Below are 115343 nucleotides of genomic sequence, written 5' to 3' on the forward strand. Positions count from 1 at the left end.
GTCATCGTTCCTGATGTCCTTCACGGACTTCACCAGCCGCGACATCGACAACCCGCTCGCTGTGGGATTCGTGGGGCTTGACCAGTACATCGCCCTGTTCAAGAATCCGCAGTTCGTGCATTCCATCCTGAACACGGCCTACTTCGTGCTGGTCGGCATCCCCCTCACCATGGTCCTGGCCCTCGCCCTGGCGGTGGCCCTGAACAACGGCATCACCCGCTTCCGCACGGCCTTCCGCGTTGGCTTCTACACCCCCGTGGTCACCAGCATCATCGCCGTGGCCGTGGTGTGGCGATTCATCCTCCAGCCCGACGGCCTGCTGAACATCATCCTCAGCTGGGTGGGCATCGCTGGACCGGACTGGCTCAACAGCACCGCCTGGTCCATGCCGTCGCTGATCCTGATGGCCGTCTGGCGCAACCTGGGCACGCTGATGATCATCTTCCTGGCCGGGCTCCAGGGCGTCCCGTCGGACATCCTCGAGGCGGCCGAGGTGGACGGCGCCAGTCCCTGGCAGCGGTTCATGAAGATCACGCTCCCGATGCTGCGTCCCACCCTCCTCCTGGGCACGGTCCTGCTGTCCGTAGGGTTCCTCCAGGTCTTCGAGGAGCCGTTTGTGATGACCAAGGGCGGCCCGCTGGACTCCACCCTGTCGGTCAGCTACTTCACCTTTAACCAGTTCGGGTTCGGCAAATACGGGCTCGCGTCGGCCGCCAGCTATGTGCTTTTCGTAGCCATCGCGCTGTTGAGCCTCATCCAATTCCGTGCCCTGCGATCCAAGGACTGAGGCCCATGACGATCCCGGAAACCGCACCCACCCCCATGGAAAAGGTGCTGACGGAACGCACACAAGCGGAACGCACGACGGCGGGAGGCACCCGGGTGCCGGCGTCACCGCCCGTCCCGGCCCGCCGCCGTCGTAAGTCCCGGCTGCCCGCACGCCGGGCACTGATCTACGGCGTCCTCACCGTCGCCGTCACTGCGACCCTCCTGCCCTTTGTCTGGATGCTGCTCGGCGCGTTCAAGACCCAAGGTGAGCTGCTCCGCCGGCCCATCACCTGGTGGCCTGAACAGCCCACGCTGGAAAACTTCGTGCTCTGGTTCACCGAACTGAACATCGGCACGTTCTACCTGAACAGCATTGTGGTGGCCGTATTCACGGTGCTCGGCAACCTGCTGTTCTGCTCGATGGTGGGCTATGCCCTGGCCAAGATGGATTTCCCCGGCAAGCGCTTCCTGTTCCTGCTGGTCATGGTCATGCTGATGGTCCCGGGCGTGGTGACGTTCGTGCCTCTGTTCGTCCTGATCAGCAAACTCGGAATGGTCAGCACCTACCCGGCCCTGATCCTGCCGTTCCTCGCCGCGCCAATGGGGGTGTTCCTCATGCGGCAGTTCATCGCCGGGATCCCGGATTCGCTCATTGAGGCGGCCCGGATCGACGGCGCCGGCGAGCTGCGGACCTTCCTGCGGATTGTGATGCCGCTGTGCGGGCCGCCCCTGGCCACGCTCGGCATTTTGACTTTCCTCGGGTCCTGGAACAACTTCCTGTGGCCGCTGGTGGTGGCACAGACCGAGGAAATGTATACCCTTCCCGTGGCCCTGTCCCTCTACTCCACGGGCCAGAACGCCACGGAATATGGCCTGCTCCTGGCCGGTTCCGTGCTGGTGATCACGCCGATCCTCCTGCTCTTCGTGGCCCTCCAGCGCTACTTCATCCAGGGCGTTGCGGCCACCGGCATCAAATAGCAGCTCCCCTGCCCCAACCTCCCCAAGAGAGCCCCATGACACAAACCCAGAATCACGCACGCCCCGGGACGTCCGTCGCCGACGGAAAAGCGTTCCGGGACCTCAACGGCAACGGGATCATGGATCCCTTCGAAAACCCGGACCTCAGTCCGCAGGAACGCGCTGCAGACCTGGTGGGCCGCCTCAGCCTCGAGGAAAAAGCCGGGCTGATGTTCCACACGGTCATCGAAACCGGCCCGGACGGATCCCTGCTCGAGCAACCGGGCAACATCAGCAAGTCGCCCACCAGCACGGTGATCCTCACCAAGTTCATGAACCACTTCAACGTGCATGCCCTCGGCCCCGCCCGGGAAGCCGCCCGCTGGAGCAACGCCCTGCAGGAGCTCGCCGCGCAGACCCCGCACGGCATACCCGTGACCATCTCCACGGACCCGCGGCATGCGTTCATCGAAAACTCCGGCGTCTCGTTCACGGCGGCCCACTTTTCCCAGTGGCCCGAGCCGATCGGCCTCGCCGCAGTGGGCAGCGCCGACCTGATCCGCAGCTTCGCCCGGATCGCGCGGCAGGAGTACACCGCCGTCGGGATCCGGGCGGCCCTGCACCCCACGGTTGACCTCGCCACAGAACCGCGCTGGTGCCGGCAGGCGGGAACCTTCGGGCAGGACTCGGAGCTCAGCTCGAAGTACGTGGTGGAGTACCTTCAGGGGTTCCAGGGCGACGAGCTGGGTCCGGACAGCGTTGCCTGCACCACCAAGCACTTCCCCGGCGGCGGTCCGCAGCGCGACGGCGAGGACGCGCACTTCCCGTACGGCCGCGAACAGGTCTACCCCGGCGGCCGCTTCGACGAACACCTGGCCCCGTTCCGGGCCGCGATCGCGGAAAAGACCAGCGCCATCATGCCCTATTACGGCATGCCCGTGGGCGTGGAACTCGACGGCGAACCCGTCGAGGAGGTCGGCTTCGGCTACAACCGGCAGGTCATCACCAACCTGCTCCGCGACAAGCTCGGCTACGACGGTGTGGTCCTCAGCGACTGGGAACTGGTCAACGACAACATCGTGGGCGACCAGGTCCTGCCGGCCCGGGCGTGGGGCGTTGAACAGCTCACCGCGCCCGAACGCATGCTGAAGATCCTCAACGCCGGCGTGGACCAGTTCGGCGGCGAGGAATGCACCGACCTGCTCATCGGCCTGGTCCGGGACGGGCTGGTCAGCGAGGAACGCCTCGACGAATCCGCGCGCCGGCTGCTCCTGGTGAAGTTCCAGCTGGGCCTGTTCGACAACCCGTTCGTGGATGAGGACGCCGCGGCCAGCATCGTGGGGAACGCCGAATTCCGGCGCGAAGGACACCGCGCCCAGTCCCGGTCTGTCACCGTGCTCACCAACGGAACGTCCGACGTCGGGCCCTGCCTTCCGCTTTCCGGCTCACCTGCCGTTTATCTCGAGGGCGTGGACCCGCTGAGCCTCGACGGTTTCGGCACTGCGGTGCCGGACCCTGAGCAGGCGGATGTTGCGATTATCCGGCTGCACTCGCCCTGGGACCACCGCAACGACCTCTTCCTTGAGGAACACTTCCATGCGGGGAGCCTGGATTTCCCGCCCGGGCTCGTGTCGCGGCTGCGCGCCCTGGCGGAGAAGGTTCCGCTGGTCATTGACGTGCGGCTGGACCGGCCGGCGATCCTCACGCCCCTAGCCGGCATCGCGTCCGCCGTGGTAGGCACGTTCGGTGTTTCGGACACGGCGCTCCTGGACGCGCTGTTCGGGCGCATTGGGCCCGAAGGACGCCTGCCGTTTGAGATCCCGCGGTCGATGGATGCCGTGCGGGCGTCCCGGCCGGACGTCCCCGGCGACACCGCCGATCCCCTTTTCCAGTACGGGCATGGCCTGCGCCTGCCGGAGCCGGCCTGATCGACTAGGACGCTCTCTCACTTAATGTGCCTTAAACCCAAACGCTCTCTCACTTTCGCTCCCAAACGGGAAGAAGGTGAGAGAGCGTCGGCCAAAAACCCACATTAAGTGAGAGAGCGTCCTGGTACGTGGGTGAGGTTAGGCGTCCGTGCGGAACACCTGGATCACGGACGGGCGGGGTGCCCGCACCTGGCCGGGAGCCGGCGTCGTGCCTTCCGTGACGTAGTCCGGGAAGAAGGAAACCTGCTTCTCGAACGTGCCGTCCTCGCCCGGGTGCTGCACGGCGACGAACACGGTGCGCTCCTCATCGTGGATGATGGGGCCGCAGGTCTCGGCATCGCGCGGAACAGCCAGGAACTGCTCCACCTTGCCGCGCTCCGCGCCTTCCAAGGTGACCTTGAAGAGCCCGTCCGCGCGGCCGATGCCGGAGGGGGCGCCGTCGGTGGAGATCCAGAGGTTGCCCACGGAGTCGAACGCGAGGTTGTCCGGGCAGGAGATGGGCGAGACCTGGTCCGCCGGGAATCCGGAGAAGTAGGTGACGTCGCCCTGCTTGGGATCGCCGCACACCATGAGCAGGTTCCAGGTGAAGGTGGTGGAGGTCTGGTCGCCGGTCTCGGTGATTTCGACGATGTGGCCATCGCGGTTCTGGTTGCGCGGGTTGACCTCGGTGGCGCCCTCGTTCGTGCCGGTGCCGCGGTTGGAGTTGTTGGTACACGCCACGTAGACCTTGCCGGTGTGGAGGCTGGGCTGCACGTCTTCGGCGCGGTCCATTTTGGTGGGGCCAACCTTGTCGGCAGCAAGGCGGGTGTACACCAGGACCTCTTCGACGGTCATGCCCGCAACAGAAGACTTGCCGTCCACCACCAGGGGCAGCCACTGGCCGATGCCGTCGAACGCTCCGTCGGCGGGGACGGCCCCGGTGCCGGTGATTTCAGCGGCCGGTGAGTTGCCCGTGAACTTGGCGACGTACAGGTTGCCGGCGGACAGGAGGGTCATGTTGTGCTTGCGGTCGCCCTCGACGTACTTGTCCTTCGAAACGAACTTGTACAGGTAGTCGAAGCGCTCGTCGTCGCCGGAGTAGGCCACTACGTGACCGGACTCGGCAATGATGACGTTGGCGCCCTCGTGCTTAAAGCGGCCCAGCGAGGAGTGCTTCTTCGGGGTGGAGGTGGGATCGAAGGGGTCGACTTCCACGATCCAGCCGAAGCGGTTGGCCTCGTTCTCGTAGCCGGGCTTGCGGGTGTCCCAGCGGTCCTCGTCCAGTTCCCACTTGCGGGCGGTTGGCTTGCTGGTGATGCCGTAGCGCTTGTCTCCGGCGGAAGTACCGTTGCCGACGAAGTAGCCCTGGAAGTTTTCCTCACCGGAGAGGATGGTGCCCCAAGGGGTGGTTCCGCCGGCGCAGTTGCCCAGGGTGCCCTTGATGAAGCGGCCGTCCTTGTCCTCGACGGTCTTGACCAAAGCAGATCCTGCAGCGGGGCCGGTCAGTTCGTAGACCGTGCTGTTCAGGTAGCGGCGGTTCAGTTCCGCGCCCTTGACGTAGGTCCACGGCTGGTTCTTGTTGTGGCGCTCCAGCTCCACAACGGACAGCCCGTGTGCGGCTGCTCCCACTTTGCGCTGCTGCTCGGCCGGCATGGCGGGAGGGAACATGATGGCGTCGTTGGTGTACTCGTGGTTGGAGAACAGAACGGCGCGGCGGCCCTTGCTGCCCGGAATCTCAAGGATGTCCGTGTAGTCGTTGTTGTAGCCGAACTGCTTTTCCTGGGCTGCAACCGTCTGGTTGTTCAGGTCCAGCTCCGGCGCGTCGTTGAAGATGGGGTCGCCCCAGCGGATGACCGGCTTCCAGGTGAAGCCTTCCGGCACGGTGACAGCGTCCACCATTGCATCAATCGAGGGAATGGCGGTGAACTGCAGCTTGGACTTGCCGAAGCCTTCCTTCGCGGCCTTGGAGAGGCCGGCGGCATGTGCGGAGTCCGGTGAGGTGACGGCGCTGCCGAGGACGACGGCGAGCGCACCGGCGGCGCCGAAGCCCAGGGCGGCGCGGCGGGACATGGTGGCGGAGGCGATGTCGCGGAAGTAGCTGTTGGAGCTGGTGTTGCAGACGTCGCCTGCGCAGGCGTTGTCGCACTTCAGGGCGCAGGTGACGGCACTGCGCTTGCCCTTGGTGTGGCCGAGCATCGGCAGCAGGGTGAACTTGCGGGCAGTTTCAGACATGGTTGCCTTCCAAAAAAATCGATGCGGTGCCCTCACCCTTTCAGCCGGTTCCTACGGGCAGCCGTCAGCGAGGTGAACCGGAGGTAAACCCGCCGGTAACCCCCGATGACCTGCGCATATGAGAGAGCGTCAGCCCAAAAGGCGCGTTAAGTGAGAGAGCGTCAGCCCAAAAGGCGCGTTAAGTGAGAGAGCGTCAGCCCAAAAGGCGCGTTAAGTGAGAGAGCGTCGGGGTGGGCTAGTGGGCGGCCAGGAGGGCGTGGACGCGGCGCAGGCGCGCCAGCCACCAGCCGCGGCGTTCCGCGGAAGCCGCAAACTGCTCCAGCAGCCCGGCGTCGGCGGCGACGTCGCGGAGGCGGATGGCGCCGTCGTCGGCCACTAACGGATCCAGCGTGATATCCGAGGTGAACAGCGACACCGTCCCCAGCCCACACGCATACGGCAGCTCGGGCAGAGCAGCCGCCAGAGCCAGCCCGGCGCGGATGCCCACGGAGGTGTCCAGCGCCGAACTGACGACGGCGGGAAGCCCGGCCTGCGCCACGATGTCCAGCGCGCGCCGCACTCCCCCGAGCGGCGCGACCTTAACAACCAGCAGATCCGCCGCGCCCGCCCGCGCCACACGAAGGGGATCGGATTCCTTGCGCACGCTTTCGTCGGCCGCGATCAGCACCGGCGTCCCGGCGGCCCGCAGCTGCCGCCGCACCTCGGCGAGCCCCTCGATGGTGGGCACCGGCTGCTCGGCGTATTCAAGTCCGACGGCGGCGAGCCGGGTGAGTGCCGAGACCGCGGTGGGCACGTCCCAACCGCCGTTGGCGTCGACGCGGATGGCGGCGTCCGGCAGGGCGGCACGGACGGCGGCGACCCGGGCGGCGTCGTCGTCGAGCGTCTGCCCGCGCTCGGCCACCTTGACCTTGACGGCGTCCACCCGGCCGAAGCGGGCCAGGACCTCCGGCACACGGTCCGCGGAGACGGCGGGAACGGTGGCGTTGACGGGGATCACCGATCGGACGGGCGACGGGAAGCCGTGCCAGCCGGCCTCGATGGTGGCGGCGAGCCAGCGGGAGGCCTCGGCGTCGGCGTATTCGGGGAACGGGCAGAACTCGCCCCAGCCGTGCGGGCCGCGCAGCAGCAGTGTTTCGCGTTCCATGATGCCGCGGAACTTCACCCGCATGGGCAGGCTGACTACATGGGCAGTGGCGAGCAGTTCGTCCAGGGAGGGGAAGGCTGCGGGCGGCAGATCGGCGTCGGCGGGCATGCCCTTCACTGTACCGGCGGCCCTAGATCCACTTGTTGTGCTTAAACGTCCAGTAGAGCCCCAGCCCCATGGCAACCATCAGGCCAAGGGCAAATGGATAGCCGAAGACCCAGTTAAGCTCGGGCATGGCGGTGAAATTCATACCGTAAATGGTCCCTACCAGCGTGGGCGCAAACAGGATGGCCGCCCACGCCGAAATGCGTTTCACCTGCTCGCTCTGGGCGAAGCTGGATTCGGTGAGCTTGCGCATTTCGTCGTTCTGCCGCTGCGCCACCAGGGCCGCGTTGACGGCGAGGGCGTTCTGCAGCAGCGCGCGGAAGGATGCCACCCTCTCATTGAGCCGGATCACGTGGTCCAGCACGTCACGGAAGTGGTCCTGCAGCTCGGGACCCGGTTGGTGCTCCGGTGATCCGGCCGCGAGGGCCTGGAGGATGCCCACCAACGGGCTGGTGGCACGCTGGAAGGTGATGACCTGGCGCGAGAGTTCGTAGATCCGGCGCGACACGTCCGGATCGGCACCGAAGAGGTCGTCCTCGATCTCGTCCACATCGTTCTCCAGCCCCGCGGCCACGGGTTCGTACTCGTCCACCACCTGGTCCAGGATCCCGTACAGCACGGCCTCCGGGCCCAAGGCGAGGAACTCCGGCGTGGATTCCATCCGCTGGCGCACCCTTGCCAGGTTCGGAGATTCGGCGTGGCGGACGGTGATCACATAATCGGCGCCGACAAAAACGTGGATCTCGCCGAAGTCCACTTTCTCCACGTCGTCGAGGTAGCGGGCGGGGCGGAGCACCAGGAAGACGCATTCGCCGTAGTGCTCCAGCTTGGCCCGCTGGTGTCCGGCCAGGGCGTCCTCCACGGCAAGGGGGCTCAGGTCGAATTCCTCGGCCACCGACCTGATTTCATTGGCGTCCGGGCGGTACAGTCCGATCCACGCCATTCCTTCGCGCTGCCTCAGGACGAAGTACGTCTCGTCCAGGCCGTCGGGGTCCGCCGTCCTGACCCCGTCCACGTACACCGCGTTATCGATGATGGTCATGGCCGGGCCTCCTTGTCGGAACGTCGCTGGACCCAGCGTTCCTTTCGCGCTCCCAATCGTCCAGGAGTGCGGGCATCCTGGCGGCGAGGAAGCGGTAGAAGCGGCCCATCTCCGTCACTCGGGACCGGGCGGCGGATCCAACCGGCAGCGCCTCGGCGGTTGTATCCGTCAGGGCGGCGAGGCTTTGGTAGGTGGGGCTCTTCCGCATCGAGACGATGTACCACTCATCGTCGTAGAGGGCGTACAGGTCGCGGCGGCTGCCGGGCTGGGAGACCCGGTGGACGAAGCCCACGGTCTGCAGGTACCGGACGGCGCCGGACACTGCGGCGGCGCTCACCCCCAGTTTCTCCGCAAGCTCGGCTGCTGTGAGGCTCCCGTCCTCGGAGGAGACCAGGGCCATCAGGGCCCGGGCAGGCATCTTAGGGAAGCCCGCCGAGGCGAAGCCTGCTGCGGCCTTTTCCGCCGCGGCGTTGACCGCAGCCGCGTCCGCCGTCATGCTGTACCCGTTTCCCGCTGCCGCATAACAACGACGGCCACGGCGCCGGTGAGCACTGCGATGGCGAGCATCCACCACGCACCGCTCCAGTCCGTCGTCGTGCCGTTGGGCACCGGGGTGTGGGAAAACGGAGACATGTTGCGGATGTCCTGGTTCAGGCCCACCATGCCGCCGAAGATGCCCAGCACCACTCCGGCGGCCAGGAGCGCCCAGCCCAGACCGATGGTGGCTCGTGGCCAGAGGACGAACACCAGCGCAGGCACAGCAAGATAGATCAGTGCCGCGGGAAGCTGGGCCGCGGCGGTCTCCCATACGGCCCACACATCCATGGACGTGTCGCTCGAGCTGGCCAGGGATGCCCAGGCGCCCAGCCCCGCGAGGAACATGACCAGCACCACCGAGGCCGTGCCCAGCGCCAGGTAGCCGGTGAGCCAGCGGATCCGGCTTACCGGGGCGGCGAGCAGCAGTTCGGCGGTGCCGGCGGCCTCCTCCTGGCGCAGGCGGAGGACAGCCTGGAGTCCGCAGGCGGCGGCCAGCACTCCGACGATCGAAAACAGGACCGAGATCATGATCTGGGTCAGCGACGCCCCTTGGGACTGGATGATTGCGCGAAGCACCGCGGTGGCACTGCTGTCGGCCAGGTCCACGGCGGCGATCGCGCTGCCGAGCGAGCCGGCCAGGAGTCCTCCCGCGAGTCCGCCCAGGCTCCAGCCGATGATCGAGCCGGTCTGCAGCCGCAGGGCGAGTGCAAAGGGGCTGTTCAGTCCCGGGCGGGCGGCAACCCGGCCGGGCAGGGCTCCCCAGACGCTTGCGCCGCTGTCCCGCCGTTCCAGGAGGACCCAGGCGGCTCCGAGGCTTACGGCGGCGAGCGCCAGCGGCAGGAGCAGCGGCCACCAGCGGTCGCCGGTGAAGGCGAATGTCTGCTGGCCCCAGCCGATCGGTGAGAACCAGCTGGCCGGGCCCGCAGTCATGACCGTCCCGCCGGCGTCGGGCGTGCCCGTGGCATCCCCGATGCCCCGCAGGACGTACGCCAGGACTACCAGCGCGGCGGAGGACCCGTTGGCGCCGCGGGATGTTCCCATCAGCTGGGCCATGAGGAGGCCCACGCCCAGGAAGGCCAGCCCGACGGCGCCCGTGGCGGCTCCCGCGACCAGGGCACCGCCCGGATCAAGCCCCGCTGCCGTGAAGCCGGCGAACACCGCGAGTGCCACCAGGACGTTGGCTGCGGTGCCGTGCAGCAGGGTGGCCGCCGCGGGGGTCAGGCGGCCGGCCGGGGTGGATGCGATCAGCTCGGCACTACCGCTTTCCTCCTCGGCCCGTGAGTGGCGTACGGCCAGGAAGGTGCTCATCATGCCGGCCAGGAGGGCCAGGAAGGAGAAGATCTGGAAGAACGTGAAGGCGCCGATACTCGCCCCGCGGGCCAGGCCGCGGAGCATCAGGATGGCGGGGGTGGCGATGGCCACCTGCAGGATCTCGGCGCGGCTGGAATCCTCGCCGTAGGTCTGCTGGATGGCGGTTGCGGAGAAGAGTGCCAGGGCACCGATGCCCAGCACCCAGATGGCGAGCTGCCAGCGGTCCCGCCGCAGCCGCTGGCCCCACAGGATCCGGAGCGCGGCCACCTCAGCCACGACCCCTCGCACCGAGCAGGTGCCGACGCCGGGCGGTCGCCGCCCCGGGCTCTCCCACGGCTGCCTCGGCGGCCACGGACGTGTCACCGTAATGGCGCAGGAACAGCTCCTCGAGCGATGGCGGCGTGATGATCAGTCCCTGCACGCCCAGGGAGCCCAGCACGGGGAGCACCTCGGCGATCCGGCCCGAGTCGGCACCAAACCTGACCCTGCCGCCGTCGGCCGTCAATCCATGCACGGCGCTGAGCTCCCCCAGGGCACGGGTGTCCACGCCGTCCGCCGCGAAGGAGACCTCCGTGCGGGTGAGGTGGCGCAGGGAGTCCAGGGTGCCGCCGTCGACGATCCTGCCTGCACGGATGATGCTCACCCGCTGGCACAGCACTTCAACCTCGGAGAGGATGTGGCTGGAGAGCAGCACGGTGGCCCCGCGTTCGACGGCGGCAAGCGTCTCCCGGCGGAAGACCGCCTCCATGAGCGGGTCAAGTCCGCTCGTGGGCTCGTCGAAGAGGTACAGCTCGGCGTCCGTGGCCAGGGCGGCGATCAGCGCGACCTTCTGCCGGTTGCCCTTCGAATACGCACGGCCCTTCTTGCCGGGATCGAAGTCGAAGGCCTCGCAAAGACGTGCCTTGCGCTGGGCGTAGGGCGTGCCCTCCGCAGCGCGGCCGGAGGTGCCGCCGCGCAGGCGCGAGAGCAGGTCGATGGTCTCGCCGCCAGACAGGTTGGGCCAAAGCCGCACGTCGCCGGGAACGTAGGCCAGGCCCCGGTGCAGCTGAACGGACTGCGTCCACGGGTCAAGCCCCAAAACGCTGGCCGTGCCGGACGTGGCTTTGGCCAGGCCCAGCAGGATGCGGAGGGTGGTGGACTTCCCGGCGCCGTTGGGTCCGAGGAATCCATGGATTTCGCCGCGCTGGACTTCTAGGTTGAGCCCGTCAAGTGCCCGGACCCTGCCGAAATGCTTGTGCAATTCAACGGTCTGGATGATGGTGTCCATAGGCGGAACATTACTCAATTTCATAAATTTGTGAAGACTGCAAATCAGCTGGAGTTCCGTGTGTCATCCAGGAAGGTGGGAATGGTCGTGGCTGCTGGAGCAAGCTGACTGGATTCCGCTGGGGGCTGCCGATGAAAGCCAGCCCGCGCCGGAGGACAGCGTCGAGGCCTGGGGCCGCGACCCCGCCAACCCCTTGGGCGTACGGATTGCGGAAGGGGTATCGCGGCCGGCTTGGCATGTATCTCCCGCCGCTCCTGGAAGCCCTGGGCCTGGCCGAACTCACGCACGGGAAGCGGAACAACACAGTACGGGCCCTGCCGAAACGCTGACCTCTCGCTCCCGAACCCCGGGGCCATCTTTTACGGCCTCACCCGGAGTGCAGGTACTTCTGCAGCAGATAACTGGTCTGCCGGGCGCAGCGCTTGATCTGGGTGAGGTGGTCCGCTGCCAACCGGGGCAGGACCCGGGCTGGTTCAGAGTCTAAGGTCTCGTGTCGAAGGGACCGTTCCAGGTCCATAGCAAGCTCGGCGAGGCGCTCCGCGCCTACCATCTGGCTGGCGGTCTTGAGGCTGAGGACAGCGTCCAGGGCGCCGGCCAGGTCCCCGGTGGTCAGGGTCAGTCGCAGCTTTTCAGTCCTCTGGGGCAAATAGTCGATGAAGTTCCGCACGAACACTATCCAAACTCCCTCGTCGTCATCGAGCTCGGTGCGCAGCCTATCCAGCACGGCCTGGTCCAGGAGGGGAAGGGCATTGCCCTCGTCCGGCGCCATTGCTGTCCTTCCTGCCCCCAGAAGCGGTGTACCGATGGACGTCTCGCAGGTCCCCCATACGACGCTATGCGGCCGGGGATGCCGAAAGCATCAGTAGTAGGTACTCGACTTTTCAAGTCATCGGCACTGCGTGGCAGATGAGCTATCCGTCTCTTCCAATGCATATCCATATGGGTATACAATCGCGGTATGGCACGGGCAGCAACAACGGCAGATACGTTCAATGCGGTGGCTGAGCCCCGCCGTCGGGAAATCCTGGACGCCCTCGCTCAAGGCGAGCGCCCGGTCAACGAGCTGGTGACCCTTTTGGGCCTGGCGCAGCCGCATGTGTCACGGCACCTGAGGGTGCTGCGCGAGGTGGGCGCCGTCGTCGTGCGTGACGAAGGCCGGCAGCGGCTCTACCGACTCAATCCGCAAGCCCTCAAGCCCATCCACGACTGGGTGGCCAGCTACCAGCACCTCTGGGAGGAGCGCTTCGATCTTCTCGAGGACGTGCTGGAGGATCTCAAAGAAGAGCACTGAAAGGAGCAGGACAATGGCACAGGCAAGCAGCACCATGGATGTGACGTTCCCCAGCGACACAGAAATCCTGATCACGCGGACCCTCAACGCACCCCCGCACCTCGTTTACAGGGCCTGGACCACTCCGGAACTCGTCAAGAAATGGTGGCCGGGCCGGCGCGGTGAGATGACCGTGGCGGCCATGGACTTCCGCGTCGGCGGCGCGTGGCGGTACGTCATGGTGGCGCACGGCGAATTCGAGGTGGCCTTCCACGGCACGTACCGCGAGATTGTGCCCAACGAGCGGATCGTCCACACGGAGGTCATGGAGATGCCGGGCACCGCGCCGGACAGCGAGGAGGGTGGCGTGCTTAATACGGTCACCTTTGACGGGGCCGACGGCGGCGCCACCACCGTGCGGATCCGCACCGATGCGGGGAGCAAGGAAGTCCGGGACATGATTGCGCAGTCCGGCATGGAAGGCGGCGTTCGCGAGCAGTTCGAGATCATCGAGGAGCTGGCGGCGTCCCTCACCTGAGCGCATCGCCTTAGGCAACGCGGGGTCACTTCGGGCCGGATAAACGACGGTTATTGGGCCGGAAGTGACCCCGCGTTTACACTTCACGGTGTGACAACCCCAAGCCGCCTCGCCACCCGATCCGCCACGGTCCCCCTGTACGCGGCCGGCTTCGTTACCGCGTTCGGCGCCCACAGCATCGCTGCCGGAATGGGCGCGCAGAGCGGGAACATCGGCCTGACGCTGCTCAACTTGGGCATCCTGCTGGCCCTCTATGACGTGTCCGAGGTCTTCCTCAAGCCGGTCTTCGGCGCCCTGAGCGACCGGATCGGAACCAAGCCCGTGATCGTCGGCGGCCTCCTGGCCTTCGCGATGCTGTCGCTGATCGGCCTCTGGGCGGCGGATCCGCTGATGCTTGGACTCGCGCGGCTGGGGCAGGGCGCAGCGGCTTCGGCGTTCTCGCCGGCGTCGTCCGCGATGGTTGCGCGGCTGGCCGGAGGCAAGAAGGCCGGGACCTACTTCGGCCGGTACGGTTCCTGGAAGAGCCTGGGGTACGTCATCGGTCCGCTGCTGGGGGCGGGCCTGATCCTGGCGGGCGGGTTTGCCCTGCTGTTCGGCGCCCTCTCGGTGCTGGCGGCGGCCACTGCCGTGTGGGTGCTGGTGTCCGTTCCGCACCTGGCGCCGCTCCCCCGGCAGCGATACACCGTGCTCGATCTCGCCCGCCAGGTCACTGAGCGGCGTTTCCTGGTGCCGACGCTGGTGCTGGCGGCCTCGACCGGGGCGCTCGGCGCGGCGATCGGATTCGTTCCCGCCCTGGCCACCCGGCACGGCCTTGGCCCGGTTGCGGGAACGGCAGCGGTCAGCGTCCTGGCCCTCGCGTCGGTTCTCGTCCAGCCCTGGATCGGCAGGCTGCGGGACGCGCACCGCATCAGCGATAACAAAGGGACGACGGCGGGACTCCTCCTTACCGCCGCGGGCGTCGCACTCATCGCCCTCACGCCGGGCCCGGTCACGCTGTTCATTGCCGCGGCAGCCATTGGCGCGGGCGTCGGCCTGGCCACGCCGCTCGGCTTCGCGCATTTGGCCGACACCACGCCGCCGGAGCGGATGGGCCGGACCATGGGTTCGGCGGAACTCGGGCGGGAACTCGGCGACGCCGGCGGGCCGCTTCTGGTGGGCGGCATCGCCACCCTCACCGCCCTGCCCTTTGGCCTCGGAGCCCTGGCACTGCTGGTCGCGGCGGCCAGCCTGCCGCGCCTGCCTGAAGCGCACCTCACAAGCGTTGCATTGCGCAGGTAGGGGAAAGCGCCGCCGCGCCAGGGTCCGGGCGCACCTCACACGCGTTAGGTAGACTGCAGGAAATACCGCACGCGGGAGGAAACCCAGCATGAACCGCAAAGCCACAGCACTCGACGTCGCCAAGCTCGCCGGGGTGTCCCGCAGCGCGGTGTCGCTGGTCCTGAACGGGCGCGGCGACGGGAATGTGGCCAAGGAGAGCCAGGTCCGGATCCGTGAAGCGGCGGCCACGCTGAACTACACGCCCAACGCCATTGCCGTGAGCCTCCGGAACCGCCGGTCGCGGATCATCGGGATCGTCTCGGACCAGGTGGTCACCAGCCCGTTCGACGGCAATATCATCGCCGGCGCGGACGCCGTGGCCAGGTCCCAGGGTTTTGTCACCGTGGTGATGGATACGGAGCTGGACGAGACCCGTGACGAAAGTGCGGTGGCCACGCTGCTGGACCGCCAGGTGGACGGGCTGATGTATGTCACCGTGGGCCTGCGCCCCCTGCACGTCCCGCTCAACATGCTGCGCGTGCCGTCGGTGCTGGCCAACTGCTTCGATGACCGTCCCGAGGCAGGCGTTCCCGCCGTCATTCCGGATGAGGTCCGCGGCGGCCGGGAGGCGGCAATGCACCTCCTGGGGCTTGGCCACCGGGACATCGCGTTCCTTGCCGGTGACGGCGTCACACCCGCCGCGCCGCGCCGGATCCAGGGCCACCGGGATGCCTTTGAGGCCGCCGGGTTGCCGGTGCGGCCGGGCCGGATCCTCGAGGCTGGCTGGGACATCGATGCCGGGTTCCACGGTGCCATGAAGCTCCTGGACGGCGTGGCTGCGCCGGACCGTCCCACCGCTATCGTGTGCGCGAACGACCGCCTGGCCATCGGCGTGGTGCTCGCGGCCAACCGGCTGGGCCTGGCCATCCCGCAGGACCTCTCCATCATGGGATACGACGACGAATTCCGGATCGCCTCCACCATGGTCCCGGCGCTCACCACCATGGCACTGCCGCTGCGGGAGATGGGCGCCGCTGCCATGACCGGGCTCCTCCGGAAACTGTCGGAGGAACCGGAGGACAACGACGACGACGGCGGCGCCCCCGCCGGACACGGCCGCCCCGGCCACACCCTGGTCCCGTGCCGGCTTGTCGTACGCGAGTCAACCGGCCCGGTCCCCGCCGGCCGGACCTGACACCGGCCTATCAGAGCTACTGAGGCTGCTCCAGCTGCCAGACGTCCGCAGCCGCACCCTCGGGAACCCCCAGCACCCACCGCTCGCCGGGCACCGGATAGGCGCGCAGCGTGGTGGCCACCGAACCGCTCCGGTACACCTCCACCAGCGACGCGTCCACAAACACGCGCAGCTCCTCCCCCGCAGCCAGTGTCCCGCTGAACACCACCTGCCCGGCGCCGGTTGAACCATCGGCCAGCAGGGAAAGTTCGACGACGGCGTCCGCGGCCAGCGCGCTCGGCCCACCGGAGCGTGCGGTCACCACAGCCTCGGCATACGCCGGCAGCTCAACGCTCCCGGCAGCCTGCGCAGCCAGCTGCGCGCCACGGTAGGCAGCCACCTCCGGCGCCGGTGCCACGGCCAGGGAACCGTCCACCACGGACAGCAGGCGCGGGTGCGTGAGCACACCGGCCCAGCCCGCGGCGTCGATCTCGGCCTGGTTGCGGCCCCGGCGGCCGTCCCGTCCCGGCCCTTCATTGGCCCAGCCCCACAGCAGCGCCTTGGGCTCCGCGAGAGCAGCAAGAGCAGAGGAAGAAACAGGAGTGCCAGGAGCACCGGCGCCGGCACCGTCCTGCAGCTGCATGATCTGCGGCGCGTAGAAGTCCCGGCCCAGGTCGGACTTTCCGCCTGTCTCCGGGGAGAATACCGGCAGCCCGGTGGCGGGGTCCTCGGCCAGGGAGCCGATGAGGTGGCCTACCCCGTTGGCGTGTTCGTGGTCATCGCCGGAGAGCCACAGCGAAAACATCATGACCCACGCGTCACCGGAAGAAGTGTCGTCCCCGGACGGGGATTCAACGGAGGAAACGGCCGGCACCCGCACCAGCTGCGGGCACTCCCAGATCTCGGCCGGCGTGAAGGTACCGGCCACAGGGTTTTCCGACGTGAGCCAGATGCCCTGGTACTTCCAGTCAGCCAGGTCCTCAACCGTGTAGAGCAGGAGCGCCGCGTGGCCCGAGGCCAGCCCGGCACCCTGCATGGCGTAGCGCTTGCCGTTGAAGCGGAAAATGAAGGGGTCGCGGACCGCCGTGACCATGGGATCGGCCGGCATGGACGCCGCGACGTGCCCATCCTGGGTCCAGGAAACAAGGTCCGCCGAACCGCGTGAGATGACCACCTGGGAGTGGCCGCCGTCGCCGCGGACACCGGAGTACGCGGCGGTGGGGACGCCGCCGTCGTCCGTCACCACACCGGTCCAGCAGCCGTACTCGTCCGGCCCGCCATCCTGCGGGCGCAGCGCCACGGGGTGTTCCTCCCAGCGGACCAGGTCCGCGGAGCTGAGGTGGCCCCACGCGATCCTGTGGTGGCGGGCGGACTCGGGGTTGTACTGGAAAAAGACGTGGTAGCGGCCGTTGAGGTGGCTGATCCCGTTGGGGTCGTTGATCCAGCCCTGCGCGGGGCGGGGGTGGAAGTGCGGGAACGCGGCGTCGGGGTGCGCGGCGGCGAGGCGGGCGAAGTCGGCGGCGGCGAGGTCCGGGGATGACATGGAGGTAAGCCTCTCAGAAATAGGGGTTTATTTGCCGCTGCCGGCGGTGAGGCCGTCCTGCAGCGCACGCTGGCCGAAGATGAAGACCACCAGGGCCGGGATCATGGACAGGACCACGCCGGCCAGCACCACTGAGATGCTGCCGGTGCCCAGGTTGCCCTGCAGGGAGACGAGGCCCAGCGGCAGGGTGAAGTTCTGTTCCGAGATGGTCATGATGAGCGGCCGGAAAAACTCGTTCCAGTGGAAATTGAAGGCGAGGATGCCCACGATCGCCATCCCCGGAACAGCCAGAGGTGCGTAGACCGAACGGAAGGTCCGCCAGGGTGAGGCGCCGTCGATCGACGCCGCCTCCGCGAGGTCGGTGGGCAGCCCCATGAAGTACTGCCGCATCAGGAAGGTGCCGAACGCCGTCGGGATGGCCGGCAGGATCAGCGCCAGCAGGGTGTCCGAAAGGCCCATGCCGCGGATCAGCATAAACACGGGCACGATGGTCACCTGCACCGGCACCATCATGGTTGCCAGCACGACGGAGAACAGGGCCCCGCGGCCGCGGAACTTCAGGTTGGCAAAGGCGTAGCCGGCCATCGCGGCGGTGACCATCTGTCCGGCGGCGATGAGCCCGGTGACCAGGGCGCTGTTCAGCACCAGGAGGACGATGTCCAGCTGCCGGAAGACCTGCGCGTAGGACGTGAAGTCCGGATTCCAGGGGAAGAACGACGGCGGCAGCTTGAACGATTCCGCCGGCGACCGCAGCGAGGTGGACAGGGTCCACATCACCGGGCCCAGGGTCAGGACGGCCGCGATCATCAACAGGACAATGCGGAGGACCAGGTTCCAGTTCGGCTTCCGCCGGGACCGGGCAGGCACCGCAGGGGTGCGGGTGGAGACACGCTCTGTAGTGGTAGTCATGGCTGGCCTTACTGGTAGAAGACGAATCGTTTGCTGAGCCGGAACTGCGCGGCGGTGATGGCCATGATGATCAGGGTCAGGATCACGCCGATGGCCGAGGCCTCACCGAATTCCAGCCGCTGGAACGCGGATTCGAAGATCACCATCACGGCGGTGCGGGTGGAGTCCCCGGGCCCGCCGCGGGTCAGGACGTACGGCTGGTCGAACACCTGGAGCGCGCTGATGATGGCCATCACGGACGCCAGCAGGGTGGTGGGGCTAAGCAGCGGCAGGGTGACGTAGATGTGTTTGCGCCAGCCGGTGGCGCCGTCCAGCGAGGCGGCCTCATAGGTTTCCACGGGGATCGACGCCAGCCCGCCGATGAACAGCAGGAAGGAGAACCCGAAGTTCTGCCAGACATAAACCAGGATGACGACGGCGGCGGACCCTCCGGGGGTGGTCAGCCACGGCACAGCGGGGATGCCGGCGAGGGACAGGAACCAGTTGACCACGCCGAACTGCTCGTTGAAGAGGTACCGCATAAAGATGGACACCGAGGCGGCGGACAGGATCAGCGGGAAGAAGAACGCCGAGCGGAAGAAGGTCCGCAGCCAGGCCGGCATCTTCTCCTGCACCATCACGGCAAGCGCCAGGGCCAGGCCGAGCTGGAGGGCAACCGCCACCACTACAAACGCGATGGTGTTCAGGAAGGACACCCGGACCGTGGGGTCCTGGACCACCTCGGCGAAGTTGTCGAAGCCCACGAACGTCGGGGCGGAGATGATGTCCCAGCGGAAGAACGCCAGGACCACCGACGCCGCGATGGGCACCAGGGTGAACAGGCCCATGCCCAGGATGGTGGGGGCAAGGAAGATCCAGGCGAGCCAGCGCTGGCTGTGCCGGCCGGACGCGGTGTGCGCGGTGGCGGTCGTGGCGGGTTTGGGGGCCTTGGCGGCCTGCTTCGGCCGGTTCCGGCGAGGGGTGGTGGTGCTCATGACTGCCTCCTCAGGGCCAGCTCAAGATCGCGCTGCATGGACTCGAGGGCCTGCTTGAGCTGGCGCTCATCGCCGCTGACGGCCAGCGAAACGTTCTTCATCAGGGCCGTTTCGACGGCGGCCTGCTGGGGCGGCGCCGGGATGGGGCCGGTGGTGGGGTACTTGTCCAGCGTGTCGTAGAAGACCTTCCAGTGCGCCGGGCCTTTCCCTGCGTACAGGGCCTCGTTGACCATGGAGCGGCGGGCCGGGGTGGTGCCCGGGTTGGGGAAAATCAGCTCCATGGCCTCGCGGCTGGCACTGAACTTGATCCATTCCCAGGCGGCGTCCTTGTCCTTGGCGGTTTTCATGATGGCGTAGCCGGCCGTGCCGAACTGGTGCCGTTGGCTCCGCCACTTGGGGAAGAATGCGACGTCGTAGTCGTTCTCCTTCATGCCGGCCTCGTGCAGGCCCTGGACCCAGTAGCCGCCGGCCGGGGTGGTGCCGATCCGGTTGGAGGCGAAGAGCCCCACCAGCGAACTGCCGCCACCTTCTTCCGGGCGCACGCCGAGGCCGTCCTTGACCAGGCCGCGCAGGTAGTCGAACGTCTCGAACACGCGCGGGTCATCGGCGTTGGGTTCCAGCCACTGGTAACCGCCGGAGCGAAGGTTGCGGGAGGGATCGTTGGCGTAGAAGGAGTCCCAGAGCCAGTCCCCGCCGGTGGACCGGGTCTCCTTCAGGAAGCTGGTGTCGTTGGCGTAGAGCCAGGGCACCACGCCGCCGAAGAGCCGGTTGGTCCAGTAGTACGGGGTGAAGTCCGACGGCCGGACCTTGCGCATCGCCCCGAGGCTGTTGCGGAAGTCCACGTGGGTCCAGTCGTCCGCCGGGCGTTCCAGCCCTGCCTGCGCGAAGGCGGTGGTGTTGTAGTACATGTTGGCGGCGTTCCAGTCCATGGGGAGCTGGAAGAGGCTGCCCTTGTACATAAAGGCCTCCACCAGGCTGGGGTGGACGTCGTCGAAGAACTCGGCCATGTCCGCGGCGTCGCGGCGCAGGTATTCGTCCAGCGGGTGGGCCAGCTTGTCCGCGAAGAGCTGCGCGCCCTCGGTGGCAACGTAGACCACGTCCGGCGGGGTGCCGGCGGCCACCATGGTGAGGATCTTGGTGAAGAAGTCTTTCCAGTCCACGGCCTGGATGGCCTGGACCTTGACCCGGATGTCCGGGTGGAGGCGGGTGAACGCGTCGATGGCGCGCTGGCGCGCGGCGGCATCGGCGGCGGTCCCCATGATGGCAATGCTGAGGCTGTTGTCGCCCCGCCCGGGAATATCGGTTCCGGAGAGCCGGGGCCACGATGCCACCGTTGCTCCCACAATTCCTGCTCCCAGGGCACCCAGGGCGGTCCGGCGTGTGATTTCACGCAGACGGCCAGTTTCGGCACCGGTCATATCAATTTCCTTCCTAACACGTGTGAGGTAGCTTATGGCGCCGACCTAACACGTGTCAAGTGTCACATTCGGCGGGCTTGGCACCTCGCCCGGGCCACGAGGCAACCGTGCGAGTCCTCCCACTTTTCTGTGACACCCTTAACCGATGACCATTCCTCGCCAGGCACCGCCGCGGACACCGGCCCGCCCCTCCCCGGGCTCCGGCTTTATGTTCGCGTTCGCCTGGCTCGCCTGCATTGTGGGTCTGATCGCCACGTACTACTACTTCGTCCAGACCACCACGGGCCAGTTCATCGATGAATCCGCGCTGGTTGAAGCCGTGGACATCCACGGGCCCGCGGGCAAGGCAGCCACCGGGTTCCTCGACTGGCTGCCCACCATCTCGCTGGTGGTGGCCGCCGTCGTGGTCCTGTTTGTCACGGTGATCCGACGGCGGTGGTCGGCCGCCGGGATCGCAGTCACCGCGTGCATCGGCGCGAATATCGCCACACAGGTCCTGAAGGAAGTGCTGCCCGCGCGCCCGGACAAGGGTGTGATGACGCTGGAGCTGAACTCGCTGCCGTCCGGTCACACCACGCTGGCCGCGTCGGCTGCGGCGGCGGTGTTCCTGATGGCCTCGCCGCGGTGGCGTCCGCTTGCCGGTTTTGTGGGCGGCACGTTCGCCATCGCCTCTGGGGTTTCCACCCTGATCAACCAGTGGCACCGCCCGGCCGACGTCGTCGCAGCCTTCCTCCTCGTGGGCGCGTTTATGATCCCCGCCGGCTGGCTGATCATCCGGAACGGGGCCGCGTGGAACGTGTGGGACGGCTTCGACAGGCACGTGGGCTCGGCAAAGATCTGGCTCACTCTGCCGGCGGTGATCGGGCTGGCTTCCGCGGGGGTGGCCGTGTATTCGCTGGCCAAGATCGCCCCGGGGCCGCTCCAGGATGACAGCACCACCAACTACTTCATGGCCGGGATCTCGCTCATCGTGATCGCCGGGTACCTGGCCACCGTAGCCACCACGTCGCTGTTCGCATATGCCGCACGACGGCGGGACGCACCTAGGCGCTGACCGCGCCGCTGTCCGGGCCCGGCCCGGCCCGGCCACCGATCGTCAAACCCGCCGCGTAATCCACCCTTGGGAGCGTCGATGCACTCAGGGACTCCGACAGTGCCGGTTCAGCACAGGTATAGCCGCTCATAACGACCATGCCCAGCGCCGCCGAACTACAGTGCAAGGGTGGCAGACAACCAGCACGCCTTGAGTTTCAGCCGTGATGGGGGAATTTCTGCTCGTACGGCGACGGGCCGAGTGGGTGCCTACGAACAGACTTGTCAGCGGTTTTGGCGGGGTGGAGCTGTTGTCGAACGCATGGTCAGTTGCGTGGAGACGGTGATCTCGCGTTCGGGGAGGGGCTTTCCCTCGAGGAGTGTGAGTACCATTTGTGCCGCGAGCTCGCCTTGGCTGCGTACCGGCTGCCTGACGGTGGTGAGGTCCATGAGTGAAGCGATGGGGTGATCGTCGATACCGACGATCGAAATGTCCTCCGGAATCCGGAGGCCCGCGCGCCTGATGCTTCGCATGGCGCCCACTGCTACTTCGTCGGAGTGGGCATATACCGCTGTTGGTGGTGTCTTTAAACTGAGCAGGGCGTCCATCGCTTCCGCCCCTTGCTCGCCACCCCAGGGCGCGGAAACGACGAGTTCAGGCTCAATGGGAAGTTTCGACTCGCGCAGCGCATCCCTGTATGCCGATGATCGACCGGATGGTTCTGTGGGCTGGTCGAGGTCGACTGCTTCGATCATCCCTATCCGCTGATGGCCGAGGAAGAGGAGATGGTCCATGGCTTGTCGGCCAGCACGGTAGTCGTCGATGCACACGTTGGGATAGACCGCGTGCTGCCCGCCGGCTGCGACGATGTGCACGTTGAGGAGTTCAAGGCGTGCCCGTTCGGCTTTTTCGACTGGGAATCCGACAACAATTACTGCGTCGACTTTCCGGCGGGCCGGGAGCTTGTCAAAAAATGATCTTCGGTCCTCGAGGCTGCCGACGAAGTAGAGCAGGACATCTATCCCAGCCTCACGCAACACTGCCTCGATGCCCTCAACGATCTCACCGAAGAACCAGCGTGAAAAGTGAGGTGCGACAACGGCAACCCTGCCCAGGTTTCCCTTGGCTAGCCGGACAGCTTCCGGGGATACCACGTAGGCGTACTGGGCGGCGATATCCAGTACCCGTTGACGTGTCTGAGTGGATACGCCCTTGTCGTTGTTTAGGGCTCGAGAGGCTGTCGCAGATCCGACGCCGGCAAGCCGGGCGATATCGGCAAGCGTCATCTGCGGTCGTGGGGAGTTCATGCTTACAAACTACTAGATGGAAGCCCTTCCGTCCCTAGTTTTCACAACCCGCTGGGCGAAAGTTCCCAGTTGGCAGGCCTGCAGCGGCTCTTGCGCCTGTTGCTTGCGTCACAGTAAAAGGTCTGCCATCATTGTATTCGGAAGCGCTTCCGGTTGTTCGTTGCTTGACCCGGCAGCCTTGGCCTGACCATCAGTTCGTATGGATCAGGAAGAGCCATCCGAATCCTCATACCGTTACCAGGAGCAATGATGCTGAAAACCAACTCCGCCACTCAGAACCCTTGGCGTCACCCTGCCGGGCGCATTCTGACCCTGGCAATCGCTGGAACCTTCGCTTTGAGCGCGTGCAGCGGCCCCGGGGCCGCCCCGTCGGAAGCGACACCTAAGGACTTCACCTGCGACACACAGGCCGCCGCAGACTCCGATGCCAGCCTGACCTTCTTCACTGCAGCGGGCACGGCCGAGTACGCCCAGTCCCTCTCAGATGCCTTCATGAAGCAGTACCCCAAGATCAAGGTGAAACTGCAGACTGAAGCGGACAACAACTACAACACGGTCCTCCCCCGCCTGCTCGCCTCCGATAATCCCCCCGACCTCGCCATCCCGAACGACCTCATCGGAGCTGTCAAAGACGGACTGGTCACCAACCTGGATGCCTGCGCATCCAAATTCGCGTGGGAGAAAGAGATTCCTTCCTCCGCTTTGGCTGCCGGACGTGTATCCGAAGGGGGCATTGGCTCAGGTCCCCTGTACCAAGGCGGCGGAGCGTCAGGCCCGCTCGTCGGAGTGTTCTATAACCGTGAGGTTGCAGAACGGATCGGTCTGGATAAGATCCCCACCACCGTTGCGGGGTTCGAGGCGGCCTTGAAGTCAGCAAAGGATGCAGGCATCACGCCGATCGTGGCATCCAACGCTGACGGCCTGACCGGGCACCTGTTCAATCTGCTCCTGGGAACCTACATGGGACCGCAGGACCTGCTCAACGTCGTCTGGCGGACGCCGGGCGCAACCCTGGACACTCCTGAGGCGAAGGAAGCGACGGCGGTGCTGGAGAAGTGGGCGGACGACGGCTACTTCAACGCCGATGCCAACGCCATCAACCAGGACGCGTCCTACGGCCAGTTCGCCGCAGGCCGAGGCCTTTTCCTCGTCTCCGGCACCTGGGTCACCCAGTCCCTGCCGAAATCCTTCGACGGCAAGTACGGCATCTTCCCCTTCCCCGCGAAGGACGACAGCAGCCCGCAGGTCAGCATGACCAACAACCAGCTCGCCATGTCGATCGCTTCCCGGTCAAAGAACAAGGAGGCAGCTGCCCTGTTTCTTGATTTCATGTCCACATCCGAAGCTGCAGCGGTCGCGGCTAAAGCCGGTTATCCCTCAGCCCTGAACGCCAAGACTGGTGCCGGGGTCACTCTCGATCAGAGCATCGACGAACAGATCCAGGCCGGGTACGCCACGATCGCGGCGGACAACGGGTTCGATAATTGGCTGAACAATGCCACACCTGAGGTCAACACCAAAATGACTGAGCAGCTGCAGTCGCTGTTGGCTGGCCGAACGGACGCCAACTCGATGGTTGATGCACTGGAAGCAACATACGTCGCTTCTCGAGACAAGTAGCCTGCGGTGAGCGCCAATATCGGCATTGATGGCGCGGCCCAGACGGCCCAGCCCGGACGGCCGCGCCGTCGTCCGGGCAGGGCTATCTTCCGGCCCCGCCGGTGGGCAGGATGGCTCTTCGCCCTCCCCGCCCTCGCGTTCTACGGATTCTTCAACCTCCGGGCGATCCTGCAGTCCGTCCAGTACTCCTTCTACGAGTGGAACGGCATCGGAGCCTCGACCTTCGTCGGGTTCCAGAACTACATCGACGTCTTCACGCAACCGGAACTGCTGCGGCCCCTGATCAATGCGTTCTACCTGATCCTCTTCTTCACGGTGATCCCCGTCCTCTTCGGACTTGTGGCAGCGGCAACCATGCGCACCATGGAGGGACGCTTCTCCGGTGCGCTGGCCAGGACTCTGCTGTTCCTGCCCCAGATCATTCCCGGCGCCGCGGCAGCCGTGGCCTGGACCTGGATGTATTCCAGCAACGGCGTCATCAACCAGGTCCTGCGCGCCGTCGGGCTTGAAAGCCTGACGCGTGCATGGCTGGGTGATTTCGATTTCGCTCTCAGCGCTGTCGGCTTCATCGGCACGTGGCTCTCCACCGGCCTGTGCACCCTGTTGCTGATCTCCGGAATCGGGAAGATCGACACGGCCCTATACGAGGCGGCCCGCCTCGACGGAGCCAACGCGGTCCAGCAATTCCTCAACGTCACCGTCCCGGGACTGCGCCGCGAACTAGGCGTCTGCGTCACAGTCACCATCATCAGCGCACTCGCCAGCTTCGACGTCGTCTATCTGGCAACCCAAGGCGGCCCCGGCGGAACCACCATGGTCCCCGGCGTGCAGGTCTACCTCCTGGCCTTCAACGACGCCCGGCTCGGCGCAGCCTGCGCCCTGGCCGTCGTCCTGGCCATCCTCATCGTCGCGATCATCGTGCCATTGCAGCGACTCTTCCAGGAACGTGAATCATGACAGTCACACACAACTCCGGAACAAGGACCGCAGGCCGCGCGTCCTCGAACTCCCCGCGCACCAATCGGGCAACATCCTCGAAGCTACGCGGCAAGCTCCCTGGCATCCTGCTCATCGTGGCGGCCGCGATCTTCTCCATCGTTCCTCTCATCAGCATGCTCACCGCGGCGTTGGCCCCACAGGGAAGTATCCCGCAGGGCCTCAGCTGGCCGGCGGATCCTCAATGGCACAACTTCATCGATGCCTGGAACGTCGCGAACATCACCGTGTTGCTCCAATCGAGCATCCTTATCGTCCTCGGCGTGGTGCCCATCTCCCTGTTGATCTCCACCATGGCCGCCTACGCGATCGCGATCCTGCGGATACCGCTGGGCAAGATCTTCTTCCTTCTTCTCCTGCTGACTCTTACCCTGCCCTACGAGATCACGATCGTGCCGCTGTATCAGCAGGTCCGTGAGCTGGGACTGCTGGACAGCCAGCTGGGCCTGATCCTCCCACTAATCGGGTTGAACATGCCCTTCGCGGTGTTCTGGATGAACGCGCACTTCGTCACCACACCGGCGGAACTCACTGAAGCGTCGAGCATCGACGGTGCCAGTGCCTGGAAGTCCTTCCTGCACATCCACCTTCCCTTGGCCAGGCCCGCCATCTCGTCGCTCGGTCTGCTGATGTTCCTCTCCACCTGGAACACGTTCCTGCTGGCCTTGGTTCTGGTCAACGACCCGAACAAGCGAACCATGGCAGGTGCGCTGCAGGCCTTCCAGTCCAAATACAGCACCGACATCGTCCTGCTCAACGCCGGGGCGCTCCTGCTCATGGCACCCACCATCATCGTTTTCCTGCTCCTTCAGAAGCAGTTCAGTGCCGCCCTCCTCCAGGGCGCAGTAAAGGGATAAGGGCTAACGAAAGAAATGACCGAGATGCTTCTTGAACACCACAGCACACACGAGGCAAAAACGGACTGGTGGAAAGACGCGGTGGTCTACCAGATCTATCCACGTAGCTTCGCCGACGCCAACGGAGACGGCCTGGGCGACTTGCCCGGCGTCACCTCAAAGCTCGACTACCTGCAGGACCTGGGCGTGGACGCCATCTGGATGTCTCCGTTCTATCCATCTCCCCTCGCGGACGGCGGATACGACGTCTCGGACTACTGCGATGTAGACCCACGACTCGGGACACTCGACGACTTCGAGGTCCTCGTGAAAAGCGCACACCGGCGCGGCCTCAAAGTCATCATCGACATCGTCCCCAACCACACCTCCAATGAACACCCATGGTTCAGGGAAGCTCTAGCCTCCCTGCCAGGCAGCGCCGAACGAGATCGCTACATCTTCAGGGACGGCACGGGTGAGCGCCCGCCCACGGACTGGCAATCCCACTTCGGCGGCAGCGCCTGGGAACAGGTCGGGGACGAACAGTGGTACTGCCACCTGTTCGACAAAGCCCAACCGGACCTGAACTGGGGTAACGAGGAGGTCCGTGAGTACTTCCTGTCAGTCCTGCGGTTCTGGGGTGACCGCGGCATCGACGGCTTCCGCGTCGACGTCGCGCACTCGCTCGTAAAAGACCTCAGCGGGCCGTTACGTGACCAACCCAATCTCGACGGTGCCCTGCCGCTGGACGGATCCGATCCGCTCTATGACCGGGACGGGGTGCACGAGGTGTACCGCTCCTGGCGCAAAGTGTTCAACGAATACGACCCGCCCCTGATGGCCGTGGCAGAAACATGGTCACCAGCGAATTCCAGAACGTTCCTCTACGCCCGACCTGACGAGCTGGGCCAGGTCTTCGACTTCTCCCTGCTGAAATCCTCATGGTCCAGGAACTCCTACCGGGACACCATCGACACATCCCTCACCGGCCAACAGTCCATCGCCGGACACGCCGGTGGCAACACCTGGGTTCTGTCCAGCCATGACGTGCCCCGGCACGCCTCACGACTCGCCCTGCCCGCAGGGGTGTCCGCCGATGGGTGGCTCCTCAGCGGTGGGTTGCACCCCGTCATCGATCAGGACTGCGGACAGCGCAGGGCCAGCGCCGCGACACTGATGATGCTCGCCCTCCCAGGATCCGCCTACCTCTATCAGGGCGAGGAACTGGGCCTGCGGGAAGTATCGGAGCTGCCACGAGAGACCCTGCAGGACCCTGTTTGGCACCGTTCCGGTGGGACCTTGAAAGGACGGGATGGGTGCCGTGTCCCCCTTCCCTGGACGAAGAGCGGTCCCTCATTCGGTTTCGGCTCAAGCCACGCCTGGCTCCAGCAACCCGCCGACTGGGCTGATCGGTCGGTGCAAGCCCAGGAGAACAACCCGGACAGCATGCTCAGCTTCTACAAACTGGCATTGCAGCACCGTCGGGACCTCTCTGCACTACGAAGCGGCGAGTTCGAATGGCAGAACAGCGCGCCGGAACTTCTCGTCTTCACGCGGAGCCCCCGGTTCGTGTGTGTCGTCAATTTCGCTCCCTACCCCGTCCCTTTCGAAGACTTCGGTGGTTCTCGAATCATCCTCAGCAGCGGCCCGGTCGACGGCCTGTACCTCGCTCCCGAGTCAACGGTTTGGCTGTCTCTCGACAGTGCAAGCGAAACCCTCTGACAGGAATAGGACGAGCCCCGATGTCAACTGCGAAGGACAGCGTAGAACCGCACGCCTGCCCGCAGTGCGGGCAGGCCTGACATGATGAACCTGTCACGAGCCCCTACCCATCACCAGAAATACCGTGCCCCGCAATCCACCAACGCTGCCCGACAACGACATCCGGGCAGCGCTCCGGTCCACTCGCCGAAAAGCGACATCGGACCTCGACTGGCAAGCCTTCGAGACGCGCTTCGCCACAGAATTCCCCCGCCTGCAGTCGCTGTTTCACCGCAATTACGGGCCCGAGGCGGATGGCGAACTCCTGCAGGTGGTGCTGGACGCCGCAGCGTCCTGGCTGGACCGCCACACGCGGACCTCAAAGCCATCGATGCCTCCCGCGCCATGGCACCGGACTGGTTCCAGTCCAACCGCATGCTCGGCGGAGTTTGCTACGTAGACCTGTACGCAGGGAACCTCGCCGGGCTCCGAAAACGTATTCCCTACTTCCGGGAACTCGGCCTGACCTACCTGCACCTCATACCAGCCGTTGTGGGCGATCCCGAGTTTCAGGACTTCTACTGGATTTACCCCGACCGCGACATGCCGGACGCCTACGAGCGGACCGTTCGGGAGATCTTCCCCGACGACCACCCGGGCTCCTTCGTGCAGTTCGACGATGGCCGGTGGATCTGGGCCACCTTCCACTCCTTCCAGTGGGATCTCAACTACAGAAACCCGAGAGTGATCAGGGCCATGGCCGGCGAGATGCTATATCTCGCGAACCAGGGCGTCGACATCGTCCGCATGGACGCCGTTGCCTTCATCTGGAACCAGCCGGGCACGGCGTGCGAGAGCCTGCCCGAGGCCCATCTCCTGCTGCAGGCCTTCAACGCGGTATGCCGGATCTCCGCGCCGTCGCTGTTGTTTAAGTCGGAGGCGATCGTGCACCCGGACGAGGTGGTGCGGTACATCGACCGGGGTGAGTGCCAGCTCAGCTACAACCCGCTGCAGATGGCATTGATCTGGAACTCGCTCGCCACCCGGAATGTCTCCCTGCTCGCCCAGGCCCTCGAACGACGGCACGACATCCCCGAGGGAACCGCATGGGTTAAGTACGTGCGGAGCCATGACGACATCGGCTGGACGTTCTCCGACGAGGACGCCGCGGAGCTGAGCATCAACGGGCACGACCACCGCAGGTTCCTGAACGCCTTTTTCGTCAACCGGTTCCCCGGCAGCTTCGCGCGCGGAGTTCCCTTCCAGGACAACCCGCGCACGGGCGACTGCCGGATCTCGGGCACGACTGCGTCGCTCGCCGGGCTCGAGGCGCACGGCTGTCGTCGTGTTCGCGAATTTCGCGCAAACGCCTCAGGACGTTCGCAGGCGTTAAGGATGCGTTAAGATCCCGCGTTTTCACGCAGAGGGCCCTCGGCCCGGTGCTACGCTCCGTTGGTTATTCACCCCAATCCCGCCTGCGCGGGGTAAAGAAAGTAACCCGTTGACTGCACCCACCCGCTTTTCCATTCCCGCCAGCGTTCCCAACCCCGAACGCGACGGCGGACCCGGAAACCGGCTCACCCGGTGGCTGCTCGAACACACGGTCCACCAGCCGGTGGGCCCGGAAACGGCTGAGGACCACGCACCCACCCAGAGCTGGTGGAAGGTCATGTGCCTCACCGGGGTGGACTACTTTTCCACCCTCTCCTACCTGCCCGGCATCGCCGCCCTCGCCGCCGGGGCGCTCTCCCCGCTGGCCACCCTGCTGATTGTCGGCCTCACCCTGCTGGGCATGCTGCCGATGTACCGTCGGGTGGCCCACGAAAGCCCGCATGGACAGGGATCGGTGGCCATGCTGGAAAAGCTCCTGCCGTTCTGGCGCGGCAAGATTTTTGTGCTGATCCTGCTCGGCTTCGTCGCCACCTCCTGGATCATCACCATCACCCTCTCCGCCGCCGACGCCACCGTCCACATGCTGGAGAACCCCTATTTGCCGCCCTTCCTGGACGGCCAGGCAGTCGCCATCACCGTGGTGCTCCTGCTTATTCTCGGCGGGGTGTTCCTGCTCGGCTTCTCCGAAGCGGTGGCCGTCGCCATTCCCCTCGTCGCCATCTTCCTTGTGCTGAACGCCGTCATCATCGGAGTGGGACTGTACGACGCCGTCACCCAGCCGGGTGCCATGGCTGACTGGACCGCGGCGCTCACCTCCTCCGGGACCGGCTTCGGCGATATCGCCGGACCCGCCCTGCTTGCCTTCCCGCTGCTGGTCCTGGGCCTGTCCGGTTTCGAGACCGGCGTCAGCATGATGCCTTTGGTCGCGGCGAAGGGCGCCACCGCCGAGGAACGCCTGGCCGCCCGCGTCCGCAACACCCGGAAACTGCTTACCGCGGCCGCCCTGATCATGAGCGTGTACCTCCTGGGCAGCAGTTTCGTGACGACGGTGCTGATTCCCGCCGAAGCCTTCCAGGCAGGCGGCGAGGCCAACGGCCGCGCCCTCGCTTACCTGGCCCACGAGCTGCTCGGCAACGGCTTCGGTTCCGTCTACGACGTCAGCAGCATCCTGATCCTGTGGTTCGCCGGCGCCTCCGCCATGGCAGGGCTGATCAACATAGTTCCCCGCTACCTGCCGTCCTACGGCATGGCTCCGGACTGGTCCCGCGCAGTGCGCCCGGTGGTGCTGGTGTACACCGTCATCAGCATCCTGATCACCATCGGTTTCAATGCCGACGTCAATGCCCAGGCCGGCGCGTACGCCACCGGCATCCTGGCCATGATGGTCTCGGGCGCCGTTGCGGTCAGCATCTCCGCCGCCCGCAGCAAGAGGCGGCGCGCCGCCGTCGGCTTCACCATCCTGACCCTGATCCTGCTCTACGCGCTGGGGGCCAACGTCATCGCCAAGCCGGACGGCATCGCAATATCCGGCTTCTTTATCCTGGGCATCATTGTGGTCTCACTCGTCTCCCGGGTCAGCCGCACCACCGAACTCCGGGTCCACAAGATCGAGTTCGACGACGAAGCCCGCCGTTTCATCACCGACACGCTCGATTTTGACGGGCGGATCAACCTGATCGCGAACCGTCCGCAGGACCGCGACGCCGCGGAATACCGTGAGAAGGAAGCCGAGCAGCGGGCGAACAACCCCGTGCCCGGAACCGCCGATGTGATCTTCCTTGAAATCGAGGTCACCGACCCCTCCGGATTCAGCGACGTCCTCGAAGTGCGCGGCATCGAAGTGGACGGACACCGCGTGCTCCGCGCCGAAAGCCCGGCCGCACCCAACGCCATCGCCGCCATCCTGCTGGCCCTCCGCGACGCCACCGGTGTCAGGCCGCACGCGTACTTCGAATGGGCTGAAGGCAACCCCCTGGCGCACCTCATGCGCTACCTGCTGCTGGGACGGGGCGACACCGCCCCCGTGGTCCGCGAAATCATCAGGGAAAACGAACCGGATCCTGTCCGCCGCCCCGGCATCCACGTGGGCTGACGGGCAGTCCGATGACCGCACGGGGCGACACCGCCGGGGTGAAGGGTCCAGGCCCGGGGCGATGGACCGGCAAGGCAGGCAAGGCAGCGAAAACGGCCAGGGCCCGCAAAGAGAGCGCCATCCGGCGGGCCCTCTCGCACCCGGTCCGCTCGGTCCCCCTGGCGTTCCTGGCCGTCATCATCCTGGGAGCATCGCTGCTGATGCTGCCGCTGGCCCGGACCGGCAGCGAGCCTTCGTCCGATCCGCTGATGGCCGCGCTGTTCACTTCCGTTTCGGCGGTCTGCGTCACGGGGCTGATCACCGTCGACACGGCTACCTACTGGACGCCGTTCGGGCAGACCGTGATCCTGGGACTGATCCAGGTGGGCGGGTTCGGCATCATGACGCTGGCGACGCTCCTGGCCCTGCTGGTCCGGAAAAGCATCGGCCTCCGCGGCCAGCTCGTGGCGCAATCCGAAACGCACACGCTCAACCTGGGCGACGTCAGTGCCGTGCTGCTCCGCGTGGCCCGGCTCATGGTGGGCATCGAAGCAGCCACCGCCGTGGTGCTGACCGGACGCTTCTGGCTGGCCTACGACCAGAACCCCGGCACGGCGCTGTGGCACGGTGTGTTCCACGCCGTCTCGTCGTTCAACAACGCCGGGTTCGCGCTCTACAGCGACAACCTCATCGGCTTCGCGGAGGACCCGTGGATCATCGTCCCCATCTGCCTGGCGATCATCGCCGGCGGCCTCGGGTTCCCGGTCATCATCCAGCTGCTCCGCGGGAACGTCAAAGTCCGCAACTGGAGCGTCCACCTGCGCCTGACCATCTACGGCACTGTGCTGCTGCTCGTTCTTGGCATCACGCTTTTCGCCGCCTTCGAATGGAACAGGGACGAAACACTCGGCGGCCTGTCCCTGACCGGAAAGCTGCTGGGCTCCCTGGCCGGAAGCGTCTTCCCCCGCACTGCCGGCTTCAACAGCATCGACTACGGCGCGGCCGCACCGGAGACCCTCATGGTCACCAACATCCTGATGTTTATCGGCGGCGGCAGCGCCGGCACCGCAGGCGGCATCAAGATCACAACGTTCCTGGTACTCGGTTTCTCCATCTGGAACGAGATCCGCGGCCGCGACGAGGTGACCATTGCCCACCGTTCCATCAGCGCCTCGTCCCAGCGCCAGGCCCTGTCCGTCGCGCTGCTCGGGGTGGCCGCGGTGGTGGCCGGCACGCTGGCGCTGCTGATGGTGACCGATTACAGCCTGGAGAAGGTACTGTTCGAATCCATCTCCGCGTTCGCCACCGTCGGGATGAGCACCGGCATCACCTACAACCTCCCGCCGTCGGCTGAATGGGTGCTTATGGCCCTCATGTTCCTCGGCAGAATCGGCACAGTGACGGTCGCGTCCGCGCTGGCTTTGTCCTCCCGGCCCCGCCTTTACAGCCTGCCGGAGGAACGCCCCATCATCGGCTAGCACCGCCGCCGTCGGGCACCATTAGACCCGCCTAGGCGTCATCCTTGCCGATGTTCTCGGTCCCTACCGGCTCGCCTTCCGCCCTGTTCGTCCGCCTGTTGACCAGCCAGGTGATAAACCAGAGCACCACTCCAATCGCCATCAGTCCCCCGGCGATCTGGTACTGGATGACGTTGCGGCCCACCCACGGCCCGGCGAGGAAGGCACACAGCAGGGCGGCGAGCAGCGGCAGCTGCCCGGGCGAGGTGAAGAACACCTTGCGGTTGGGGTCCCGCTTACGGCGGAGGACCAGGCAGGCCACGTTCACTACGGTGAAGACGCACAGCAGCAGGAACGCCGTGGTGCCGGAGAGGTTGGCCACGATGTTGCTCTTGGGGTCGCTGGTGACGTACCAGATCAGTCCCAGCGCGAGGACGGTGGAGAACAGGATGCCGGCCCACGGGGTGCGGCGGCCCGGCAGGACCTTCCCCAGGGCAGGCGGCAGGACGTTCTGGCGTGCCATGCCGTAGATCAACCGGCTCGCCATCAGCATGTTGATCAGCGCGGTGTTGGCAACGGCGAAGACGGCGAGGAACGGGAAGACCCTGTCGATGGGGAAGTCCGGGGAGCCCTTGTGCACCACTTCGAGCAGCGCGGCGCCTTCAGCCTCCCTGATGTTTTCCAGCTCGGTGGGCGGCAGCACGCTGACCACGGAGACAGCCACCAGCATGTAGAGGAGCACGGCGATGCCCAGGCCGGTCAGCATGGTCCGCGGGAAAATCTTCTCGGGGTCCTTGGTCTCCTCCACCATGTTCACCGAATCCTCAAAGCCCACCATGGCAAAGAAGGCGATGGACGTAGCAGCGGTGACGGCCAGGAACAGGCCCTTGTCCTGGTAATCGTTGAAAACGAAGATTTCGCCCACGTTCCCGGTGCCCTGCGTCATCACGTAGAAGCCGACGCCGATCACGATGGACAGTGCAATTACCTCCACCAGTGTGAGGACCACATTGAACTTCACACTCTCCCCCACCCCGCGCAGGTTGATCGCGGCCAGCAGGACCATGAAGCCCATGGCCACGGCGGTGATCACGCCCTGGGCGGGCATCTCCATCCAGCCGTTGATCCTCAGGCCGCCGAAGAAGTTCTGGGCGAGGACGTTCGCGGAGGTGGAGGCGCTGGTGATGCCGGAGCAGACCACGGCGAATGCCACCAGGAACGTGACGAAGTGGATGCCGAACGCCTTGTGGGTATAGAGCGCCGCCCCTGCCGCATGGGGGTACTGTGTGACGAGCTCGAGGTAGGAGAACGCGGTCAGCGTCGCGACGACGAACGCCAGCAGGAACGGCAGCCAGACGATGCCGCCCACCGTCCCGGCCATGGTTCCGGTGACTGCGTACACGCCGGCGCCGAGGATATCGCCAACGATGAACAGCAGGAGGAGCTTGGGGCCAAGGACCCGCTTCAGCTCATGTGTCTCCGCCTCCGGTTTGGCCGGAAACAGGTCATCTGAAGTGGTGCTCATCGCCCTGACCTCCACACTCATCCATCAACGTGGCCTACTTCAGGGTGATCCCTTTCGCGCCACTTTGGCAACGGGTCCTGTTGGGTGAGCGGCGGGGCGGTCATGGATCCGGTTGAGCGGCCGAGGACCTCCGTGTTTAGCCCAACCTTTAGTCCAACAAATTGATGGAACAAGCGTTTGACCTGCGCAAACGTCAAGAAACCTTGACAGAATCTTGAGGAATTACGCAGGTGTAAGTTGCGTCTCGTCGGGAAAAGTGGTTCTTGCCAGCCCACGTGAGCCTGGCATTCACAGTCGGCCCGCTGGGGGGCGGCTGGCCCACCTGGGGTGGGCGACGTCGAAAAGGACTCTTCTCATGGGCATCAGCATGAAAACCACTTCCGGCAAGATTCTGGCTTCCGTCGCACTCGTGGGCACCGCCGCCGCAGTCGCAGGCATGGGCACCTACGGCGGGTTCACGGGAACCACAACACAGGTCGATGAGCAGGTCACTGCCGGCACCGTCGATATCGACCTGACCGATCCGGGGACCCTGAGTGTCGCCATCACCGGCCTGCTGCCCAGTGACTCCGTCGAAAAGTTCGCCACACTGAAGAACACTGGCAACTCCAACCTGAACACCGTGACGCTCACCACAGCGCCCACCGTCGCCTCAAAGCTCACCACCGAGACAATTGACGGCCTGCAGTTGACCATCGAGTCCTGCACCGTCGCCTGGACAGTCGTGGCTGCCGCGGAAGACACGTGCTCAGGGATCAAGTCCACCATTTTGGCTAAGAGCGCGATCATCGGCTCGGGCACGGCACTCACCGGCCTGTCATCCATTACGGCTGGCGCTGAGGACAAGCTCAAGATCACTACCTCCCTGCCTTCTACGGCAGACGACACCTTCCAAGGCCTGACCAGCACCATCGGTTTCACGTTCGACGCGACACAGCGCACTGGCCAAGTCAAGTAGCCGTCAGTCCTGAGCATTCGGGGCAGTCACGAAGCCGGCACCGCCAACCAATAGCCAGAAGCACCAACAGACCGTCCCCAAGGCTGGATAGCGATGAGCGCAGTAACAGAAATTCCGACAGCGGCACGCAGCGCCGCCCAGGTAACTGAGCTGTCCCGGCGCCCCCGCACCCCCCGCGGCGGCGCTGGGACCTTCATCCCTGCACGGGCTGCGTCGCGCGTCAAAACCGGCTTTCGCCGCGGGGCCAACGTCCTCACAACGACGATGTTCGTCGTGGCAGTGTCCGCGTTCATTTTCCTTGCTGTTGGTCCCCGGGCCCTGGGTTATCAGACGTCCACGATGCTCACCGGCTCGATGTCCCCACTGATCCACGCGGGCGACGTTGTGGTCACGGTCCCTACCGCAGTCGGTGACATCGTAGTGGGCGACGTCATCACTTATCTCATTCCTGTCGAGAACCACCGGGTGGAAACCCACCGCGTCACGCAGATACTCACAAATGCGGACGGGACGACGGCTGTGCGGACCAAAGGTGACGCCAACAACGGTGTAGATCCATGGACCGCAACGCTCAACGGAGCGACCGTTGACCGGCACGTCCTCACGGTCCCCTACGTGGGTCACGTCATTCGCACTTTGCGCCAGCCGGTTGTCCTGAACACCCTCATGTACGGCGCACCGGCCGTGCTGGTGATTGGATTGCTGGCGTCCATCTGGCGCAAGGACCCGGAACCAGCAGTCAGTGGGTAGCCGCACTTCGGCTGCCGCAAGGGTTGCCCGCGCCACCGGCGTTACGCTCGTCGTCGTTCTGGGCTTGATTCTCGCCCCCGCAGCAAGCGCCTCCTTCAGGTCTGCCAGCCAAGCGTCAACAGGCTTTTCTACGGCCACCCTAAACACGCCGACGACTTCCACGATTTCGCTGGATGCCAGCTGCAGCCAGAACAAGAGGACGCTCACTGTCACCTTGGCCGCCACGGGCTCGCTGCCGTACGCGAACGCACTACGGGTCACGGCGGACGCCGGCGGAACCGTGTCCTCGAAGGATCAAGCGCTGACATACAACGGAAATCAAGTATTTACGGCAAACTCGGGCGCTCATGCAGTCTTGTTCAAGCTCGAAATCCGAGCAATCTACAAAGTAGACGCCACTAACGCTTGGACCAGTCAGCCGCTGCTTCGCACGTACACCTGCAGCTGATCAAGCCCGCCCTCAACTTGGATCCGACAACCCGGGGTCGCTCCTCCACGGCGCCCGGTGGCTGAAACCCCCGCGCCAAGGGTGGCGGCCAATAACGTTTCCTCAAGAGGACGTTCGTGCATCAGTACGTAGAGGACTGGTGAGGCCGCAAGACGACTCGGCGTCACCCAGCTGGCCGCTCGTCAGCTGATTGACACCGACCAATTAATGCCAGCACCGTCCGCTCCAAGAGCCACTAGGGCATCATGCCAAAGACCGAACCAATATTGTCTTGCAACAAAGGAAGTATTGCAAGACAATAAAGCGATGGGGATCGTCTGGGCGGCCAGTGCAGATAAACATGGCATCGACCATGAGGATGCCTTGAATGCCATTCTGAATCAGACCTACCATGTACAGCATTTCGATGAACCTCGGGTCGATTCGGTCACAAGGCCGGACCTTTTTATCGGCCCTACTCGGGACAGGAGCAGGATCCTTGAAGTTATGGCCGTCATTACTCCTCCGAATGACATCCTGATCTTCCACGTCATGGAAGCCCGCAGGAAAGTCCTGGATATCGCAGAAAGGCAGGCTGGCAAGTGAACGCAACAAAAAAAGCCCAGGCACCCGAGCAACTCGATACCGAGGAGCAGGCCCGCTATGCAGAACTGGCAACCTGGGCGGAGACCGCAGACATCGGGCCCGAGGCCCGCATCAGCAAGGCCGACGGTCCGGAGGCAGGCCGCTCCCTCCTCGAGGCTGCGCTTGGCTCCCCCGAAGCCGTCAGACGCGCCGTCGGCAAACCCTCGCTCAGCGCCAAGGGAACATCGCCGTCCCGTTCCCTAAGGCTGCCAGAGGACATGGATGCAAAGCTCGTGGAGCAGGCGCAAAAGGAACACCGGAACCCCTCGGCGATTATCAGAGATGCCCTGGCCGAATATCTCGCCAAGGCCTCCTGATTCAAAAGTCAGTAGTTCCGCCGGTGTCTCAGCCGCGGCAGCACCACCGCAAACACAACAGCCGCCGCGAACCCCAGGATGCCGGTGGCTGAAACCCCCGCGCCCAGGGAAAATAGCGCCGTCACCCCGGAGAGCAGCACGGGCCCGCCGGTTGATCCCGCATCGGCGATAAACCGCCACAGCCCCAGGAACTGGCCGCGGCCGCGGTCGGGCGAAAAGTCCGCACCGAGCGTCATGATCAGGCCCGAGCTGATGCCGTTGCCGAAGCCGATAAGCAGCGACGCCAGCAACAGCCCGCCGAAGGACGCAGACAAAGGAATCAGCAACATGGCGATGCCCATGATGATGGTGGACGGGATGGCCACAAACAGCCTGCCGCGCCGGTCCATCACCTTGCCGGCCGGATAAAACACCAGCATGTCGATCGCCCCGGACAGCCCGTAAATCACCGACGCCTGGGCCGCATCCATCCCCAGATGGTCCGCCCACAGCGGGATGATCACCTGGCGGGACGCGCGCAGCGCGCTCAGCAGCAGGACCCCCACCCCCAGCGTCAGGAACACGCGGGCATGCGACACCGCCACATTCCGCAGCGTCGGCTCCGGACCCTTGTGTCCGCCGTCGGGCGCTGGCGGGACCACGAGGTCCGGGATGGTGACCGCCAAAACGGCGGCGGCGGCCATGCCCACCACCCCGACCCAGTACGCTCCGGCGATCCCGGCGAACTGCATCACGCCGGCACCAATGAACGGCCCCGCAAAGACGCCGATCCGGCTGACCCCGCCCAGCGTCGACAGCGCCCGCGCCCGGAACTGGACGGGCACCGCCTCGGTGAGGTACTTCTGCCGCGCCAGGCTGAAGACACTGGCGGCCATCCCGACGACGGCCATCGCCACCGCGAGCAGCCACAGTCCGTTGGGAATCATGGAAGACATGGCGGCGGCCGCGAGCGCCAGGGCACCCACCGCCGCGGCGCCGACGATGGACCAGCGTTCGCCGAACTTAAGCGTGATGAGGGAGGCCGGCAGATTGAAAAACCACGAGCCGAGCCCGATCAGCGTGACGATCAGCGCGGACACTGCCACCGACGCGCCGAGGTCGCGGGCGGAGAGGACCACCACCGGGAGGACCGCGCCTTCGCCGATGCAGAACAGCAGCGCCGGCCCGAACGCGGGTATGGCGATGCTTCGGAAGTTGAACGGCTGTGCGGTTCCTGGCGAAGTCATCAGATTTATCTTATGCCGCCGGAAATTCGCCAGCCTTCAGGGGGTCACAAGCGGCCCCGTGAGGACTAACGTTTGCCTTGTGGGGCGCTTCCGCCTGCCCCTCTCAGCCAAGGAGGTCTCATGGGTGAAGTGTGGATCCGCACCATCAACAACGGTTTGGTCCGGGCCGACAAAATCACGGAAATCGCGTCCACCCGGGGGTCCCTTCATGAGGACCAGGGTTTTGCGCTGAAGGTCATCGTGGATGGCAAGGCCCACGTGGTCATTGACGACGGCGATCTTCCGGGCAGGCTTCCCGAACGGCTGGAGCACGCGCAGCATCTGGAGGATGCGCTGCTGTTCGCCCTCGACGAGGCCCGCGAAGCAGACGCATCCACGGTGGTCTTCTTCGATCCGGAGAACGACCGCTGGGCCCTCGCCGCGGCGGCGGAACTGGCCGGCGGGCTTCCCGCCGTCGGATAACCCCCGACGGCTGGGGGTCAGGCTGCGGCGTGGCTGAAGTCGGCGGCTTTGGTGGTGACGCGACGGGGCGCGAGGATGCTCAGCGTGCAGTGGGTCTGCTGCGGGTCAATCCTGGTGGGCAGGTGATGGGTCTCGGAGCAGACCTGAAGCTGCCGCAGGGCTTCGGGATCGACGCGGGCGTTCCGCACGTCCAATTCCAGGTCGAGGTTGTGCTTCAAGGCGTTGGCGCGTTTCACCACCACGTAGAGGGCCTGGATGCTGCGGATGGTGACGTGGCCCTTGGCGAGAACCTGGGCCTTCGCGTGGTCGAGATCTACACGGACAAGAATGCTGAGCTTTTCGGACAAGATAATCATGCCTTCCTTGCGTGGCTGCGACGCTGCAGCCGGGGAGGCCGCGACACTGCGGCCAATGGCCGCGCCTCTGCAGCCTCATTCAGCGTAGGCAACGAATGTGATGTGCGCAACATTTGAACCCAGATATGTCGCGCACACTCCTGCGCCCTCCAGGCCATGATCTTCCTCAGCCCTCCTCATGCGCACTCGGGACTACCTGGGCCGGTACACGTCGGCACGGTGGTCGACCCGCAGGATGCTGATGCTGTTGTGTTCCTCCTCAATGGAGGAATATCACCGAGTTGGAACCATTGCGCCACATCCGCTACGTGTTCAACTTCGCTGATGCCGATGGCAACCGCATCACGCCGACAGAGGCGGGCATTCCCGCCTTTGGCGTTCCCGCCGACGGTGAACACGAGGTCGTGCTGACCGACCTCGGCGACGGGCGCACGATGCTGCACATGACCGAGCGCGGGTACGGTACCCAGGAGGCACGGGACTTGTCGCAGAGCGGCCTTGAGCAGTGCCTCGACAAAATGGCCGCGCTCGTGGAGGGACGGCCGTAGGATCTGAGCATGCATATTGCCGTTCCAGGAGGTACCGGGGCTGTTGGCCAACATGTCGTCTCTATTGCCAGGGACCGCGGACATCTGGTGGCAAGCCTGACCCGATCAGAAGGCGTGGACCTGTTCACCGGCCGCGGGCTGCACGAAGCCCTGCAGGGTGTGGACACCGTTATTGATGTCTCCGGAATCCAGACGATTTCCACCAGGAAGGCCGTGGACTTTTTCACCACCGCCACCCGGAACCTGCTGGCAGCTGAGCTGGCGGCTCAGTCGAGGCACCACATTGCGCTCTCGATCGTGGGCATCGATATGGCTGCGTCGGGACTGTACGCCGGGAAGCTCGCGCAGGAGGATGCCGTCCGGCACGGAGGCGTGCCGTGGACCATCCTGCGGTCCACTCAGTTCCACGAGTTTGTGCCCATGGCCATCAGCGCCGCCTCGATTGGCCCGGTGGTCCTGGTTCCTCAGATGATCACCCAGCCGGTCGCAGCGCGGGAAGTGGCTGCGGCGTTGGTGGACGCGGCAGAGCAGGGACCCCGCGGACGGGTTGCTGATCTTGGCGGGCCCCGTCGGGAGCAGCTCTCGGACCTGGTCCGCAAATACTTGCGGAAATCCGGGCAGCGGAAGCTGGTGGTGAAGGTACCGGCACCCGGCGCCATGGGTCAAGCCATGCGTCGCGGTGACCTGGTCCCGGCGGCAGGCTCCGCCGTCGGGCTCCAGACGTTTCACGAGTGGCTGGAAGCCAGTCTTCCGATCCACTAGTGGCGCTGCCTGTGGCGCATGACCGCCGCCGCGAGCCCCATGGTGCCCATGAGGGACCCGAGGATGATTGCCAGGCCTGTGAGGTATTCAAGAATGGTCATCGTTGACGCACCTTTCATATGGCTGATGCGCTGACGCTAGTGATCGATGCTCAGGATCAGCCAAAGATGGCCGGGTGCGTTCACTCAAGATTGTTGCCCACCCAAAAGTAGGAGGCGGGGGAAGGGAAAAGCTACCGGTACCCGTCCACGATCGACGCCGCGATTTCCTTGTACGCCCGGCGGGTCTCCGGCTTCAGCACGTCCAGGGTGACCAGGTCGCCGTCGGCCACGCCACGGTCGTGCGGGACAGCGATCAGCTGGCGGCAGATCCCGGCGAGGTGTTCCTCGATGGCGTCCTTGTCCACGCGGGAGGAGACCTCGTCCTTGTCCGTGATGACCACCACGGCGTTCCGGGCCAGGTCCTCGTACCCGTGGCTCGCCAGCCAGTGCAGGGTGCTGCGGGCACGCTTGGCCCCGCTCACCGCATACCCCGCTGCGATGATGATGTTGTCCGCCGACTGCAGGATCCCGCTCATCGCGTTGTGGGTCACGCCGGTGCCGCAGTCGGTCAGGGCCACGGAGTAGTAGTTGGAGATGAGCTTGCGGATCCGCAGGTACTCGGCGGCCGTCAGCGAGTCGGAGACCTCCGGGTCCTGCTCCCCCGCGATCAGGTGCAGCCGGCCGGCGTGGTGCATGTACCGGGCCAGCGCCGTGAGCGAGTCAACGCCCTCGATGTTCGCCAGCAGGTCCGTGATGGTGCGCGGACTGGCCTGCTGGTAGATGCCCTCGCCGAGGGCGCGCTCCACGAGGTCGCCGGAGTCCGGGTTGGCGTCGATGGCGCAGGGCGGGTCGCCGCGGAATTCGGCCAGCGTCAGACCCACGCCCACCGTGGTGGAGGTTTTGCCGATGCCGCCCTTGAGGCTCAGCACCGCCGTGTTGTAGCTGCCCTGCAGCTGGCGGGAGATGCGGCGGCCCAGCTCGTCTTCCTCGCGCTGCTTGGCGCTGGGGCCCATGTTCCAGGCCCCGCCCGTGAGCGAGTAGAGGGCGCCGCGGACGCCGCCCACCGGCCGGGGCTTCTGCTCCTTGACGAACAGGCCCGGGGAGCTGATGAAGTCGGGCATGGGGCTGTCGGCGATGATGTCCGCGGTGGTGGGGCGGATGCGCCGGAACGCCGGTGCCTGCTCCGGTGCTTCCTCGGGAACGTACGACGACGGCGGCGCGGCCTCGTCGCCGTCGTACGCCACTGCGGGGGTGCCTGAGTCTTGCTCGGCCGGCTGCCCGGCCTGCGGGGTCGCCTGCGGCTGCGCGGTGACCGGCGGCCTGGCCGGCCGGCGGGTGGGCGCCGGGACGGAGGTGATGGGAGCAGAAGGCGCGGGGCTGGTTTGGTCGGCGGCGGCGGCCGCCTCGGCCCAGGAACTGCGGCGCGGTACCGGGGTGCCGGCGTCGGGGGTGTTGGAGAAATCTGGCGTCACGGCTGGCATGGTTCCTGTCTGGGCATCCTGCAGCGCACCGTCGGCACGACGGAGGTCACGGCGTCGCCGGGGCGGTTGCGGTAGCCCTGCATCTTCTGCGATGGGGCGTGCGTTCTGATCCGCCGGATCGGGCATGTCTGTCCCCCCAGGACTTTCGGCACAAGGTTCTGCGGCACTTTACGGACTGATTCAATCTGTAAGTCTAGGCGCTGGGTCAGAATTGCGAGGTCAGCCGCGGGTGAGCGCGGCGATGACGACGGCGGCGGTGAGGACCAGTAGCACGGCCAAGATGGTGTAGGCCTGCCATTTGGGGCGGCCCTTATGCGGGTTGATATCGATATAGGGCATGGCTAGCTGCGGTCACTCCTCGTGGCGGTCACCCGCACTGCGCGTCGCTTCCGGCGCAGCACGTGGTACATCGCAGAGAAGGGAATCAGCAGTGTGCCCAACAGTGCGCACAGCGCCAGGACATAGTCAATGAGAGCCACAACGGTCTCCGAACGTTAGAGTGATCCCCCATGCGATCAGAGGTCACGCTATCGGTACGTTACGGGATTGACAAATCGTGACAGCGGCGCGGCGCGCTCATTGACGATTCAGCTGCGAACGCGGCGACCTGAACGATCCGCAAAGGAGTCCAGGGCGGCAAGGATCTCATCCGAGCGCCAGTGGCGGCCACGCTTGAACTTGTCGAACCCCTGGACAACACCGGCTTCTTCCAAGACCTGCATCTGGCGCCAGATGGTTGCCGGCGAGATTCCAAGCCGCTCCTCTAACAACTCGCTGTTCACCACTGGCTGGCGGGCCAGGAGGTCAGCGATCGTCCACGCCGCAGCATCCTTGCGGGCCTTGATAGCCTCTTTCCACCGTTCTCGGGCCGCGGTGATGTCGTCCGCCAATTGCCGGCCATTGTCAATTGCACGGAAGGTCGCCTCAGCTGTTAGCAGGATTATCGGGTCCGGATCCCCCTTCCTGTATGCGGTCAGGGCGTCGTGGTAGCCGCTCACGTCGTTGAGGAGGCCGGCCGACACAGGTACGGTCACCGTGCGCGTCAGGCCCTTGTTGCGGAGCATGGCGTGCAGCAGTGCCCTGCCCGTGCGGCCGTTGCCGTCGGTGAACGGGTGAATGGTTTCGAACTGGGCGTGTGCTATCGCAGACTGGGCTAAAATCTGGACATCGTTCCGGCCGGCGTAATCCATCAGGTCATCCATGAGTTCCGGGACGCGGCGGGAATCCGGAGCGACGAAGTCGGCCCCGGCAGGGCTGGTGCTGGACGTGCCGATCCATACCGGCTCCTCCCGGAACCTGCCTGCACCCCGCGGATCCGCGTGACGCATTAGGGCGCGGTGCATTTCCAGGACGGTCACCGTTTCCAGGGAGTGGGCGGCGGCCAAGGCGGCGTTCATCGCTGCCACGTTGTCCACAACGAGGGTGGCATTTCTTTTGGAGTCATCACCCAGTTCCGCCATCCCGATACTGCGGGCGTTGGCGGTGACATTCTCAATCTGCGAGGAGGACACGGACTCGGTGCGCAGCAATATGGCCGAGAAGGGGGCAACGTCACCGCCGAAGTCGTGGTCGAAGTCCCGGATGGCCAGGGCTGCATCTTCAACTGCGGCAGTCACCTCACCGGAGGGCGTGTAACGGATGGACGCGATGAACGGCGGGACCGCTGCCTTGTACGGCACGATGGGGTTCTCAGTCATGGTCCGCGGCCCGGCGCCGATCTTAATTACCCACTCCAGCCGTTCCCACCCCAGCGGCGGCCAGCCGCCGTCCGTCTTTGCTTCGACCGTGACGTCAGCCTCGGCGGACGGCGTGAAGTTCTGTTCTCCGAGCCTGCGTGGCTGTTCCACGGTCTCCTAACTCAAACTGAGAATCTTTGTTGCAAGGTCTTTCACATCAATCGGAAGTGAAAAGGTCAACACACAACTATTTCACTTCTTGCTGGATGTGAAAAGATCCGCGCCGAAGAATTACAGATCTTCGCGGGACTCAAGCCCCGATCCAGTTCACCGGGCGGCGTCTTCAAACCACGTGCGTGCGGCGTTCAACCCGGGCTCGCGGGCCAGACGCGCTCCTCGTAGTTCCCTGAGGTCTGCGACAGGACTTCGGCTGCCCCTTGGGCGACGGTGATGATTCCCAGGCCGCTGTCCTTCACCGCCTTCATGTCGCCTCTCACCGGGTGAGCGCGAGCACCACCACCGCTGCCGTGGCCACTGCCAGGGCGGCCAGCGCAACGTAGGAAACCGCCTGAAATCGGCGACGGCGGAGCTCACTCCGTGTGTCGCGCGCGTACTGTGTGCCCCCATTTTTCCCCATGCCCCGAGGCTATAAACACAGCCTCAAGGTTTGCTCAAGTCGCGCCGAATGTGACCTCCGTAGCGGCCGGAGGCGCGATGCGGTTGACTGTCCAGATGGAATCCGACGGGTTTGCCGATCTCGCCCAAAAGGATGTAACGCACGACGCCGGGACGGTCACCGCTGTGCGTCCCGCCGGTCCTGCGGACCTTGAGGCGCTCTCCGCGAGCTGCACCGCCGCTGGAACTTCACCGAGACGGCCCGAGGGGCGCCCGGAACGCCATCGCCACAGACCATGCGCAGCGGTAGAATCCGGGAATGACCCAGGCTGCAGGGCACCCCACCATGTCGTTCGGCGACGCGATCCTCGCGGGCTTCCGGCAGTATGCCGAGTTTGGGGGCCGCGCCGGCGTGGCCGAGTTCTGGTGGTTCATCCTCTTCGTGACACTGGTAACCAGCGGCCTCGGCGCCCTGAACGTGGCCACCCCCAACGGAGTGATCGGCGTCGGTTCCAGCCTTGCCTCGCTCTGGGTAATCGGCACGATGATCCCCACGCTCGCCGTCGGCGTCCGCCGCCTCCGTGATGCCGGCCGACGCTGGACAGAGCTCTTCTGGCTGCTCATCCCCATCGCGGGCCTGATCGTTATGGCCATTCGTATGTCGGAGCCGTCCAAGCCGTAGCCGGACGGCCGTAGTAGGGCGGAAGCCCTCAGCCTTTCAGAACAACAACAGGCTCGTAGTGCTCCACGGTGGGAAACGGCGAGTAGAAATGATGCAGGAGCGCGCGCCATTCCTGGTACTCGGCCGATCCCCTGAAACCCTCGGTATGGTCCTGCAGCCGTGCCCATTGAACCAGCAGCAGGTACGTGGATGGGCTCTCGATGCAGCGGGAAAGCGTGAGGCTCTGGAATCCGGGCATGGAACCAATGATCGATTTCGCTTTGCCAAAGGCAGTCTCGAATTCCTCCTCCAGGCCGGGCCGGACGGAGAGCAATGCATGTTCGGTGATCACCCAACAATCATGCCTGAGGTCTCGCCGGACGGGGCTCAGCTGAGGCACGGTCCGTGGGAGGGGTCGTGGGACTTCGCGGGAGGCATGCTAAGTGCACCAATCCTGTCCGACCGCCCCGCAGCCGCCTGAGGGTTCCCATCCATGCCCAGCAAAAACGGGCCCGAAGGACTAGCTGATGGCGGTCCGATTGCCGGCGCCCGCTGCGGCTCCGACGGCAGCATTCGGAGTGTATCGGAAGGCACAGGTCTTTCGTTGTTCCTGCGGCCTCCAGATGGAGGTGCTTGAATAAGGGTGAACGACGACGGCGGGAGAGCAGGTGCCGCCCTCCTGCCCCGGCGAGTCAACCTTCGCTGAACGCTTCTTGGGGCCGTTCCCTTGGCTCGGATTCCTGCCGAACAACCAACGCGAAGAGTTCGCATCCGAAACCGTTGAAGTCTCCCGGGCCTGCGCTTCAGTTTCGAAGTTTGAGATTGTTCGTCGTGTTGTCAGGGTGGAGGACGATCCCGGGCCAGGGCTGGCGAGGATTGAGGACGATCCCGCGCCGGCCGTACGCCTGGTTTGTGCCAGAGGTTCAAGGTGGCCACGAACTCCGCCGGGGTCAACGGGCGGGCGGATGGCGGAGTAGGACAGTGACTTGTCCGCAGGGTTGCCGGCCACTCACTGGTCGGCAGGGTTCAGACTGCCCCTTCCCACTGGGGGAAAGGTCCGTAATCAGTCCCATGCCGGCGTACTCGCGCATGGCGGCGATGCCGGCAACTGCTGCAGCTTTGTCGTCAGAGCGCTTGGAAGTGGCCATCACTGTCCCATCCGGTGCTGTCAGCTGGAACCTGAATACGACTTCGCATCAACAAACAGTTCAAACATTCCGGCCATAACTATCCTCCCGATCGGTGGGGCCCTCGCCGCGGCGTCTTTGCCGCGAGGAGCCAGAGCCATCCCTGCGTTCCATTCCGCTTTTTTGGTCGTGCAATTCGTAATTTATGAATTCATCAAATGCTAAAGAGTTTGGCGCATGTCGGTCGCTGCCCGCAAGACCAAACAGACAACGCCCGATTAGGACATGCGAAGGCTTCAGCCGCGCCGACGGCTGGCGTATGCTCTACGTCAGCAGGACAGACAGGCCTGTCCTGCTGACCGACTTTTTGGGACGAGCGTACGGCAGCGAGCCTAGCCACAGACAAAAAGAGACGAGGGACAACGAAAGGCGCGCACCCCATTGACTGAGATATGCAACATGCCGGCGTTGCCGGAAGCGAAGTCGGATCTGTTCAGGTCCCTGGGACATCCCGTGCGCATCCGGGTGCTCGAACTGCTGGCGGACGGTCCCATCCGGGTGAGCGAGCTGCGCCAAGCGACCAATCTGGAAGCTTCCAACCTTTCCCAGCATCTCGGTGTCCTGCGCAGACAGCGACTCATCATTTCCTCCCGCACCGACGGCCAGATCCAATACCTGCTCAGCTGCCCCGAGGTCTTGCCTTTGCTCAGTGTGGCTGGCGCCCTGCTGCGAAGTTCCCTCCAGTCGACCCGCCTCCAACTAGCAGAAACCAAAGATACTCAATACCAAAATTAGGGAGGGGACGCCCTCGGGCGAGGCGATATGAGCACTCCGTCGAAGAGGCTTCGCGCGTGGAAGCCCGGCGTAAAGGTCATCAAACCATGTCAGAGTCCCTGACGCACGCTTGTTGCCACACCGCCCAGTCGGCTGGGTGTATGGTGGGTCGGCCCAGGAAGTAGCCCTGCCCGGAAGTCATGCCGAGTTCGGTGACGGCTGTGAGTTCCGCCCGAGTTTCGATGCCTTCAGCCACGATCTGGGCGCCGATCTGATGAGCGAATTCGACCATTGCTGCGCCGAGCGCCCGTTGCCCCTGGTCGCCGTCGAGTCCGGCGATAAGGCTTCTGTCGAGTTTGATGATGTCGGGCCGGAGCTGCAGGACATGGCGCATGGATGCGAAGCCTGATCCGGCGTCGTCTACGGCTATCCGCAGGCCGCGCTGACGCATGGGTTTCAGGGCGGCCAGCAGCGGTGCGTATTCATCCACAGCCATGCGTTCGGTCAATTCCAGAACGATCCGGTCGAAGGCCAGACCCGATCGCTTCAGCAGCCCGGGCAGTCTGGGGTCCAGACATGTGTCGGGTGAGAGGTTGAGCGCGACGTACAGGTTTTCGGGGAGCTTGGCGGTCTTGCGGAGTGCCGCTTCGAGTGTCGCGAATTCAAGGTCCCTGCCGAGTCCGACGCTGGTGGCTTCGTTGAACCAGTGGTCTGGACTTCGGCCGTCGTCGCTGGGGAAACGGGCCAGCGCTTCAACGCCGGTCATGTTTCCGGTGGTGAGTTCGTAGATGGGTTGGAAGGCCGTGAGGATCATTCCGCCCTGGACTGTGCTGTCGATGCGTTCCCTGGTGCGCTTTTTGAGAAGCGTGCGGACCGTATGGGTGGGCAAGGGCCGGCTGGTTCCTTCGAATCCAGGACCCAGTCCGTCGCGTGTGGGGCGTGACCTGCCGGATACTTCCATCCAGACGGGGGCGCCGTTGCGGTGACGGCACGAGACCGTGACCCCGGACCAGTCTGAACCGTGGTCACCCAAGTCCTCGGCGACTGCCTGACGAGCGCCGGCGAGTTGATCCTGATCGATCACCATGCTGATGGGCCTGCCGATCAGCTCGGCAGGTTCGTAGCCGAGGAACGTTGCGCTGGCCCTGCTTGAGAATGTGAAGTTTCCGTGTTCGTCCACGGCCCAGAGCCATTCCTGGCTGGTTTCCCATACGGTTTCCATAAGGTCGGACACAGCCCTACTCCGGTCGCGTTCCCTGCCCTGGGTGTGGATGCCCCGCACCGCAGTCCACGCCGCGATCAGGATCAGACCGCCGGCGATGACACCGAGTAAGCCAGCCACCGCCGGTGACTCCGGGGTATTGGGGGCCCAGGAGTGCAGTGCGGTGAATATTGCGAGGGCGAAGGCGACCTGCACGCTGAGCATGCAGAGCAGGACGTGGCTGCCGATGAATGACAGGATGTTCGTTTTGCGCTGCGGCCCCATGTTGTACCCCCTTCCCATGCTAACCGGGTCCCGGGTTATCAGGGGGACGGGGGCCCGCGGGTGCCGCATCCGTTATCGGCGCCCCTGACTGCAGGGCCGGGCGGGCTGCGGGCGTCATGGCTGGACGTCAACGAGGTGGGGCTGCGGTTCAGCCTGTGCAGAGTCGGATCCCGCGCCGTAGCGGTAGGTGATGTTTTCGTCCTGGACGACGAAGGTTTCGACGCCACTACGGGACCAATGCAGGACGAGCAGACCGTACCGTTCAGCAAGTTTCGCGAGCGTCGGGAAGGTGGTGACGTCGATGACGGGCCGCCCGTGGGGTGCCGGCATCGGGTGGACGCGCACCAGCAACGCGGCGTAGCGGCGGCGGATGGCCGTTCCTTCGTCCCCGGGCGTAGTGCGGCGGGCGAAAACCATGATGATTACCCCAATGGCGAGGGCTGCCAGAAGGAGCACAGCTGACACGACGCGGGCGACAGTCGCGCTGATGCCGACCCCGTTCAATCGGAGCATGCGGGGCGCGAGGACAGTCTGCTGCGTCGTGGTTGCGTCAATGACGGTCAGGGTATCCGGCGCGCCGGTGAGGGTGAGCTGGAGCGGCGTGAGGTGGAGGTTGAGCTTGGGCCGGAATTCGGCTCCCGTCACTGTCGTGACTTGGGGCGTCACCGCGATGGTGACCGGTCCGACCGGGAGACCTGTGACGGCCGATGCTGCCTGTGCCTTGGCTTCGAGAGTGCCCAGTTCCAGCCGGATGCTTCCCTCATGGTCGTTGCCTGTGAAGGTGGCGGACCCGTCAAGCGGGACGGTTGAGTGCCAGTCGCCCGGCGTGGACAGCTCCGCCGTCACGGACACCGTTCCGGGCTCGCCGTGGTAGGTGAAGTGGACATCGACGGTGTTGGCGAGTTTCCGGAAGACCGGCTCCGGCGAGTTTGCGGTCCCGTCGTAGGCCGGGCTTTGTCCAACGTCGGCGGCAACGCCGGCGACGTCGAGGATGGTGCCGAGGGCGGTGGAAATCCGTAGTGATGGCGGAAGGCTTCCCACAGCCGGGGGTGTTGCGGGCTGGTTGCTGATGTGGCGGGACATGGCTGCTCTCTTCATTTGCGCCGGTGGCGGGTTGTTGCGGCGCCGCCTTCGGCCAGCAGTGCGAATGACAGCAGCCCCAGGGCCGGAGGACTCGCGAGAGCTTGGGGCCAGAGTCCGCCCTGCGGGACGGAAGCCCGGCAGCCCCTGAGCGGGCCCCGCGGCGGTTGCAACCCCAGCTACAACTGGATGCCACTGCCAACGAAGACACAGACCGGACTGCGGTCCGCGTTCCATCGACATATCGAAGCTAACAGCGCAAACACCGAATAAATCCGTTCCTTGGACTAACCTGCGGGAACCTTAGGGGACGTGCGAAGAACCCGGGGAAACATTGGCACCGCGCTGTGGAAACTGTCGAAAGAGGAAATCCAGGTAGGATTTCGGCACACTCGCTAACCATGCAATCACCGGCAAAGGCGGATCCTTCACGCGCTCAAGGGAGGGCCAAGGTTTGCGCAGGATCACCTGAAGTCGGGGTCCTATCGTCGCGGGAGCCGTAGCCTCAAGAGATGGTCATTTCAGCAGCCGCCCCCTTCGGTGCCGCAGGTGGTACGAACCCCGCAGGCGCTCTCGACCCTTCCGCGCCGACGGGAACGGCGAGCCCGTTTCCTGGCAATGAGGAGTTGCCGCTGGTGGACAGGACCGTTCTGCAAACCTTGGAAGAACAGCTGGGGCGACCGGACATGGCACGGAACTTTGCGAAAGATTATTCGGCGCTGTGGGGGCAGCGGGAGCGCCGCCTCGTCGACTCACTGGAGCGTGAGGATCAGGCCGTCGCGCTTGACGCGGCCATCAGCCTGAAAGTCTCCTCCGCTATGGTCGGCGGGTTACGCCTGGCATGTCTCGCTCAGATGCTGGAGGCAGCCGTCCGGCATGGCGACCTCCGTCACGCAGCGTCCGTCCTGGCCCTGATTTCGATCCATGGCCCTGCCACGGTGAACGAACTCCAGCACCAGTACCTTCGGTAGCAACGGGGCTAAGCCACGTTCCGTCGCGGCGGCTGCGGTTACGCGGACCCGCCGGGCGTAGATGGGCTGGCCAGCCGGTAGCCCGCACCGCGGACCGTCTGCAGCCACAGCGGCGATTCCGGATCATCGCGGAGCTTACGGCGGAGGTTGCCGATGTGTACCTCGACAGAGCGTTCATCGGAGTCACTGATGTAGGCGTCCTCGCGGTAGTACTCGCCCCGGAGGCTGCGGACGAGCTCAGCTCGCGAAAGGACTGCTCCCGACGCGCGGAGCAGCTCGTGAAGGAGATCAAATTCGCTTCGCGTCAGTTCCACAGCTGTCCCGCCCACTGCGGCCGTCCGCTTCCGGTAATCCAGCGCCAACCCGTTGTGCCGGAGGACCGATTCCCCCACTCCGGCCTCCGGAGGCAAATGTTTCGAAGGGGACACAGCCGGAGGAGTGTCCAGCATCTGCGGACGTGGCCGGCGCAGCATCGCCGCGATGCGCGCCCGCAGCTCCCTGGGCCGGAACGGTTTGGTGATGTAGTCATCGGCCCCTGCCTGGAGTGCTGCTAGGAGATCGGGCTCCTCCGTCCTGCCGGTAAGCATCACGACATAGGCGTTGCTGAACTGGCGGATACGGCGGAGAACCTCGAACCCGTCAAGATCAGGCAGACCCACGTCCAGGGTCACCACATCGGGCCGTATTTCCTGGACCACCGCTACGCCTTCTCTACCGTCGCTTGCCGTGTGAACCTCAAACCCTGATTGACGGAGCACACCCTCCAACAGGTTCCGCATGTCCAGGTCATCCTCTATTACTACAGCCACACCCAGGTCGCTCATGGCCCCCCCATGTCAATCTGAAGAATCCCTGTCAGCCCAGCGCTGGCGCGGTATTCAGACCTACAGTCCCTAAGCTACAAGGAACGCGACGGATGTGCATGAACTTTCATCGATCAGACATCCCCCGGATGCCGCATTTAGGGCCGCCGCCGCCCGTCCCGTACAGTGGGGCCGTAGCCCGGGATATCCCCCATATCCCGGGCCACCTTTCAGCCTTCTTGGTTGCGCTGCCAGGGGTCCCAAGTCAGGTCCGTGTCCGCAGGTCGCTGTGAGATCCACTGCCTCGGAGTTCAGCTGGAAATTTCGGCTGCCCAGGCCCTGATTTCCTGGGCGGTGAACCGCACTCCCGGGAGAAGAGCTTGAAGTCTTTCAGTCAATTGCGCTTCCACGGCGAAGAGCGGCATTCCGTTCGCGGTAGCTTGTGCTTCCGCAAGCGCCCCCTCCAGCCGCCCCAGCAGAGCGTTCAGCATGGCGTTCGCGTCCAGGGTGCTCAGCGCTTCGTCGCCATTCCCGTCACTCACGGCGTCCTTGGCTGCCAGGAATGCCTGCGGCTTGTGTCCATGGCTGGCCGCCACCCCGAGCCAGGTCATGGCATCGGCGAAGGAGGAGAAGAACCTCGTGGGGCAGGCGGGGGAATGTCGGGCCACGTAGAAATTGACTATGACGCGGTCCACCGGTGAGGTGCCCACAACGGCAATGCGCGTCAGCGGCCAGGCCGCGGCAAATATTTCCCGTGCCCTGTGCTCCACGCCTTCCATTCTGGCCATGTCGACGAGCATAGGACGAGGGCGGCCGGAACACAGGTCCCTGACCTTGGCCATCACGGCGCGCGCGTCTTTTGCCGTCACCATTGCGCCAAGGGCCCAGCGAAGGTAAACGACGCCGTCGTGTAGTTCGACTACGTCCTTCTCGCCGTCCAATGGTTGAATCCCCACAAAGTCTCCAAAAAAGTTCCCCGACCGTGGCGGTGAACGCCACGGATACTCCGTTGGGAGCAAAAGCAGTGATCAGTGCAGCGGCCGCGTCTCCTGCAGGCGCTTGATGAACCAACGTGACTGCTCCGGGCCGTATGGCAGCACGGGGATGGCCTTGGTGGCGTCGGTGGGGGTTTCGCGGATGGACTGCTGGGCCTGGCGGACCGCGGTGGTCATGGTGTTGGCCATGGTCTTGACGAACTGGTCGCTGCAGGGCTGGCCGTGGCCGGGGATCAGGAACTCGTAGCGGTGCCGCAGGGCCGAGATGTGGCGCAGGGAGTCGGCCCATTCCTCCGGGTAGGAGTCCTCGAAGGACGGGTGCGCGCCCTGCTCAACAAGGTCGCCCACAAAGAGGGTGGTTGGAGTGCCCACCAGGAGGTCGCCGTCGGTATGGCCGCGGCCCAGGTAGAAGAGCGTGACGTTTATTCCGCCCAGGTCCACCAGTACGGGCTGGTCCTTGACGATGGCGTTGGGCACCACCAGTTCCACGTTCTCGCCCTCGCCCGTGGACATCTCCGGCTCCAGCGTTCCCACGAACCGGCGTTGCAGGTCCCCGTGGTCGTCGATCTCCTGGGCGCAGTTTTCGTGCGCCCAGAACTCGGTGGCGCCGTCGGACGCGAACATGGCGTTGCCGAAGAAGTGGTCATAATGCGCGTGGGTGTTGACCACCACCAACGGCAAAGAGGTCTTCTCCCGCACCGCGTCCAGGATCTCGCGCCCCTGCCGCGGCCCGCAGCCGGTATCGACCACCATGGCCCGCTCGGAGCCCACAATGAGGCCGGTGTTAAGCAGTGATCCTTCGGTGACCAGCACGTAGTTGTCCGCGCCGACGTCGAGCCATTCTGACATTGTTTCTCCGTACTTCCGGAAAGCGACTGCGTTCTTCTTGGCCTCGATTCTACCCATGGGCCCTTGGAGTTTCCGGGATGCGGTGCGCAGTCCGGGCCGCATGTGGAGATCCACATTCCTAACCGGGATTTCGCCTTAAATCCATCGAACTGCGTAACATCTCGCTATGCAGACAAAACAACACGCGTGCTTCTGTGATCACTGCGGCCGGATCACGAACCACGTGACCCACTATGTAAAGGCCGACGGCGGTGGCCAGCTGATCGCGACGGTGCAATGCGCTGAGCACGCGGAGGAAGGTGCGTGACGCTGAGGCACGCTTCCCGGGAAGCCACGGAGGAGTCGCCCTCGTTCCACTGGTGACAGGTCACTTTGTAACCTGGGTGCCAGAATCGGGTATCGCGACTGCGGCCGTTTCGGGGGTGCAAACGAGCGCCAAATAGGACGAAGGATACGAGGTCTCCTGCGAACTCGATGTCGGCAAATCCGAACGTCACGCCGTCGCGTTGAACGCAGCCGGCGAGCGGGGTTGATGCGTCGTGGGCTGCGACCTGCGATGATCGTTCGGCGGTGCTGGCCCGCGTGCTGGCACGCTCGGAGCCGGCGATGAGGCCGGTTCAGCAGGGAACCTCCGTGATCGAGCAGCACCTCGCTGGGCGGTCCCGGCCGTGGCAGCTGTTGAAGGGGAAGGCCGTGAGTGGCGGGTGTTTCTAGCATCGGAACACGGCGGGCGGGCTGCCGGAGCTGATCTGTGGATAACCAGACGAACCTCACGCGGCGCACGTGGATCTGCACGATTCTTCGCAGAAAGCTGAACAGGCCACGCTTTGTCGTCAGTCCAGGGGAAGGGTGACGGAGACCCGGGTTCCCCTGCCGGGAGCGGACTCAATACCGACGGTGCCGTGTGCTTCGTGCACGGCCATGGTCATCAGGCACACTCCGTACCCATGATGTGTGGAGGCTGGGGTCTGGCTCTCCGGGCTGTATCCGATGCCGTCGTCCGTGATGATCAGGCGGATGCCGTGGTAGACGGCCTCCAACCGGACGGTCACCTCGGTTGCGCTGGAGTGCCTCAACGCGTTGGAGAGCATTTCCTGCCCGGCGCGGTAGAGGAGCGCGGCGCACGCTGCCGGGATTTCGACGCCATGGTGCGGCGTTTCAAATCGGACACGGACGCCTTGCTGGCGGAGCGGTACGGTCAGTCGGTCGATGCAGCCGGCAAGTCCCCAAGTGTGGAAGTCGAGGGTGAGATCATCGGTGGTGACATCTCCGGCGTGGTCTTCATCCAGTGCTGCTACTTGGCTCATGACTTCCCCTGCTTCCCTGCATGCGTTGTTGTGTTTGTACACGCCCTGGCCTCTGGACGCGTACGCCCTTCGGCAAGCATGCCCCGCCATCCTCAAGGGCTCCCTCAGGTAACCGCACTCCCGGCACAGGGTTCCACGAGGTTTCGGCAAACCAGACGGGGGCGCCGGCAACCTCCGGGCAGGCCCCGCTGCGTACCTGGCTAGGTATTCCGTTCCTGGCTGGCAGCCTCCATGAAGAAGGTCTCGTCCCCTGCCAGATCGGATTCGGCACCGGCGGCCCGGCCTCCGGCGGCCCGGTAACGGTAGGTGGTGCTTTCGTCCTGCACAATAAAGGTTTCCACGCCGCTGCGGTTCCAGTGCAGGACCAGGAGTCCGTAGCGTTCGGCCAGCTTTGCGAGCGTTGCGAAACTCGTCACGTCGATGACCGGCCGCCCCTGGGGCGCAGTCATGGGATGCACCCGGACCAGAAGGGACGAGTAACGGCGCCGGATGCCCGCGGCTTCATCCAGCGCCGCAGTGCGGCGTCCCAGTACCAGCAGCACAGTCCCGGCAACGATGACGGCAAGCAGCAGCACGCCGGACACGGCGCGGGCGGTGGCGGCGGTGATGTTCCAGCCGTTGAATCCAATGGTCCTGGGCGCCAGGACGGTCTGCTGGCTGGTGGCGCTGTCGGTCACGGTGAGGGCCTGCTCCCCGCCTGTCAGGGAAAGCTGAATCGGGGTCAGGTTCAAGGGTAGTTTGGGCTTGAACTCAGCCCCGGACGCAGTGGTCACCTGCGGCATGAGGGCGATGGAGACGGGGGCGGCGCTGACCCCGGTGACGGCAGCAGCCGCCTCGGCCTTGTCTTCGAGGGCGTTGAGGTCCAGTGTGACGGTGCCTTCGTAGCTGTTGCCGGTGAATGACTCCGGGCCGGCCAGCGGCACCGTCGAGTGCCAGCCGCTGGGGCTGGTCAGTTCCGCCGCAACAGCGACTGTTCCCGGGTCGCCTTCATAGGTGAAGGTGACGTCAACACGGTTGGCCAGTTTGCGGAAAATCGGGTCCGGGGAGGTGGCAGTGGTGCCGTCGTAGGCGGCGGTCCGGCCGACGTCTGCGGTGTAGGCGAACTTCATGCTGGTGCCGCTCTTCACCTCGGCGGACGACAGCGCGTCGAGGGGTCCGGCCCAGGATGCAACGCCGAGGCCCACGGCCAGGATCGCCACGATGCCCGTAAGGGCCGCCGGGGCCCGAAGCGAAGCGGGCAGGCTGCCGACGGAAAGGACTGCTGACGAAAGGCTTCTGGCGGGGCGGTCGCTGATGTGGCGGGACACGGTGCTTCTCCTGTTCTTGCGTAATTTCCGGGTGGTGGCGGCCGTGCCGCCCCCGGCGATAAGAGCGAAAGCTATGAGGCCGAGGACGGGCGGGCTGGTGAGGCGTTCGAGCCACAACCCGCCTTGCGGGATCTGTACGGCGAGTTCACCGATAAGCTGGTCTCTGGTTAGCTGCTCCGGATCTAGCCAGGAATTGTTGTCACCTTGGAAGGTGTAGTGGCCATCCGCTATGGAAACAATGCGGTGCAAAACCATGGTTTGGAGCAAATCACTTCTGTAGGCCACCACATCACCGACGTCATAGCGCTCTGCAGGACGAAGGATCCCGAGATCGCCGGCATGGAACTGCGGCTCCATGCTGTCGCCGAAGGTGCTGAGATAAGTAGTCTGGCCACCCAGTTCCGCAGGCCATGCCAGCCAAAGCCAGCCGGCGAACGCGGCGATCACCACTGCCCTGACCCAGAAAGCTCGCCGCACTGTTTTCCTCATCCTTATCCGGCCTGAAAAGAAACAGCGGGCCGGGCCGGCCAGAATCCCCCCCAGGGTGTCTGGCCGGCCTCAGCCCGCAGGATGCTGCTAGTTGACGACGACGCCCGTAGAGGTCAGGCCGCTGGTGGACTGGGTCTGCGTGCAGGTGTAGGTAGTGATGATCGTAGTGGTTCCGCTTACCGTTCCGGTACCACATGCAAATGACGTGCCGCCGTTGTAGTTCATCTTGACGGTAGAAGTGCTGGTGTCACCGGCCAGGACCAGCGTGGCTGAATCGATGCTGTCGCCCACTGCATTGAGGTTGTACTGGAGCGAGTTCACCGTGGCGCCGCTGACGGTGGTGGTGGCGTAACCGGTGAGTGGCTTGGTGGCACCCGAAGCAAACGTGTTGCTGTTGGTGAAAGCGGAACCCGCGGCTACGGCGAGGCCGGCGACGGACAGAGCGGTGATGATCTTTGCGGATTTGCGCATGGTGATGTTTCTCTTTCGGTTTAGGGGTGGCCCGGCTGACCTAACTGGTCCCGTGGCTTTGCGTCCCCGGATTCCACCGGGTTTGCCTTTATCAGTGAACCGTTGTGAAGAAGGACATTGCGGTTTGTCTAGCACCGATAAAACGAAGGTAGCAAGCAAAAAACCACCATTCCCGTTCCTTGGACGGTCCTGCGGGAACCTTGGGCCCTTCTATCCATTCGTTGGAGTTATCGCGGAAAACCTGCGTCTGAGGCGGAAAACCTGCGTCAAAGAGAGGCCGGGGCCATCCGCGAGCATCTCACCGGAGCCCAGCCACGTGCCTCCACGCGGCCCTGGCTTCCCCTAGGCTGGCGAACTCGCAACTGTCCCGTCCCGTAGCAGGATCCTCGCCCGCGCCCTCCCCCAGGAACGCCAGGACCACCGCGGAAAGCCGCTTCGACTCCGCCCCTGCAGGACTGGCACCCAGGACGGTTGACCAGAACCCTAGCTTGGCCGCCTCATCGAGCCGCAGACAGGCCAAGGCCCCGATGACGCACAGTTCATGCACATCATGTATTGCGGACTGTTCCTGCATCCGTTCCAGCGAGGACCGAAGGAGTCCGTGGGCGCGCTGAGAATCTCCTTGGCGGGCCGCCGCGAGGGCATCGATGGATTCCACCTGGGCAATGCCGATGGAGGAATCCAGTGCGGCGTTTAGCTCCCTCGCCTCCTCCAATGTGTCCTGGCAGTTACTCGTGCCAATGATTTCCTCCACCCGTGCCAGATGGCGCAGGCCGCGGGCGAGTTCCAAGTGCCGGCCATGTTCCCGGGAATATTGGGTGGCCAGAGCAAATGACATTCGGGCGCGCATGAAGCTGCCATTCCAAAACCAGAGGTGGCCGAGGAGATCGGCCTGCTCATCCGTAGAGCACCAGTCCACTGCGATCTCTTCCAGGTCGCGCCGGGCGGTTTCGAGCTTCCCACTCCGAAGAGCCGCTAGCACTTCAAGTTTCCTCCTTCGGCGGCGGATTTCGGGCTCATCGCTGGTCTGCCCGATCGCGAGAACGTTCAGGCATTCCCTGATCTCACCGCGCAGGAGTAGGCGCCTGCCGGCAGCCACGCGCGCCAGATCGGTCATCCAGCCGGAGGCTTCGTCCGAGGAAGGGTCGCGTTCCTGCAGATTTTCGGGGATGTCACCCTCCAGCCGGCACACTGAGTACACGAGACCGGAGAAGCCAGCATGGCGTGTGGCCCGGCCCGCTTCCATCGCAAGCTGCCGGCCATATCCCGCGCTGTTGGCTGCAAAGACCAAGGGAACCGCGGCCTGCGGTACAGCGGCACCGAGGATCGAGACTTCCTCCAAAAAACGCACGGCCTGGAACACGCGGGCGCGCCCCAGGACATCCGTCTGCCCGGAACCGGAATTTGCGCTCACCCAGCGAGCTGCCTTCGTGAGCAGCGATACTTGCTGGCCAGCGGTCCAGGCAGCGCCCTGTTCGACGCTCGAGGCCACCAGGTGACGCACTCCCTCGGTAATTCTGAGATCGAGCCACGGGGAGTCGTTCTCTTCGACAAAATGGCGTTCAACAAACTTCTTCAGCTCGGTCGGGAGGGCCTGCGGAACGAGATCCTCCAGCAGGAGGATATTAAAGGCGGGAACGAGTGCCGCAGCCTGAAGAAGGTTCTGCTCCACTGGCGAAAGCCCTCGCATTGTCCTGGTAAACAGTTCCGGGAAGCCGCCGGCAAGGTCATCCTCACTGAGCGGCAGGTTCCGTTGCTGCCGGATGTTACACAGATCCACTGCGCAGTTGAGGTATGCCGGGTATCCACTGCCCTTGTCCACGATCATCGTGAGGACGTCTTCCGGAGGGCGGCTTTCCGGGCCACGCCGTGTGCAGGAGCCTTCGCGAATCGTCGTCGGTGAGCCGGCCCAGCATATGCTGGCGCGGCTCCTCCGTGGCTGACACCAATCCCGGCCAGTTGTCAGGGCCGTTCCTCAGGAACTGCCCTGCGCTATGCGGATCGGCCCACCGGAGCCGTTCGCGGCCTGTGACAACGAAAAGGCAATTTGGCATCAGATACATCAGCCGACAGAGAAAATCTTCCAGGGAACCCTCATGGCCGCTGTGGGCTTGGACGTCTTCCCATGTGTCAAAGAAGATGATGTATTCGAGCGGCCGGCGCCTTCCGCCCTCATCGGGTTGCCGGCTTTGCTGTTGACTCAGGTCCCAGGCCAGGAAATGGGGCAGAAATGCGAGCAGCTCAACGAGGTCGTCCTCGTCCATGGCAGCATCCAGGTAAGGGCAATCGCGCAGGAGTTTCTTCTGTGATGCACTGCGGGCAATGGCGCGTACTGCATGAGTTGTGAGACGGGTGGCGCCGCCGACGACGCCAAAGCTGGAGGCTCCGAGGACAGCGTCTGCCAGGTCTGAGAGGGCGTCTGTCATCACGCTGCCGAGGTCAGCAGCGCCCGACGCCGCCCCGCCGGCACCGCTTCCCTGCAGATATTCGCGCAAGGCCTCTCCTGGATGGGCCATGCTCCAGTACAGGGAAAATGCAAGATCAAAGGCGGGCGCCGGCACCCTTTTGTCCGCCAGGCGTGCCCGGATCGCAATCAGAAGTGTTTCAAAGTCACGGTCGCCTGATTTCGCAAAGTCGTGCCGGTAAGTAATCGGGGATGTGGGTTCCGTAGTGTCGCCGGATCTGACGAGGTCATCCAGATGGCGGGAGAGCGCACTCTTGCCGATCCCGCTCTGTCCGTAAAACGACAGGACGTTTTTCCGGGGCCGCGAAAAATCCGTGACCAAGCCGGGTTCTTTCGCAACCTCACATACAGCACGCCGGCTTGCCGTCAGTGCCTCTGCCTGGGCCACCCGATTTGTGAAGATCCGCGTCCCGGCCGACGTTGTTCTTCCTGTTTCAAGCAACCCCCGCAGTCTCATTGCTCAAACCTACATCGCGGTGCGTACGCCGGCCTTTATGGCAACGCCATCCGTCGGGGCTGGACAGGTGCTCAGATATCAGCCAGCACCGACGCCGGGTTCTCGATTGCGTCCGCTACAAACCTGAGGAACCCGGCTGCCGTGCCGCCGTCGCAGACGCGGTGATCGAACGTGAGCGTCAGTTCGGTGACCTTGCGGACCGCGAGTTCCCCGTCCACGACCCACGGCTTGTCGATGATGCGCCCGACGCCCAGGATCGCCACCTCGGGGTGGTTGATGATGGCCGCGAGCCGTCCACCCCGAAGACGCCGTAGTTGTTCAGCGTGAAGGTGCCGCTGGCCAGTTGCTCCGGCGTCGCCTTGCCCTCGCGCACGACGGCGGTGAGCCGGCGGATCTCCGCGTCCAGTTCGCGGGCGCTGAGTTTGTCCGCGTTGCGGATCGAGGGGACCATCAGTCCGCGGTCCGTCTGGGCAGCGAAGCCCAGGTTGATGCCGGCACCCGGCGGGGACAACGGGCGATGAACGCGAGGAGCCCCTGCGAATAGCGCCGTCGGGCGTTTCATCATTGTCGGGTGTCTCGTACTTGACCGAAAATGCACTTAATCCAAGTCGATAAGCCGGCTGGATGCAGCGGGATCAAATCGCCGCGCCACGTTCTAAGAGAGGCGGACCTTCCCGCGGAGTCAGGAATCACGGCTTCGCCCTTGTTCAGCCCGGCAGTTGCTTTGCAGTGCAGGCCGGGGTCTTGGCCTAGAGGTCCGTGATTCTCAGGGCCATCAGGCAGGTTGCCTGTCCGTCCAGGGTGTCCAGGGGCAGCCGCAGCAACTCCGAGAGCAGCCGCAGGCGCTTGCTCAGCGTGTTGCGGTGGATATAGAGGTCCCGGGATGTGTCGGACGGCTGCGCGTTATGTTCCAGGTAGCTTCTCAGGGTCTGCAGGAGCGCGCTGTTGTGGTCGCGGTCGTATGCGACCACTGGAGCCAACAGCTTGTGGGCGGCCGCACGGGCGCCGCCGCCGGCTGTGGCGGCGATCAGGGACTGGATATCGAGCGGTGCCGGGATTACCGGCTCCGAAACGTGCAGGACCTTGTGCCGGGCGTCCGCGACGCCCAGCCGCAATTCGTCCACGCTCTCCGCCGGCCCCCTGATGACGATCGGCACACCCGCGGCCATCTGGCGGCAGGATTCCAGCAACTGCTCTGTGATCGACTCCGGGGGCTCCCCCGTGGCGGTACTGGATTGGGCAAAGGCGAAGAGGTTGCCTTGCGAGGAGTGGATCTGGACTCGGTGGAACAGTTCCTGGACCGCCAGGCGAATCTTCCATGGATGGGTTGAATCGTCAGGATCCGGGCGGGCCACCACAAGATACGTCGCAGCCTGGGGATCGAGCCCCGCCGCCCGGAAGGTTCGGGTGAGTTCGTCGGTGGCGACTCCCTCCCAGTCGCCGAACTGTTGCAGCAATGCCGCCATTCTTGCCGCTTTTTGCCCCGGGGCCTTGAGTACGTTGTTGAGTTGGACGGCGAGGATGGATGAGGCTGGACCGAGCAGCGTCGCCAGGGGCTCGCGGGAGAGCCCTCCGCGGGCCACCAGATGAAAAATCTCCGTCCCACCCATCGGCAGTTCGAAGGACGAAGCCTCGGTACCCGCAGCGGCCCGGCTCAGGTCCTCATGCGTCCAGCCCGATCCCTTCGGCCAAAAGGCCACCACGTCACCGATGGCGTCGAAGACCGCGACCTGGCTTTTTGCGGCCCCGGCAATCTCGGCCAGCAACCCGCGCAGGGCGCCCCCGGTTCCGGCGATTCTTGCGCAGCGGTCGGCCAGTGCCCACGACTGCTTGGTCAGTGCGAAGCGTTCGGCCTCCAGGACGCTGGTGACGAAACGCTGAACCTGGAGCGCAGGCACAACATGCGGGACCTCCAGGAGTGGGACGTTATGCTTCGTGGCCGCCCTGATCAGGCCCGGCGGGATCAGCCGGTGGGCGGCGCCGGTGCCGAACGCGATGGCGGCCACCGGAACGTCCGCGAGCCGCTCGGCGTAGGCATCCCAGATCTGGTCGTCCGAAAAGTTGAATCCGATGCCATTGGTGATCACGAGGCAGCCGGCGCCGAGAAATGGCGTTGGGTCCAGGAACTCTGCCTGGGCGCAGAAGCTGATGGACCGGGCCAATCGTTGCCGCGAAGAGGGCGTGTGCAAACGCAACTGCAAAGTATCCTCGGCCAGCAAATCGGCGACTTTCATGCTCTCCCTCTGGACGGTCAGGTCTGGACCAAATTCCCCCGTGTGCAACTACGACAATTAGACACCCATTCAGTGGGCAAATGCCCACTGGGATGCGAACCGGAGCCTCAGTAGGGTTTCACACATGCGACAAGAGAATGTGAACGGCATCACAGCCGGAATTGAAATCAACTCGGACATGGGCGAGGCTTTGGGGCTGCACACCTTCGGGAACGATCTGGAGCTGATGCAGATCATCGACGTCGCAAACGTTGCGTGCGGTTTCCACTCCGGAGACCCGGACACCATGGACGCCACAGTGCAAGCCGCTAAGGAACACGGGGTGAAGGTCGGCGCCCATCCGGGGCTGCCGGACATCATTGGCTTTGGCCGCAGGGAAATGAAACTGACACCGGCGGAAGTCGAGTCACTTATTCTCTACCAGGTGGGCGCACTGACCGGCTTCCTGCACAAAGCGGGAATGGAACTGAACCACATCAAACCCCACGGATCCCTCTACGGAATGCTGGCCCGTGACCCCGAGCTGATGCGGGGTGCAGCCCGCGTCGCCAAGCTCTACCAGGTGCCCGTCTACGGGTTGGCTGGAACCGCCCATCAAAGTGTTTGCCAGGAGATGGACGTCCCCTTCGTTGGTGAACTGTACGTGGACCTGAACTACGGCCCCGCGGGGGAACTCCTGATCCAGCGCCGCCCCGAACCCACCGACCCCTCCGCGGCCGCGGAACGCGTTCGCAGGGTGCTCAGCGACGGCGTTGTCGAAGCCTCCGACGGCACCCTGCTCACCATTGATTTCCAGAGCATTTGCGTGCACTCCGATGCCCCGAATTCGCCGGCTGTAGCCACGGCCGTCCGGCAGGCCGCCGCCGGAACCTAACCGGGTCCCGCAGCACATACAAAACCACACTGAAAGGTCCCCTGTGTCCCACAACATCGTTTCCCCGCTCCCCGGCCTGTTCTACCGGAAGCCCGGCCCCGGCAAAGACGCCTACGTTACCGAAGGCGACCGCGTCGAATCCGGCCAGACCATCGGCGTCATCGAGATCATGAAGCAGTTCAGTGAAATCCGCTCCGACGTGGGCGGGACCCTGACCAGCTTCGAGGTCGAAGATTTCGGTGCCGTCAATCCCGGCGATGTCATCGCCGTCATCGAGGTGGGACCATGAAAAAACTCCTTATTGCCAATCGCGGCGAAATCGCCGTCCGCATCATCCGCACGGCACGCGAACTGGGCATCGGCACCGTCGTCGTCGCAAGCGAACCCGACGCCCATTCCTTCGCTGCAGAACTCGCCGACGAATGCGCCGTCGTCGGCCCGGCGCCAGCGAGCCGCAGCTACCTCGACCACGAAGCAGTGCTCAAGGCGGCCCTCGACCACGGCTGCGACGCCGTCCACCCCGGCTATGGTTTCCTCTCCGAGAATGCGGACTTCGCCCGCGTAGTGCGCGACGCCGGGCTGATCTGGGTGGGTCCGGACCCGGAATCGATCGAACTTATGGGTGACAAGGCCCGTGCCCGGCAGGCGGCCATGGATGCCGGCGTCCCGACACTTCGCGGTACCGACGGCGCAGTCCCCGAGGGCGCAGACATTGTGGCGATCGCCCGGGACATCGGCTATCCGCTGGTGGTCAAGGCCGCCGCCGGCGGTGGCGGGCGCGGCATCCGCCTCGTCGTATCCGAAGAGGATCTGCTCGCCACGGTCGAGGTGGCCCAGGCCGAGGCGGCCGCCGCGTTCGGCAGCTCCGCGGTTTACCTGGAACGCTTTGTTGAACGTGCCCGGCATGTTGAGGTCCAGATTCTGGGCGACGGCCACAATGTCATCCATCTGGGCGACCGGGACTGCTCCATGCAACGCAGGCAGCAGAAAATCATGGAGGAGGCGCCAGCCCCGGACCTCCCCGAGGAGGTGCGCCGGCAGATGCTGGAGTCCTCCGTGCACCTTGCCCAGAAGTGCGCATACTCCGGGCTAGGCACCGTCGAATTCCTCTACGACCCGCGCAACCACGAGGTTGCGTTTATCGAGATGAACACCCGTCTTCAGGTGGAGCATCCCGTGACCGAAATGATCACCGGCCTGGACCTGGTCCGGGAACAGCTACTGGTGGCCGACGGCGCGGAACTGAGGCTGCAGCAGGAAGACATCGTCTTCCGTGGCCATGCCTTCGAATTCCGCATCAACGCCGAGGACCCGGCCAACGGCTTCATGCCGAGCCCCGGGGTGATCAAGCGCCTCGATTGGCCCGGCGGCCCGGGCATCCGCGTTGACTCCGGTTTTGTCAGCGGCTCCACCGTGGCGCCCTTCTACGACTCGCTTCTGGCCAAGCTGATCGTCTGGGACGAGACCCGCGACCAGGCCATCGTCCGTTCGGGGCGGGCCCTCGATGAGATCACGGTCGAGGGCGTCACAACGACGATTCCGTTGCTCAAGGTCCTGAGCCAGCGGCCCGAGCTGCGCGCCGTCGAACACCATTCCAAGTTCATCGAAACCGCGCCCGAACTGCTTGGACTTCCAGCATGAGTGCGCACAGCGCCGAGAGCGAGCGCCTGAAAGGAACGGCCCGCTACACCTGGGGCGGCGATGAATTTCTGTTCATCGAGATCGACGAATCGATGAGCCTGGCCGCGAACTTCAAGGCCAACTCCATGGCCAGCTCGCTCTCGGCCCGGGCGCTGCCCGGAATCACCGACGTATGCCCGGCCAACGCCTCCCTGCTCATCCGCTTCGATCCGGACGTCCTTGACCCGGCGGAACTCGAAGCCGCGGCCCGGGCCATCGAAACGGAGGTCGACGCCGCAGAACACCAGACCTTGGACACCCGCATCGTGGAGATTCCCGTTTGGTACGACGATCCTTTCACCCGCGAGACGGGGGCACGGTTCCGCAGCGGACACCAGAAGCCCGATGGCACCGATCTCGACTTTGCCGCCGAGAGCAACGGGCTGGCATCCGCGGCGGAATTCATCAGCCGCCATCACGGCAGCCCCTGGCTGGTCTCCATGGTCGGCTTCGTGGCGGGCCTGCCCTTCATGTTCCAGATGGTTCCCCGGGAGGAGCAGCTGGAAGTCCCCAAGTACCTGAGCCCACGGACGGACACACCACCCTTGACGGTGGGACACGGCGGCTGTTTCGCGTGCATCTACTCGGTCCGGGGAGCGGGCGGCTACCAGATGTTCGGAGTCGCCGCCGCGCCCATCTTCGACCCCGCGCAGCGGCTTGAGGACTTCAAGGACTTCATGATCTTCTTCAAGCCCGGCGACATCGTCACGTTCCGGCCCGTTAACCAGGACGAATATGAGCGGATCCAACGGCAGGTCGAGGACGGCACCTTCGTCTACCGGCAGGCCCCCGTGACCTTTGACCTGGCCGAAGCGCTCGAAGATCCCCACCGGTACAACCAAGAGATTCTGGAGCACCTCAATGTCGTTTGAAATTTTGGAACCCGGACTCTCCACCACGGTCCAGGACCTTGGCCGGCTTGGCTACTACAACGTCGGCATTCCCCAGGGCGGTTCGATGGACCAGTGGTCCGCCGAGCTGGCCAACGCCGTGGTGGGCAACACTGCCGCGGAGGCGGTCCTCGAATGCACCTACCTCGGGCCCCGCTTCCGGACCACGGAGGCCGCCGTCATCGCCATCAGTGGTGCACCTGTGGATGTCAAGGTCAACGGCGAGAACAGGGAACAGTGGACCAGGCTCGAGCTGGCCGCGGGAGACGAGGTTTCGTTCGGCTTCCTGCAGAGTGGGACCCGGTTCTACATCGCCGTGCGCGGCGGCATCGATGTCCCGCTCGTGCTGGGAAGCCGCTCGACGTACTCCCTGGGGTCGCTGGGCGGGTTCAAGGGCCGCAAGCTTGAGGCCGGCGACATCGTTCCCGTGGGTCAGGCGCCAGCCACCGCCACCGCGGGGCTGGACGGCATCGACACAGCGATGCGGCCCATCTTCACCCGCGACCAGGACATCCGTGTGGTCTGCGGCCTCTACGACCACCGCCTCACCGAGGCCGGGCTCGACACGCTGCTCTCCTCCACCTGGACCCTCACACCCGTGGCCGACAGGACGGGCCTGCGCTACGCGGGACCCGCCATCGAATGGAAACCGCGCCAACAACCCTTCGGCGCGGGGTCCGACCCCTCCAACATCGTCGATGCAGGGTACGCAGTGGGCTCCATCCAGATTCCCGGCGGCAAAGAACCCATTGCCCTGCACCGGGACGCAGTCTCAGGTGGCGGCTACGCCATGGTTGCAACAGTCATCAGCGCGGACATGGATCTGCTGGCGCGTAACGCCCCCGGAACAAAAACCCGATTCCTGGCGGTAACCATGGACGAAGCACTCAGCGCGCGAGCCGAGCTCAAGGCCGTCCGCAGCCGGCTCTGGGGTAAATAGGGCAATTTGCCGGCGGCGCCCGCCGCTGGTTCTGTTTGTTAGTTTTTTTTGAAATCACCTAAGGGGTGTTCCTTTGTCGTACTCAAATTACGTCCTACCCGCCACTAAACGGGCCGGGAAATGGTCGCTGACCATGGCCTGGTGGGCGCTGTTCTCCGCCATGTTCTGGATCTATATTGCCGTCGCCTCCGCCGGCGCCGTCGGCGTCGTCAACACCGTGATCGGCATGGTGCTGACCGTCGCAACCTACGGCGTCATCAACCTGGTGCTCTCACGGTACGCCGCAAGAACCGGGCTCACCGTGAGCCTGTTCTCCCGCACACTCTTCGGACTGGTCGGTTCCGCACTTGCCTCGCTGATCTTCGCGGCCACGGCCATCTATTACGCCGTTTTTGAAGGGTCGATCATTGCGGTGGCCTTCCACGAGTTCTTCGGCGGGAGCATGGTGGTGTGGTATGCCGTCGTCGTCCTCTACGCCGTTCCCCTGGCCATGGGCGGCGTGCAGAACTGGCTGGACAAACTCAACGGTTTCCTGCTCCCGTTCTACATTGCGGGCCTCGTGGCCGTGGTGGTCGCCGCCACGCTTATCAGAGGAGTGCCGACGGACTGGATCGGCCAGGCGGCCGCCGCGTCAACACTGCCCGGCTGGCTGACCTCGTATCTGATCTATATGGGCGTCTACATCATGATGATGTACACCTTCGACTACGCGCGCCTCGGCCGGGCCGAGGACAAGAAATTCCTCGGGTCGGTGACCTTTGGCTGGGTCTTTTACGCCTTCACCTTCGGCCTGAACGGACTGATCGGCATTTACATCATGAGTGCGTGGGGACTGGAAGCCTCCGAAACGGGGGTGGTTCAGGCTTTCATCTCCTCACTGGGTTTCGGCGGCGTGCTGGTCATCCTCATCTCCCAGACACGTATCAATACAGCCAACTACTTCCTGGCGTCTGAAAACCTGTCCGCGTTTGCCAGCAGAGTGTTCCGGCTCAATCTGCCCCGTTACATCTGGGTCATTGTCTGCGGCGCCTTGGCGTTCCTGCTTATGCTCACCGATGTCCTCAGCTACCTGCTCAAGGCGCTGGCCTGGCAGGGCGTCTTCGTCACCGCCTGGGTTGCCATCGCGCTGGTCTACATCGCACTGAACTGGAAGAAGCCTCACCTCGTCCCGGACATCCGGCCGGCAAAGTTGAAGGCCGTCAGCCCTGGGGCCATCGCCTGGGTGCTGGCATCGGCCATCGGCATTGCCCTCACGGAACAGACGGCCGTCCCCGTCATCTCCCAGCTGACACCCCTGATCACCATGGTCCTCGCGGCCGCCCTGTACTACGGCGCCTACAAGCTCTCCCCGCCGCAGTTCATTGACGCCTCGCAGACCCTCGATGCTAAAGAAGAGGAACTGGATCCAGCCATCACTGATTAGCCACCGGCGCGATCTCAGATATCAGCCAGCACCGACGCCGGGTTCTCGATCGCGTCAGCTACGAACCGCAGGAACCCGGCTGCCGTGCCGCCGTCGCACACGCGGTGATCGAACGTGAGCGTCAGTTCGGTGACCTTGCGGACCGTAAGTTCCCCGTCCACCACCCATGGCTTGTCGATGATGCGTCCCACCCCGAGGATGGCCACCTCGGGGTGGTTGATGATGGCTGCAGAACCGTCCACCCCGAAAACGCCGTAGTTGTTCAGCGTGAAAGTACCGCTGCCCAGCTGCTCCGGCGTCGCCTTGCCCTCGCGCGCGACGGCGGTGAGCCGGCGGATCTCCGTGTCCAGTTCGCGGGCACTGAGTTTGTCCGCGTTGCGGATCGAGGGGACCATCAGTCCGCGGTCCGTCTGGGCAGCGAAGCCCAGGTTGATTCCGGCGAAGCCAACGATCTCCTGGGCGCCGTCGGCAGCAGTTTCGATGCGGGTGTTCAGGTCCGGGAATCGTTTTAACCCGGCTGTGACAAAACGTGCGATGAAAGCAAGGAGGCCCGGCGTATTGTGCGGATCGGACCTCTTGAGGCCTGCCCGGAGTTCCACCAGCGCCGTGGCGTCCACGTCCACCCAGACGGTGGCCTCAGGGATCTCCGCACGACTGCGGGACATGTTGGCGGACACGACTTTCCGGACACCTTTGACGGGTGTCCGGGAGGAGATGCCCAGACCTGTGCGGGAATCGACAGCCCCCTGGGTTACGACGGGCTCAACCACCGGGCGTTCGGTGGTAGAGCCTGTCGAAACCTCAGCCACAGGAGCGCTGATGATCGCTTCAACGTCCCGGCGCATAATCAGCCCACTGTCCCCAGACCCGTGAATGTTGCCCAGGTCCACGCCGTGTTCCCGGGCCATGCGCCGGACGAGCGGTGAAATGACGGCGCCGAGCTTGCCCGGCACGCGCGTGCGGAGAAGCGAGAGGTCGACGTCGGGGGTTTCGACGGGCTCAACCACCGGACTGACCACCGAGCGGGGAGCCCTGGTTCGACGGGCAGCGCCACCGCCGCCGGGAGTCCCGTAGCCGATCAGCACGTTTCCGGAACCAGCCTTCTCCTCCTCACGGTAGGCCTCAGCAGCGACGGTTTCAGCAGGCTTGGTTTCGACAGGCTCGACCACCGAGCCAACCGGAAGCACCGAGATGAGCGGCTTGCCCACATCCAGGGTCTGGCCGGGCTCGCCGTGGAGCACCGTGACAGTGCCGGCGTACGGCGACGGGACTTCCACCATGGACTTGGCCGTCTCCACTTCGGCGATGGGCTGGTCCACGCGGATCTCATCGCCCACGGACACGAGCCAGTTGACCAGTTCGGCTTCGGTCAGGCCTTCGCCCAGGTCAGGGAGCAGGAATACTTTCGGTTCACTCATGGTCAGTTCTCCCACTGGAGGTCGTCTACGGCGTCGAGGATGCGGTCCACGCCGGGCAGGTAGTAGTGCTCGAGCTTCGGTGCGGGGTACGGGACATCGAACCCCGTCACGCGGCGGATGGGCGCGGCGAGGTAGTGGAAGCAGCGTTCCTGGACCCGCGCCACGATCTCGGAGGAGACGGACGCGAACCCGTGCGCTTCCGCGATCACCACGGCCCGGCCGGTCTTCCGGACGGAGGCGCACACGGTCTCATCGTCGAAGGGAACGATGGAGCGGACGTCGATGACTTCCAGCGAGCGCCCCTCCTCCGCAGCTGCAGCGGCGGCCGCCAGCGCCGTGGGCACGGACGGTCCGTAGGCGATGAGCGTCGCGTCAGTCCCGGAACGGGCGACGGCGGCCCGGCCTTCCGAGGACACCCCGGCTTCCGCGTTGGAAACGTGCTCCTCCCGCAGTCCCGAAAGGTCCACCAGGTCCTTGGACCAGTAGAGCTTCTTGGGCTCCATAAACATGACGGGGTCGTCCGAATCAATGGCTTCGCGGAGCATCCGGTACGAGTCGGCCACGGTGGCGGGGGTGAACACCTTCAGGCCCGCGGTGTGGGCGTAGTAGGACTCGGAGGAGTCGCAGTGGTGCTCCACTCCCCCGATGCCGCCGGCGTAAGGAACCCGGATCACCATGGGCAGCTTCACGGTGCCCCTGGTGCGGTTGTGCATCTTGGCCACGTGGCTGACGATCTGCTGGAATGCCGGATACGCAAACGCATCGAACTGCATCTCCACCACCGGCCGCATCCCGTTCATGGCCATCCCCACGGCCATGCCCACAATGCCGGACTCTGCCAGCGGCGTATCGAAGCAGCGCTGCTCCCCGAAGGTCCTGGTGAGACCGTCCGTGATGCGGAAGACCCCGCCGAGGAGACCCACGTCCTCGCCGAAGACCAGGACGGACGGGTCGGCGTGCATCGCGTCCGCCAATGCCGTGTTGAGGGCCTTGGCCATGGTGATCGGCTGCGGCCCGGAAGCTTCAGCCACAGAAGCGGCGGACGCCGCCGCCCGGGCAGTGGCTGCGCTGACGTTGCCGTTCGCTTCTGACGAGGTGGTGATGGTCGGACTCATTTCGGCGACTCCTCAGACGACGCTTCGCGGGCAAGTTCGTCGGCCAGCATGGCTGACTGTTCCTTCAGCTGTGGTGTGGGCACCGAGAACACGTATCGGAAGAGTTCCTGGGGGTCCACCGGGACGTCCTCGCCCAACCCCTCGCGAAGTTGAGTGGCAACGTCCTCAGCGTGAGCAGCGATCCGCGCGGCGCCGTCGTCGTCCAGCAGTCCCCGCCCGGTGAGGTACGTCTTCATCCTGCTGATGGGATCCTTGGCCAGCCACTCGGCCACCTCGCTGTCCTGCCGGTAGCGGGTGGCATCATCGGCGTTGGTGTGTGCCTGCATCCGGTACGTGTGTGCCTCCACGAGGAGCGGCCCGGAACCTTCCCGTGCGAGCTTCACGGCGCGGTCCAGCACGGCGAGGAGGGCCACCACGTCGTTGCCGTCCACCCGTTCGCCGGCCATGCCGTAGCCCACTGCCTTGTGGGCGAGCGACGGCGCCACGGACTGGTGCGCCAGCGGAACCGAGATGGCGTACTTGTTGTTCTGGACGAAGAAGACCACCGGCAGGTGGAAGACGGCGGCGAAGTTCAGGGCCTCATGGAAGTCACCCTCGCTGGTGGCGCCGTCCCCGCACATCGCCAGGACTACGGTGTCCTCGCCGCGGAGCTTTGCCGCGTGCGCCACACCCACGCCATGGAGCAGCTGGGTGGTGAGCGGCGTGCACTGGATGCCCACCTTGTGCCTGGACGGATCGTAGCCGCTGTGCCAGTCACCCCGGAAGATGGTCATGGTCTCCACGGGGTCAACTCCCCGGGCCATGACCGCCACGGCGTCCCGGTAGGTGGGGAACAGCCAGTCGCCCTCGGAGAGACACAGTGCGGCCGCCACCTGGCAGGCTTCCTGGCCGTGGCTGGACGGGTACACGGCCATGCGGCCCTGGCGGACCAGCGCCGAGTTCTGGTCGTTGACACGGCGTCCGACGACGAGCTGCTCGTAAGCGGCCAGCAGTTCCTCATCGGCGGGCAGGGGGTACTCGTGGCCGGGTTCTGTGCCCTGCTCACTTTCTGCTCTGAGCCGTCCGTCCGGGTCCACCATCTGGATCTGGTGCCGGGCGGGCAGCATGTAGTCCTCCACCGTGATGCCGAACTTCCGCACCGCTTCGGATACTGCATCTTCAGCCGGCAAACGCTGGGCCTGGTCCGGCGCAGGGTGGTCCGCGGAGATCGTCATTGGTCCGTCCTTCTGTAGCCACTAGTCGGTTCCAGTATGGCCCTCGAGGAAGTTTCGTATCCAGTAGTTCGCCAAATCGTGGAAGGTTCCGCCAGATGGACCTACTCTGGAAGACGAATTGAAATGTGATCTGGACAACGAGCGGGAGCGGTGGACGAATTGGCACGACTTGAAGGAGATTCCGGGGAGGTGCCGCTGGACGACGTCGACCGCCGGATCATCGCCGAACTCACCCGGGACGGGAGGATGTCCGTGACGCAGGTGGCCGAGAACGTCCACATCTCCCGGGCCCACGCATACACCCGCATCGCCAGGCTGACCGGCGAGGGCGTCCTGACCAAATTCACGGCCTTGGTGGACCCCATCAAGGCCGGCCTCAAGTCCTCCGCCTACGTGACGTTGAAGGTGAGCCAGCATTCGTGGCGTGAGCTGCGCGAGCAGCTGCGCGCGATCCCGGAGGTCCATCACATCGCCCTCGTGGGAGGAGATTTTGATGTGATCCTGCTGGTGCGCGCCATCGACAACACCGACCTGCGGCGCGTGATTTTCGACCAGCTGCAGGCCATGCCGGGCGTCCAGGACACACAGACTTTTCTGGTGTTTGAGGATGTTGATACGCGCTAGTAGATGGTGCCCAAGAGGCATCGCCGCGTCCCTAGGAGGCGGCTCACTGAATCAGCGTGGCCCAGGACTCCAGGAACTTCTCGGCAAGATGCGCGTGGCCGGCGGTGTTCGGGTGCGCACCGTCAAAGTCGAATCCCGGGCTGTTGGCAGCCGTGAACCAGCCGGCCTCGTAGGCGTCGATGAACGGAGCACCAGCGGCTGCGGCCCCGGCGCGGACGGCGCTGTTCACACCTTGCAGTTCCTCCGCTAACGGCTGGGGGGCCGAGGGCCCAAGAACAATGACCTGGACGCCGGGCCACAACGTGCGGGCCGCCTCGATTGTCTGCGCCGTGGCGGTTTGGATTTCATCAGGGCTGGTGACCAGGGCGTCGTTCTGGCCGCCCTGCAGTATGAGGACGTTGGGTACGAAGCGAGGATCCTCGGCGGCTTCCCGCAACCGGACTTCGTACTCACGGGCCTGGTTGTCCTGCGGACCACCGCCCCACGCGAAGCCGGTTCCGCCCACACCGTCGATGTTGGTGGGGTATCCGAGCGAGCCAGCAACAAGGTACGCCCACCCCTGGTCTGGCCGAACCGCGCCGTCACCGGCAGTGTACGAATCGCCAAGAATAAGGAGGACGGGCTGGGCGGGAAGCTGGATTTTCAGCTGTTGGGCCGTTGCGGTGGCGGTGGGCGTCGGGGACGCTGTGGCAGCGGGCGTGGCCACAGGAGAGCTTGCCGTCACAGGGCTGACGGCTTCGCCCGGGCCGCGCGGATTCGTCAGGGCGATTCCTGCCACCCAGACGGCAACCACGGCCAGCAGAAAAAGTGCACCATACTTGATCCAGTCCTGCTTGGTCATGTTGGGTCCCCACCGTTTCTCGTCACCCGGCACATCTTACCGGCGTCGTCGCGGAGAAATTCAGCACGGTCAGGTAAGAGGTCGACGACGGCCTGGTCACCAAAGTGCCTAACTCCGGCCGGCGGGCTCAAGTTCCCGCTCCATAACCGGCGCGGGCTCCGGGACGGGACGGACGACGTCGGGCTCCAACCTTCTGGAGGCCCAGCGGCGGATAGGCCGCTCCACAAAGCGGAAGGACCCGTACGCCATCAGCACGGTCAGGGCTGCCGTCAGCGGTACGCGGATGGCGAGCGACGGGACCAGAGGAATCAGCAGAATAAAGACCGGCAGGTGCCAGAGGTACATGCCATAGGACAGGTCCCGGCCCGGGCGGGACAGCCAGCGGTGGCCCAGGATCTTTGAGATGAGGCCGTCGGGCAGCAGGACCAGCCAGCCGATGACCAGCCCGGCCAGCAGTGCCAGGGCAGTGGGGCCAACGGTCCAGAAGATATCGAACCAGGCGCCGGGTGTGGTGGGCTCCTTGAGCAGGAACACGGCCAGCACCAGGGCAAGCCCCGCGAACGGACCGCCGCGGCGTACCCCGGCCTGCAGCGAGCCGTGGAGACGCGAGCCCGGGCTGATGGAGCACAGCACCAGGGCCACGGCGCAGCCCAGCAGCAACTCGTCGGCCCGTGTGTCCGGCCCGTTGTAAATCCGGGCCAGCGATGCCCCGCCGGAGACCAGGAAGGACCGTGAAACCAGGAACGCCGCCGCCAGGACGGCGGTGATCCCGGCGACGGTGCGGACCTTCCAGAACCGCAGCATCACCAGAAGGAGTACCGGCCAGACCAGGTAGAACTGCTCCTCAACGGCGAGCGTCCACGTCGGGCTCAGCGCGCCGCCGCCGGTGGATGAACCGAAGGCTCCGAAGTTGGACAGGTTCATCACATAGCCGGCCGCCGGAATGGCATCGGCCGCCTGGCCGCCCCACCCCGACGACGGGAAGACCAGTCCGACCACAACCACCACAGCACAAAGAACCAGCAGCGCCGGCCATAGCCGGGCGAGCCGTTTGGCGTAGAAAACTCCCACGCGCAGCTGGCCTGTAGAGCGGTACTCCTTCATGATCAGGAGCGTGATGACGAAGCCGCTGAGCGTGAAGAAAACGTCCACGCCAATTGATCCACCGGGGGCGAACCCGGTGACGGTGTGGAAGAGGAAAACGCCAGCCACCGCGACGGTGCGCAACCCGTCGAGTGCGTGCTGCCGCCCGGACATCAGCCCGGTTTCGGGCGCCAATGGGCGTTCCCCCATGGTCAGGTGTCGCGTACTTGGCCGAAAAATCACCCAACGAGCATAGATAAGGTTCCATATGCCCAGCTGACCGCAGGCTGGGCGCCAGCTGGGTGCGGCGGGAACAAACCGCGCCACTACGCCCTCTGCGGCTGATGGGCACAGCTCCCCATCGCGGCCTGCGCCGCGATTAAGACAAGACAGTGCCTGAATTTTCGCGTCGATTATTTGGGAACAAGTGAACAACAACCAGCAGCCCGGATGGCCGCAGCAGCCCAACAACCAGGAACCGCAGCCTTGAGACGGCCCGCAGTATCCGCCGATTCCGCCGGCACCGTGCCAGGCCGCGGCCCAGAGCTGGCCGCCTCCGCAGTCCCGGCCTAAGCTCCCGCCCTACGCCCAGCAGCAGGGCCAGAAATATTACAGCGCACCCGGCCAGCAGTAGGTCCAGGCACCCGCCTTCACTCAGGCGCTGCCGAAGAATAGAATGCCCGCCTGGGGCTGGGTGGCCGGCGGCGTGGGCGTGGCGGCGGTCATCGCCGTTGCAGGCGTGATGGCGTTCAACGGCCTCGCGGGCGGCAGCAAAGAGCCCGACGCCGTTCCGTCCCCCAACGTCAGTGGATCCGCAGTGCCGGAAGAGACCGCCGCGGCGGCGCCCATGGTCGGTACCGGAGGCGCCGTTTACCTGTTCGACGACTCCGGTTTCAGTAGAGCGCCCGCATGGTCCATCAAAGAGCCCGCGGGGTGGTCCAAGGAAACTGTCAAGGACGGCATGACCAATTACGGGCACTCGAGCCTGCAGTGCACGTTCACCACGTACCAAGCCGCCCTTGACGCACCCGCCACAACCGGCACGCCCGGAACTACCGGCACCACCGGCGATGAGGCCACAACGGCCCTGGTGATGGCTCCGAGATCGAAGCCGTAATGCAGTCCGTTGGTAAACCCGTGGAGGTCCTGGACGACTCCGCGTCAACATACGTCAATCTGCGCGACGGCTGAAAGGAAAGCGAACTGCAGGAAGCACAGCTCCGCTTCAAAAACGGCAACGACCTGGACTTCACCTACCGGATGGCCGTCCGTGCCCACCGCCGGCATCGACGGCAACGGACTGATAGAACTGGCGTTGGCGTGCCCGGCAGCATGGCCACCTCAGCCGAGATGTCGTTGTGGCTGGACCTCACGGATCGCGCCACCACGGTCGACGCGCCGTAGTCAGGGCCTAGACCCGTCGGGTGGTTCTGGATCTAGCGGCGCTTGGCGGTTACGTACGAGATGCAGTCGCCGTGGTTCGCGAACCCATACTTCAGGTAGCCGCCTTTTTCGCAGTCCTTCTTGGACGACGGGTATACAACCGGAGGAACATCCGGGCCTTCCGTCACCAGGATGTCACCGCTCACCACGGGCTGATTCGGTACGTCCTCGACACAGTTGGAGCCAGCCACCAGCACACTGATAGCGTCGTTGGCGCCGCCCGGCCCGCCATCCGTTACCGTCAGCGACATTTCGGTGCCGGCGGGGATGGCCGCGACAGTTGACGTTGTGACCGTCATGCCCAGTATCGCTACGGCGCCCTGCACGGCGAGGCAGGAGGCGGTGCTTTCGTGGGCCTCGCCGGAGGCGCTGCACGTGATTGACGCCAATCCGGTGGCCGCTTGTCCCGTGGACCCCTGGGCGGAAAACATCACCTGCGTGTCAGATCCAAACGGACAATGGGGCCAAATTCGCGACGATGGCCGAACCGGAAACGGAATCTCCCACCGTCGCTGACGCGGTGCCCGGCACAGCAAGCATTGTCGCGAATATCAGGGCCGCAACAAGTATGAATCTGGTGCGCACAGCAATTCTCCTAGGGTGCGAGTGAAAGAACACCGTCGATTACTTTCAGGCTCCCCAAGATTAATTTACTTCGAGCCCAGAGTCGCACCATACGCCCGGCCGGTGTGGCGGTCAACAGTTTCACCGGGGGCCGCTGCCGGCCGCGCTTTCAGGGGACGCGCGCCTTTGAGGGTTCCCGCGTGCCGGCGTCTGAATCGTTATCCAGGAACAGCGCCAGCGTGGTGCGGCGGCAGCCTGGCATGTCCGCCGCGCGCAAGTTTACGTGGATGAAACTCGGTCCCCCTACAATGCTCGATATGGGGACAAAACAGCACAAGACCTTCTGCCCGTCATGCGGCAAGACCACCAACCACGTGACCCGCTACCAAAAGGACGACGACGGCGGGCCGCTGATTGCGAACGTCCGGTGTGCCGAGCACACGGAGTCCGTTCCAAACAACTAAGGCCACACACCGACTCGTCTGTACTCATTCGGTGTCGCAGTCAGAGGATCAGATGTCCGCCAACAAGGCGCTAGGGTTTTCAATGGCGTCGGCTACGAACTTAAGGAATCCAGCTGCGGTTCCGCCATCACAGACACGGTGATCGAACGTGAGGGTCAGCTCCGTGACGGCACTGGTACTTGGCAGGTGCTGTGGCTCACGAGTTGACGGCGTTTGATCAGTCTGGAGTTGGAAACTTCAGACTTCCCGCGCCAAACGATCGGGGAGAATGGCTTCACCAACGGCACGCGGCAGTGGCTCCAACCCCACGCCCTGCTGATGACATGTTCGCTGCTTCCGCGCCGTACCAAAGTACACAGTGAGCACCCTTGTGCAGAGGGCCTACAGCGCCACCAGCGCGGGCACCGGAATGGCAGGGCATGCGGAGACCAACAACACGGGACTCATCGGCGTCCTCGAAACTGGCTATACGTCCCATCAGATGTGGGCATCGCCACAGTGGACTCAGGGTTGACCAACGGGGGAATTCTGTGTCAGTTACGCGAAAGTAGTCATGTCCGGCGGCGGCAACTTTCTTGAATTCCGCTTCCAAGAAGAGCTCGACGCGAATTCTTCAGAGCAGGAATCGGTCGGCAAGACAACGAAACCTCGCGACGGTCAGCCTCTTCAGCCAGGATGGCACCGGCAACATCCCAGGGTATTTCGGAGATACCGCCGTTGCTCGAGAGCAACTGTGAAGCCAAGGAGATCTGGGTCATAGGCAAGCATCGAGGGTCTAGAGGCCCTGAGACGCGAACTGGCACCAGTTTTCCACGCATGTACTAGAATCACCGGTGGCCTTGCATCAATAATCGGGGGAACTATGGCTCTTTTGGAACGCAGCACAAGAGCGTCGGCGTCGGGCAAGCCAAAAACGACAAAATTCCGCCCGGACATTCAGGGCTTGCGTGCGCTGGCTGTTATCGCTGTCATAGCTGATCATTTTCTTGGGTGGCCATCCGGCGGCTTCATCGGAGTGGACGTATTTTTCGTCATCTCCGGTTTCCTCATCACATCGCTGCTGCTGCGAGAGCAAGTTCAGACCGGAACGATATCGTTCATCGGCTTCTACTTTCGGCGCGCAAAGCGCATCATGCCGGCAGCACTGCTGGTCATCGCAGCCACAATTGCCGCAGCTTTCGCGCTATACGGGAGCGCCCGGATAACTTCCACGGTTTGGGATGGCGTATGGGCCACCCTTTTCGGCGCCAACTGGCGGTTCGCCATTATTGGCACAGATTACTTTCAGGCCGGCGGCCCCACTTCTCCTCTGCAGCATTACTGGTCATTGTCGGTTGAAGAACAGTTCTACTTTGTCTGGCCTTGGCTCATGTTGCTTATTTTCTGGGCGGCCAGCCGTTGGAAGTCCTCTTTGGCAGGGGCGCGCAGCGCTGTCGGTGTTTCCATCGTTCTCCTCACAGCCCTTTCTTTCGCTTGGTCCGTTTGGGAAACTCAGAACAATGCGTCATGGGCATACTTCTCCACCTTCTCCCGAGCGTGGGAGCTGGGCGTCGGGGCTATCGTGGCTGTGTACTCGGCGCGGTTCTCAGGAATGAGGCCGGGCATCCGCGAAACGTTGGGTTGGATTGGTCTCGCTGGGATAGTGGTGGCGGTATTCACTACAAACGACGCTGTCGCTTTCCCGGGGCCCTCTGCGGCTTTCCCGGTTCTGGCCACGGCGCTGGTGATTGCTGCCGGGATAGGAAGGGAGAGAAGTTTCCTCTGGCCTCTGACGAACCCCGTGTCGAGGTACTTGGGCGACATTTCGTACTCGTTGTATCTCTGGCACTTCCCCGTGGCGATACTGCTTCTAAGCCTCTTTCCCAGGGATAGCTTGGAGTACTACATCGTCGGCATCATTTTGATGCTGGTTTTGTCTGCACTCAGCTTCCATCTGATCGAAAACCCGGTTCGGAAGCTCGAATGGCCGATGAAACACAGGCCCCGACCGCCTCGAGCAGCAATTGGGGATAAGACCAAGCTGATTGGCCTGGCTGCATTGGCCGTACTAACCACTTGCGTGGTTGTCGGCGCGCTTATGCCGAGGGACACGAGTGATGGCGCGCTCGCATCCTCTGGCCAACCGGTGGTCATAGGGGAATCCGCGGCCCTACCGAAGGTCAAATGCTGGGGCGCGGCAGCACTTGACGCTTCAGCTGACTGCTCACGTGACATAGGCAATGACGTGGCCCCCGCGTCTAAGGCCTTGGCCGCCGACTTAGGCAACTCCTACGACTGTTTCCCACCAAAGGGACACGCGCTGAAGACCTGTGCGTACGGAGCCGGTGAAACACGGGTGGCAATCGTAGGCGACAGCCATGCTGCGGCACTGCTACCCGGCCTCACGGATCAAGTCGTCGCGCTAGGGTGGAAATTGGACACGTACGTAGGCGAAGGCTGCATCTGGGAAGCTGACGCCTGCGTGGCGATGGGCGACATTCAGGCAAAACTATTGGCTGAGCCCTACGACATCGTCATCACGTCTGCCTACCGCGGTAATGGCGACAGGAATAAGGAATTGCAAGCTGCAGCGTTCGCCGCGCAGTGGCGGCCAGTCGCCGCTGCTGGCTCCAAGATCGTGGTGGTGGAAGACAACCCGACCGACGCCGGTGATGCCGTCGAGTGTGTCCAGCGGATCAACCTCGACGTCGCCAGCAATGACTGCAGCATTGATCTTTCTTCCGCATTCCGGCTTGCAGATGCAGCCGTTATGGCCGCATCCGCAGTAGAAAATTCAGTGGTGGTCGAGACCAGAAAGTACTTCTGCACGAGCATCGCCTGCCCAGGCATTATCGGAAACGTTCTTGTCTACCGTGACGACATATCCCACATTAGCGGCACCTTCAGTAAGACTCTCGGGCCTTACCTGGCCCAAGACATCGCCAAGGCCACTTCCAGCATTAGCAGCAAGTAGACGTCAAGCCCTTGCCGGCATTTTGTGACATAAGAACGCCCCGCCTTTCCTTAATGGACTTGCGGGGATTCTTTGTCGCCTAGGCGCATAGGCGACAAGTTGCCTAGATTGTCGATGTTGCCCATTGTCAATGGCCAGTAGGTTCTGCCCACGGGCGGCCAGTTGATGTTCCCGCTGAGGCGAGTTCCAGCGATCGTTGCAACATTCCCGAATAATCGGGAGTTGCAACACAAATGGAATCACCATCAAGAATTCGATCTTCCTTAAGGAAAAAATCTCCTTGTAAAGAGGAACCGACGTCTGTGACCGGACGCGGGAGAAACGTCATCAGCAGTCCTATACCGTGCGCAACGACAAAAATTCCTGTCAGCCGTGGAGTGTCGGTGGCGATGCTGAAGGCCTTGTTTGCCATTTCGACGCCTTGGTCCCAGGTCAGGGATCCTCGCAGGTGCGCCGGCAGGGTCCCCATGGTCTGGATCAGGCCGTCGCGGACCGATTCGGCGGTGTGATCGACCGGGAGGTGGAGCAGCATCACGTAGCGGGTGGTGCGTTCGACCAGGGTTGCTATCGCCGACTGGTCGTGTGCCCCTGTGATGAGGTCGCCTTCCCAGTGGCCCGGGACGGCGCGGTCCTGGACCTCTGCGGGGCGTTCGGAAGTGTTGGTCATCGGGTCCCGGAAACGACTGGTGCGTTCCTCGGGGTTCTTGTGCTTTTGCCGCGGGTGTCCCCCCGTGCGCAATGCCTCTTTGACCTCGCGTTTAAGTCCGCGGCGGGCCTGAAAGTAGTAGAGGGCCTGGTAGATCGTCTCGGGGCTCACGCGCATCTGCTCGTCATCGGGGAAATCCTTGATCAACAGCTTCGAAAATCTGTTCCGGGGACCAGCGGGTGAGGAGCTTGGTTTTCACGTAATCGTGCAGTTCGGCCAGTTTACTGTCCTTGGGCCGTGCCCGGGCCGCCGTGGCGGCCCGGTGGGCGCCGTAGGGTTGGTAGCCGGGCAGGGGGTGGCTGTTGCGTTTGATCTCCCGGCAGATGGTGCCCACGGATCGGCCCAGTGCCCTGCCGATCGCCTGCATGAGGTTCCTTGAGAACGCAGGTCCGCGACCTCTCCCGCTCAGGCCGGGACAGGTAGCGGGTACTGATGGGCAGTTCCAGGGCCTCCAACGCCACCGGATCCCCTGCCGGTGGTGACAGCGCTGGCAGCATGCTCCGGCGGAGCTTCCGGTGCCGTAGCGGCGGCCGATGGTTCGGCTAAAGCTGTAATCACTTCCTGTTTATACGGTACTTCCGGGGCGTTGGAGCCAGCGGCGCGGCCCTTGGCCACATCCCGCTCGTTCTCCCAGAGGTATCCGCTTTTGCGGCTCGCACCGGCGGCAGCAGCTGCTTGATTTACGGCCAACCCCCGCTGCACGCAACCGCAGGAATTCGACTCGCTTCCGCACACCTGGATGGATGAACCCAATTCCGGCATGACGGGCCCAGCTGACGCCCCGGGACCGCTCAAGACCAACCTCCCGGGCGGCGACACTGACGGTGCCCACACGAGCGAGGACGGCGAGGAACTCGTCCTTCTGCCCTTGGGTGGCAGACTGCCTGGCCACCCGCTTTGCGCGGGGCTTGCGGGTGACCGCGCCAACCTTGTAGGCCCAATGGAAGCAGGTTTGAACGTTGATGCCCAGCGTCTTGGCCGCAAGACTCACGCTCCCCAACCGGTCCAACAAGACAAAGAACTCGTCCTTCTCAGCTTGCGTATTGAGCTGCCCAGATTTCCTGCCGGAAGGTCCCGCCCAGGCCCGACAGGTAGTGAGCTTGAATCCTAATTCTCGCGCGGCCAACGGCACGCTTAACAGACGCTCCAAGGCCAAGAAGATATCCGCCCGATCGGACGACGAGTATCTCCGATAAGTCCGCTTCAGGGCCGGCGAAGCGGACGGGCCAGACTCTTTCCCTACCGGTGATTTTTCCGTTAAGGAAGAACTATCTATTGATGGGATTTCCACAGGCGTTGCAACTCCAGATTTTCAGGGGGTGTTGCAACGACCGTTAGAACTCGCCTCTGAAGCACCTTTCGTCGCTTAAACCACGCCTGGCGGGCGTCACCCGCATGAAAACCCCGGCTAACAGCCCATACTGTCTGCGCCACACTGCTCACCGACAGCCTCAGCGGCGCATAAACGCGCTCGGTTGTCGCGGCTTGGCCGAGCCGACCGTCACCGACACCGCAGCGTACTCTCCAATTCTTCTCGAACCAGTCATACAGCCCAGCAGAGACCGTTACACACAAAACCATCGTTCGAAGGAGAGTGCCTTCACCGCGGAAGTGGGCGGCGGCGTAAGCAATGCCCACTGCATGCAACTCCTACATGCTCAACGCCGTTCATGGATGCCCACGTTTGGAGGACTAGTTCCCCTGCTCGTGGTCAGCCTTCAGCCTGCCCTTCTGAAATTGGCCCAGATCATTCGCATCTACCGATTGCCAAAACCCGGATCGCGCGGCTAACGAACGAAGGTGTGCTGACGAAGTTCACCGTCTTGAATGCCCGGAATGGCTGGCCGAAAGAGACGACGGGCGAAGCTCCAAAGAATTCTGCGCTAGCACTGCCTGCGGTTTCCAACACTGCGAATTATGTGCCCCGCTTGAACTGTTGCCGGCACGTCTCACCGATCCATGTCTTTTGCTACGGCAGAGTTAGTGGGCTCCGATGGTCGTGGCTCTGCAACCTGGACCCGAGAGAACGCGAAAGCTTATTGACCGTTAAACGCCGCAACTCATGGCTCGCATAGGCAGCGTATGAGCCGTATATGCGAGTGTTTCGCAAGAGCCGCAAATGCGAAAGAGTTAGCGCCAACCTGGCGAACTTGAGCACTGGCGCCTCCGGAGCTTCGTTCTCCAACTCGGTACGACTGGCCTCAAGATTGGATGCTACATTCATATCGACTCGGGCTCGTGGCGGATATGTGACATGGAATGACACCTTGTGCGCCACACGTGCCGGCCAATCCGTCACAGACGAAATCGGTTCGCCCCTCTCCAGTAACACATCCGCGGCTGCCCGATTTAGGGCATAGGCCCATGCACCCGGAGCTGGCACCAAGGTCCGGTAGACGTCGCCAACGTGCCGTGCTCGCCTCGACACCACAGTGTGGTCCGCATATGAATCCAGCAAGACAACGACGGGGTGTTCAGAGTCGAGGACACACTTCACGTTCTGATCCAGAGGCTCGCGTGTCAGTCGCGCGTCATCCTCGAAAACGAGGGCAAACTGTGCGCTGCTAGATAGTAGTGCTGCCCATGTACTGCGGTGGGCTAGCGCGCACCCGACCTCACCCTTAGTCAACTCGCGGCGCTGGAGGACACGTGCCGCTGCCTGGTCTACGTGATCGGCCATCCCGCCAGGCTGATCGTCGACGATGACCCCAGGTATGCGCGTATAAGTGATCCCATAGCCGGACAGTTGCGCCTCTAACGGTTCGCCGCGATAGCTGTCTTCGAGACCGATTACCATCGCACCATAAGTTGTCATGCGCATCATCCTACCCAGCCACGCGAATGGGCCTGCTCAGGTGCCATTTGTGACGCGAGCGAAGCTGGACACCTTGGCAATCCACGCACAGGCTCCTTTTTAAGGGTTTCTGACGGCCTGAGCACTAGCGCGTTCAGTCGAACGGTATCCACTGCGGGTAGTAACTGAAGAGCCTCGGAGCATATACGGTCGCGTCGTGAGAAAGGAATGCCGCCCAGTAGGAGAACCACGAGAAGGACATGATGATAGTGCTGTAGCTGGCTAAAGCCAGCATGTCCTCCACTGGGCTCCCGTGATGAGCGACGAGCTTGGCGTCGGTAAGGGTGCCAAGCTCGTCCACGATCTCATCAAGGGGACCGTCGCTGAACAGGTGAACTTCGTCGAGGCCTGCTTCCTTGATGGCTCGGGCGTAGTAGTCCATTGGCATCAGGTAAGCGCCGTCACCCCGGCGGATATGGACGCCTCCCCTTCCGGGCGTCACGTCCCGGGGGATGGAAGAAGAATGTTGACCCAGCAGTTCGCGGATTAGCTGCGGCCGGAACTCGTCAACCCGTGTATATATGGCAGACCAATCCAGGACATACTGAGCGTTCGGGCGCGAGACGTTCGGGAGCAGTTCTCCGACCTGGCTGTCCTCCAGATGCCATTCATGGCCACGCAGACGGTGACGTCGACCGCTGAAGACTTTGCCTAGGTCGTTCCAACGGCTTCGCCGTTCAGGGTAGGTCTCTGCGATGGCGAAGTCAGTTTCGTGAGCTATCGGCTGGTACTCGAAATCCCAACCATTTCGGATTGATAACGTCCGGGCACAAGCCCATAGCTGAAGATGATTCCCAAGCCGGCCGCTCAGGTCGTACGTAATTGTTTGTCTCCCCATTGGGCAACCATAGCAAGCAGAACGACCTACGAGCGATAGGCGTCCTTCGTAGGCCTGGCCTAGCCGCATGCGGACGATGTAAGAGCGAGGAGCCTTTGAAGGGGCGTGCAGAAAGTGGAATATCGCCGGCAGCGATGGCGATCTCGGGCGAAAGGAAGTTCATGGCATGGCCGATGATGATTGCCTGAATGCGGCAGACGGCGAACGACCACGCGCCCAGCCGCGCCAGCGAAGCTTTCCGGAGCGGTACACGCTCGCCAATCTAAATCTGCACTCGCGCGGCTGCGACAAGCATGACAGTGACCGGAAGCTAGATCGGGTCGTGGAAACTCAGGGAACGGGCTGCCGTCCCGCCGAAAGAAAGCTCCAGTCGGATGACCGTGAGTTCAAATCAGCCAGGGCCACTTACCCTCCGATCGCGATCCGCCATGCTCCGACGTTTGTGCGCAGCCTCCAGTCCTGCCGTGCGGCGACGGGCAGCGCCAGCCCGATAACAATCTCCCCGACAGCAGACCGGTTTCGTGGAACGGGACACCAGCCTTGAATGCCAAGGCACGCCAGATCGTCCATGCAACCATCAGCGCCGCCCCAAACAATTAACTTTGCGGCCATGAATGGCGGGGCCCCAGCGCTTAGTCGACCCTGGCCTACCAGGAACTGGCCAGGGCGACAGCTTCGCCCGACTTCACGTTCATCCGCGCGGAGCCCGCCGCGGCGGGCTCAGTGGCAGGGCCGTCGAGGACGTTGAGTTCGTTGTCGTTGATGTCCCGCTTGTCGACTTGAAGTTCACATGGGAAACAAAGCCCAGGGCAGGTAACCCCGGAGGCTTCAGCGCCGGATCACAAGGAACTCCACCTCCGCGGCACTGCTAGCTTTCACTGGCATTTGCGCTCCCTGTCTGGTCCGGTGACCGGGACAAGAGGCGTCGTTGATTGCCGAGCTGCTCGGGCGGGCGTGGGACTACTTGAACGCCTTGAACGCCGGCCAGTACGGAAGGAGCCCGAAATGGCCGCAGCACTTGAAGTTGTGACCAGCCATAATACGGCCGAAGAGTAGAGGCAACATTCTGCCGCGGCTAGGGGTTAGCGGAATCGGACACACCGCCATTCGGGCACCTGTGGGGCGACCGGGGATTGAACTGTGGCGGTGGCGGGAACAACGAAAATGCATGCCGCGGACGTCTGCCCCCACGGTCTTTCCAGAAAGCGCGAACCGGACCTAAGCTGAGGCCATGAAGGTTTTGGTCACCGGCGGCGCCGGCTACATCGGATCACACACAACGCTTTGTCTCTTGGAGAATGGGCACGATGTTGTCGTGTTCGACAACTTAGTGAACTCCAGTCCAGAGTCAGTGCAGCGGGTCGAGGAACTGAGCGGCAAGAAAGTCGACTTCCGTAGAGGCGACCTACTTAATGCACACGCTATCGATTCGGTCTTCGCCGAATGCGGCATCGACGCAGTTATTCACTTCGCGGGGCTCAAGGCGGTGGGCGAGTCCGTTGAGAATCCGCTGAAGTACTACAGAAACAATGTTATCGGCACGCTAAACCTGCTGGACAGCATGGAAAAATCCGGTGTGCGTCGGCTGGTTTTCAGTTCATCCGCAACCGTCTACGGCGCCGCCGAGCACGTGCCGCTTTCCGAGTCCCTGCCTCTTGACGCGACAAACCCATACGGGCGGACCAAGGAGCAGATCGAGGATATTCTGTCTGACTTGAGTGCGGCTGATCCGCGGTGGAGCATCACGCTTCTGCGCTACTTTAATCCCGCCGGTGCGCACGAGTCCGGACGTATTGGCGAACACCCCCAAGGCCGCCCAAACAATCTTGTGCCCTTCATTGCGCAGGTGGCAGTGGGGCGCCGTGACAAAGTGCTGGTTTTTGGCAGCGACTACCCGACTCCTGACGGGACCGGAATACGGGACTACATACACGTAATGGACCTGGCCGCAGGTCACCTTGCTGCCCTCCAATACACGGGGAACAAGACCGGCACGTTCCGGTGGAATCTCGGGACCGGCCGTGGGTCATCCGTCTTGGAAGTCATCCAGGCGTTCAGCGCGGCCGCGGGACGTTCCATTCCCTACGAATTCGTACCGCGCCGCCCCGGGGATGCGGCAAGGAGCTATGCAGATGCTACTGCTGCCCTGGAGCACCTCGGCTGGTCGGCCCAGCGAGATCTGGCCAAGATGTGCGAGGACCACTGGCGCTGGCAGAGCTCGAACCCGTTCGGCTTTGCAACGGAAAACTGAGCCGCCATCCGCTCGTCCGGTACCGTTATGAAATGATGCTGGCAGACGACTGTGGGGTGCACAGGCACCTCGTTTAAGTAGCTGAAGGCGCCGACGCGAGTGGCCCGTATTACGAAACACATCAACAATCCGGTCACGGGTGACACTATTCATCCGGCGGCGGTCTGAGCGCCGCAGGCATGGTCCACAGCGTCGACTTTGGAGCACTCAAGGCTGCGAACATCACGTCCCGTCGCACGTTCTTGGCTGCCCCCTCGGACAGCGTTTCGTAGGCGGCCTGGAGGATGGAGAAGACAGACATCGCACCAATGGCAATCGCTTGAGTTAGCCATTCAACCCTAATCTTCTGGTCACAAGCTTCAGAAGTTTCCTCAGGCGCTGCCAAAAGAATCCAGGCAGCGTCCGACGTCCGTGCTCGGAAGGCATCGGGAGCACGAGCGCCCCGTCAACGACCATGTGGCGTCCTGTCCCTATTGCGACTGACCTGTTAAACGTAATGTGCTCGCAAATCCACGGGCCGTTCTCGGGCGGCAAGTATGAGCCCATGGCGTAACTTTCGGCTTCATAAAGGCACAGCCCGTTGAAAGCCGATCGGCACCGCGTTTCGGAGTCAGATGTGAGCCGCCGTTGCTCAGGGTAGATGACGTTTTGGAAGAACGAGTAGTACTCAAAAGGATTACGTTGGACTCGCTGGATACGTTTATCGAGATCCGCGAAGGATCGATCTTCATCCTCAAAAGCGAGCAGGTCGTAGTAGGTCGGACGGGAGGTTGCAGACACAGCGAAAACGTCATCATCCTTGACCCTTTGCAGGGCCGACTGGAGAACCACGGGATCTAGATGCTCCAAGAACGGTTCGTCCACGTCTAAAACACAGATAGCCATTGCCGTCAGGGGCATTTTCTTGACGTAGCCAGCCAAGAACTGCCGTCCGAGAGCCATGCGTTGCAGTCGCTCAGTTGCCTCCGACATGAAGGATGTGTCGACCACCGAGACCATGCCTGTTGAGGCCGCAGCCTCCTCAAGCAATTCTCGGGTCAGGTCGGCAGAGCCGTTTTCCCCTATCACCGCAATAACTTTCATCCCCGACTGGCGCAGGGTGTCCAGTCCACGCACGACGCCGGGAATAGTGTCAGCGCAATTTTGCGCAAGGGCCAAGAAGACAATATCGTAGCGGTCGTCGTCACTCACTCCCACAGTCTGCCACAGCAATTGCGGCCCACTAGGACGTCCTGATCAAGGAAGCGTATAAGACCTTCCCACCGAAGGTGCGCCTAATAGGTGGCAATTCTGCGGCGTCTCGCAGCCCGGCAGAGAGGCTCGACCGGACTTAACCAAGTATCGAGAAACTTCGCTAAACGGCCAACACAATCGCTCAAACTCCGACTTCACCATTTGCTCAGCGGCGTCGGTCAGAACCGACGCACATTTCACAAGGCAGCCACTATGGACCCGTGTTTCAACCGCGTCGGCCACGTAACGGAACATCCCCGGCCTTAAGGCAGTCGCCGAAGCGGTGGTCATGGCGGGCCGCAACCCGGGGACTCTGCGAACGACGAATACGCCGTTGACAAAAGGCTGCTGGTCAACAGCGCACCCTACCCCAAATCCCTACTTCCGGGTCTTGTTGAACGAGGCGAAGCCGTCCACCCCGAACGCAAAGTAGTTGTTTGTCAGCGTGAGGTGCCGCAGCCCGGTTCCGAATTGATCGCCATGCCGTACCCCACGGCCGGTCAAACGATTAGTCTCCGCATTCAGCTCACGAGCCCATTGCGCACCGAAAGCAGCATGAGTGCGGGGTCCTCTGGAACTCGAAGCCGAGGGTGACGCCATCGAAAGCGACTATCCTGCGTGTTTCCGCCTGCGACATCCTCGGTGGTGACGGTCTCCCAATCGCAGTGATTCCTTACCGCTCAGGAGCTACGTCGCGCCGGAGAAAGCAATTTCGGTCTGAGTGCCAGACTGGACCTGTGCAGGGAAGAGTCACTGTGAATTTCGTGTATGCGTGGCGGGTACAATTGACCAGACCGCACAGATAATGCCGTTCTGGTGGCGTGCCGACTGGCGTGCCCAGCCATTCGACACAGGGGGACTCCGGTTTGGATCTACACGACTACATGCGCATTTTGCGTCGCAGCTGGATAATGGTCGTCGCGGCGACTATGGCAGGACTGCTCGTTGCCGGGGCAACGAGCATACTCTCCAAACCTACCTACACGTCCGAGACGCAATTGTTCGTGGCAATCCAAAACTCTGGTTCGGTCCAGGAGATGCAACAGGGCAACTCCTTCAGCCAAGCGCGTGTCCAGTCCTATGTGAAAACAGTGAACACTCCAGTCGTTCTCGATCCCGTCATTATAGCTCTCGGGCTGAACACGACCGCTGGGGCGCTGGCATCAAATGTTCGAGCCAGCACGGACCTGAATACGGTATTAATCAACATCTCGGTGAACGACACCTCTCCCGTTCAGGCGGCAGCCATAGCCCAAGCCGTGGCAAACAGCCTGGTAAAGGCGGTGGATGGCCTAGAACGGCCAAAGACCGGAGGAACCTCGCCGGTAAGCCTGTCGATAATTACTCCGGCAACGGTTCCTGGATCTCCCTCTGCACCCAATACACGGATGAATCTGCTCCTAGGGGCATTTCTTGGCCTCGGAACAGGCATCGGCATCGCGATACTTCGATTCTCGCTAGACAATCGGGTCCGAGGCGAAGCTGATGTGCGGCTAGTCACCGATGCTCCGATTCTGGGCGGTATCTCATTTGACCAAGCAGCGACTCGGAAGCCGCTGTTGACCCAGACGCCGGCCCAGAGCCCGCGGGCCGAGTCCTTCCGTCAGCTTCGCACCAACCTACAGTTTGCCAATGTCACAGGACAGGCAAAAACGGTACTCGTGACTTCTTCCGTACCAGGCGAGGGAAATAGCACAACCGCAACAAACCTTGCTATCGCGCTTGCACAAGCAGGCCAGACGGTCTGCTTGGTCGACGCTGATCTCCGGCGGCCAATGGTCAACGAATACTTAGGATTGGACCGCAGCATAGGCTTGACCACAGCGCTCGTTGGTTCATCCGATGTCAACGATCTACTACAACCGTGGGGCGACGAAAATCTCTTCGTACTGGCTTCGGGCCAGATCCCGCCCAATCCTAGTGAGCTCTTAGGATCTGACGAGATGAAGCACCTTATTCTCAGACTGGAACATGCCTTCGACACAGTTGTAGTGGATGCGCCGCCACTGCTTCCAGTTACCGACGCCGCAGTACTTTCGCAGCATGTTGGTGGGGTAATCGTAGTGATTGGATCACAGAAGCTGAAGCGACAAGATCTCGAAAAGTCCTTGAGCGCCCTGCAAATGGTTGGCTCTAACCTCCTGGGAGTAGTCCTGAACCGGCTTCCGGCACGAGGACCGGATGCGTATTCTTACAGCTACTCATACAGCAGTCAGGAAGTAAGAACTCCACCCCGAGCAGCGGCCAAGTCCAATCGCACCGCGTCACGTACTGAAGATCATCAACGTGATGATGATTTCAGCAAGATGATTTTAAATAGCCCGGAACAACCCCCTAAGGTATTCCCCGGCAGTCGTTTAGATTCTAATTGAAAATAAGAATCTAAACTACGCACGGCCGAGCGCGATAGCCTTAGCTTACTGACTACCATGTGGTTTGCTTGGTTTTTCATGATCGTCCAGATGTGTAGCCTGACTCATAAAGGATCCTTATGATAAAACCGATTGTTGTAATACTCCAAGAGTATGTTCCTCAGTACCGGGTGCCGTTCTTTCGGCGTTTGATTGAACTCGGGGCCGAAAATGGTATTGATATTCAAATTGCGGCGGGCACAGCCAACAGGAATCAGCACCAGCGCCAAGACTCGGTTCCTGCGGAATTCACTATTCCAATCTCCCAAACGGAAGTCAGGATTGCAAATACGCGCCTGGTTTTTCGACGCGTCGCGCCCGTCATCTCAACGGCGAATCTTGTCATTATGGAGCAAGCTCGACGCAATATCGATGCATACTGGCTACTTTTGTCACCATGGCAGCGCCGGAAAATTTGCCTCTGGGGGCATGGACGGGACTTCGTCACAAGCCCGTCATGGATCAAACGGCAGGCTATGTCCAGGTTGACCCGCGCGGCAGATTGGTTCTTTGCTTACACCGAAGGGTCGCGGGATTCGGTCGTGTCCAGTGGATACCCCCTCGCACAGACCACAGTTGTTCAGAACTCAATTGATACAGCCGACCTCCAAAACGATATGTCCCGCATATCGCCGGCTCAGGTTGGTGATTTTCGCAGAGAGAAACAGCTCTCGCACTTGACCGCAATCTTTGTCGGGGGCCTCGATGAATCCAAGAGACTTCCTTTTCTCTTTGAGGCATGTAGACACGCATTCCGGATGAACGAAAATTTCCGGCTCCTCGTTGTGGGCAGTGGTCCCCTCAGAGAGAGCGTAGAGCGGCTCACCGAAACCGAACCGTGGCTCCGATACCTAGGTCCGCTCTTTGGAACCGAGAAGGCCCTTGCCATAGCGGCGGCGGACCTAATTTGTATGCCAGGACGCGTAGGACTTGTAGCGGTTGACAGCTTCGCTACTGGTCGCCCAATTGTGACGACACCCTGGCCGTGGCACGGTCCGGAATTTGAGTATTTGGAAGATGGCAAAACATGTGTCGTTTCGGCTGGTGGAGAGCAATCCTATGCCAAAGCCTTGATGCGCCTACTCACAGACAAGCAAGAACTACGAACAATGCAGGAAGCATGCAGATCCGCCCGCGAAAAATATACTATCGAAGAAATGGCGGCTCGGTTTTTCGAAGGGATACAACGGGCATTGACCTACGGATCCGGCGAAATGTCGCGTTCTTCCTTTGACGCTCACCTGGTGGGTCTTGGACGTACCACTGGACGCAGAAGTCGCCTCGGCCCTCGGGTCCATTCTCAAGAAGCCGCACGAACTGCAAGTAGTATTGCTGTCGTTCAGCCTGATCGTCTAGCGCGACCGCAATGGGCCCTTTCCATTTAGGAGCTTGTTGGTTCGTCTCAGGCGCGTGGCGGCTTGAACAAGAATTCTAAGCTCGTCCTTCGCGGCGGCAGCGTCTCCCAGGGAGTTCGTGCGAGGCAGTTCCCGCAGCTGTTCCTTGACCTTCCACACCGCCTCCAGCTTGCCTGTCGAGTCATCGGCTGCGACGACGTCGGCCAGGCGGCGGGCTGCGTTCGCGGTCAGCGTGTCGCCGGGGCGCACGAGCAGCATCCGGTGCGCCCAGGGAGATGAGATGGAAGTGATTAACCTATTTCCCCGGGAACCTTGAAGAGCCGGTATGCTCAATCATGGCTCGTAATCCTGTTCAGGTTGAATGCTTAGACGCACTCATCCCAGCACGGCCACGGGCCCCTTTTTTCAGCTACGACACGGAATCAATTCCCCCCATCCACGAAGCCCTCAACAGTCACCGAAGCACATATCCCGGCCGGGCCCTAGCCAATTTCACCTCCGACACCAAATCCATTCCTTGACTACGACTTAGTAGAAGCATCAATCTGGTAGTCCGTGTATCGGTCAAAAGAGGTCAACCGCAGCCCATCGAACGTTCCTCGAGCAGACGAAAAATGCAGCAGCGCTCGGTGGCGTATCCATATGTCGCGTCGTAAAAGGGAAACAGCATAGTCAGCGAAGCCGATGGTCAATCGCCGCCCTGCCCTCAACAGCGTCCATGCGGCGGACGAGCCAAATTCTCGATCCACCCAGACGTAAGCCAAGGAACTAAAATAGGCCCGGTCTAGCGCGTATCTGAATGTCATGCGACCCGCCGGCACGATCTCTGTGACGACTGCTCGCGCACTCCAGCGCAAGCCCTGGCCCGCTGCAATCCATCTAGTCAATAAATGTGTGTCCTGCGCACCGGATGTATTATACCGGAGCGAATAACGCCAATTCTGGACTAGGGCGGGAGGAAACAGGATATTACCGTCGCCTGTTGGCTTCTGCAATACGCTGGCGTCTTCAAAAGTTGGCCGGTTCCAATAGGCCCCACTTTCGCACCAGAACGGCGGTTCCACTTCGAACTGCGGAACTACTGGGCCTGCAATAACATCTCGGGGAAAAGCCATATGCATGTCCCAAAGTGCTTGAAACCAGTCGCTGCGGGGGCTCTCATCGTCGTCAATAAAGATTACTGGCGCATCCAAAAACTTAGCATAGTCCAGAGCGGCATTCCGAGCTATTACAAGGCCTTGCGGCTGAGCCGGCAAGTAGTGCATAGTCACATTTTTGAAGCCAGAACTGCAATCATCAAAGACAACCCTCGCCGATTGTTCGATGTCATTGTCAACTATCAGAACATGAACATCGACTTCGGCATTCGGGAATGGCTGTGCATTCAATTTCTGCAATAGCGATCGCAGCAACAGGGGTCGCTTATACGTGCATACTGCAATGACACACAGCTGCCGGCGACTCATTTCCAATACTTCAAGTTCAGCGATGCTTCTACGCTCCTCTTGCATCCAGAGTTAACCAATCAGCACCCAGGAGGTCAGCGGCACTCTCTCCGCTCGACATCCAAGGTCTCGGTGCAATTATGGTATGTGGTCCTCGTCGTGCCATGAGCCAAGCAGCCCACCAGCTAAAGGACGAATTACTCATGACCATGCCACTACCCATCGACATAGCTTTTATCGTATTCAGGCTAGATAACTCAGAATTTTTCATGAAGATATTCACGTTGGGTAAGTATCCCAACTCATTCTGGGCCACCTTTGGCTCGTCCGAAAATGCTGTCGCCTTGTCAACCGACGATATCTTGCGGATCAGCCCTAGTCCACGTTCAAAATAGTCACTTGACGTAAGGCCGTGAACGGCTTGTGTATGCGACGTCATGTAATCCCCACGGCGAACATGGACAGTTGCGCGCCCGTTATTCACCAAGGCCTCCATGACGCTTTGTTCCGCCACAGTCGCCGGACTGCTCAAAATTAGGTCCGCCATACGATCGGCGATGCCCGAGAAATACTGAGGCGACTGAAAGTATCCAAAAATCGTCGTGCCTGGGACAATTTTGTTGATCTTCGCGGAATAACCGAAAGACTCCTCTCTATAAACTCGAAGCTTTCTCGTCCGCGCTGATAGACCGAGTCTTTTTGAACGACGGCCAAGATCCAGCCACGGCGACTCATCTGAAACGACCTCGCCCGGCAGCGCCAGCGAACCCAGCTCAAATGACCTCAAGTCTCCCTTGACGTATTTGGAGGCATCTATATAAAGAGGGCAATTGAGACGTTCAGCCTGTTCCCAGGCCGCAGCAAGAACAAACATCTGATTGCCCAAGCCACCCGTCAGGTAGGCACAAACGCCATCATCTATGTTCACTTAGGCTCGTCTCCTAGTGACATCCAGCAGTCCGGCCGCTCCCGCCACACAGCAGTCCCACCACAGCCGGTCATGTGAACGGGACAAAAGGAAGCGGACAAGATAGGTAACAGATTCGGTCAGAGTGCCATACACGACCATAGACCGCCGGACCCTCCCAAGGTTGTCCTCGGCAAGGGACCAGCGGTGGGCAACCGCCATGCGAACGAGCAAGGGCCGCTTGTGACGATTGACCGGCGACTGGTGGTGGTGGAGTCTTGCGGCATGTACATGCCTGAGTTTTCCTCGCGCACTTGCCCGCAACCCGAAATCGGCGTCTTCTCCGATCGCATATCCGACCCTGCGTTCGTCAAACGCGAGCCCATCTATCATCGCAAGCCTAAATGACATGGAACACCCGGGCAGCCAATCGACGTCCACGTCGAACGGTGTCTCATGCGCCCCAATGTTAAAGCCGGTGGATAGCACCCTACCTGGGTGTATACTGTCTCGTCCCGAAAGCCGGGCGACGATCCTTGCTTTTTTCCGGTTCCCCCCTTTTATCAATCCTCCTGCGCCAACCAGGGTCGGGTCCATTTCAAACGCCTTCATGAGCTCTTCGATGTACTCCGGTTCAAGCTCTACGTCATCATCGATAAAATGCACCACCTCGACGTCCTCTTGAAGCGTTCTAAGTGCGACATTTCGCTGCAAAGTGAGACCAGGGGCGGTGTGGACATATTCAAGAAACGGCAGCCCACCTTCACTCTTATATTGGTGACTGAGATCTGCAGTGTCCTCGCTATCGCTACTGTCTACTACGAGAAGCCTTAACGGCATTCTCCGCTGCTGCAACAACGAATCTAGACAGCGCTTTATGTCTGCATGTCTGTTGCGAGTACATATAACTAATGCGTCTTTCATGAGCCCAACTCCATATTCTGATGAGAGTGTAGAATCCTGCCGTTGACGAGATCGATTCTTCGATCCACAAAATCTAGGGCCGCTTGGCGGTGTGTAACTACTATCACAGTCATCTCCCAAGGGATTCTACTAACTGCCTCCAAGATTGCCCTTTCAGTGTCCAAATCTAGCGCGCTGGTAGCCTCGTCTAAAATCAAAAGCGAAGGCTGTCTGTACAAAGCTCGCGCCAGACCCACCCTTTGTCGTTGGCCTCCAGATAGCCCTATTGACTTGGAGTCTATGAACGAATCAACTCCGGAAGGCAGTTGATCAACCAGCTCTTCAAGTTGCGTCATCCGAAGCACTCGAGCAAGAAGTTCGACATCAGCAGGGCGGTCCCAATGAATGTTCTCAGCCATCGTCCCGCGGCGAATTGGAACGTCCTGCGGAACAATACCAATAGACCGACGGAAGTCACCCCATGCGTCCACATTTAGGTCCGCACCATTTACCCGAATGATTCCAGCAGATGGTGGAAACAATCCTAGAAGGATGTCAAGCAGCGTTGTCTTTCCTGAGCCACTCGGTCCCAGAATCGCAACGCGCTCGCCCGAACGAATTACGAGATCAATTTCAGCAAGCGCAGCCACGTGTCGACCGGGAAAAGAATGCGATACTCCGCGAAGAATAAACTCCGGCGGATCCTCTCCACTTCGGCTCGATGACCCTTCACTCGGCATCATGTCCAGCCCCGAGGATCCGATATGAGAATCCGCCAGGCTGGCCATTCGTGCATCCCACTTTTCGATCCACGTGATTTGACCAAGAGCCGTGTTCAACTGATTCTGAACGGCCTGAACTCTCGGGATTATTCGATAGAAAAGTGCTACAAACACCAAACCTAGCGTTATGTCCCCTTGTATAAGAAGTGCTAGGCCGACGACTAAGGCCAAGAATACCGCCGCAACAGAATCAACCATGGTTCTTGTCGCTGAAGGCAGCATAATCTGACGCCGTCGCAGCCGCCCCAGCAGGTCAGCACTCTCTTGGGAGCGCATCAGCCACTCGCGGTCGCTACCTGACTCACGCAAAAACTTTATGTCCGACAGAGATGAGGATACGTCCTCCGCAATCTCTGTCGTCGTTCCGGATAATCTTCGCTCATTTTGTCGAACATGCTTCAGTCGCAGGCGAAAAATAAGAGCTGAGACAACAATGAACAGAAATGCAAGGCCAAGTAGACTAGGTGTCAATACAGCAGATGCCGTAATGAGTATGATTACAACAACGCACGTTCCGATCCCTGAAAGCAAGGAATATACACCGTTCGAAAGCTGCGTGGCCTCTGACATAACAGCAGCCGTGATCTCGCCCTGGCCTAGCTTTCCAACTTGCAACCACGGCCCCGCCACTAGTCGTTCCATCAGATGACGCCGTGCTTTGGCTTCGACCGAGGTGGTAACCCGACTGATGAGAGAGTCACCAAGGTACTTCAGCAGGGTTGACAGGACGAGAAACACTGTCAATAGCGTCAGAATCGGAAGTAAGGAACCGATGGTCGGGCTACCCTGATTGAGCAAAGGGAGAATACTTGCTAATCCCAGTGCTTCGGCCACACCGCTCAGGGCCAAAACGATAATGGAGCCCACGGCAGTGACCCTAAATGGCTTCACGAGCGCGAAATAATGCCGAAGGGCGCCAACGGGCTTCTTTATCATTTTATTCACAATTCTCTCTGTTCTCGGCTAGCAAGTATCGCCAGCGATAAGACAACCCACAGGAAACACACTGAAGGGGAGGTGCGGGCGGCTTCGATTTTTACTTCATCCAATAGAATGTACAGAACGATAACGGCAGCGCTCAGAGATGCTGTACGGCGGAGGAAAATTCCTCGCAAAAGCTTGCATAAGATCAAAGAAACCAACAATACGAAAAAGACAAGGATAACGATCCCACCGGACCACAGAAGCCACAGATAAAGACTGTGAGGAAAAGTTCCTATTTGCTCATATGGATAATCAAACCCGTTACCAATTAGACCCGACTCGACAAACCCCGGTAGTTGAGTGAAGTAGTCCCAAACACTCGCTCTGTTTAGAGTTGATTCTATGCTGCCATCGAGTTGAATCGAAGTAAGCCGTGCATATAGGGGCAATGTTGAAAGGGTTCCGATTGAAGCGAAGATCGCTACGGTCAGTCCGCCGACTACGGCTAGAGTCTTTCCGGCTGATTCACGGAATAGGAATGCCGATGTCAAAGCAAGCATTGGAACAACCGCGCACAGAATGACTATCGGACCTCTTGATTGCGTAGCCAGGAGAAGGATGAAGCTTGATACTAAAAGCGCACCGGATGCCAGCCTCCATATTCGACTATTATCAAAAAATATTGCCGTCAGGCCGAGTAAAATTATCGCACCGTAGAATTCTGCGACTAGTTCATAATCGCCTAAAGACCCCACGAATCTGCCTGCGTTGAACGTACCGACGTTCAACGCACGCCCGGTGCCGAGTAGATACAGGTCGTAGGTAACCGCGATGGCCCCGCCGGCTAAGACCGCGCGGCGGGCACTGGCAAATGAAGGCAATTGCGAAAGTGGGGTCCAAGAAATCAAGATTGCGAAAGTGATACCGCTTATCCATGGCATGAGGCTAAGCAGGCTTTGCGAATTAGACAACGTGGAAATGATCGCCCAGACCGCGAAGCCGATGAGGCTAAAGTGCACGGCGCCAAAGTTTGCGTTGCCCGGAGTTAAGGTCGCGGTTGCATTGAGTGTGCGCTTGTTGGCCGCAAAGCCAAAAGCCGTTATTAACGCTGTAAGCATAGACAGTAGTACTACGAAGTCAATTCCACCTATGTCGCGCTTGGCAACGACTAGCAAACAAGCGTTGAGAAAAAACATCAACATTAACTTTGGCCGGTTGCTCATGGTAGCCAACACAACGATTCCAGCCAAGGCTACTGCTGAAACGGCCGCCAACACGAGTGGGAACCGTCCCCACGCAACTAGAATGGCCAACACAAGGCCGGCGGCGCCTCCCCCTGCCCAACCCCAATGAGCTTTCGACATCTGGAATCTCCGAGGCTCGGGCTCATGTCCAAGATCCTGCGTCATGTGACTCTGATGGCTCATTGGCTTGAGGTTCATGCTCAGATTCACAGAGCTTCGGACAGTCGCCGCGTCGGCATAGATGAAGGCTCAGTCACTTTTCGTCGCTCCATCCATTGTCCTTGATATCCCTACAAGCAACGATGAGGAACTCGAAGTTTCCGATAAGGTACCTGCGCCAAAGGCGTTTTGGTTGGCTGCACAGTCGAAAGAACCATTCGAAGCCGATCAAGCGAACCCATTTGGGGGCCTCCTTTACAGTCCCCGCGGCAAAATCAAACGCCGCGCCGACTGCGATCGTAGTGGCACCAATAGAGGCTGCCAAGCGTCGCGCTTCCCAGTCCTGTTTGGGTGTTCCCAGGCCCACCCACACAATGTCGGGCGTGGTGGTACTGATCCGAAGATCCTGTAATTCCAGCTCTGGCCCGCTCAGAGGTCGATACGGGGGGCTCTCAATTCCGACAATGTCGCATCCAGGGTATCTTGTCGACAATGTGTCTTGAAGCCGGGCCAAAACTTCGGGCGACGAGCCAAGAAGGAAGTGTCGAATTCCATATTGTCGGCCTACATCAAAAACGTCAAGGAACAGCTGCGGGCCCCTTACGTGGTGCAGTCTGGGCGTCTTCCTTCGCAATCTGGAGAGGATAGTGAGTGGCTTGCCATCCGGTAAGTTAAGGGCTCCCGTTGAAAACAAATCCGCATATTGACGGTCTCGTGCGGCAAGTGAAGTCGTGTAGGCATTAACAAGATGTACGTGGACCGCGGACGAGCCCTTCGATCGCTGGGCAAGGGCGCAAAGGCCGTGAGCTGCCTCAGTCCCAGTACCAGACGCAAGTGAGACTGGGCCGAATTGCTGAAATCCGACTGGCCACAGCGAAGGCCCAACAGTTGAGACTGGCGTCATTTCCCCAAGATCCTTTGTTGATTTAGCCAGCAACGTCTGCGCGAATGCTACCGGCGCAATCACGAACAAGGCTGCGGCATTCCCCAATGCGTCGACTACGTTGGCAGGCGTGCAAGCCAACGTCTAAGCCAAGGATACCCGCCAGACCCGAACGCAAGCGAATCCCGCCGTCATGGGTCGGCGCCGTTGAGTGAAACGCATGATCCATTGGCTAGGATGTCTGCAGGGTCATCCGCTGAGCCAACTGCTGCCGGCACCAGACGCCACTTCGACACATCGACAAAATCATGGGGATAGTAATGATAAAACGCGCACTTATAACGGGCATCACAGGGCAGGATGGCTCTTATCTTGCGGAACTTTTGCTAAAAAAAGGCTACGAAGTGCACGGTCTGATCCGGCGGGCATCGACGTTTAACACCGCGCGCGTTGATCACCTCTACGTCGACCCGCACGATTCGAATGCGAAGCTATTTCTCCACTACGGCGATCTGAGCGATGGAGCACGGCTGGTAACCCTTCTCGCTGAAATCAAGCCCGACGAGGTCTATAACTTGGCGGCACAATCCCACGTCCGGGTCTCCTTCGATGAACCCGAGCACACCGCTGACACAACGGGAGTTGGGACAATTCGCCTTCTGGAGGCTGTCCGAATGTCCGGCATCGAAACCAGGTTCTATCAGGCATCATCATCGGAAATGTTTGGCGCCACGCCTCCCCCCCAGAACGAAGACACTCCGTTCTACCCTCGTTCACCGTATGGAGCAGCGAAGGTATATAGCTACTGGATTACCAAGAACTACCGTGAGGCTTACGGCATGTTCGCCGTCAATGGCATCCTGTTCAACCACGAATCGCCACGCCGAGGTGAAACTTTCGTAACCCGAAAGATTACGCGTGCTGTCGCCGCCATCAAAGCCGGCAAGCAAGACCTGCTGTATATGGGAAACCTCGACGCCGTTCGTGACTGGGGTTACGCTGCGGAATACGTCGAGGGCATGTGGCGCATGCTCCAGGCCGACGAGCCCGACGACTTTGTGCTGGCAACTGGCGGCAACTACACAGTGCGCGATTTCCTTCAGATTTCATTTGAGCATGCCGGCTTGAACTGGGAAACCCATGTCCGCTTTGATGAGCGATACCTGCGTCCAACGGAAGTTGACGCTCTTGTCGGAGACGCTTCTAAAGCGCAGGAAAAGCTTGGCTGGAAGGCATCGGTTCATACGCCAGAGTTGGCGCGAATCATGGTCGACGCTGACATGGAAGCCCTCAAGCATGCAGGGAATCACTGGATTGACGCCGTCGAGCTCGAAAGCTGGAAGAACTAGTGGCCGACGACGTCACCTTCAAACCAACATTGCTGGACCGCTCCTCGACCTTCTACGTCGCAGGTCATCGGGGACTTGTTGGTTCTGCCGTCTGGCGGAACCTAGAAGCCGAAGGCTTCACGAATCTTCTCGGGCGCACCTCCTCCGAACTCGACTTGAAGGATCGCGACGCGGTTTTCGCTTTCTTTGCGGAGTCAAAGCCTCGCTACGTAGTGCTCGCGGCTGCCAAGGTCGGCGGTATTCTTGCAAATAGTACTTATCCGGTTGATTTCCTTAGTGACAACTTGAGGATCCAGGTAAACGTCCTCGATGCAGCACGGGAACATAACGTGGAGCGTCTCCTGTTTTTGGGTTCTTCCTGCATCTATCCGAAATTTGCGGAACAACCGATACGCGAAGATTCCCTCCTCACGGGGCACTTGGAACAAACCAACGATGCATATGCAATTGCCAAAATTGCAGGAATCATGCAGATTCAGGCTACTCGCCGGCAATACGGTCTTCCGTGGATCTCGGCCATGCCAACCAATCTGTACGGACCGGGAGACAACTTCTCACCTACAGGTTCACACGTCTTGCCTGCCTTGATAAGACGCTACGACGAGGCGGCAAGGTCCGGCGCGCAGGTCGTAACTAACTGGGGAACCGGCTCGCCGCGTAGGGAGTTCCTGCATGTGGACGACATGGCAGCAGCTTGCCTTTACCTACTGGAAAACTACGACGGTCCTTCGCAGGTCAATGTGGGGACTGGAAACGATGTGACCATTCGTGAGCTTGCGTCATTAGTTGCATCTGCGGTCGGCTACACGGGCGAAATTGCATGGGATACGAGCAAGCCCGATGGAACGCCTAGAAAACTGCTCGACGTTTCCACGTTGACCGACGCCGGATGGACCGCTTCGATTGGACTTGAATACGGAATTCAAACAACAGTCGAATGGTTCAGAAACAATACTGTGTCTGTTCGCAGCTAAGTCGTTGTTTGGAATGGGGGATGCTCGGTGAGTGAGGACGCCAATTGGCGCAGGCGTTCGTCAAGGCTCTTACGAATAGTTGATGCCTTCATCGTTGTATGGGCCGTCGTCGGGGCATTCCTGATACGGTTCGGCCTTGACCCTGAATCGAGTACCGCTGGCCGAGACGTCCCTTACGTCTGGCTTTCCGTGGTCCTTGCCGCTGGATGGTGGTTCATGCTGGGAGCTTGGAATAGTCGGCAGAGCAGGATTCTAGGGTCGGGGCCGGACGAATACAAGCGAGTCGCTGCAGCCTCGCTTTGGTTGTTCGGCATCATCGCCATAGTTTCCTACGTCTTCCGAATTGACACGGCACGTGGGTACGTAGGGCTGGCGCTGCCCGTGGGGCTAATCGGCCTTCTGCTTGGTCGGTGGTTGATCAGGCAACACCTAACTGTCAGGCGGGGGCAAGGCCAAAGTATGTCCCGGCTACTCCTGGTGGGTGGGCCGGGTGCCGTCTCGCACTTGGCATCGACACTGCATGGCGCCAAGCACGCGGGCTACCTCCCAGTCGCGGTGTACATGCCGGGAGAGCACTCTGCCGCTGGGGTGGAACCGAACTCGGGGCTGACCATAGTGGGCCACAAACCGGACACGCAGTCCATAGTTGCTGCGTTGGAAGCCTGCGGCGCCGATGCGGTAGCGGTGTCTGCGGGCGTTCAATTGCATCCTCAGACTCTCCGTCATTTGGGATGGGAGTTGGCGGCTCGGAACATTGGGCTGATAATGGCCCCCGCCCTCACAGACATTGCTGGACCTCGGATACATACGCAGCAGGTCGCAGGCTTACCTCTAATTCATGTCACGACGCCGACACTTGAAGCAGGACAACGAGTCGCGAAGCGGCTTTTTGACCTTTTTGCAGCTGGCCTTCTGCTATTACTTGCATCACCAGTAATGATCCTAGTTGCCGTCCTGGTAAAACTGGAAAGCGGGGGTCCCGTACTTTTCCGTCAGGAACGAGTGGGTATAGAAGGGAACCACTTCTATATGCTCAAGTTCCGGTCAATGGTGATCGACGCCGAAGCCCGCCTAACCGATTTGGCCTGGAAGAACGAGGGCAGCGGCCCTCTCTTCAAAATGAAGAATGACCCACGTGTGACACCCATGGGAAGATTCCTGAGGCGATTCAGCGTGGATGAATTGCCTCAGCTGTTTAACGTCCTCAGTGGATCAATGAGTCTTGTCGGCCCACGCCCTCCGCTTCCCCTGGAGGTCGCGGCCTATGAAAACGACGTTCGCCGTCGTCTGCTGGTCAAGCCTGGGCTCACAGGACTGTGGCAAGTCAGTGGCCGCTCCAACCTGTCATGGCAGGACTCAGTCCGCTTGGACTTGTACTACGTAGAAAATTGGTCGCTGGCGGGCGACCTCGTTATTATCCTCCGAACCGTCCGCGCTGTTTTTCGCAGCACAGGCGCTTACTGATCTCGCTGATCTCATTTCGGCGTGGACAACTGACCTATTGGGGAAGGAACCATTACAATGCGCATATCTGTAATAGGGTGCGGCTATCTGGGCGCTGTTCATGCGGCCTGCATGGCGAAGTTGGGCCACGAGGTGGTCGGAATTGATGTGGACGCGCGGAAAATCGCAGAACTCTCCGCAGCACGTGCGCCCTTTTACGAGCCAGGCCTTGAAGACCTCCTCAGGGAGGTTCAGGAAACAGGACGGCTATCGTTCACCACAGACTTAGCAGCTGCCGCAGGAAGCGCCGTGCACTTCATTTGTGTGGGCACGCCGCAGAAAAAGGGAGAAAACGGTGCTGACCTCAAATACGTGGACGCGGCCACAACAGGACTCCTTCCCTACCTTTCCCCAGGCGACATCGTGGTGGGGAAATCCACGGTTCCGGTGGGAACGGCCTCACGTCTGGCGGACCTTCTCAGCGGAGAACAACCTGAGGCGCATCTGGTCTGGAATCCGGAGTTTCTTCGTGAAGGCCACGCAGTTGCGGATACTCTCCACCCTGACCGATTCGTGTACGGAGTTTCCAACGGTTCAGAAGACCATCCGGCAGTTGCCGTCCTGGACGCCGTTTACTCGGCTCCTCTCGCAGCAGGGACTCCCCGTCTCGTGACCGACCATCCGACCGCGGAGCTCGTCAAGGCGGCCGCAAACTCCTTCCTTGCCACAAAGATTTCATTCATCAACGCCATGGCTGAAGTCTGCGAAGCAGCAGGAGCAGACGTCACACAACTCGCCGACGCTATCGGCATGGATGACCGGATCGGCCGGAAGTTCCTTAACGCCGGCATCGGATTTGGCGGAGGCTGTCTACCTAAGGACATCCGCGCGTTTATGGCCCGAGCCGGAGAGCTTGGCGCCGATCAAGCGCTGACATTCCTCCGCGAGGTAGATGCCATCAACATGCGCCGGAGAACCCGAGTGGTTGAGCTTGCGCGCCATTTATGCGACGGGTCCCTGCTGGGCAAGCGAGTCACCGTGCTTGGCGCCGCATTCAAGCCTGAAAGCGACGACGTTCGCGATTCGCCTGCCCTCAGCATTGCGGCACAACTTCAGCTGCAAGGCGCTGTGGTGACCGTGACGGATCCGAAGGCTCTGGCCAACGCCGCACGTAGATTCCCAGAGCTCCACTATGAAGCCGACACTTGGGCTGCAGTCCAGAATGCGGATGCTTTGCTGTTGCTTACAGAGTGGCAGGAGTACCGCGACTTGGACCCCTACGAGTTGGCGGGGTCAGTTTCGTCACCCCGGGTCCTCGATGGCCGCAACGTTTTGGACGCGGCCAAGTGGCGGGCTGCTGGATGGAACTACCGTGGATTAGGACGGCCCTGACGATGGCTGAAACTCAAGACACCTCGGCCAATATCGCCCAGTTCGGGACACTACGGCGTTCAAAATCCGGCCGGAAAAGTCTTCGCCGACGACTCGTGGTCGCGCTGGCCTCATCAGGAGGCATCTCTCTCATTGCGGTGTCGGGTGCAGCATGGCTGGGAAGCAAAGCCTCAGAGATAAACTCCGAACTCACTACGGCGGCCCACCTGATCCCCTCCCTTAAAGAGGAGATAGCTGCTAACAACGCCGTTGGGGCTGCGGCCACAGTTAATGAACTTCTCATCCACACGGCCACGGCGAAACAGGCCGCTGACGACCCTCTCTGGACCTTGGCGTCGACCTTGCCAGGGCTTGGGTCAAACTTCAGCGCCGTCGCCGAGGTTGCCCGATCTGCCGACGATGTGGCCAACCTCGGCCTCGCCCCGCTCGTAAAGGTCTACAGCTCCCTCAATTGGGAAACGCTTCTCCCCAGTGCCTCAGGTACTGATCTGGAACCGCTGAGATCAGCCTCGCCAAGAATTTCTGGGGCAGCCCATGCCGTGCGGCTGTCAGCGGACAGGCTGCGTCAGATCGATACCACGAAGCTGGTGCCTCAAGTGGCCGACCCTTTGACTACTGCGAGAGATCAACTGCAGGACCTCACCGGGGCTCTCGACGCCGCCGCCAACGCCTCGAACATTGCCCCTGGAATGCTCGGCGCGCAAACACCACGCAACTACCTCCTCATCATCCAGAACAATGCCGAGACTAGGGCCTCTGGCGGCATACCTGGAGCGCTTGCCGTTCTCAGCCTCGACAAGGGAAGTCTGACGCTCGGCTCACAAAGCAGCGCGAGTGATATCGGTATCATGTCCCCAATAGTGCCTTTGGACCCCCAGCAACAACAGATCTACTCCGGGCGCATGGGCAAGTTCATGCAAGATGTAAATCTCACACCTGACTTTCCAACAGCAGCCAGCACCGCTCAGGCCATGTGGGAGAGAAAGTCCGGACAGCGCGTTGACGGTGTGATCTCCATTGACCCGGTGGCATTGGGATACATCCTGGACGCTACCGGCCCTGTGAGGATCACGAATCCGGAACTCGTGGAACTCGCGTCCGTAGGCTTGCCCACAGAGCTGTCCGGTAAGAACGTCGTCCAGACCTTGCTCTCTGACGTATATGCCAAGATCGATCGGCCCGCTCTCCAAGATGTCTACTTCGCCGGTGTTGCTCAAGAAATTTTTGCAGCCCTGTCGAACGGAAAGGGAAACGCAAAGGGCCTAATCGAAGGGCTGACGCGCGGTACCAACGAGGGACGTGTTCTAGTCTGGTCCGGAGTGCCAGCCGAACAGTCTGTCATAGCCAAGTACGCTGTCAGCGGATCCATTGCTGGACCAAGCGTTGCCCCAGCCCAATTTGGTGTCTACTTCAACGACGGCACCGGCGCAAAGATGGATTACCACGTCAAGCGAACTGTTCAGCTTGTGAAGGAATGCGCGCAGTACGGGTACAAGCAAACCACCGTTCGCGTTACGAGCACAAACACTGCCTCGGCCGACGCCGCAACGTCGCTCCCGGCCTACGTCACCGGTGGTGGCGCTTTCGGTGTTCCCGCCGGATCAGTTCAAACCAACATCGTGGCGTACGGTCCTGTCCAAGCAAACGTAGAAACTGCCAAAGTCGACGGTCAGAGAACTGACTTCGCTCCATACGTCCACAGCAACAGGCCCGTGGGCGTTCTGGCCATTAGGCTCGCGCCAGGCGAAAGCCGCACTGTGGAGTTCACTTTCGGGAAGATTGTGCAACACACCGAACCTACCGTCGTTGTCACGCCCACTGTCCAAGCAGTCAAAGATGTGATCTTGCCCACAAAGAATTCCTCATGTGGACAGTAATCGTGGACTGCGTATTAACACTATGTAAACCAATTGGATTGAGATTGCTGGCCACCGGAAGTGGATGGTATCGTCTTTGTGGGATATACATCCGGGATTTCCGCACAGGTCTCATGCGGAGAGGAATCCTCCTCAATTCGGATACATCAAAAACTTAACGTCTCCGGGGGGACAACGATGAAAAAAACACTCGCAGCACTCGCACTTGCAGGCTCAATTGCACTTATCGGCTCACCCGCCGTTGCCGCCGAATACCCGGCTCTCCCGCCTCAGGCTGCTGTTTCTGACGGCACTGTGGGCCCGGGCGAAGACTTCGTCTTCCGCGGCCAGGGATTCCTTGCCGGCGAACCCCTGATCATCACCGTTACACCGGGTAACCCGCCCGCAGCCGGCGGCGCCAACATCGCCGGTGGTACCTCTTTCTCGGCCAAGATCCCTGTCTTCCTTGCACCCCAGACGTTCAACACAACTGCTGACGCTCAGGGTGCAATCGTTTTCCCGCTCTCGCTCGGTGAAGCGGGCACCTACTCCATCACCGCTACGGGTACTATTTCAGGCGTGACCGTCGGCCCCGTAACCGTTGCAGTGGACCCGACCTTTGCCAGCAACGGCGCGCCTTTGTCCAACACCGGTGGCGCACCGCTGGCCAACACCGGCGCTGATTCCGGCCTGATCCTCTGGACGCTGGTTGGCGCAGGCGCACTGGCCGCAGGCGCAGCCTCAGTGGTTGTTGTTCGCCGCCGCGCAAAGAACGAGGTTGCTGCCTAACCGCAGCACTCACCAGCACCAACGAGGGTGGGTGGTTCTCCGGGAAACCGGAGAACCACCCACCCTCTGCGTTTAAGGGTTTCGACAGGTACAACCACTGAGCTGACGGGCTGAACCACCGGTCTGTGGTATCTATAAGAACTATGGGGAGACATTGGCGCAGAACACCGTGGGAGTTCGATTTCTCTGTTCCACTCCCTCGACCTCAGGCGCTCCTCTACATACTTCTCGCAGTGCTTGCCGTAGCCGCCCTGGGAATGGCCACTCTTGCCCTGCTGAGAACCACCTGAGGGTGTCTTGAGAGGCCCCGGTAACCCGAGGTTCTGGCGCGTTGTTCTGATGACCATGCTGGTGCCGCTGGCCTTGGTGGCATTTTGGCCAAGCCCTGTCGATGAGCCAGTGAAGGGCGAACTAGCCAGCGTCCTGAAATTCCTCCACGCCCACGGAATTCCTGCGTGGTTCAACTACAAATTCGTCGAAGCATCCGCCAATGTAGCGCTCTTTATTCCGCTCGGCGCGGTGGCAGCCCTGGCCTATCCGAAAAAGCACTGGTGGCACATCGGAATTCTGGGGTTGCTCTTCTCAGGCTGCATTGAGCTGGGCCAGCTGCTGTTTCTTCACAATCGGTTCGCGAGCCTGCTGGATCTTGTCACAAACACAGGAGGCGCTGTATTAGGCGCTGTGCTGGCCGCTGCGGCCCTTAAGCGCCTATGGGCCCGCCGATGTTCAGCGGCAGGCCCGTAGGGCGTCACGAAAGCGTCAGACGTCAGCCGACAAAAGCTTTCAGCCAGGTCTTCAGGTCCTCGCCGAACTCCACTCGCTCGGAAGCCAGCGTGATGACTGCCTTGAGGTAGCTCAGCTTGTCGCCGGTATCGTAGCGGCGGCCTTTGAAGACCACGCCGTACACGCCCGAGCCTTCACCCTCACCGGCGGCAAGGGTCTGGAGCGCATCGGTTAGCTGGATCTCCCCGCCGCGGCCGGGTTCTGTGTTCTCCAGAACGCCGAAGACCGACGGGTGCAGTACGTACCGGCCGATGACGGCCAGGTTGGACGGCGCCTCGTCCGCGGCCGGCTTTTCCACAAGGCTGTTCACGCGGACGTAGTCCTCGCCCTCAATGGCCGTGATGTCAGCACACCCGTACGCACTGATCTCTGAGGGGTCCACCTCGATCAGTGCGATGACCGAACCGCCCGTCTTCTGCTGCACCTCCATCATGGTGGTGAGGAGGGTCTCGGACTCATCGATGAGGTCGTCGCCCAACAGCACAGCGAAGGGCTCGTTGCCTACATGCTGGCTGGCGCACAGCACCGCGTGGCCCAGACCCTTGGCCTCGCCCTGGCGGACGTAGTGGATAGGACCAAGATCAGAGGCCTCGTGGACCAGGTCCAGGCGACCCTGATCGCCCTTCAGCTCCAGCGCGCGCTCCAGGCCGGGTTCACGGTCGAAGTGGTCCTCAAGGGCGCGCTTGCTGCGCCCCGTGATCATCAAAATGTCGTCGAGGCCGGCCTTGACGGCTTCCTCCACGACGTACTGGATGGCCGGGCGGTCAACCACCGGCAACATTTCCTTCGGCATCGCCTTAGTGGCGGGCAGGAAGCGCGTCCCCAGGCCGGCAGCAGGAATGACGGCTTTTGTAATAGATTTCCCCATTGTCATAGGTGAACTCTATAAAATCGTTGGGGGAAACTGGCAATTGAGTGATTTGATTTCGACAGTCTCGACGGGCTCGACCACCGGACCTTTGGTTTCGACAGGCTCGATCACCGGCCACCGAACTGCGGCTCGCGCTTCTCCTGGAAGGCCCTGAAACCTTCGGCATAGTCCGCGCTCTTGCAGAGGCGCGCCTGCTCGGCGTTTTCCTCTGCCATGGCGTCCCACAGGCCCAGCCGCTGGTCGCGGATGTGCGCCACAAGGTCCTTGCTCGCTGTGAAAGCGCCAGTGGCCCCTGTGGCAACCTTCGTCACAATTTCCCGGGTGTTGTCCAAAAGTTCATCGGCCGGCATCGCCCGGCTGAACATCCCCTGCGCAACGGCCTCCGTGCCGGAGATGAGCTCGGCCGTGTAGATCAGGTCCAGCGTCCGGTGCATCCCCAGCCGCTCCGTGAAGTACCAGTGCCCGCCCGAATCCAGTGTGGCGCCCAGCTTGGCAAACGGCGAGCCGAACTTGGCGTTCTCCGCCACGTAGACCACGTCAGTGGCCAGCAACAGGCCCAGCCCCACCCCCAGGCACGCACCGTGCGCCGCGGCGAAGGTCGGCGCCGGGAACGCGCTCATCTTCTTCAGCAGCGGCTGCACCAGCCCGCCCAGGTACGCCTCGGCGTCGTCCGTCTCCGGCGTCACGCCCGAAATGTCCCGGCCCGCGCAGAAGGCGCGGCCCTCTCCCCTGAGCAGCAGCGCCCGCACCTCACCGCGCGAGGCGGCGGCAGCAGCGTCGTCGTACGCCTGAGTTAAATCAGCGAGCGCCTGCTCGTCCAGGGAGTTCAGCTTGTACGGTGCGTCCAGAACAACTTCGGCGACGTTGTTGGCGATGGAGAGGGAGATCATGGGTTCCTTACACGTCGAAGTCGACTGTTACTTCTTTGCTGGTGGGGTGGCTCTGGCAGGTCAGGACGTACCCCTTGTCCAGTTCATCCTGCTCCAGCGCGTAGTTTTCGTCCATGGTCACGGTGCCGGTGACCAGTTTGGCGCGGCAGGTGCCGCACACTCCGCCGGCGCACGCGAACGGCACGTCCGCGCGGACCCGCAGCGCGGCGTTCAGGATCGATTCGCGGGCGTGCGTGGGGCTGGCCACGTCGCCCTGCAGGCCGTCCAGCTTGAAGGTGATCTTGTAGGTCTCCTGCGACTCGTCCACCACCACGGGGCGGCCGGCGTGGCCCTCCGGGCGGTCCGGCTTGCCGCTCGTGAACAGTTCGAACCGCACGTGCTCCGGCTTCACCCCGCGCTCGGCCAGGGTGTCCCGGCACAGCTGCACCAGCTCGAACGGCCCGCACAGGAACCACTCGTCCACATCATCCGCGTGGATGGCGGTGCCCAGCAGCTGCTGCAGCTTCCCGGCGTCGATCCTTCCACTGAGCAGCGGCGCGATCCGCTGCTCGCGGGACAGCACGTGGTGGATGGCCAGCCGCTGCGGGTATTTGTCCTTCAGGTCCGCCAGCTCCTCCAGGAACATCACGTCCATGGCGGCCTTGTTGGCGTAGATTAGGTCAAAGCGCGTCTCCGGGTTGGCCGCCAGCAGCGTGCGGGCGATCGCGATCACCGGGGTGATGCCGCTCCCCGCCGCGATGGCCACAAAGGTGCCCGCCCCCTGGGAGGCGGCCTCCCCCGCGAGCTCCTCCGGGTGGTTCATGGAGTTCATGACGTTCTGCTCCACGGCCTTGCCGTCCCGGCCGTGCTTGGACACAAACGCGCCCATGGGGCTCATGACGTCCAGGGTGTCCCCCGCCTTCAGTTCCGCGTTGGCCCACGTGGAGAACAGCCCGCCCAGGTCCTGCTTCACGGCCACCCGGATCTCGCTGCTGCCGTCCGGAAAACTGCGCGGCTCCGCGCAGATGGAGTAGCTGCGGCGGATCTCGTGCGGCTCGCCGGTCTCATCCGGGAGGGTGGTGCGCAGGGCCACGTACTGGCCGGGCAGGTAGTCGAACTGGCCGGCGAGCTCTTGGGGCACCCCGAACGTCACCTCGATGGCGTCCTCGGTCAGCCTTCTTACCTCCGTCACGGCGAGGGTGTGGAAGGACGGACGACGGCGGCCGCTGGCTAGCGCCGATTCGGCGGCGGTCTGGCGCACAACAGGCATGGGGCTTCCTTACAGGACTTTGAAGTAGTCGAACGGTTCCAGGCAGTCCTTGCAGGCGTACAGCGCCTTGCAGGACGTGGAGCCGAACCGGGTGAGCTCCTTGGTGTTCAGGCTGGAGCACTGGGGGCATTTGACGGCCATTTTGAGCCTGATGGGGCCGCTGTGGCCGCCGGCTGCTGCCATGCCCGACGGCGGCGCGATGCCGTACTCCTTGAGCTTCTGTTTGCCAGCTTCGGTCATCCAGTCCGTGGTCCAGGCCGGGGCGAGCACGAGGTCCACCTCTATCGCTTTGTAGCCTCCCTTGGCGAACGCTATTTTCAGGTCGTCGCGGATGGCGTCCATGGCCGGGCAGCCTGAGTACGTCGGGGTGATGGTGACTTTTACTTGTCCGTCGGTCACCTGCACGTCGCGGAGGATCCCCAGGTCCTCGATGGTGAGCACGGGGATCTCCGGATCACAGACCGTGGCGGCGATGTCCCACGCCTGCTGCTGTTGCGTCCGCTCGGGCGCAGCGGTGGCCACGGCGGTCACCAGCTCGCTCCGGGATACTCGCGCGCCAGCACCTGCATCTCGGCGAGGAGGTAACCCAGGTGCTCGGAGTGCCGTCCATGCCGCCCGCCGCCGGGGGCAGCCGGAACGACCGGCACCTCCAGCTCCGCTTCCGCGAGGATCTCCCCGGTCAGGCGGTCAAAGTCGGCTTTCAGCGTGGAAGGCGCGACGGCGGCGCCGGTTTCCGTCAGGCGGGTGGTCAGCTCGTCGTCTTGGAAGAGCTCGGCAACGTAGGGCCACATCTGCTTCAGGCCCTGGATCATCCGGGCGCGGGATTCCTCGGTGCCGCCAGCCAGGCGGAGGACCCACTGGGCGCTGTGGTCCCGGTGGTAGTCCACTTCCTTCACGGCCTTGGCCGCGATGGCCGCGAGTGTGGCGTCCGTGGACTCGGTAAGCCGGCGGTAGAGCTCGAACTGGTAGTAGCTCACGATGAACTGGCGGGCGATGGTGGCCGCGAAGTCGCCGTTGGGCTGCTCAAAGATGGCGGCCGACCGGAACTCGTGCTCGCGCCGGAAGTACGCCAGCTCGTCCTCTGTCTTGTCCCAGGCGCCGCCGGCGTAGGTGAGGAAGCTCCGGGCGTGGCCCAGCTGGTCCAGGGCGATGTTGCCCAGGGCCACGTCCTCTTCCAGCTCAGGGCCGCGGGAGATCCAATGGCCCAGCCGCTGCGCGAGGATCAGGCCGTCGTCCCCCAAACGCAGCGCGTATTCGGCCACGTCCTCGGTGGGCTTGGCCAGGCCGGTGCGGACCTCCAGGGCGATGTCCTCCGGGCGCAGGGCGTTGCCCGGGGTGATGCGGGTGGCGGATTCCCCGCCCATGGGTGCAGAGTTCACAGGTGCTTCACCCCTTCACTCTTGGTGTAATACGTGGCATGCCGGTAGTCCTTGCCCTGCGGGGACTCGAAGAACGAACCCTTGGCGTCGGGATCGCTGGCGGCGATGGCGTCGACCGGGACCACCCAGATGGACACACCCTCGTTGCGGCGGGTGTAGAGGTCGCGGGCGTTGCGCAGGGCCATGGCGGCATCCGGCGCGTGCAGGGACCCGGCGTGGACGTGGGAGAGGCCGCGGCTCGACCGGACAAAGACCTCCCACAGGCCCCACGCCCTTTCGGTGGTTGAGCCTGTCGAAACCTCTGGGGCGTTAGCTGGGGCCACGCCGACAGGGGTCCCCGGCCGAGCTTGCGAGGTTGGGGAGTCGGTGGGGATCATGCTGCGTATTCCTTTGTCTTCAGTGACTGTTTTGCTGCATACGCCGCGGCTGCCTCGCGGACCCAGGCGCCGTCGTCGTGCGCTTCCCTCCGGCGCTCCAGGCGCTGGGCGTTGCAGGGGCCGCGGCCGGCGAGGACCTCGTGGAACTCGTCCCAGTCCAGCGGGCCGTGCTCCCACTTCTTGGTGTCCTCGTTGAAGCGGATCTCGCTGTCCGGGAGGGTCAGGCCCAGCACGCGGACCTGCTCCACCATCATTCCCACGAACCGGCTGCGGAGTTCATCGTTGCTGAAGCGCTTGATGTTCCAGGCCATGGACTGTTTGGAGTTGGGCGAATCGTCGTCGGGCGGGCCGAACATCATCAGCGCCGGGGCGTACCAGCGGTTCACGGCGTCCTGGGCCATCTGCTTCTGTTCGGGGGTGCCGTGGGCGAGCTCCAGCAGGATCTCGAAACCCTGGCGCTGGTGGAACGACTCCTCCTTGCAAACGCGCACCATGGCGCGGCCGTAGGGGCCGTAAGAGGCGCGGCACAGCGGCACCTGGTTGCAGATGGCGGCGCCGTCCACCAGCCAGCCGATGGCACCCATGTCCGCCCAGGTCCGGGCCGGGTAGTTGAAGATGCTGGAGTAGCGGGCCTTGCCGGCGATGAGATCGGCCGTCATCTTGTCTCTTGTTTGACCGAGCGTCTCGGCGGCGGAGTACAGGTAGAGCCCGTGGCCGGCCTCGTCCTGGACCTTGGCCATGAGGATGGCCTTGCGCTTCAGGCTCGGGGCGCGGGAAATCCAGTTGGCCTCCGGCTGCATCCCGATGATCTCCGAGTGGGCGTGCTGGGAGATCTGGCGCAGGAGGGTCTTGCGGTAGGCGTCCGGCATCCAGTCTTTTGGTTCAATGCGGGAGTCTTCGGCGATCACGCGGTCAAAGTTGGCCTGGCCGTCCGCGTCTTGGCGGTCCTTGGCCTGGCTGTCCGTGTCGCGCTGGGCGTTGGCTTCCATGGTTGCTCCTATGCACCTGCCTGGATTGGGTTCGATTTATTTACCGACCGTTCGTTCAGGATATGCGCAGGGCGCGGAGGGCGTCAAGGAGGGGGCCCGGTCCAGCCACCCACCCCCAACGCCCTCCAACCGGGCGGCAGCGACGCGCATATCACTTGTCGACGCGCATATTCGCTGACGCGGCCTGTATTCCGTGCGCGTCAGATCGGAGGCGCGTCGATTGCGATCGTGCGCATCGATTGCGAACGTGCGCGTCGGCCGCGGTGCAGGTAGTTTTCCACATGGCGTCACTTTGATCTGTCGCCCAGGCCGCGCAGCTGGCATCTTCGGTACATGACCGACCTTCCACCGCTTCTCTTGGCCCGCGACCGCATCCAGCACGGGCTGACCACCAAAGACCTCGCCAAGGGAGTCAAGGCCGGTTCGCTTGTCCGCATCCGGCACGGCGTCTACACCGACGGCCGCACGTGGCAGCAACTGAAACCCTGGGAACAGTACAGGCTTCGCATCAGCGCGGCGGCGGAAACCTTCGAACGTCCTACTGTGTTTGCCCGACATTCCGCCGCGTCTGTCTGGAGTATTCCCACCATTGGCCTGCACCATCCTGTCCATGCGCTGACCATGAAGAACGACGGCGGCCGGTCCCGTGCCGGGGTTGTCCGCCACTTCGCTGATCCGGCGGGTCTGACAGTGGTCCAGCGGGAGGGCCTGCTCGTCACCGGCCGCATCCGCACCGTCCTGGATCTGGCCGCGTTTACGCCGTTTACGGAGGCGGCCGCGCCGCTGGACCACGTGCTGAAACCGGACCGCGCCCTGCGACTGAGGGCCCTGACCAAGGATGAGTTGGTGACGGGCATCGGCGCGAACTACTCGGCGGCGGCCGGGCGAAGGATACTGGCCGCCTTGGCTTTCGCGGATCCAATGTCCGGTTCGGCGGGAGAGTCCTACAGCCGCGCACTGATCCAGGTTGCCGGTTTCGAAACGCCGGTCCTGCAGCAAGCCATCCACGACAAGGACGGGCTCGTGGGCTATGCCGACTTCTACTGGAAGCTGGCCAAGGTGGTGGGCGAATTCGATGGCGTGGAGAAGTACGTCAAACCGGAGTTCCTCAAGGGCCGAACAGTATCGGAGGTGGTGGTGGACGAAAAGAAGCGCGAGAACAGAATCCGGGCCACGGGATTCAACGTGGTGAGGTGGGACTGGGCCGATCTGATGAAGCCGGGGAAGCTGGAAGGCATGCTGGCAGCGGCCGGCGTGCCCCGCCGTCGTGCGCGTTCTGCGGAACTCGACGCGCGAAAGACCCTATGACGCGCACCCGCCCTGTCGCTACCGGTATTGCGTTAGCGACAGGTCATATGCGCGTCGCCAGGCAACCGATGTCGTACGGTGAGGCCGGGCTATCGGCGGGGATCTCAACTACCCGGGCCAGCACTAGAATGGCGACATGACACCGCAGGAGCTGGCCAACCTGGCCCACTTGCGCCGGGCCCGTGACCTGATCGACCGCGATTACGCCCGGCCGCTGGACGTGCCCACCATGGCTTCCGGGGCCCTCATGTCAGCGGCGCACTTCTCCCGCCAGTTCAAGGCCGCTTACGGCGAAACGCCGTACAACTACCTCATGACGCGGCGGATCGAACGCGCCATGACGCTGCTGCGCGCCGGCGCCAGCGTGACCGATGCGTGCATGGAAGTGGGCTCGACGTCGCTGGGGTCCTTCAGCTCGCGGTTCACCGAGATCGTCGGCATGACGCCCAGCGCCTACCGGGCCCGCGAGCACCACGCCGTGAAAGCGATGCCCACCTGCATCGCCCGGCAGCACACCCGGCCCGCGCGCAAACCGAACAGGATTGAAGAAGGCTCTTCCTAGCCACCGTCATCGCCTGTGCCAAGTGCTGCCCACCAATCGTCCAGGCCTGGGGCCCGCCTTGGAGGGCAACCGGGCGGGAGCGGTTTGATTTCGACAAGCTCAATCACCGGCGGGACAGGCTCGACAAACGGGTTTTGGCGCGGCCGATGACCGTTGGCGCATAGCTGCAGAGTGCCCAGTACGCGGAGCCTGCGGCCAGTGAGGCCACGACGGCGAGGGCGGGGCTGAGCTCAACCAGCAGCGGGTAGACCAGCCAATGCACCAGATAGATGTGCAGGGACGCGCTGGCCAGCAGAACGGTGAGGCGCCGGAGCCCGGCCGGGACGGGAATACTGGGCAGCCACAGGAGCAGGAGTATCCCGGCCAGGACAGTCAGTTCACGGGCGGGGTTGTCGAAGAACCCCGGGATGGTCAAAGCGGCAACGATACTGACGGCGCCACGCTGAAGGATATGGCGAGCCCGGGCAACCGCCCATCCCAGCGCGAAAAGCCAGAATATGGGCGGCGTGTGCGGAATTCCCGGCTCAAAAAGCTCATATCGGGTGAGCAGTCCGGCGGCGAGCAGCACCAGCGGAAAGAGGAACGGGAAGCGCTTTTCGGCACGGCTTACCCAGGGCAGGGCGAGCAGGGCCGTCATGCTGACCAACACGTAGACGAGCACCTCGATGAACCAGAAATGCG

104 protein-coding genes, 5 pseudogenes and 1 riboswitch (2 of these 110 running past the window's edge) are annotated in these 115343 nt (G+C 62.8%); of the genes and pseudogenes, 49 read left to right on the forward strand and 60 right to left on the reverse strand.

Annotation, left to right across the window (positions count from 1 at the left end):
• The 3 genes in view from ASG77_RS10440 to ASG77_RS10450 are tightly spaced (at most 35 nt apart) and all read left to right on the forward strand, a layout consistent with a single transcriptional unit that may run on beyond the window.
• Positions 1 to 787 carry the 3' portion of a carbohydrate ABC transporter permease gene (locus ASG77_RS10440; protein ID WP_056345215.1) on the forward strand. Its footprint begins 143 nt before the window's first position, so only the last 787 of its 930 coding nucleotides appear in the window; its start codon lies beyond the left edge, outside the window; its stop codon occupies positions 785 to 787.
• 5 nt (positions 788 to 792) lie between these two features.
• Entirely contained in the window at positions 793 to 1746 is a 954-nt protein-coding gene (locus ASG77_RS10445) for a carbohydrate ABC transporter permease (protein ID WP_235564439.1), read from the forward strand.
• A gap of 35 nt (positions 1747 to 1781) precedes the next feature.
• Complete coding sequence (locus ASG77_RS10450) at positions 1782 to 3653, forward strand: glycoside hydrolase family 3 protein (RefSeq protein WP_056344814.1); 1872 nt, start codon at positions 1782 to 1784, stop codon at positions 3651 to 3653.
• 138 nt (positions 3654 to 3791) lie between these two features.
• Here ASG77_RS10450 and ASG77_RS10455 read toward each other — a convergent pair whose 3' ends face one another.
• From ASG77_RS10455 to ASG77_RS10480, 6 genes are all read right to left on the reverse strand, one after another.
• Positions 3792 to 5864: a PhoX family protein gene (locus tag ASG77_RS10455; RefSeq protein WP_056344818.1), complete on the reverse strand. Its 2073-nt coding sequence runs from the start codon at positions 5862 to 5864 to the stop codon at positions 3792 to 3794.
• A 235-nt stretch (positions 5865 to 6099) separates the two neighbouring features.
• Positions 6100 to 7116, reverse strand: a complete 1017-nt coding sequence (locus ASG77_RS10460) for an o-succinylbenzoate synthase (RefSeq protein WP_056344820.1) — start codon at positions 7114 to 7116, stop codon at positions 6100 to 6102.
• A 22-nt stretch (positions 7117 to 7138) separates the two neighbouring features.
• Positions 7139 to 8155: a magnesium and cobalt transport protein CorA gene (locus tag ASG77_RS10465; RefSeq protein WP_056344823.1), complete on the reverse strand. Its 1017-nt coding sequence runs from the start codon at positions 8153 to 8155 to the stop codon at positions 7139 to 7141.
• Entirely contained in the window at positions 8139 to 8651 is a 513-nt protein-coding gene (locus tag ASG77_RS10470) for a GbsR/MarR family transcriptional regulator (protein ID WP_056344827.1), read from the reverse strand. Before ASG77_RS10470 ends, ASG77_RS10465 begins: the two co-directional genes overlap by 17 nt.
• Entirely contained in the window at positions 8648 to 10279 is a 1632-nt protein-coding gene (locus ASG77_RS10475) for an ABC transporter permease (RefSeq protein ID WP_235564442.1), read from the reverse strand. The genes ASG77_RS10470 and ASG77_RS10475 overlap by 4 nt, the downstream gene beginning before the upstream one ends.
• A complete protein-coding gene (locus tag ASG77_RS10480) occupies positions 10272 to 11270 on the reverse strand; it encodes an ABC transporter ATP-binding protein (RefSeq protein WP_056344833.1) in 999 nt (332 codons plus the stop codon). Before ASG77_RS10480 ends, ASG77_RS10475 begins: the two co-directional genes overlap by 8 nt.
• A gap of 58 nt (positions 11271 to 11328) precedes the next feature.
• Here ASG77_RS10480 and ASG77_RS22525 point away from each other — a divergent pair.
• Positions 11329 to 11599, forward strand: a pseudogene (locus ASG77_RS22525) (DUF6855 family protein).
• A gap of 38 nt (positions 11600 to 11637) precedes the next feature.
• On the opposite strand, the gene ASG77_RS10490 reads toward ASG77_RS22525, so the two are convergent.
• Positions 11638 to 12039 carry an Hpt domain-containing protein gene (locus tag ASG77_RS10490; protein ID WP_056344835.1) on the reverse strand — a complete coding sequence of 134 codons (402 nt, stop codon included), beginning with the start codon at positions 12037 to 12039 and terminating at the stop codon, positions 11638 to 11640.
• A 189-nt stretch (positions 12040 to 12228) separates the two neighbouring features.
• Here ASG77_RS10490 and ASG77_RS10495 point away from each other — a divergent pair, with 189 nt between their 5' ends.
• The 4 genes from ASG77_RS10495 (at position 12229) to ASG77_RS10510 (ending at position 15530) form a co-directional block, all read left to right on the forward strand.
• The gene (locus tag ASG77_RS10495; protein ID WP_056344838.1) at positions 12229 to 12561 is read left to right on the forward strand and encodes an ArsR/SmtB family transcription factor; all 333 of its coding nucleotides are present in this window, start codon (positions 12229 to 12231) and stop codon (positions 12559 to 12561) included.
• 13 nt (positions 12562 to 12574) lie between these two features.
• Positions 12575 to 13078, forward strand: coding sequence for an SRPBCC family protein (locus tag ASG77_RS10500; protein ID WP_056344841.1), 504 nt, complete (start codon positions 12575 to 12577; stop codon positions 13076 to 13078).
• A gap of 90 nt (positions 13079 to 13168) precedes the next feature.
• The gene (locus tag ASG77_RS10505) at positions 13169 to 14356 is read left to right on the forward strand and encodes an MFS transporter (RefSeq protein WP_056344844.1); all 1188 of its coding nucleotides are present in this window, start codon (positions 13169 to 13171) and stop codon (positions 14354 to 14356) included.
• Between the two features lie 88 nt (positions 14357 to 14444).
• A complete protein-coding gene (locus ASG77_RS10510) occupies positions 14445 to 15530 on the forward strand; it encodes a LacI family DNA-binding transcriptional regulator (RefSeq protein WP_056344847.1) in 1086 nt (361 codons plus the stop codon).
• A 16-nt stretch (positions 15531 to 15546) separates the two neighbouring features.
• On the opposite strand, the gene ASG77_RS10515 is transcribed toward ASG77_RS10510, so the two are convergent.
• The 4 genes from ASG77_RS10515 to ASG77_RS10530 are packed head-to-tail and all read right to left on the reverse strand — an operon-like array spanning position 15547 to position 20353.
• Entirely contained in the window at positions 15547 to 17052 is a 1506-nt protein-coding gene (locus tag ASG77_RS10515; RefSeq protein ID WP_056344851.1) for a glycoside hydrolase family 32 protein, read from the reverse strand.
• A 27-nt stretch (positions 17053 to 17079) separates the two neighbouring features.
• Positions 17080 to 17961 carry a carbohydrate ABC transporter permease gene (locus ASG77_RS10520; RefSeq protein ID WP_056344854.1) on the reverse strand — a complete coding sequence of 294 codons (882 nt, stop codon included), beginning with the start codon at positions 17959 to 17961 and terminating at the stop codon, positions 17080 to 17082.
• Positions 17962 to 17969: 8 nt separating this feature from the next.
• A complete protein-coding gene (locus tag ASG77_RS10525) occupies positions 17970 to 18935 on the reverse strand; it encodes a carbohydrate ABC transporter permease (protein ID WP_056344857.1) in 966 nt (321 codons plus the stop codon).
• A complete protein-coding gene (locus ASG77_RS10530) occupies positions 18932 to 20353 on the reverse strand; it encodes an extracellular solute-binding protein (protein WP_056344860.1) in 1422 nt (473 codons plus the stop codon). Before ASG77_RS10530 ends, ASG77_RS10525 begins: the two co-directional genes overlap by 4 nt.
• A gap of 145 nt (positions 20354 to 20498) precedes the next feature.
• Between ASG77_RS10530 and ASG77_RS10535 the strand changes: the two genes are divergently transcribed.
• Positions 20499 to 21407: a phosphatase PAP2 family protein gene (locus tag ASG77_RS10535; protein ID WP_056344863.1), complete on the forward strand. Its 909-nt coding sequence runs from the start codon at positions 20499 to 20501 to the stop codon at positions 21405 to 21407.
• 263 nt (positions 21408 to 21670) lie between these two features.
• Here ASG77_RS10535 and ASG77_RS10540 read toward each other — a convergent pair whose 3' ends face one another.
• Entirely contained in the window at positions 21671 to 22693 is a 1023-nt protein-coding gene (locus ASG77_RS10540) for a LacI family DNA-binding transcriptional regulator (RefSeq protein WP_056344865.1), read from the reverse strand.
• A 249-nt stretch (positions 22694 to 22942) separates the two neighbouring features.
• Here ASG77_RS10540 and ASG77_RS10545 point away from each other — a divergent pair, with 249 nt between their 5' ends.
• The 7 genes and pseudogenes from ASG77_RS10545 to ASG77_RS10575 all read left to right on the forward strand — a co-directional run bounded on the left by ASG77_RS10545 (position 22943) and on the right by ASG77_RS10575 (position 32787).
• Complete coding sequence (locus ASG77_RS10545; protein WP_235564443.1) at positions 22943 to 24313, forward strand: ABC transporter substrate-binding protein; 1371 nt, start codon at positions 22943 to 22945, stop codon at positions 24311 to 24313.
• Positions 24314 to 24319: 6 nt separating this feature from the next.
• Positions 24320 to 25270: a carbohydrate ABC transporter permease gene (locus tag ASG77_RS10550; protein ID WP_235564444.1), complete on the forward strand. Its 951-nt coding sequence runs from the start codon at positions 24320 to 24322 to the stop codon at positions 25268 to 25270.
• Positions 25267 to 26166, forward strand: a complete 900-nt coding sequence (locus tag ASG77_RS10555) for a carbohydrate ABC transporter permease (RefSeq protein WP_082575941.1) — start codon at positions 25267 to 25269, stop codon at positions 26164 to 26166. The genes ASG77_RS10550 and ASG77_RS10555 overlap by 4 nt, the downstream gene beginning before the upstream one ends.
• Positions 26167 to 26181: 15 nt before the next feature.
• A complete protein-coding gene (locus tag ASG77_RS10560; protein ID WP_056344873.1) occupies positions 26182 to 27867 on the forward strand; it encodes a glycoside hydrolase family 13 protein in 1686 nt (561 codons plus the stop codon).
• A gap of 160 nt (positions 27868 to 28027) precedes the next feature.
• Positions 28028 to 29178, forward strand: a pseudogene (locus ASG77_RS10565) (alpha-amylase family glycosyl hydrolase); the annotation flags it as partial.
• A 169-nt stretch (positions 29179 to 29347) separates the two neighbouring features.
• A complete protein-coding gene (locus tag ASG77_RS10570; RefSeq protein WP_056344880.1) occupies positions 29348 to 31330 on the forward strand; it encodes an APC family permease in 1983 nt (660 codons plus the stop codon).
• Between the two features lie 11 nt (positions 31331 to 31341).
• Positions 31342 to 32787 (forward strand): TrkH family potassium uptake protein, encoded by a 1446-nt coding sequence (locus ASG77_RS10575; RefSeq protein WP_082575942.1) that lies wholly within the window; start codon positions 31342 to 31344, stop codon positions 32785 to 32787.
• Positions 32788 to 32818: 31 nt separating this feature from the next.
• On the opposite strand, the gene ASG77_RS10580 is transcribed toward ASG77_RS10575, so the two are convergent.
• Positions 32819 to 34291, reverse strand: coding sequence for an APC family permease (locus ASG77_RS10580; protein WP_056344883.1), 1473 nt, complete (start codon positions 34289 to 34291; stop codon positions 32819 to 32821).
• Positions 34292 to 34646: 355 nt separating this feature from the next.
• On the opposite strand from ASG77_RS10580, the gene ASG77_RS10585 reads away from it, so the two are divergent.
• From ASG77_RS10585 to ASG77_RS10605, 4 genes are all read left to right on the forward strand, one after another.
• Positions 34647 to 35249 (forward strand): TasA family protein, encoded by a 603-nt coding sequence (locus tag ASG77_RS10585; protein ID WP_056344886.1) that lies wholly within the window; start codon positions 34647 to 34649, stop codon positions 35247 to 35249.
• Positions 35250 to 35342: 93 nt separating this feature from the next.
• Positions 35343 to 35999 carry a signal peptidase I gene (locus ASG77_RS10590; protein ID WP_056344889.1) on the forward strand — a complete coding sequence of 219 codons (657 nt, stop codon included), beginning with the start codon at positions 35343 to 35345 and terminating at the stop codon, positions 35997 to 35999.
• A gap of 736 nt (positions 36000 to 36735) precedes the next feature.
• The gene (locus tag ASG77_RS10600; RefSeq protein WP_200950740.1) at positions 36736 to 37032 is read left to right on the forward strand and encodes a hypothetical protein; all 297 of its coding nucleotides are present in this window, start codon (positions 36736 to 36738) and stop codon (positions 37030 to 37032) included.
• Complete coding sequence (locus tag ASG77_RS10605) at positions 37029 to 37388, forward strand: ribbon-helix-helix protein, CopG family (protein ID WP_056344896.1); 360 nt, start codon at positions 37029 to 37031, stop codon at positions 37386 to 37388. Before ASG77_RS10600 ends, ASG77_RS10605 begins: the two co-directional genes overlap by 4 nt.
• A gap of 8 nt (positions 37389 to 37396) precedes the next feature.
• Here ASG77_RS10605 and ASG77_RS10610 read toward each other — a convergent pair whose 3' ends face one another.
• On the reverse strand, positions 37397 to 38614 hold the full coding sequence (locus ASG77_RS10610; protein ID WP_056344899.1) for an MFS transporter: 1218 nt from the start codon (positions 38612 to 38614) through the stop codon (positions 37397 to 37399).
• 120 nt (positions 38615 to 38734) lie between these two features.
• Between ASG77_RS10610 and ASG77_RS10615 the strand changes: the two genes are divergently transcribed.
• A complete protein-coding gene (locus tag ASG77_RS10615; RefSeq protein ID WP_056344902.1) occupies positions 38735 to 39076 on the forward strand; it encodes a hypothetical protein in 342 nt (113 codons plus the stop codon).
• A gap of 17 nt (positions 39077 to 39093) precedes the next feature.
• On the opposite strand, the gene ASG77_RS10620 is transcribed toward ASG77_RS10615, so the two are convergent.
• Positions 39094 to 39432: a hypothetical protein gene (locus tag ASG77_RS10620; protein WP_327019616.1), complete on the reverse strand. Its 339-nt coding sequence runs from the start codon at positions 39430 to 39432 to the stop codon at positions 39094 to 39096.
• 281 nt (positions 39433 to 39713) lie between these two features.
• On the opposite strand from ASG77_RS10620, the gene ASG77_RS10625 reads away from it, so the two are divergent.
• A complete protein-coding gene (locus ASG77_RS10625) occupies positions 39714 to 39980 on the forward strand; it encodes an SRPBCC domain-containing protein (RefSeq protein WP_235564445.1) in 267 nt (88 codons plus the stop codon).
• A 9-nt stretch (positions 39981 to 39989) separates the two neighbouring features.
• Positions 39990 to 40742 (forward strand): SDR family oxidoreductase, encoded by a 753-nt coding sequence (locus tag ASG77_RS10630; protein WP_056344904.1) that lies wholly within the window; start codon positions 39990 to 39992, stop codon positions 40740 to 40742.
• 232 nt (positions 40743 to 40974) lie between these two features.
• Here ASG77_RS10630 and ASG77_RS10635 read toward each other — a convergent pair whose 3' ends face one another.
• From ASG77_RS10635 to ASG77_RS21820, 4 genes are all read right to left on the reverse strand, one after another.
• A complete protein-coding gene (locus ASG77_RS10635) occupies positions 40975 to 42264 on the reverse strand; it encodes a MinD/ParA family ATP-binding protein (protein ID WP_056344907.1) in 1290 nt (429 codons plus the stop codon).
• Positions 42265 to 42605: 341 nt separating this feature from the next.
• Positions 42606 to 42743 (reverse strand): hypothetical protein, encoded by a 138-nt coding sequence (locus ASG77_RS21815; protein ID WP_156380243.1) that lies wholly within the window; start codon positions 42741 to 42743, stop codon positions 42606 to 42608.
• A gap of 108 nt (positions 42744 to 42851) precedes the next feature.
• Positions 42852 to 44111 (reverse strand): Fic family protein, encoded by a 1260-nt coding sequence (locus ASG77_RS10640; RefSeq protein WP_200950741.1) that lies wholly within the window; start codon positions 44109 to 44111, stop codon positions 42852 to 42854.
• Between the two features lie 322 nt (positions 44112 to 44433).
• Positions 44434 to 44577, reverse strand: a complete 144-nt coding sequence (locus ASG77_RS21820; RefSeq protein ID WP_156380244.1) for a hypothetical protein — start codon at positions 44575 to 44577, stop codon at positions 44434 to 44436.
• 297 nt (positions 44578 to 44874) lie between these two features.
• On the opposite strand from ASG77_RS21820, the gene ASG77_RS10645 reads away from it, so the two are divergent.
• The gene (locus tag ASG77_RS10645; RefSeq protein WP_235564446.1) at positions 44875 to 45237 is read left to right on the forward strand and encodes a DUF805 domain-containing protein; all 363 of its coding nucleotides are present in this window, start codon (positions 44875 to 44877) and stop codon (positions 45235 to 45237) included.
• Between the two features lie 28 nt (positions 45238 to 45265).
• Here the strand turns inward: ASG77_RS10645 and ASG77_RS10650 are convergent, their stop codons facing one another.
• Positions 45266 to 45568, reverse strand: a complete 303-nt coding sequence (locus ASG77_RS10650) for an antibiotic biosynthesis monooxygenase family protein (protein WP_056344910.1) — start codon at positions 45566 to 45568, stop codon at positions 45266 to 45268.
• Positions 45569 to 46166: 598 nt separating this feature from the next.
• Complete coding sequence (locus ASG77_RS22915) at positions 46167 to 46364, reverse strand: hypothetical protein (protein ID WP_327019617.1); 198 nt, start codon at positions 46362 to 46364, stop codon at positions 46167 to 46169.
• Between the two features lie 438 nt (positions 46365 to 46802).
• Between ASG77_RS22915 and ASG77_RS10655 the strand changes: the two genes are divergently transcribed.
• Entirely contained in the window at positions 46803 to 47138 is a 336-nt protein-coding gene (locus ASG77_RS10655) for an ArsR/SmtB family transcription factor (protein ID WP_056344914.1), read from the forward strand.
• Positions 47139 to 47217: 79 nt separating this feature from the next.
• Here the strand turns inward: ASG77_RS10655 and ASG77_RS22530 are convergent, their stop codons facing one another.
• Together ASG77_RS22530 and ASG77_RS10665 are read right to left on the reverse strand one after the other, a co-directional pair.
• On the reverse strand, positions 47218 to 48603 hold the full coding sequence (locus ASG77_RS22530; RefSeq protein ID WP_056344917.1) for a sensor domain-containing phosphodiesterase: 1386 nt from the start codon (positions 48601 to 48603) through the stop codon (positions 47218 to 47220).
• Between the two features lie 114 nt (positions 48604 to 48717).
• Positions 48718 to 49686, reverse strand: coding sequence for a DUF5305 family protein (locus ASG77_RS10665; protein ID WP_056344920.1), 969 nt, complete (start codon positions 49684 to 49686; stop codon positions 48718 to 48720).
• A 509-nt stretch (positions 49687 to 50195) separates the two neighbouring features.
• On the opposite strand from ASG77_RS10665, the gene ASG77_RS10670 reads away from it, so the two are divergent.
• The gene (locus ASG77_RS10670; protein WP_235564448.1) at positions 50196 to 50654 is read left to right on the forward strand and encodes an Hpt domain-containing protein; all 459 of its coding nucleotides are present in this window, start codon (positions 50196 to 50198) and stop codon (positions 50652 to 50654) included.
• A gap of 38 nt (positions 50655 to 50692) precedes the next feature.
• On the opposite strand, the gene ASG77_RS10675 is transcribed toward ASG77_RS10670, so the two are convergent.
• The 3 genes from ASG77_RS10675 to ASG77_RS10685 form a co-directional block, all read right to left on the reverse strand.
• Entirely contained in the window at positions 50693 to 51478 is a 786-nt protein-coding gene (locus ASG77_RS10675) for a response regulator transcription factor (protein WP_056344927.1), read from the reverse strand.
• 290 nt (positions 51479 to 51768) lie between these two features.
• On the reverse strand, positions 51769 to 52413 hold the full coding sequence (locus ASG77_RS10680; RefSeq protein WP_056344930.1) for a DUF7793 family protein: 645 nt from the start codon (positions 52411 to 52413) through the stop codon (positions 51769 to 51771).
• 72 nt (positions 52414 to 52485) lie between these two features.
• Positions 52486 to 53301: an MBL fold metallo-hydrolase gene (locus ASG77_RS10685; RefSeq protein ID WP_056345239.1), complete on the reverse strand. Its 816-nt coding sequence runs from the start codon at positions 53299 to 53301 to the stop codon at positions 52486 to 52488.
• A 166-nt stretch (positions 53302 to 53467) separates the two neighbouring features.
• On the opposite strand from ASG77_RS10685, the gene ASG77_RS21825 reads away from it, so the two are divergent.
• Complete coding sequence (locus ASG77_RS21825; protein ID WP_156380245.1) at positions 53468 to 53608, forward strand: hypothetical protein; 141 nt, start codon at positions 53468 to 53470, stop codon at positions 53606 to 53608.
• 526 nt (positions 53609 to 54134) lie between these two features.
• Here the strand turns inward: ASG77_RS21825 and ASG77_RS10690 are convergent.
• From ASG77_RS10690 to ASG77_RS10720, 7 genes and pseudogenes are all read right to left on the reverse strand, one after another.
• Positions 54135 to 54608 carry a sensor histidine kinase gene (locus ASG77_RS10690; RefSeq protein WP_056344933.1) on the reverse strand — a complete coding sequence of 158 codons (474 nt, stop codon included), beginning with the start codon at positions 54606 to 54608 and terminating at the stop codon, positions 54135 to 54137.
• A gap of 200 nt (positions 54609 to 54808) precedes the next feature.
• Entirely contained in the window at positions 54809 to 56392 is a 1584-nt protein-coding gene (locus ASG77_RS10695; RefSeq protein ID WP_162254927.1) for a signal peptidase I, read from the reverse strand.
• Positions 56393 to 56491: 99 nt separating this feature from the next.
• Complete coding sequence (locus ASG77_RS10700; protein WP_056344939.1) at positions 56492 to 56875, reverse strand: hypothetical protein; 384 nt, start codon at positions 56873 to 56875, stop codon at positions 56492 to 56494.
• Between the two features lie 22 nt (positions 56876 to 56897).
• Positions 56898 to 56972, reverse strand: a riboswitch (cyclic di-GMP riboswitch).
• A gap of 201 nt (positions 56973 to 57173) precedes the next feature.
• Complete coding sequence (locus ASG77_RS10705; RefSeq protein ID WP_162254928.1) at positions 57174 to 58655, reverse strand: hypothetical protein; 1482 nt, start codon at positions 58653 to 58655, stop codon at positions 57174 to 57176.
• Positions 58642 to 59661, reverse strand: a complete 1020-nt coding sequence (locus ASG77_RS21830; protein ID WP_156380247.1) for a hypothetical protein — start codon at positions 59659 to 59661, stop codon at positions 58642 to 58644. The genes ASG77_RS10705 and ASG77_RS21830 overlap by 14 nt, the downstream gene beginning before the upstream one ends.
• A gap of 206 nt (positions 59662 to 59867) precedes the next feature.
• Positions 59868 to 60289 (reverse strand): annotated as a pseudogene (locus ASG77_RS21280) (2-oxo acid dehydrogenase subunit E2); the annotation flags it as partial.
• Between the two features lie 256 nt (positions 60290 to 60545).
• Positions 60546 to 62030 (reverse strand): helix-turn-helix domain-containing protein, encoded by a 1485-nt coding sequence (locus ASG77_RS10720; protein ID WP_082575945.1) that lies wholly within the window; start codon positions 62028 to 62030, stop codon positions 60546 to 60548.
• Positions 62031 to 62154: 124 nt separating this feature from the next.
• On the opposite strand from ASG77_RS10720, the gene pxpA reads away from it, so the two are divergent.
• The 6 genes from pxpA (at position 62155) to ASG77_RS10750 (ending at position 67837) form a co-directional block, all read left to right on the forward strand.
• Positions 62155 to 62904, forward strand: coding sequence for a 5-oxoprolinase subunit PxpA (gene pxpA, locus ASG77_RS10725; RefSeq protein ID WP_056344953.1), 750 nt, complete (start codon positions 62155 to 62157; stop codon positions 62902 to 62904).
• Between the two features lie 43 nt (positions 62905 to 62947).
• Positions 62948 to 63193, forward strand: coding sequence for an acetyl-CoA carboxylase (locus ASG77_RS10730; protein WP_056344957.1), 246 nt, complete (start codon positions 62948 to 62950; stop codon positions 63191 to 63193).
• Positions 63190 to 64545 carry an acetyl-CoA carboxylase biotin carboxylase subunit gene (locus tag ASG77_RS10735; RefSeq protein WP_056344960.1) on the forward strand — a complete coding sequence of 452 codons (1356 nt, stop codon included), beginning with the start codon at positions 63190 to 63192 and terminating at the stop codon, positions 64543 to 64545. Before ASG77_RS10730 ends, ASG77_RS10735 begins: the two co-directional genes overlap by 4 nt.
• Positions 64542 to 65456: a 5-oxoprolinase subunit B family protein gene (locus tag ASG77_RS10740; RefSeq protein ID WP_056344964.1), complete on the forward strand. Its 915-nt coding sequence runs from the start codon at positions 64542 to 64544 to the stop codon at positions 65454 to 65456. The genes ASG77_RS10735 and ASG77_RS10740 overlap by 4 nt, the downstream gene beginning before the upstream one ends.
• A complete protein-coding gene (locus tag ASG77_RS10745; protein WP_056344967.1) occupies positions 65446 to 66414 on the forward strand; it encodes a biotin-dependent carboxyltransferase family protein in 969 nt (322 codons plus the stop codon). Before ASG77_RS10740 ends, ASG77_RS10745 begins: the two co-directional genes overlap by 11 nt.
• Positions 66415 to 66487: 73 nt before the next feature.
• Positions 66488 to 67837 carry a purine-cytosine permease family protein gene (locus ASG77_RS10750; protein ID WP_056344969.1) on the forward strand — a complete coding sequence of 450 codons (1350 nt, stop codon included), beginning with the start codon at positions 66488 to 66490 and terminating at the stop codon, positions 67835 to 67837.
• Between the two features lie 14 nt (positions 67838 to 67851).
• On the opposite strand, the gene ASG77_RS10755 is transcribed toward ASG77_RS10750, so the two are convergent.
• The 3 genes from ASG77_RS10755 to ASG77_RS10765 are packed head-to-tail and all read right to left on the reverse strand — an operon-like array spanning position 67852 to position 71584.
• On the reverse strand, positions 67852 to 69255 hold the full coding sequence (locus ASG77_RS10755) for a dihydrolipoamide acetyltransferase family protein (RefSeq protein ID WP_056344972.1): 1404 nt from the start codon (positions 69253 to 69255) through the stop codon (positions 67852 to 67854).
• Positions 69256 to 69257: 2 nt separating this feature from the next.
• A complete protein-coding gene (locus ASG77_RS10760) occupies positions 69258 to 70370 on the reverse strand; it encodes an alpha-ketoacid dehydrogenase subunit beta (RefSeq protein ID WP_056344975.1) in 1113 nt (370 codons plus the stop codon).
• A complete protein-coding gene (locus tag ASG77_RS10765; RefSeq protein ID WP_056344977.1) occupies positions 70367 to 71584 on the reverse strand; it encodes a thiamine pyrophosphate-dependent dehydrogenase E1 component subunit alpha in 1218 nt (405 codons plus the stop codon). The genes ASG77_RS10760 and ASG77_RS10765 overlap by 4 nt, the downstream gene beginning before the upstream one ends.
• 159 nt (positions 71585 to 71743) lie before the next feature.
• Between ASG77_RS10765 and ASG77_RS10770 the strand changes: the two genes are divergently transcribed.
• Positions 71744 to 72208, forward strand: coding sequence for an Lrp/AsnC family transcriptional regulator (locus ASG77_RS10770; protein ID WP_056345240.1), 465 nt, complete (start codon positions 71744 to 71746; stop codon positions 72206 to 72208).
• A 43-nt stretch (positions 72209 to 72251) separates the two neighbouring features.
• Here ASG77_RS10770 and ASG77_RS10775 read toward each other — a convergent pair whose 3' ends face one another.
• Entirely contained in the window at positions 72252 to 73049 is a 798-nt protein-coding gene (locus tag ASG77_RS10775; protein ID WP_056344980.1) for an SGNH/GDSL hydrolase family protein, read from the reverse strand.
• A gap of 108 nt (positions 73050 to 73157) precedes the next feature.
• Complete coding sequence (locus ASG77_RS10780) at positions 73158 to 74327, reverse strand: acyltransferase family protein (protein WP_235564450.1); 1170 nt, start codon at positions 74325 to 74327, stop codon at positions 73158 to 73160.
• Positions 74328 to 74808: 481 nt separating this feature from the next.
• On the opposite strand from ASG77_RS10780, the gene ASG77_RS10785 reads away from it, so the two are divergent.
• Entirely contained in the window at positions 74809 to 75249 is a 441-nt protein-coding gene (locus ASG77_RS10785; protein WP_056344986.1) for a hypothetical protein, read from the forward strand.
• A 319-nt stretch (positions 75250 to 75568) separates the two neighbouring features.
• On the opposite strand, the gene ASG77_RS10790 is transcribed toward ASG77_RS10785, so the two are convergent.
• A complete protein-coding gene (locus tag ASG77_RS10790) occupies positions 75569 to 76006 on the reverse strand; it encodes a hypothetical protein (protein ID WP_056344988.1) in 438 nt (145 codons plus the stop codon).
• A 450-nt stretch (positions 76007 to 76456) separates the two neighbouring features.
• Here ASG77_RS10790 and ASG77_RS10795 point away from each other — a divergent pair, with 450 nt between their 5' ends.
• Positions 76457 to 76603, forward strand: a complete 147-nt coding sequence (locus ASG77_RS10795) for a hypothetical protein (protein ID WP_156380248.1) — start codon at positions 76457 to 76459, stop codon at positions 76601 to 76603.
• 48 nt (positions 76604 to 76651) lie between these two features.
• Here ASG77_RS10795 and ASG77_RS22855 read toward each other — a convergent pair.
• Positions 76652 to 76771, reverse strand: a pseudogene (locus ASG77_RS22855) (2-oxo acid dehydrogenase subunit E2); the annotation flags it as partial.
• Positions 76772 to 77465: 694 nt separating this feature from the next.
• Between ASG77_RS22855 and ASG77_RS10800 the strand changes: the two are divergent.
• Positions 77466 to 79556, forward strand: coding sequence for an acyltransferase family protein (locus tag ASG77_RS10800; RefSeq protein ID WP_056344994.1), 2091 nt, complete (start codon positions 77466 to 77468; stop codon positions 79554 to 79556).
• A 373-nt stretch (positions 79557 to 79929) separates the two neighbouring features.
• Here ASG77_RS10800 and ASG77_RS23010 read toward each other — a convergent pair.
• The 3 genes and pseudogenes from ASG77_RS23010 to ASG77_RS10820 form a co-directional block, all read right to left on the reverse strand.
• Positions 79930 to 80717, reverse strand: a pseudogene (locus ASG77_RS23010) (IS30 family transposase); the annotation flags it as partial.
• A 1514-nt stretch (positions 80718 to 82231) separates the two neighbouring features.
• Positions 82232 to 83086, reverse strand: a complete 855-nt coding sequence (locus ASG77_RS23015; protein WP_082575946.1) for a glycosyltransferase family 25 protein — start codon at positions 83084 to 83086, stop codon at positions 82232 to 82234.
• A gap of 124 nt (positions 83087 to 83210) precedes the next feature.
• On the reverse strand, positions 83211 to 83954 hold the full coding sequence (locus ASG77_RS10820) for an alpha-1,2-fucosyltransferase (RefSeq protein WP_056345006.1): 744 nt from the start codon (positions 83952 to 83954) through the stop codon (positions 83211 to 83213).
• A gap of 1231 nt (positions 83955 to 85185) precedes the next feature.
• Here ASG77_RS10820 and galE point away from each other — a divergent pair.
• Positions 85186 to 86205 (forward strand): UDP-glucose 4-epimerase GalE, encoded by a 1020-nt coding sequence (gene galE / locus ASG77_RS10825; RefSeq protein ID WP_056345009.1) that lies wholly within the window; start codon positions 85186 to 85188, stop codon positions 86203 to 86205.
• Positions 86206 to 86350: 145 nt separating this feature from the next.
• On the opposite strand, the gene ASG77_RS21835 is transcribed toward galE, so the two are convergent.
• Together ASG77_RS21835 and ASG77_RS10830 are read right to left on the reverse strand one after the other, a co-directional pair.
• Positions 86351 to 86506, reverse strand: a complete 156-nt coding sequence (locus tag ASG77_RS21835) for a hypothetical protein (RefSeq protein WP_156380251.1) — start codon at positions 86504 to 86506, stop codon at positions 86351 to 86353.
• 23 nt (positions 86507 to 86529) lie between these two features.
• Positions 86530 to 87396, reverse strand: a complete 867-nt coding sequence (locus tag ASG77_RS10830) for a glycosyltransferase family 2 protein (protein ID WP_156380252.1) — start codon at positions 87394 to 87396, stop codon at positions 86530 to 86532.
• 908 nt (positions 87397 to 88304) lie between these two features.
• Here ASG77_RS10830 and ASG77_RS21290 point away from each other — a divergent pair.
• Together ASG77_RS21290 and ASG77_RS21295 are read left to right on the forward strand one after the other, a co-directional pair.
• Positions 88305 to 89810, forward strand: coding sequence for a polysaccharide biosynthesis tyrosine autokinase (locus ASG77_RS21290; RefSeq protein WP_082575947.1), 1506 nt, complete (start codon positions 88305 to 88307; stop codon positions 89808 to 89810).
• Positions 89811 to 89929: 119 nt separating this feature from the next.
• Positions 89930 to 91234 (forward strand): glycosyltransferase family 4 protein, encoded by a 1305-nt coding sequence (locus tag ASG77_RS21295; RefSeq protein ID WP_082575948.1) that lies wholly within the window; start codon positions 89930 to 89932, stop codon positions 91232 to 91234.
• Here the strand turns inward: ASG77_RS21295 and ASG77_RS21840 are convergent.
• From ASG77_RS21840 to ASG77_RS23020, 7 genes are all read right to left on the reverse strand, one after another.
• Positions 91202 to 91462, reverse strand: a complete 261-nt coding sequence (locus tag ASG77_RS21840; RefSeq protein ID WP_056345015.1) for a hypothetical protein — start codon at positions 91460 to 91462, stop codon at positions 91202 to 91204. The two genes, ASG77_RS21295 and ASG77_RS21840, sit on opposite strands and share 33 nt — an antisense overlap.
• A gap of 263 nt (positions 91463 to 91725) precedes the next feature.
• Positions 91726 to 92715 carry a glycosyltransferase family A protein gene (locus ASG77_RS21300; RefSeq protein WP_082575949.1) on the reverse strand — a complete coding sequence of 330 codons (990 nt, stop codon included), beginning with the start codon at positions 92713 to 92715 and terminating at the stop codon, positions 91726 to 91728.
• Positions 92699 to 93577 carry an alpha-1,2-fucosyltransferase gene (locus ASG77_RS21305; RefSeq protein WP_082575950.1) on the reverse strand — a complete coding sequence of 293 codons (879 nt, stop codon included), beginning with the start codon at positions 93575 to 93577 and terminating at the stop codon, positions 92699 to 92701. The genes ASG77_RS21300 and ASG77_RS21305 overlap by 17 nt, the downstream gene beginning before the upstream one ends.
• Positions 93578 to 94480, reverse strand: a complete 903-nt coding sequence (locus tag ASG77_RS10845; RefSeq protein WP_082575951.1) for a glycosyltransferase family 2 protein — start codon at positions 94478 to 94480, stop codon at positions 93578 to 93580.
• Positions 94477 to 96108, reverse strand: coding sequence for an ATP-binding cassette domain-containing protein (locus tag ASG77_RS21310; protein ID WP_162254929.1), 1632 nt, complete (start codon positions 96106 to 96108; stop codon positions 94477 to 94479). The genes ASG77_RS10845 and ASG77_RS21310 overlap by 4 nt, the downstream gene beginning before the upstream one ends.
• A gap of 74 nt (positions 96109 to 96182) precedes the next feature.
• On the reverse strand, positions 96183 to 97607 hold the full coding sequence (locus ASG77_RS21845; protein WP_235564452.1) for an O-antigen ligase family protein: 1425 nt from the start codon (positions 97605 to 97607) through the stop codon (positions 96183 to 96185).
• A 55-nt stretch (positions 97608 to 97662) separates the two neighbouring features.
• A complete protein-coding gene (locus ASG77_RS23020; RefSeq protein WP_082575953.1) occupies positions 97663 to 98472 on the reverse strand; it encodes a WecB/TagA/CpsF family glycosyltransferase in 810 nt (269 codons plus the stop codon).
• 299 nt (positions 98473 to 98771) lie between these two features.
• Between ASG77_RS23020 and gmd the strand changes: the two genes are divergently transcribed.
• The 7 genes from gmd to ASG77_RS10885 all read left to right on the forward strand — a co-directional run bounded on the left by gmd (position 98772) and on the right by ASG77_RS10885 (position 106998).
• Positions 98772 to 99800: a GDP-mannose 4,6-dehydratase gene (gene gmd, locus ASG77_RS10855; RefSeq protein WP_082575954.1), complete on the forward strand. Its 1029-nt coding sequence runs from the start codon at positions 98772 to 98774 to the stop codon at positions 99798 to 99800.
• The gene (locus tag ASG77_RS10860; RefSeq protein WP_056345026.1) at positions 99800 to 100774 is read left to right on the forward strand and encodes a GDP-L-fucose synthase family protein; all 975 of its coding nucleotides are present in this window, start codon (positions 99800 to 99802) and stop codon (positions 100772 to 100774) included. The genes gmd and ASG77_RS10860 overlap by 1 nt, the downstream gene beginning before the upstream one ends.
• A 27-nt stretch (positions 100775 to 100801) precedes the next feature.
• Complete coding sequence (locus tag ASG77_RS10865; protein WP_056345031.1) at positions 100802 to 102238, forward strand: sugar transferase; 1437 nt, start codon at positions 100802 to 100804, stop codon at positions 102236 to 102238.
• 57 nt (positions 102239 to 102295) lie between these two features.
• Entirely contained in the window at positions 102296 to 103609 is a 1314-nt protein-coding gene (locus ASG77_RS10870; RefSeq protein ID WP_056345034.1) for a UDP-glucose dehydrogenase family protein, read from the forward strand.
• Between the two features lie 2 nt (positions 103610 to 103611).
• On the forward strand, positions 103612 to 105486 hold the full coding sequence (locus ASG77_RS10875; protein WP_056345036.1) for a DUF4012 domain-containing protein: 1875 nt from the start codon (positions 103612 to 103614) through the stop codon (positions 105484 to 105486).
• Positions 105487 to 105663: 177 nt separating this feature from the next.
• Positions 105664 to 106254 (forward strand): LPXTG cell wall anchor domain-containing protein, encoded by a 591-nt coding sequence (locus ASG77_RS10880; protein ID WP_056345040.1) that lies wholly within the window; start codon positions 105664 to 105666, stop codon positions 106252 to 106254.
• Positions 106255 to 106593: 339 nt separating this feature from the next.
• Positions 106594 to 106998: a VanZ family protein gene (locus ASG77_RS10885; RefSeq protein ID WP_327019618.1), complete on the forward strand. Its 405-nt coding sequence runs from the start codon at positions 106594 to 106596 to the stop codon at positions 106996 to 106998.
• Between the two features lie 22 nt (positions 106999 to 107020).
• Here the strand turns inward: ASG77_RS10885 and galU are convergent, their stop codons facing one another.
• The 7 genes from galU to paaA all read right to left on the reverse strand — a co-directional run bounded on the left by galU (position 107021) and on the right by paaA (position 112792).
• Positions 107021 to 107911: a UTP--glucose-1-phosphate uridylyltransferase GalU gene (galU, locus tag ASG77_RS10890; RefSeq protein ID WP_056345043.1), complete on the reverse strand. Its 891-nt coding sequence runs from the start codon at positions 107909 to 107911 to the stop codon at positions 107021 to 107023.
• Positions 107912 to 108015: 104 nt separating this feature from the next.
• A complete protein-coding gene (locus ASG77_RS10895; protein ID WP_056345046.1) occupies positions 108016 to 108798 on the reverse strand; it encodes an enoyl-CoA hydratase/isomerase family protein in 783 nt (260 codons plus the stop codon).
• 7 nt (positions 108799 to 108805) lie between these two features.
• Positions 108806 to 110047: a 1,2-phenylacetyl-CoA epoxidase subunit PaaE gene (gene paaE / locus ASG77_RS10900; protein WP_056345051.1), complete on the reverse strand. Its 1242-nt coding sequence runs from the start codon at positions 110045 to 110047 to the stop codon at positions 108806 to 108808.
• Positions 110048 to 110056: 9 nt separating this feature from the next.
• On the reverse strand, positions 110057 to 110578 hold the full coding sequence (gene paaD / locus ASG77_RS10905; RefSeq protein WP_056345054.1) for a 1,2-phenylacetyl-CoA epoxidase subunit PaaD: 522 nt from the start codon (positions 110576 to 110578) through the stop codon (positions 110057 to 110059).
• Complete coding sequence (gene paaC / locus ASG77_RS10910; protein WP_082575972.1) at positions 110575 to 111411, reverse strand: 1,2-phenylacetyl-CoA epoxidase subunit PaaC; 837 nt, start codon at positions 111409 to 111411, stop codon at positions 110575 to 110577. Before paaC ends, paaD begins: the two co-directional genes overlap by 4 nt.
• 11 nt (positions 111412 to 111422) lie before the next feature.
• Positions 111423 to 111803, reverse strand: coding sequence for a 1,2-phenylacetyl-CoA epoxidase subunit PaaB (paaB, locus tag ASG77_RS10915; protein ID WP_156380256.1), 381 nt, complete (start codon positions 111801 to 111803; stop codon positions 111423 to 111425).
• Positions 111800 to 112792, reverse strand: a complete 993-nt coding sequence (paaA, locus tag ASG77_RS10920; protein ID WP_056345059.1) for a 1,2-phenylacetyl-CoA epoxidase subunit PaaA — start codon at positions 112790 to 112792, stop codon at positions 111800 to 111802. Before paaA ends, paaB begins: the two co-directional genes overlap by 4 nt.
• 333 nt (positions 112793 to 113125) lie before the next feature.
• Between paaA and ASG77_RS10925 the strand changes: the two genes are divergently transcribed.
• Together ASG77_RS10925 and ASG77_RS10930 are read left to right on the forward strand one after the other, a co-directional pair.
• Positions 113126 to 114100 (forward strand): type IV toxin-antitoxin system AbiEi family antitoxin domain-containing protein, encoded by a 975-nt coding sequence (locus tag ASG77_RS10925; protein ID WP_056345061.1) that lies wholly within the window; start codon positions 113126 to 113128, stop codon positions 114098 to 114100.
• Positions 114101 to 114236: 136 nt separating this feature from the next.
• Positions 114237 to 114662, forward strand: a complete 426-nt coding sequence (locus ASG77_RS10930) for a helix-turn-helix transcriptional regulator (protein ID WP_056345064.1) — start codon at positions 114237 to 114239, stop codon at positions 114660 to 114662.
• Positions 114663 to 114765: 103 nt separating this feature from the next.
• Here ASG77_RS10930 and ASG77_RS10935 read toward each other — a convergent pair whose 3' ends face one another.
• Positions 114766 to 115343 carry the 3' portion of an AMP-binding protein gene (locus ASG77_RS10935; RefSeq protein WP_056345065.1) on the reverse strand. 1951 nt of this gene lie beyond the right edge of the window, so only the last 578 of its 2529 coding nucleotides appear in the window; the start codon falls outside the window, past its right edge; its stop codon occupies positions 114766 to 114768.

Source organism: Arthrobacter sp. Soil762, assembly GCF_001428335.1.
In the GTDB taxonomy this organism is placed as follows: domain Bacteria; phylum Actinomycetota; class Actinomycetes; order Actinomycetales; family Micrococcaceae; genus Arthrobacter.

Coding starts and splice junctions, on each gene's coding strand:
- ASG77_RS10445 (WP_235564439.1), top strand. CDS start 793: ATGACGATCCCGGAAACCGCACCCACCCCCATGGAAAAGGTGCTGACG.
- ASG77_RS10450 (WP_056344814.1), top strand. CDS start 1,782: ATGACACAAACCCAGAATCACGCACGCCCCGGGACGTCCGTCGCCGAC.
- ASG77_RS10455 (WP_056344818.1), bottom strand. CDS start 5,864: ATGTCTGAAACTGCCCGCAAGTTCACCCTGCTGCCGATGCTCGGCCAC.
- ASG77_RS10460 (WP_056344820.1), bottom strand. CDS start 7,116: ATGCCCGCCGACGCCGATCTGCCGCCCGCAGCCTTCCCCTCCCTGGAC.
- ASG77_RS10465 (WP_056344823.1), bottom strand. CDS start 8,155: ATGACCATCATCGATAACGCGGTGTACGTGGACGGGGTCAGGACGGCG.
- ASG77_RS10470 (WP_056344827.1), bottom strand. CDS start 8,651: ATGACGGCGGACGCGGCTGCGGTCAACGCCGCGGCGGAAAAGGCCGCA.
- ASG77_RS10480 (WP_056344833.1), bottom strand. CDS start 11,270: ATGGACACCATCATCCAGACCGTTGAATTGCACAAGCATTTCGGCAGG.
- ASG77_RS10490 (WP_056344835.1), bottom strand. CDS start 12,039: ATGGCGCCGGACGAGGGCAATGCCCTTCCCCTCCTGGACCAGGCCGTG.
- ASG77_RS10495 (WP_056344838.1), top strand. CDS start 12,229: ATGGCACGGGCAGCAACAACGGCAGATACGTTCAATGCGGTGGCTGAG.
- ASG77_RS10500 (WP_056344841.1), top strand. CDS start 12,575: ATGGCACAGGCAAGCAGCACCATGGATGTGACGTTCCCCAGCGACACA.
- ASG77_RS10510 (WP_056344847.1), top strand. CDS start 14,445: ATGAACCGCAAAGCCACAGCACTCGACGTCGCCAAGCTCGCCGGGGTG.
- ASG77_RS10515 (WP_056344851.1), bottom strand. CDS start 17,052: ATGTCATCCCCGGACCTCGCCGCCGCCGACTTCGCCCGCCTCGCCGCC.
- ASG77_RS10520 (WP_056344854.1), bottom strand. CDS start 17,961: ATGACTACCACTACAGAGCGTGTCTCCACCCGCACCCCTGCGGTGCCT.
- ASG77_RS10525 (WP_056344857.1), bottom strand. CDS start 18,935: ATGAGCACCACCACCCCTCGCCGGAACCGGCCGAAGCAGGCCGCCAAG.
- ASG77_RS10530 (WP_056344860.1), bottom strand. CDS start 20,353: ATGACCGGTGCCGAAACTGGCCGTCTGCGTGAAATCACACGCCGGACC.
- ASG77_RS10535 (WP_056344863.1), top strand. CDS start 20,499: ATGACCATTCCTCGCCAGGCACCGCCGCGGACACCGGCCCGCCCCTCC.
- ASG77_RS10540 (WP_056344865.1), bottom strand. CDS start 22,693: ATGAACTCCCCACGACCGCAGATGACGCTTGCCGATATCGCCCGGCTT.
- ASG77_RS10545 (WP_235564443.1), top strand. CDS start 22,943: ATGCTGAAAACCAACTCCGCCACTCAGAACCCTTGGCGTCACCCTGCC.
- ASG77_RS10555 (WP_082575941.1), top strand. CDS start 25,267: ATGACAGTCACACACAACTCCGGAACAAGGACCGCAGGCCGCGCGTCC.
- ASG77_RS10560 (WP_056344873.1), top strand. CDS start 26,182: ATGACCGAGATGCTTCTTGAACACCACAGCACACACGAGGCAAAAACG.
- ASG77_RS10575 (WP_082575942.1), top strand. CDS start 31,342: ATGACCGCACGGGGCGACACCGCCGGGGTGAAGGGTCCAGGCCCGGGG.
- ASG77_RS10580 (WP_056344883.1), bottom strand. CDS start 34,291: ATGAGCACCACTTCAGATGACCTGTTTCCGGCCAAACCGGAGGCGGAG.
- ASG77_RS10585 (WP_056344886.1), top strand. CDS start 34,647: ATGGGCATCAGCATGAAAACCACTTCCGGCAAGATTCTGGCTTCCGTC.
- ASG77_RS10590 (WP_056344889.1), top strand. CDS start 35,343: ATGAGCGCAGTAACAGAAATTCCGACAGCGGCACGCAGCGCCGCCCAG.
- ASG77_RS10610 (WP_056344899.1), bottom strand. CDS start 38,614: ATGACTTCGCCAGGAACCGCACAGCCGTTCAACTTCCGAAGCATCGCC.
- ASG77_RS10615 (WP_056344902.1), top strand. CDS start 38,735: ATGGGTGAAGTGTGGATCCGCACCATCAACAACGGTTTGGTCCGGGCC.
- ASG77_RS10620 (WP_327019616.1), bottom strand. CDS start 39,432: ATGATTATCTTGTCCGAAAAGCTCAGCATTCTTGTCCGTGTAGATCTC.
- ASG77_RS10630 (WP_056344904.1), top strand. CDS start 39,990: ATGCATATTGCCGTTCCAGGAGGTACCGGGGCTGTTGGCCAACATGTC.
- ASG77_RS10635 (WP_056344907.1), bottom strand. CDS start 42,264: ATGCCAGCCGTGACGCCAGATTTCTCCAACACCCCCGACGCCGGCACC.
- ASG77_RS21820 (WP_156380244.1), bottom strand. CDS start 44,577: ATGGGGAAAAATGGGGGCACACAGTACGCGCGCGACACACGGAGTGAG.
- ASG77_RS10645 (WP_235564446.1), top strand. CDS start 44,875: ATGACCCAGGCTGCAGGGCACCCCACCATGTCGTTCGGCGACGCGATC.
- ASG77_RS22915 (WP_327019617.1), bottom strand. CDS start 46,364: ATGGCCACTTCCAAGCGCTCTGACGACAAAGCTGCAGCAGTTGCCGGC.
- ASG77_RS10655 (WP_056344914.1), top strand. CDS start 46,803: ATGCCGGCGTTGCCGGAAGCGAAGTCGGATCTGTTCAGGTCCCTGGGA.
- ASG77_RS22530 (WP_056344917.1), bottom strand. CDS start 48,603: ATGGGGCCGCAGCGCAAAACGAACATCCTGTCATTCATCGGCAGCCAC.
- ASG77_RS10665 (WP_056344920.1), bottom strand. CDS start 49,686: ATGTCCCGCCACATCAGCAACCAGCCCGCAACACCCCCGGCTGTGGGA.
- ASG77_RS10670 (WP_235564448.1), top strand. CDS start 50,196: ATGGTCATTTCAGCAGCCGCCCCCTTCGGTGCCGCAGGTGGTACGAAC.
- ASG77_RS10675 (WP_056344927.1), bottom strand. CDS start 51,478: ATGAGCGACCTGGGTGTGGCTGTAGTAATAGAGGATGACCTGGACATG.
- ASG77_RS10685 (WP_056345239.1), bottom strand. CDS start 53,301: ATGTCAGAATGGCTCGACGTCGGCGCGGACAACTACGTGCTGGTCACC.
- ASG77_RS21825 (WP_156380245.1), top strand. CDS start 53,468: ATGCAGACAAAACAACACGCGTGCTTCTGTGATCACTGCGGCCGGATC.
- ASG77_RS10690 (WP_056344933.1), bottom strand. CDS start 54,608: ATGAGCCAAGTAGCAGCACTGGATGAAGACCACGCCGGAGATGTCACC.
- ASG77_RS10700 (WP_056344939.1), bottom strand. CDS start 56,875: ATGCGCAAATCCGCAAAGATCATCACCGCTCTGTCCGTCGCCGGCCTC.
- ASG77_RS10720 (WP_082575945.1), bottom strand. CDS start 62,030: ATGAAAGTCGCCGATTTGCTGGCCGAGGATACTTTGCAGTTGCGTTTG.
- pxpA (WP_056344953.1), top strand. CDS start 62,155: ATGCGACAAGAGAATGTGAACGGCATCACAGCCGGAATTGAAATCAAC.
- ASG77_RS10735 (WP_056344960.1), top strand. CDS start 63,190: ATGAAAAAACTCCTTATTGCCAATCGCGGCGAAATCGCCGTCCGCATC.
- ASG77_RS10740 (WP_056344964.1), top strand. CDS start 64,542: ATGAGTGCGCACAGCGCCGAGAGCGAGCGCCTGAAAGGAACGGCCCGC.
- ASG77_RS10745 (WP_056344967.1), top strand. CDS start 65,446: ATGTCGTTTGAAATTTTGGAACCCGGACTCTCCACCACGGTCCAGGAC.
- ASG77_RS10755 (WP_056344972.1), bottom strand. CDS start 69,255: ATGAGTGAACCGAAAGTATTCCTGCTCCCTGACCTGGGCGAAGGCCTG.
- ASG77_RS10760 (WP_056344975.1), bottom strand. CDS start 70,370: ATGAGTCCGACCATCACCACCTCGTCAGAAGCGAACGGCAACGTCAGC.
- ASG77_RS10765 (WP_056344977.1), bottom strand. CDS start 71,584: ATGACGATCTCCGCGGACCACCCTGCGCCGGACCAGGCCCAGCGTTTG.
- ASG77_RS10775 (WP_056344980.1), bottom strand. CDS start 73,049: ATGACCAAGCAGGACTGGATCAAGTATGGTGCACTTTTTCTGCTGGCC.
- ASG77_RS10785 (WP_056344986.1), top strand. CDS start 74,809: ATGCCCGCCTGGGGCTGGGTGGCCGGCGGCGTGGGCGTGGCGGCGGTC.
- ASG77_RS10790 (WP_056344988.1), bottom strand. CDS start 76,006: ATGTTTTCCGCCCAGGGGTCCACGGGACAAGCGGCCACCGGATTGGCG.
- ASG77_RS10795 (WP_156380248.1), top strand. CDS start 76,457: ATGGGGACAAAACAGCACAAGACCTTCTGCCCGTCATGCGGCAAGACC.
- ASG77_RS10800 (WP_056344994.1), top strand. CDS start 77,466: ATGGCTCTTTTGGAACGCAGCACAAGAGCGTCGGCGTCGGGCAAGCCA.
- ASG77_RS23015 (WP_082575946.1), bottom strand. CDS start 83,086: ATGATGCGCATGACAACTTATGGTGCGATGGTAATCGGTCTCGAAGAC.
- ASG77_RS10820 (WP_056345006.1), bottom strand. CDS start 83,954: ATGGGGAGACAAACAATTACGTACGACCTGAGCGGCCGGCTTGGGAAT.
- galE (WP_056345009.1), top strand. CDS start 85,186: ATGAAGGTTTTGGTCACCGGCGGCGCCGGCTACATCGGATCACACACA.
- ASG77_RS21835 (WP_156380251.1), bottom strand. CDS start 86,506: ATGTCTGTCTTCTCCATCCTCCAGGCCGCCTACGAAACGCTGTCCGAG.
- ASG77_RS21295 (WP_082575948.1), top strand. CDS start 89,930: ATGATAAAACCGATTGTTGTAATACTCCAAGAGTATGTTCCTCAGTAC.
- ASG77_RS21840 (WP_056345015.1), bottom strand. CDS start 91,462: ATGCTGCTCGTGCGCCCCGGCGACACGCTGACCGCGAACGCAGCCCGC.
- ASG77_RS21300 (WP_082575949.1), bottom strand. CDS start 92,715: ATGCAAGAGGAGCGTAGAAGCATCGCTGAACTTGAAGTATTGGAAATG.
- ASG77_RS10845 (WP_082575951.1), bottom strand. CDS start 94,480: ATGAAAGACGCATTAGTTATATGTACTCGCAACAGACATGCAGACATA.
- ASG77_RS21845 (WP_235564452.1), bottom strand. CDS start 97,607: ATGAACCTCAAGCCAATGAGCCATCAGAGTCACATGACGCAGGATCTT.
- ASG77_RS23020 (WP_082575953.1), bottom strand. CDS start 98,472: ATGACGCCAGTCTCAACTGTTGGGCCTTCGCTGTGGCCAGTCGGATTT.
- gmd (WP_082575954.1), top strand. CDS start 98,772: ATGATAAAACGCGCACTTATAACGGGCATCACAGGGCAGGATGGCTCT.
- ASG77_RS10870 (WP_056345034.1), top strand. CDS start 102,296: ATGCGCATATCTGTAATAGGGTGCGGCTATCTGGGCGCTGTTCATGCG.
- ASG77_RS10875 (WP_056345036.1), top strand. CDS start 103,612: ATGGCTGAAACTCAAGACACCTCGGCCAATATCGCCCAGTTCGGGACA.
- ASG77_RS10880 (WP_056345040.1), top strand. CDS start 105,664: ATGAAAAAAACACTCGCAGCACTCGCACTTGCAGGCTCAATTGCACTT.
- ASG77_RS10885 (WP_327019618.1), top strand. CDS start 106,594: ATGACCATGCTGGTGCCGCTGGCCTTGGTGGCATTTTGGCCAAGCCCT.
- galU (WP_056345043.1), bottom strand. CDS start 107,911: ATGACAATGGGGAAATCTATTACAAAAGCCGTCATTCCTGCTGCCGGC.
- ASG77_RS10895 (WP_056345046.1), bottom strand. CDS start 108,798: ATGATCTCCCTCTCCATCGCCAACAACGTCGCCGAAGTTGTTCTGGAC.
- paaE (WP_056345051.1), bottom strand. CDS start 110,047: ATGCCTGTTGTGCGCCAGACCGCCGCCGAATCGGCGCTAGCCAGCGGC.
- paaC (WP_082575972.1), bottom strand. CDS start 111,411: ATGGGCGGGGAATCCGCCACCCGCATCACCCCGGGCAACGCCCTGCGC.
- paaB (WP_156380256.1), bottom strand. CDS start 111,803: ATGATCCCCACCGACTCCCCAACCTCGCAAGCTCGGCCGGGGACCCCT.
- paaA (WP_056345059.1), bottom strand. CDS start 112,792: ATGGAAGCCAACGCCCAGCGCGACACGGACAGCCAGGCCAAGGACCGC.
- ASG77_RS10925 (WP_056345061.1), top strand. CDS start 113,126: ATGACCGACCTTCCACCGCTTCTCTTGGCCCGCGACCGCATCCAGCAC.
- ASG77_RS10930 (WP_056345064.1), top strand. CDS start 114,237: ATGACACCGCAGGAGCTGGCCAACCTGGCCCACTTGCGCCGGGCCCGT.